The sequence below is a fragment of the Bacillus cereus group sp. BfR-BA-01430 genome (genome assembly GCF_022663115.1).
In the GTDB taxonomy this organism is placed as follows: domain Bacteria; phylum Bacillota; class Bacilli; order Bacillales; family Bacillaceae_G; genus Bacillus_A; species Bacillus_A cereus_BD.
The window spans coordinates 171355-286172 of the sequence record NZ_JAKUEW010000003.1; the positions used below are offsets into that span (position 1 = coordinate 171355).

Here is a 114818-nt window from a genome sequence, read left to right on the forward strand (position 1 = left end):
ATGTAAAAGTTCTTTGGAGGATGAGGTAAGGTATGAAACGTATTTTTATGACAGTACTAACGATACTAGGTGCGTTAATTGGTATTGGTATTTTTTTTACGAATAAAGTCATGTATTTAAAGAAAAAAACAGACGAAGAAATTTTAGAACGCGAAACAAAAAAACACTTTCACTTAAGTGATTTTCAAGCCTTACCGAAAGAAGAAATTTGGATTCCTTCACAATTTGGATACGACATTCACGGATATTATATTCCTACAGGTCATTCCAATAAATTCATGATTTTTTGTCACGGTGTAACGGTTAATAAAATAAATTCTATCAAATATGCAAATTTATTTTTAAAAAGAGGATATAACGTATTCATTTACGATCACCGTCGACACGGTCAATCCGGTGGCAAGACAACAAGTTATGGGTATTATGAAAAGTATGATTTAAAAGCTGTAGTGGATTGGCTGAAAACTCGCTTTGGTACAAATATTCTACTTGGTATTCATGGAGAATCAATGGGAGCTGCTATTCTTCTACAATATGCAGGAATGATTGAAGATGGCGCTGATTTTTATATCGCAGATTGTCCATTTTCTGATTTTTACGAGCAACTTCAGCATCGATTGAAAGTGGAATTCCATTTACCAAAATGGCCGTTGTTACCTTTAGCAAATGCATTTTTAAAAGTTCGTGATGGTTATACGATCGGTGAAATTTCACCAATTGATTGTATAAAAAATATAAATAATCCCGTCCTCTTTATTCATAGTAAAGACGACGACTATATTTTATGTGACATGACAAAAGCGCTATACGATGCAAAGAATGATAATAAACAGCTCTATATTGCAGAGCGTGGTGCACATGCTTGCTCTTATAATGAAAACAAACAAGAATATGAATATGCCGTCGATCAATTTTTAGAAACTTATGTAAAAGAAACAAAAAACAGGCTCGCTTAAGCCTGTTTTTTCTATTACTGTGCTAAAACATCTGTAATTTGTTCCATATTTTCAGAAATCCACTTCATTGCCTCATCAAGTGTTGCAAATTCAGTTGTTTGAAACGTTACCTCATCTTGTAATAACCATACATCTTTCGCCTCTTGCCCCACACCTGCAATTGACCAATGAAGTAAACTATATGGATGATTATCATTTAAAAAAGACGCCCATGTGCGCTCATTTGCAACATTTTGTAGTGTACGTAATTGTTTATTCATACTTAGTCACCTTACTATAATCAGTTATAAACGATATTATAACACTCTCCTCTCTTTCAGACAAAGTAAGTTTTGTATTGTCAAGTTCCCTCTTGCAATTATATGATGAACTTAAGCGTTTGGAAGGAGGGAATTCTGTTGGCAAAAGTACAAATTAAAGTAAATGACAATGGCTCATTTCGCATTACAGGGGATGTGGAATTAGTCGATTCGCAAGGGAATGCTTTCCCAGCGAAACCTGCATTTTCTTTATGTCGCTGTGGTTTATCAAAAAATATGCCTTATTGCGACGCAGCACATAAGGGCAAGTTTGAATCCGTTGTTCGTGCTCCAGAAACAAAATAATTTTGATAAAGCATGCATCAATCGAGGTGCATGCTTTTTCTAACTTCAGCAAAAAATTATTATCTATCCTCTTCCCTTCTCTCCCAACGATTTTCCCCCATTTATTGTCACGCAATTCTCCATATTCGAGTATTTTTTTCTATCCTTTTTTATTTTTTGTGCTATAATGTGAGCAAACAGCATCCTTCGGGGTCGGGTGAAATTCCCAACCGGCGGTGATGAAGTGCACGCTTCTAAGTCCGTGACCCGTTTTCAAAATTGAAAACGGTGGATCTAGTGAAACTCTAGAGCCGACAGTATAGTCTGGATGGGAGAAGGATATGTTTTCTAGTGCTTATATAGCGAATACACCTTTATTTTAGCATGCACACTGTTCATAATCGTATATGCTTTATTTCATATACCTATTTTTTCTATGCTGAAATAAACTATGTAAACTAGCGTGTAAAAAAATATATTTTTGCTAGGCTTCTTTTCTATGCAAAAATATAAAACATAGCTAGGTTTCTTTCTTGTACTTTCGTATTCGTACTATATTTCTAGAAATCACGTCTCCCAAACCCCAAGGATATCATCCTTGGGGTTTTTTGATTTTTTCTTAGGAGAGGTGAAAGAAATGACGGACCAAGAATATATGAAAATTGCTTTACAGCTGGCGCAAAGTACAGCGGGGCAAACAAGTCCAAATCCAATGGTCGGTGCTGTTGTTGTGAAAAATGGGAAAATCGTCGGAATGGGGGCTCATCTTCGTGCAGGTGAAGAACATGCAGAAGTTCATGCACTGCGCATGGCCGGTGCTCATGCAAAAGGTGCAACTGTATATGTCACACTTGAACCATGCAGCCACTTTGGAAAAACCCCACCATGCTGTGACTTGCTTATTAAAAAGAAAATCAAACGCGTTGTAATCGCTACGCTTGATTCCAATCCTCTTGTTGCTGGCAATGGGAAAAAGAAATTAGAAGAAGCAGGTATTCATGTGACAACTGGTATTTTAGAAGAAGAGGCGCTTTCCTTAAATCGATACTTTTTTCACTATATGAAAACAAAGCACCCTTTTGTCACATTAAAAACAGCAATGAGCTTAGATGGAAAAATTGCAACTACTACTGGGGAAAGTAAATGGATTACAGAAGACGCAGCCCGCGATGATGTTCATCACTATCGACACACACACGATGCGATTCTCGTCGGAGTAAATACAGTCATTGCTGATAATCCATCGTTAACTACCCGCCTTCCAAATGGAGGTAAAAATCCAATTCGGATTATTTTAGATACACATTTACGAACGCCGCTTCTCTCTCGTGTGGTGACAGACCGAGTAGCTCCAACATGGATTATCGTTGGAAAAAACGTTCAAAAAGATCAAATATTACAATACACATCTGAACATGTATCTGTATTACAAATGAATAAAGATTGCATTGAAATTCAAGACCTTCTCACTCTGCTTGGAGAAAAGCAAATTCTCTCACTCTTTGTAGAGGGAGGACAGTCTATACATGCAAGTTTTTTAGAAGCAAGTTGTTTCAATGAAATTGTAACCTATATAAGCCCCAAATTAATTGGTGGAAAAGATGCTCCTACTTGGTTTGGGGGCACTGGTTTTATACAGCTACAAGATGCACTTTCCTTACAATTTCAAAAGATGACACAGATTGGTAATGATATAAAAATCATTGCTAGAAAGCGAAATGAGGTGCCTTCATGTTCACAGGAATCGTAGAAGAATTAGGAACCGTTTCAACTATAAAACAAAGCGGAGAAGCAATGAAACTAACAATTCAAGCACGCTTCATTTTATCAGATGTCAAAATAGGAGATAGCATTGCCGTTAACGGTATTTGCTTAACTGTTACATCATTTACCGAATCTCATTTCACGGTTGATGTGATGCCTGAAACAATGAAATCAACGTCACTTCGCATGCTAAAGCAACATTCTCAAGTGAATTTAGAACGGGCTATGGCAGCTAACGGACGTTTTGGTGGACATTTTGTTACAGGTCATATTGATGGCATTGGCACAATTGTAAGTAAAAAACAACATTATAATGCCATATATTACAAAATCAAAATGCCCAATCATTTACTTCGCTATTGTTTACAAAAAGGTTCCGTTGCAATTGACGGTACGAGTTTAACGATATTTGATGTGGCTGACGATTCCATTATAATTTCGCTCATTCCCCATACAGTAAGCGAATCTATTATTGGTACAAAAGGCACTGGGGATATCGTCAATATTGAGTGTGACATGATTGGAAAATATATCGAACGGTTTATGTCACAACCAACAAAGCGGAGCAATTCAGTTACAGAAAGTTTTTTACAAGAAAACGGATTTCTATAAGGGGGAAGCACGATGTTTCATCGTATTGAAGAAGCACTAGAAGATTTAAAACAAGGAAAAGTCATTATTGTATGTGATGACGAAAACCGTGAAAACGAAGGTGATTTTATCGCCTTAGCCGAGTATATTACACCGGAAACAATCAATTTTATGATTACACATGGACGCGGTCTTGTATGTGTACCACTTACAGAGCACTATGCGAAACGTCTGCAACTAGAACCTATGGTATCTCAAAATACTGATTCTCATCATACTGCATTTACAGTTAGTATTGACCATCTTTCTACAACAACAGGAATTAGTGCCCATGAGCGTGCGACAACTGTGCGCGAATTATTAAATCCATCTTCTAAGGGGAGCGATTTTAATCGTCCTGGGCATATCTTTCCGCTAATTGCAAAAGATGGCGGTGTACTTCGTCGCGCTGGTCATACGGAAGCAGCGGTGGATCTTGCAAAACTATGCGGTACAGAACCAGTAGGAGTTATTTGTGAAATTATAAAAGAAGATGGCACGATGGCTCGCGTCCCTGATTTAATACAAGTTGCTAAACAATTTGATATAAAAATGATTACAATTGAAGATTTAATTGCGTATCGGCGCCATCACGAAACATTTGTGACAAAAGAAGTTGAAATTACACTACCAACTGAATTTGGTACATTTCATGCGATTGGTTACACAAATTCTCTAGATCAAAAAGAACATATCGCACTTATAAAAGGGGATGTTTCAACAGATGAGCCTGTTCTTGTCCGCGTTCATTCCGAATGCTTAACTGGGGACGTTTTCGGCTCTTGCCGCTGTGATTGCGGTCCACAACTCCATGCTGCCCTTACGCAAATTGAGCGTGAAGGTAGAGGTGTGCTTCTTTATATGAAACAAGAAGGACGCGGCATTGGACTTCTCAATAAATTGCGCGCTTATAAATTACAAGAAGAAGGGCTAGATACAGTAGAAGCAAATGAAAAGTTAGGATTTCCAGCAGACCTTCGCGATTATGGTATCGGCGCACAAATATTAAAAGACTTAGGATTACAAAAGCTGCGTTTATTAACAAATAATCCAAGAAAAATTGCTGGCTTACAAGGATACGAACTAGAAGTTGTTGAGCGCGTACCGTTGCAAATGCCAACAAAACAAGAAAATGAAACATATTTACAGACAAAAGTAACAAAATTAGGTCATTTATTAAACTTATAATCTATTTGAAGGAGAGATCATGATGGTATTCGAAGGTCATTTAGTAGGTACAGGATTAAAAATTGGAGTAGTAGTAGGACGTTTTAATGAATTTATTACAAGCAAACTGTTAGGGGGCGCATTAGACGGCTTAAAACGACATGGTGTAGAAGAAGATCATATTGATGTTGCATGGGTTCCAGGTGCATTTGAAATTCCACTCATCGCTAAAAAAATGGCAAATAGCGGGAAGTATGATGCCGTTATTACACTCGGTACTGTCATTCGCGGGGCTACATCGCATTATGACTATGTTTGTAATGAAGTTGCTAAAGGGGTGGCATCTTTATCACTGCAAACAGAAATTCCCGTTATTTTTGGCGTACTAACTACTGAAACAATTGAACAAGCAATTGAACGCGCAGGGACAAAAGCTGGAAATAAAGGCTATGAATCTGCCGTTTCTGCAATTGAAATGGCTCATTTATCAAAACAATGGGCATAAAAAAGAGGCGTTTGCCTCTTTTTTATGTTTCTCAAAATGAAATCAAATTCCTTATTTTCTTACTTTTTTTCGTACATCTCGAATTAACTCTTCCATTGTTTTTCCCTCTGTCTTAATTCGTAAATTTTGTGCTGTTTTCCAAACATTTTCTCTCTTTTTTTCTTCCTCTACAATATGTAATTCTTTTCTTACCTCTTTTAAATCTTTTCCCTCAGTTTTAATCCCAAAGTGTTCTGCTTTTGTTCGAAAATGTTGTTCAATTCTTTGTTGCATTTCCTTCTGTTCAGGGGTTTGAGCTGCTTTTACAGGATCTGAACTAATCGCTTTTACTAAAATAAGTGTCGTCATAATAGCCAATATATACTTGTGCATGTAAAATCCTCCAACCCAATGTAAATTACACTTTTACTATGTACCATTTTAGGTTGGAAAATTCGGCCAAACTTTTTTTATTTCCAGGAGCAAACCGCTTCCAGACAGCATCCTTTCCACTTTATTACATTTTAATTACAAAAACCAAGCTTTCTTTAAAAGCTTGGTTTTTCCTACTTATAATGCACATTCCTCAATTTCAAACCCTAGGTCCTGAATCATCCCCCAATCTGCTGTTGGCTCTTGACCTACCGTTGTTAAATAATCTCCAACGAAAATCGAATTTGCTGCAAATAATCCTAACGGCTGTACAGATCTTAGATTAAGCTCACGGCCTCCTGAAATTCGAATTTCTTTAGAAGGATTTACAAAACGCATCATCGCTAATATTTTTAAACACTCTACTGGCGTTAATTCTTTTCGATCTTCAAGCGGAGTTCCTTTTACAGAAACGAGAAAATTACATGGAATAGAGTCTGCATCTAACCGTTGTAACTCAAAAGCAATTTCTACGCGCTCCTCTTTCGTTTCTCCCATTCCAAAGATTGCACCAGAACAAGGAGAAATGCCCGCTTGCTTCGCTTTTTCTACCGTATCTACTCGGTCATCATACGTATGTGTGGAACAAATATTATCATAATGATTCGCATGTGTATTCAAGTTATGATTATAACGGTGAACCCCGGCCTCAGCTAATCGGTTTGCTTGATCCTCATTTAAAAAGCCTAAGCAACAACATATTTTTAAATCCGTTGTTTCTTTAATTTCTTTCACCGCACCAATGACATGATTTACCTCTTTGTCTGTTGGACGACGACCAGATGCAACAATGCAATATGTTCCAGCTTTGCGGCGGACTGCTTCATGTGCTCCTTCAACAATTTTTTCTTGTGTCAACCAAGCATATTTATCAATCGGTGCTTCAGAAACGATTGATTGAGAACAATACCCACAATCTTCTGGACATAATCCCGATTTCGTATTAATAATCATATTTAATTTCACTTTTTTACCAAAATAATGATGACGAATCATATACGCAGCATTCATAATATTTAATACTTCTGTATCATCTGCTTCTAAAATCGCTAACGCATCCTCTTTCGTTATCCTTTTCCCTTCTATCACTTCAAACGCAATTTTCTTCCAATCTACTTTTGTTTGTACTTGTTTCATTTCTCCTCTTCCCCTCTTTTTCAATATGCGCAAATAAAGCATGATACGTTGCTATAATCTCTCCTTCTTTCGTAAAATCTCTCTCATATATGCGAAGCATCGCTCGAAAGATAGAAGGACTTTGACAATACGTTTCTTCATTACTATTTGTTGCACCAACTTTTCGAATCGACTTAAAAAAGTCTCTAATATGAGTAAATTTCTCTATGTAACATGTTTCAGATACATGAACATTCCCTTTGTTTATGGAACATATATTTTGCAACTGCGCTTTTGTAAAAAAGCGCTGTCCAACTGATACATGATTTTCTATATTTTTTTCTTCTTTCGCTCGTTCAAAAGCATAATGGAGTTCTTGGAACGTTCGATTTCCAAATGTTGAAAATAATAAGATGCCTTCCTTAGCTAAATGCTCATATAACTTTGCAAGCGACACCTGCAAATCATTTAACCATTGAAATGTCGCATTTGAGATGATGACATCATAGAAGTCATCTAATATAAGTTTTTCAATATCTTCACATCGAAATGTAACCTTATCCACATGGCGGCTTTTTTTCGCGACAGCAATCATACTCTCCGCGAAATCAATAGCTGTAATCTGTGCATTCGGAAATACATTCACAAGCTTCTCTGTAATATATCCCGTTCCGCAGCCAAGTTCTAAAATTCGAATTGCCGCTGCCCTGCTATACCGCCTTTCCAACTGCGAAAGCAAATGATGAGCCATTTTCTTTTGTACATTGGCATATTGATCATAGGATACAGCCGCTCTATTAAATCGTTTTTGCAACAATGTTTTATTGATCATTTTGTATCCCCTCTATGAATTTGTTAATTTCATTTGCACAATATTCAAAATTCGTTACACAAATTGCATGCCCCGCTTGCTGAATCACCTTAAGCGTTGCATTTGTCTTTTCTTTTATGTAATGAGCAGCAGACAAAGGACAAATAGGATCTTTTTCTCCATGTAAAAGCAACATTGGTATATTTACACCTTTCAAGCGTTCCCTCATATCCGCTCTTATTAAATAATCGAGCCCGGTTTGTAAAGACGCTATCGAATCACCTTGAAATTCTTTTATCATATTTACGAATGATTCTTTTACAGCGCTCTCCTCTTCAGCAAACATGCTTATATAAAAACGGCTCAATGTCTCATTCTTTCGCTTTTCTATATTTCTTTTCATTCTCTCAACAAAAGAAGGCTTCCAGCCATGTGTATACCTTTCATCCACTGTAAACTTTGCTGTACCACTTATTAAAATCATTCCCTTTGTTTTCACATTGTTACATGCTTCAAGGGCAACTAACGCTCCAAGCGACCACCCGATTAAAATGACATCATATCCTTCAGCAGCTTTTTCTACCCGCTTTGCAAATTCATTGATTTCTTTTACATCATGCCACTCAACATGCTCAGCAAAACTTTCCTGCAAAAGTGAAAGGATTGGACTCCATACTTGTTTTTCCATCCCCCATCCAGGGATAAAGATTAACTTAAGTTGTTTCATTCCACAATCCCCTCTTCTTTTCCAATGTTCACAATTTGCTGAATCGCCCACTCTAAATCAGACTTTGTATGCTCAGATGTCACTGCAAATCGAATGCGCGAGCTATTATGCGGAACAGTTGGTGGCCGAATTGCAATCGCTACAATTCCTGCTTCTTGTACTTTTCCACTAAAGCGTATAGCTGCTTCATTCGACGTTACAATAACTGGAACAATATGTGTTGAACTATTACCAATGTTACATCCAGCTTCTTTTAACGCATTACGAAAATACGCTCCATTTTCTAAAAGTCTTTTTCGTCTTGCCTCGTCTTCTTTCACAATGTCAATTGCACATTGTATGGTTGCGAGTACACCTGGTAGCAATGCCGTTGTAAAAATAAAGCTTCTCATCTTGTTTCTCATATAATCAATGCAAACTTCATTTCCTGCTAAATAAGCCCCATAACAACCTAACGCTTTACTAAATGTTCCCATATGAATATCAATTTTTCTAGAAAGCTCCGTCTCCACATGTGCAAGTCCAGCACCATGTTTCCCATATATGCCGCTTGCATGTGCTTCATCAATCATAAGAAGCGCTCCATATTTTTCTTTCAATGCAATCAATTCTTTTAAATAAGCAACATCTCCATCCATACTAAACACCGTATCTGTTACAATTAATTTTCTTTTTTCAGAAGGTGTTGTTTGTAGTAGTTGCTCCAAATGATGTAAATCATTATGACGATATCGTTTCTGCTTTGCACCGCTCAGTTTCACTCCGTCAACAATACTAGCATGATTTAATTTATCACTGAAAACGACATCATGGCGTCCCATTAGAGAAGAAATAGCTCCAACATTCGCTGTATATCCACTGTTCACAATCATTGCTTTCTCTGTATGCTTCCAATCACAAATACTCTTTTCTACCTCTTCATAAAGGGAATAGTTCCCTACAACAAGTCGTGATGCCGTCGCTCCTACACCATATTTCCTTATCGCTTCGATAGCCGCTTCTTTTAACCGACTATCCCCCGCTAAACCGAGATAATTATTTGATGCCAAATTCAGCATACGCGCTCCATTCCGAATCAGCCATGTTTCTTCAGCTTGATTCGTTACAACTACTTCACGGTATTGTGAATTTTCTTTTAGGCGATTTAAACTAGAGTGAAAGTGTAGATTCCATACTTGTTCCATTTTTCATATACTCCTCTAAATATGAAATCTGAATACTCTCTTCTGCTGCTTTTATTAGTTCATCGCGCGTATATCCTTCCTGAAGCTTTGGAAGTAAACCGAAAACTGGCACATCACTTAGCTCTTCAATCATTTTTTTATTTTCTTGTACACGTTCTTTTTCTTCTTCTTTACACCCCGATAAAATAACACCTGCAACTTGCAAACCTTGTGCTTTCGCATATGAGATTGTTAAAATAGTATGATTGACAGTACCTAATGTTGGACGCGCAACAATAATAAGCGGTAATTTTAATTTCTTAGCAAAGTCAACAACGAGTGCATCTTCTGTATAAGGAACAGCAAGTCCACCTGCCCCTTCTACTAATAAACTATTAAACTCTGCCATTCGTTCATTATAATGAGAAGTAATATCTGACAATGTTACCGTTCTTCCTGCACGTTGCATTGCCAATCTTGGAGCAAGCGGTTCTTCAATCGAATACGGACAAATTTTATCCACTGCTGTTTCTACTCCTGATACCATCTTTAATCTAGCTGCATCACCTTCTGGATGAGAAGCGCTATGTCCACTTTGCAATGGTTTATACACTCCTATATGATGTCCAAGCTTTCTAAGTACCCCCGCTATTGCACCTGTAACGACTGTTTTTCCTACTTCGGTATCCGTTGCTGTAATAAAAAAGCCACTCATGATTTCCCCTCCGTAATATCTGCAATTGCTTGATATAAAATGCGTAACATTTCATCTAGTTCATCTATTTTAGATGCTAACGGCGGCATAAATACAATTGTGTTACCAAGAGGACGCAATATCATCCCAAGCTCTCTTGATCGTTTACATACTTCTACTCCTACCCGCTCTGTCCATTCAAACGGCTCTTTTGTTTCCTTATTTTCAACAAGTTCTATCCCAATCATCAAGCCACATTGCCGAATATCACCAACATGTTTATACTCATAAAGCGCTGCCAATTTATCCGCTACATAATCCGCCTTTTTTGCAACGTCTTGTACTAAATTTGTTTTTTCATAAAGTTCTAGATTTGCGATCGCTACTGCACAACCTAGTGGATTTCCTGTATAACTATGGCCATGAAAAAATGTTTTCTGTTCTGCGTAGTCACCTAAAAAAGCATTGTAAACCTCATCTGTTGTTACGGTAATCGCTACCGGTAAATACCCACCAGTTAATCCTTTTCCAGCTGTTAATATATCCGGTGTCACTCCCTCGTGCTCGCAGGCAAACATTTTTCCTGTACGGCCAAATCCTGTCGCCACTTCATCTGTAATAAATAAAACATGATACTTTGTACATAAATCACGAAGCCCTTTCAAATACCCTTTTGGCATTGTAATCATGCCGCCAGCCCCTTGCATTAAAGGCTCCACAATCAGCGCTGCAATTTCTTCATGTTTCTGTTTCAATAATTCTTCCATTTCTTCCAAATGCTTTTGAACGATCTCCTCCTTGTTATCACCATATGGAGAACGATATGTATACGGATAAGGCATTTTGATTACATGAAATAAAAGAGAACGATACACTTGGTGAAACAAGTCAATTGCTCCTACAGAAACAGCACCAATCGTATCACCATGATATGCTTCTTTTAATGTAATAAACTTTTGTTTTTTAGGTTTCCCTTTATGTTGCCAATATTGAAACGCCATTTTAATTGCAATCTCAACAGCTGTCGAACCCGAATCTGAATAAAATACCTTTTTTAACCCTTTTGGAACAACTTCAATAACCTTTTCTGCAAGTAAAATAGACGGTACATTTGCCAACCCTAACATAGTAGAATGAGCGATCTTATTTAATTGCTCACGAATTGCTTCATCCAATTCTGGAACGTGATGTCCATGTACATTAAGCCAAATAGAAGAAACTCCATCCCAATAAGCGTTGCCATGCACATCATACAATTTACGCCCCTCACCCCGTTCAATAATAACAGGATCTTCTGCTATATAATCCTTCATTTGTGTAAATGGATGCCATACATATGCTTTATTCTTTTCAGCTAATTCTTCATATGTATACGGTATTTTTTCACTTGTACGACTACTTACTGTCATAATTGCCACCCCTAATGTTAACTTATTTATAAATAAAGTTAACATTAAAGGGAAATTTCTGTCAATTCCTTTTCGATGATTCGTTCTTAAAAAAGAACGACTTATCCTATGATAAGTCGCTTCATCTTCCATGCTGAATCTTACCGATTTCCAGAATAATTTCCTCATTTTTCTTTCCTTCCGTATCAATTCCAAGCTGTCTTGCGTGCTCGATTAATAACTCATGTCTTTTTTCATATCTTGCTTTACTTAACTCTTCTTGAATTTCCTGTTCACTTTTCCCTTCAACTGATACCCCTAATTTTCCAGCAATTTTTTCTCTATTTTCTTTCTGATTTCCTTTCGTTTCTGTACTCTTTTGTTTTGTTTGATCTGGCGCCGCAGCAAAAGCTGTGTAAACCCCTGCACTTCCAACTAAAATAAATAAGGCTGTAAAAAGAAATAGTTTTTTCTTCATTTCTCTCCTCCTTTCACTATTCATTATAACGAACAAATTCATTATAATAAAACTTTCTCCTTTATTTTCTATAAAAAATAATTCACATTTTTATTGACATGCAAGATCTATATGTGTTAAAAATTTAACTAACATCATATGAATTCGGCGTTGATAGGATTTAGTAGTATTTCGTTTCCTGATTACAGAGAGCTGGTGGTTGGTGCAAACTAGTACAGAGCGAATTATGAATTACCCCCTGGAGCTTCTTTTACGAAACATTTGGAGTAGTAAAAGACGGTGAATAGACCGTTATTTCTACAGAGTGGTGAAATGAATCATTTCACAATTTAGGGTGGTACCGCGATTTTTTCGTCCCTGCATATTTTGCAGGGGCGTTTTTATTTTTGATGGTGCGTTTTCTCCCTTATTTTGTGTTATCTTTTTTCACAAGCTAGGGTGGTACCGCGATTTTTTTCGTCCCTGCATATTTTGCAGGGGCATTTTTTTATGCCAGCAAACAATTATTTGTTATTTGTCAAAAAATTCTAACATTTTAGAAGGAAATATATAATATTGGCGAATTTTAATTAAAAAAGAATGATTTTCATTTATTAGGAGGGGCAAACAATGGTTTCAAAAATTGAATCAGTTCTTTTAACGGTTCTTATCTTTTTTTGTATCGGTTTTAGTGTTATTAAACTAGAGACATCACCACATATTCCTATTTTATTTGGCATTATTGTGTTATTAGCGTTCGGATTTATGAAAAAGGTTTCGTGGTCTACTATGGAAAAAGGTATGATAAGTAGTATTTCAGCGGGTATTCCATCTATTTTTATTTTCTTACTCGTTGGTGTTTTAATTAGCGTTTGGATTGCAGCTGGAACTATTCCAACATTAATGGTATACGGATTTGGACTTGTATCACCTAAAGTCTTCATCCCAACGGTATTTGTCGTTTGTGCAATTGTCGGAACAAGTATTGGTAGTGCTTTTACAACAGCTGCAACAGTCGGACTTGCATTTATGGGAATGGGTACTGCTCTTGGCTACGACGCAGCACTGATCGCAGGAGCAATTATTTCTGGAGCTTTCTTCGGTGATAAAATGTCACCTTTATCAGACACAACAAATTTAGCTCCAGCTGTAACTGGGGTAGACTTATTCGAGCATATTCGCAACATGCTTTGGACGACAATTCCTGCTTTTATCATTGCTTTTATCGCCTTCTTTATTTTAGGAAAAGGCTCGGCAGGGAATGTTGATTTTTCTAACTTTATAAATGTTCTAGAGAAAAATTCAACCATTTCAATTGTGACACTTATTCCTATTTTGTTGCTCTTCATATTTGCTTTTAAAAGGGTTCCGGCCGTTCCAACATTACTTGCTGGTATTGTCGCAGGTATTATCATTCTCTTTCTTTTCAAACCAAGTACCTCACTTGCTGATTTAATGAAAATTATGCAAGAAGGTTATGTTTCTAAGACGGGAATAAAAGACATTGACAGCTTATTATCCCGCGGTGGTTTACAAAGTATGATGATGTCCATTGCCCTTATTTTTCTAGCCCTTTCTATGGGCGGCTTACTACAAGGATTAGGCATTATTACACAATTAATGAACATGATTTCTCATTTCGTCAAAACGAGTACACGTTTAATTATTTCTACTGCTTCAACAGCAATCGGCGTTAACTTCTTACTCGGTGAACAATATTTATCCATCGTTTTAACAGGCCAAGCATTTGCCGATAAATATGATGAAGTAGGCTTAAAGCGTCGCAATTTATCAAGGGTGTTAGAAGATGCTGGTACAGTTATTAATCCGCTTGTACCATGGGGCGTAAGTGGTGTATTCTTGGCAAATGTGCTCAGCGTTCCAACAATAGACTACGTTCCATACTCCATCTTCTGCCTAGCCTGTCCAATTATCACGATTATCGTTGGATTTACAGGATTGGGCCTTTCTTGGAAGAAAGAAAAACCTGTGACAATTTCTTAAGTAAAAAGAGGATTACCACGCCGGTAATCCTCTTTTTACTTATCTATTTGCTTTTTTTCTTCTAAATAACATGAATATACCTGCTCCAATAAAAGCAAGTCCTGCCCCAATTGTTGAAAAAACATTTGCTCCCGTTTTTGGAAGATCTCGTTCTATTTTATTTGTTTCTTTTTCTTCGCTTACATTTGTAGTTGTTACATCTTCATTTTTATTTATAGTATCTGGTGTTGCCTGATCTCCTTTATTTTCTTCATCTGCTATTGGTGGTGCCGGCTTCTCTTCTTCATTTCCTTCATCTGCTACTGGTGGCACCGACTTCTCTTCTTCATTCTTGTTCGTTAAGTCAATTGCATATTTTGCAAATTCATTTTCAGATGGACCAACATAAGAAATGTTTCCATCTTTCGTAATATACTTTTGTGCATTTGGCGAAGAATCAAATGTAATATTTAACTTTTCAGCATGGATTGGTTTAAATGTCCAGTTCTGATCTGCCGCTGGATTAATAACTGGTGTCTCTTGCATATATTTCACAATAATTTGACGCGTTTCATCTTGTGATTGATACACCACTTCCCCTTTATTTACACCAGGGAATGTTTGACTGCTACCACGATAGTTATTTGTAGCAACAATAAATTCTTGTTCATCTGTTACCGGTTTTCCGTCATATGTCATATTGACAATGCGATTTGCAGTTGGATGTACCACTTTTCCGTCTTTATCGTACTTCGCTGGTTGTGTAACATCAATTTCATATTTCAGGCCATCTAAAATATCAAAATTATATGTAGGATAGCTTATATTAACAAGTGATTGTTCTTCAGATTTAGCTGGGTCAATTTGATTAAACTGCCCTGCCGACATTTCAAGCCACTCTTTTACTTGTGCACCATTTACTTTCACAGCATATAACGTATTCGGATACACATATAAATCTGCTACGTTTTTAATGGCTAGAGTACCTGCTGGAATATCTGTATAATATGTCGCACCATTTCTTCCCCCCGCCTTAAATGGCGCACCTGCCGATAATATAGGAATACCTTTATACTTACTATATTGTCCATTTTCAGCAAACAACTTTTCTACATACCATTTCTGTGCCTGTGTCACAAGTTGGACCGATGGATCGTCTTGCACAAGTGAAAAATAACTATTAATTGGCGCTGTTGTTTTCCCAACAGGTGTATTAACATATTGAATCGTCGCTTCGTGTTCCTCTTTAATCTCGTCAACTAATCTTTGATCAGATTGAACGAATGCGTTCCCTTTACTATCTGCAATAGCGCGAACTGTTGGAGTAGATTTATCCTTTTGAACTTGCCACTTACCATCTACTTTTTTCAGCTGCATATCAATAACGCCTAAGTTGCTACCGAAAACACCTGGCATTACAACAGGTACACCGTTAAATGTATCTGTGACTACTGTATGTGAATGTCCCATCAATACTGCATCAACACCAGGAACTTCTGTTAAATAAAATGATGCATTTTCCATCCCTGTATTGTAACCGCTTTTATCCACGCCAGAGTGCGCTAGCGCAACGATAATATCTGCGCCTTCTGCTTTCATTTTTGGAACCATTTTCTTAGCAGTTTGGACGATATCTTTCGCTTTTACTTTTCCTTCCAAATTCGCCTTATCCCAGTTCATAATTTGTGGTGGTACAAATCCCATTACACCAATCTTCACTTTATGCTTTTGACCAGATTCATCTTCTACTTCTTTTTCAAAAATATGATATGGTTTAAAGTAATTTTCATCATTTCCTTCATTATCATCATGGTCATCTTTATAAACATTTGAATTAATAACTGGGAATTCAGTCTTACTAATTGCTTTCTTTAAATAATCTAAGCCATAGTTAAACTCATGATTTCCTAAAGAAATGACGTCATACTTCATTAAATTCATTACACGATATAATGGATGTACATAATTCCCGTCCAACCCTTTTTGCGCTACATAGTCCCCAAGGGGTGTTCCTTGTATCGCATCTCCGTCATCAAATAAAACAGAGTTTTTTACTTCTTCACGCGCTTTATTCACAAGCGTTGCCGTTTGAACAAGCCCTACTTTATTATCAGTTTTTGTTTGATAATAATCATAATTCATTAAGTTCACATGAATATCAGATGTTTCTAAAATTCGTAAATGAACTGTGCTCTCCTCCGCCTGTCCTTCCGCATGAGCAATAGTTGGTGCTACTTGCGGGGCTATAACACCTAATGCAAGCGTTGCTCCGGCTAACACTTTCTTTGATTTTTTCACAAAAAATCCCCCTTATAAAATTGTCCCAAATACAATAAGCTTGTAATACCTTTCTCTCTTTTTTCTTCTTAACAGAGCGATATGTCGTTACTTATCTGACATTATCATATCGAACATACTTTCATATCGTCAATAATTTTTGACATACTTCTACAAATTTTCTGTAAAGTTATTGTAAACTTTTCATAAAAATATAATATATCCTTCCGTTGCTTATACTGTCCAATATGATACAATTACCAATTACAAGGAGGATAAATGTATGAAAAAGGTCATCTTCGTTATTGTTTGTCTCCTCCTTCTAGTCATTTCTTATTCATACTTTGAAAAGAACGATGAGACAATACAAAAAGAAAATAGAGGAAAAATAACAAAAACATCTCCCTCTCATTGGATTGATAAACAAACAAATGATTCGTTTTATCATCTTGTACTAGGCGACTCGCTCGCCAAAGGATATGGTTCTACTCAAGGAGGATTTGCAGAATTGGCTTCCAAACAAATTGAAGAACAAATCCATAAGCCGATCCGTGTAGAAAATCTTGGTGTAAACGGCCTTACAACAGATCGTCTCATCAAAAAGATACAGTCAGAAGATGTACAGCAAAAAATGAGAGAGGCACATATAATTACGATTAATATTGGAGGAAATAATTTATTTCGTCTCAAGCGCGATGTAGGTGTTATAGATGGTATAAAAATGTTAAACAAAGAAAAAGCACGGTTTGAAGCAGATGTAAAAACGATTGTGAAGACAGTTCGTTCTCTTAATCCAAATGCTTTACTCATTTTATCTGAACTCTATAACCCTTTGCAACTTGACGATTCTATCGCCTCGTATGCAGATATGTTTTTAGATGGTTGGAATGATTCTGTTTACTCCATTTCAAAAGCGAATCCACCGTCCATTGTTGTACCGATTCGAAAATTAATATCAAATGATAAAAAAGAATTGCTCTATGATCAAGTACATCCAAATGATAAAGGCTATGAAGTTATCGCCAATGCATTTACAAAACAAGTATTGTCCTATAAATATTAAGGTAGCTCCAAACAATCCTATTTTTATACGATACCTTTTTTGTTACAATAATCATGGAAGGAGGCCTTTATATGGAATCACGCGAGTGGGAACGTATTGTTGATCATCTTCTTTCGTTAGTGCCCCTTTTTTATCGCAAATTTATGCTTCCTGGAGAATTTCCTTCTCAAAGGCACATGCCACCATCTCATACACAGGTGTTATTGCTATTACATGAACACGGTACATTAACAGTATCAGAAATTGGAAAGCGTTTAGCGATTTCAAGGCCCAATATGACACCTCTATTAAATAAATTAATTCAAGAGGAATTGATAGAGCGTCATTATAGCGAAAAAGATCGACGGGTCATATTAATTTCTCTTACATCTGAAGGGAAATTAATAGTAAGTCAATATCAGCAATTTATTTTAGACAAACTAAAAGAAAGTTTCCAAACATTATCTAAAGGAGAGCGCGAACAACTCATTCATTCTCTTCAAACGATTCAAAATTTAATTTTGAAAACAAATGTATAAAGCTGCTTCAGAAAGAAGCAGCTTTATGATTCATAATAGTTACCATAATATACATTTGAATATGGCCAAGTTGTTAAGTACGGCCTTAGTTCCTGAGAAGGCTGTTCATACGAATGCGGTAGCTGCCTTATAAAAGCGGGATAATAATATACATATGGATTGATTTGATTTCCATAATAATAGTGCATCTCATCCCCTCCTTTTCTTAAACATATTCACGTCAGAAAATGAATGTGACACTCTTTCGAACAAAACGAGCTTACATGTTTTGTCCCTTATTTGCTCGCTTATTACCTCTTTAACATAGTTGCCAACATACTTTATGTTTTATAAAAATGACACAAAAACCTCCCGTGCTAGGAAGGTTCTTTCATGTTCTCGAATATACTTACTAATAAAGCCTTCTGAGCATGCAAACGATTCTCCGCCTGCGTAAAAACAATCGAGTGCATACCATCGATGATTTCACTCGTCACTTCTTCCTCGCGATGCGCAGGTAAACAATGTAAAAAACGATATGTCTTCTTCGCGTATTGGACAAGTTCACAATTGATTTGAAATGGCTGAAATATTACCTTTTTTTCTTGAGCGCCTTCTTGACCCATACTCATCCAAACATCAGTATAAACAAAATCAGCTCCTGTTACTGCTAGCTGTGGGTCATGAAAAAATTCAAGTTTTGCTCCAGTCTCTTCAGCAATTTCTAATGCTTTTTGTATTATTCTCCCGTTTGGCTCATAACCTCTTGGTGTTGCAACTGCCATATCCATTCCTACTTTTGCACTCGCTACTAATAAAGAATGGCATACGTTATTTCCATCACCTATATAAGCTAGTTTTATTCCTTTAAATGTATGAACTTCTTCATAAATTGTCATTAAATCTGCCAGTGCTTGACATGGATGGTGGTCATCTGTTAATCCGTTAATAACAGGAATGCTAGCCTTTTTTGCAAGTTCTTCAACATGTGCATGTGAAAAGGTACGAATCATAATCCCATCAATATATTGTGATAAGACTTTTGCTGTATCAGCAATACTTTCCCCTCTTCCAAGTTGCATGTCTTTCCCACTTAAAAACATTCCATGTCCACCGAGTTGTATCATTCCTGCTTCAAAAGAGACACGTGTACGAGTAGACTGTTTATCAAAAATTAATCCTAATATTTTTCCTTTTAAAAAAGGTTCATGTTTATTCTTTTTTAAATATGTGGCAAACTCAATTATAGAAATGATTTCTTCTTGCGTTAATTCTTCTAAAGTTAATACATATTTCGTTTGTAATTTCGGCACTTGTACAATTGACATCGTATTTCCCCCTTATATAGATGGTAATATTTTTGTACAGATTACTTTTTTGATCATATATATGGCTTGTTCTAACTCTTCATTTGTAACAGTTAATGGTGGTAATAGCCGTAACACATTAGGTCCAGCTTGCAGCACAAGGAGCCCTTCTTTTTCTAATTGCTCAATATAAGATAAGACATTCTTTTTACAAGAAATCCCAACCATAAGCCCTCGCCCACGAATATCACAAATGTCTTCAACGTGTAACAACTCTTGTTTCAACCTTTGCAAGAAATACTCACCTTTTTCTTTGACCGCTTGTAAAAATGATGGTTGTTTTATAATTTGTAATACTGCTTTGGCGGCAGCCATTGCAATATAATTCCCGCCAAATGTTGAACCATGTGTTCCTGATGTAAAAGCCACCGCTAACTCTTCTCTTCCTATCATAGCTCCAACTGGAATTCCATTTCCTAACGCTTTTGCCACTGTTACAATATCAGGAGATAGACCTATCTGTTCATAAGCAAACAATGTACCTGTTCTTCCTATTCCCGTCTGCACCTCATCAATAATACAAAGAGCTCCATATTCTTTACATAACTTCTCAATTTCTTGCAAAAAGTCGTAATGAGCTAGTAAAACACCGCCTTCTCCTTGAACAATTTCAACCATAATTGCGGCTACATCTTGATTCATCGCTTCTCTAAGAGTAGCTATATCATTGAAAGGAAGATGTAAAAATGATGGAAGAAGTGGTCCAAATCCTCCTTTTACCTTTTCTTGTCCTGTTGCACTCATCGTTCCAAACGTTCGACCATGAAAAGACTGCTGAAACGTTAAAACAAGAGATTTCCCCGTATATTTACGCGCAATTTTCAATGCTGCTTCATTCGCTTCGGCACCGCTATTACAGAAAAATACATATTCTAATTCCTTACCTTCCGTTAACAATCTTGCTACATCTTCTTGAATAGAATGCGAGAAAAGATTAGATATGTGCCACATTTCATGTAGTTGTTTCGTTACACTTTCAATCAGATTTGGGTGACAATGTCCTAAATTGCAGACGGCAATTCCAGATGTAAAATCTAAGTACTCTTTTCCACTTCTATCCATTACTTTCGTACCAGTTCCCTTTACTATTTCTATTTCACGCCTCACATATGTCGGAAAAATTCGACTTTTCACACTGCATCCCCCCTCTTGTTACTGTTGTTCCAATCCATTCACCGGTTAATCCAATAAAATTTTTTGTACCATTGACAATGCTTACACTTTGAATCCCCATCCTTAATGAAGCAAGTGCAGCCTGTACTTTTGGAATCATTCCACCTGTAATAATCCCTTTCTCTATCATGTCAAGAATTTCTATCTCATCTGTTTTCTTAACTACTTTCTCTTCATATAGCACTCCATCAACATCTGTTATAAAAATAAGTTCTTTTACTCCAAGTGCCGCTGCAATTCCAGCAGCTGCTGTATCTGCATTTATGTTGTACACTTGCTCCTCCCCTATCCCTATTGGAGCAATAATTGGAATATAATTCAAATTAAGTACTCCTTCTAGCAAGGAACTCTCAACTTTACTCACTTCTCCCACATAACCAATCTCCTCATTAAGTGGCTTCGCCTGAAGCAACTTCCCATCGCAACCAGAAAATCCAATTGCAGGTAAGCCATACTTTTGGAAATTCTGTACTAAATTTTTATTTGTACTACCGCATAAAACCATTTGAACCACTTCCATAACTTCTTGTGAAGTTACTCGTAAACCGTGTTTCTTTTCAATTGGAATTTGAAATATTTTTAATATCTTATCAATATCGGGTCCCCCGCCATGAACAATAACAATGCGATACTTTCTTTTCAATTTCTCTATACAATGAAAGAAGGTGCTATCCAAACGTTCTAACATACTTCCCCCACATTTTATTACAATGCACTCGTTCATCTTTTTCCTCCCCTTATGTACGATAACAAGCATTTATTTTTACGTAATCGTAACTTAAATCACACCCCCATGCAGTCCCGTTTTCTTCTCCTAAGTGTAGATGCACATCAATGATAATTTCATCCTTTTGTAATTGTTGTTCCATTTCTTCTTCTGAAAATATTTGCGGCTCACTCTCTCGTAGTACAGTGATAGATTGTACTGCAATATCGACAGTAGTAGGTTCAATCTTTATCCCGCATTGACCAATTGCACTAATGATGCGTCCCCAATTTGGATCTTCACCATACATTGCTGTCTTGACAAGACTGGATCCTACGATTTGTTTAGCAATCTGTCTTCCTTCTTCTTCCGTTCGTGCCCCGCAAACATTTACTTCCACTAATTTAGTAGCTCCCTCTCCGTCTTTGGCAATTTGCTTTGCTAAATCCTCACAAACGTACTGCAATGCAATAACAAATTTGTTCCACTCTGGATGATTTTTATGAATCGATGTCGTCTCTACGAATCCACTTGCCATAACAATGACCATGTCATTAGTCGAAGTATCTCCATCAACAATAATTTGATTAAAAGTTCGATTTGTTACTTCTGATAACGCTGTTTGTAATGATTCACGTTCTATTTTTGCATCTGTTGTAATAAAACTAAGCATGGTCGCCATATTGGGATGTATCATTCCTGATCCTTTTGCAGCTCCTGAAATGGTTACTTTTTTTCCTTCCATCATGAATTGATAACTAGATCGTTTTTCTACAAGATCTGTTGTTAAGATTGCTTCATAAAAAGACTCTGCTTTTTCTTTCTCTTTCATCGGTACAAGTGCTGAAATGCCCGTGCGAATGACTTCCATCGGTAAATGTATTCCAATCACTCCCGTTGAAGCTACAGCTACATCACTTTCTTTTATAGAAAATTGTTTTGCTGTCAGCGCGCGCATTTCATACGCATCTTCTAGCCCTTTCATACCCGTACAAGCATTTGCATTTCCGCTATTTACAATAATTGCTTGTAATGTTCCATCCACCCTGACACTTTCTTTCGTCACTTGTACTGGTGCAGCTTGAATCTGATTTGTTGTATAAACAGCAGCGCAGATTGCTGGTACATCACATATAATGACTCCAAGGTCTTTTTTCTCTTTTTTCAATCCCGTTTTGATTCCAATTGCTGAGAAACCTTGCGGCGAGACGATGGAATCATTCTGAACTTTTGTAAGAAAGTCCGTTTGAATCACCTTTCTCCCTCCTTATGGATACATTGGTATATATTGTAATCCCGTTTTCTCATCTAGCCTCGCTACTAAATTTGCATTTTGAACAGCTTGCCCTGCCGCCCCCTTCATCATATTGTCAATAACAGCAACCACTGTAATTCTTTTCGTTCTTTCATCATAAGCAATGCCGATGTCACAATAATTTGATCCTCTTACTTCTTTTATACTTGGAAATTCTCCATGCGGGCGAATTCGGACAAAATAAGAATTTTTATAGATATTTGTATACAAATTATGAAGTTCTTCTATTTGAACATGTTGCCTTATTTTTGCATAAAGGGTAACCATAATCCCTCGTGATACTGGTATTAAATGTGTACTAAATGTAATTGGCTTCGCTTGTTCATTCCAGCCAATTAACATTTGTTCAATTTCTGGAATATGCTGATGCTCATTTACTTTATAAATATGAAGATTATCATATAGTTCTGGGAAATGAGCTGCATGAGTCGGCATTTTTCCAGCACCCGATACACCCGATTTGGCATCAATAATTACCGAATCTTCCTCAATGATTTTATTTCGCATAAGCGGTGCTATAGCTAATAAAGTTGCTGTAGCAAAACAACCAGGATTTGCAACTAACTCTGCTTTTTGAATCTTGTCTCTTTTCCACTCACTTAATCCATACACTGCTTTTTGAAGAAACTCCTCACTTGCAGCAGGCTTTTTATACCACATTTCATATATAGAAGGATTGACCATTCGAAAATCACCGGATAAATCGATTACTTTTAAGCCTGCTTTTAATAAAAGAGGGGTTAGCTTGACAGAAACGCCTGCTGGTGTTGCTAAAAAAACAAGATCCGCTTCTTTCTTAATCGATTCCACATCGATTTCTTGCAATGTATATACAAGAAAACGACGTAAATGTGGATATGAACTCGTTATATGCTCTCCTACTCGTGAAAAGGAGTGCATAGATACAATAGAAAAATACGGATGTTGGTGTAATAACCGAATTAACTCAATTCCTCCGTACCCCGTTGCTCCAATAATTGCAACTTTCATATTTTCCTCCTTATATAGATTATTTAAATTAAGTATGATTATAATATTGGATATTTATAGAGTCAATTAAATATTTATTAATTATAAAAAGTTATAAAACCTTAATTTTACTAATAAAATGATATTTGAATTGAATTTTTATACAAAAGTGCCCTATACTAGTATTTTTCATATACTTCAAGTACAATAAAAGCAATATACGGATACATGTGAGTGAGGATAAACATGAATAAAAAATTAATCGAGAAAATGATGATAAAAAGTTTTGGGCAATATCAATGTAGTCCTATTTCAAAAGAAGATGAGGAAATATTAATTCAAAGCATCCAAACGATGATTGGTTCAGATCCTGATGTGGATGTATACGAAGCAGTTGAAGATATTGTTTATGACTATATTACAGGAAAATAAAAAATAGGAGACTTCATATAGAAATCTCCTATTTTTTACTTAACGATTTACCTGCAATTCTTTCAAATAAACCTGGGGATAACGCAAAAAGCTTTGGACCAATCCCCATCCATTTTGGCAAATTCACTTCTCTCTTTTTCGTATGCATTGCCTTTACAATCTGTCCAGCTACATATGTTGGCTTTAACATGTAACGTCCCATATTTTTTACATATGTACCTGATTGATCAGCAATGTCAAAAAAGTTCGTATCAATTGGTCCTGGGTTAATTGCTGTTACATAAATATTCGTATTGGAAAGTTCCATGCGCAAACTATTTGTAAACCCTAATACAGCATGCTTTGTAGCAGCATAAGCACTGGATTTTGGTGTTGCAATTTTTCCTGCTAATGAAGCAATATTAATAATTTGCCCTTCATTTCGCTCGATCATATGAGGTAAAACCACCTTAGTACAAGCGACTAATCCGAATACGTTCACTTGAAACATACCTTTCACCTCATGCATAGAAGCATCCTCAAATGTTTTAAAAATACCAAACCCAGCATTGTTCACGAGTATGTCAATCTTTCCAATGTCTTGCAATACTTGTGCAAATACAGTTTCGACCGCGTTCTCATCACTCACATCCAATAGGTAATAGTAACACGGCGTATGATAAGTCGTTTTTATCTTGTTCATTAATTTCTTTAATTTCTCTTCTGTTCGAGCGATCAAAACAGGAATTGCTCCTTGCTCTGCCACCTGCATTGCAATTTGCTCTCCAATCCCGCTGGAAGCACCTGTAATGACGATTACTTGTTCTTGTAAACGTCCTGTCATTGCTGTCACCTACTTTGCATAATAAATCAATTGTGGCAAGGATTCATCAATCATTACTTGTTGATTATATGCTAAAAAGTCTAATTGTCCAACCGTTTCTGAAAGAGTAAGTGGCAATTGCTCTTTATATAAAACAGGAAATAGCTTTACACATATTTCAAAAGCTGTCATCGGTTTTTCTTTTAATAACTCTAATACTTTCAACGCTCGTGTTTCTTGTTTTTGTAATCGACTCTCGATTAGCTCGTTCACATTTACAATATCTTCTCCATGTCCAGATAAGATACGTGAAAGATTCATTTTGCTTAATCGTCTTAACGTTTGATTATATTGTAATAAAGGCCTTGCCCTTTCTGACTCCCCTTCATATGGTGGTTCTAATATTGGATTAGAAGAAATATGACGAATTAAAGCATCTCCACCGATTAATAATCCATCGCGTTCCCTGTATAAAGAAATATGTGTAGAAGCATGCCCAGGTGTTTCAATCACTTGAAATTCAGGCAAAGCGTCAATATAATCGCCTTCTCGTACTGTATGAGTTAACGATCTCTTACAAGAATATTGAAGTGTTTTCTTCGTTAGTAATCCTTCATGATTTAAAAATGCCTCTGGTACACCGAACTGTCGTGCAGCCTCTTTAAAAAATTGTTGATAACGCTTTAAAAATTGAGGATCTTGCGTAATCCAAGGTTCATTCCAAGGATGCCCAACAATATTAGAATGAGCTGAAAAAATGTTTAAAAGTCCACAATGATCAGCATGATGATGTGTAATGACCACTGTTTCAATATCTTCTATTTTATATCCTAGAACACCTAGCTGGTGTTCTAAAGATTTCTTAGCGTTCTCTGTATTTGTTCCCGTATCAATTAATGTTAAAGTCTCCCCCTCAACTAAAAACACATTTACGGTTTCAACTGCAAATGGAACAGGAATCTCCATTCGATGAATCTTTACCATGTTTATGCCCCCCTGTCTCTCCGCTTCAAAATGAATCTCTCTTCAGTTTACAACTTCCACAAAATTTTGTCATTATTTTCAGATAAAAAGAAGGGATTTTCTAGCCTAAAGCGAAGATATGTACATTCATTAAAAATAAAGGGGGCACATCATGTCCATTCAAAATATTTCCTTTTTAGGAGCTGGTTCTATCGCTGAAGCAATTATTTCTGGTCTATTAGATGCAAATATAGTAAGCGCGAAACAAATTACTATCAGTAACCGCTCCAATGAAGCAAGACTACAAGCGTTACATACAAAATATGGTGTACAAGGAACACATGATAAACAAGCATTACTCACAAACGCAAATATTCTCTTTCTCGCAATGAAGCCAAAAGATATAGTAGAAGCGATTGTACCGCTTAAAAAGCATATAACAAATGCGCACCTCGTAATCTCATTACTAGCAGGTGTTTCCACCCATTCGATTGCTAAGCTTCTTCAAAAAAATGTCCCAATAATCCGCGCCATGCCAAATACATCAGCTGCTATTTTAAAATCTGCAACAGCAATCTCTCCATCCATACACGCAACAAAGCAGCACATCGAGATTGCCAAGTCTTTATTCGAAACAATTGGTATTGTTTCAGTAGTGAAAGAAGAAGATATGCATGCTGTTACTGCATTATCTGGAAGTGGTCCTGCGTACATATATTATGTAGTGGAAGCCATGGAAGAAGCTGCGAAGCAAATCGGTTTAAAAGAATCTATAGCAAAATCGCTTATTTTACAAACAATGATTGGAGCTGCTGAGATGCTTAAAAATAATACGAAGCATCCTTCTATTTTGCGAAAAGAAATTACCTCTCCTGGCGGGACAACAGAAGCTGGTATAGAAGTGCTTCAAAGTTTTGATTTTCAGAAAGCTCTTATCTCCTGTATTACAGAAGCCACAAAACGATCACAAGACCTTGGTAAAACACTGGATCAACTAACAAAAAAATAAGAAAAAGCGGAGCTTAAAAATAAACTTGAGCTCCGCTTTTTCTATCTTATATTATTTCTTTCCAAAAATCTCTTCTTGTAAACGACGTCCAGTCGGTGTTGCTGCAAGTCCACCTTCTGCTGTTTCACGAAGTGCAACTGGCATTGTTTGGCCAATTCTAAACATTGCTTCAATCACTTCGTCACACGGGATCATGCTTGTCACACCAGCCAATGACAAGTCCGCTGCAATCATCGCATTGGAAGCACCTGCTGCATTCCGCTTTACACATGGCACTTCTACTAGTCCGGCAACAGGGTCACATACTAATCCCAACATATTTTTCAAGGCGATTGCCATTGCTGTAGCAGCTTGTTCTGGTGTCCCACCTGCCATTTCAACAGCTGCCGCTGCTGCCATACCACTTGCCGATCCAACTTCAGCTTGGCACCCTCCAGCTGCACCTGAAATACATGCATTATTCGCAACAACCATACCAAATGCTCCTGCTGTAAATAAAAATTCAATCATTTCTTCACGTGTTGGTTGCAACTTTTCTTTTAATGCAAAAAGTACACCTGGCACTGTTCCAGCAGAGCCAGCTGTTGGTGTTGCACAAATAATTCCCATCGCCGCATTGACTTCATTTGTTGCAACAGCTTTGCTCACTGCATCTAAAATCGTATGTCCCGATAGACCTTTTCCAGTCTTTATATACTCTTGTACCTTCACAGCATCACCGCCTGTTAAACCAGTTGGTGATTTCACACCGCGAATTCCTCGCTCCACTGCTTGCTCCATCACTACTAAATTCTTTTCCATTCCAGCGATTACTTCTTCACGAGAAATTCTTCTTGTTTCCATTTCACATTGAATCATGATTTCTGCAATTTTTACATTTTGTTCTTTAGCTTGCGCCACTAGTTCCGCTGCATTCCGAAACATGGTGTGTCCCCCCTGCAATTAGTCCATAATCGTTACTTGACAAATATTAGATTGTTCTTTTATCTCTTCAATCACTTCATTTTCCAATAATTCATCTGTTTCAATAACCATAAGCGCTTTTCTTCCCTTTTCCTTACGTGAAACGCTCATTGTACTAATATTAATTTCATGCTTTGCAAGTATAGAAGCTACAGATGCAATGGCTCCAAAACGGTCGTTATTCACAATAAGAAGCGCAGGACTCGTTCCCGATAGTTGTAAATCAAACCCATTTAATTCGACAACTTCAATCTTCCCGCCACCAATTGAACAAGCAACTACTTCAATTTCTTCTTCACCTTTGTATAAACGAATTCGAGCGGTATTCGGATGCGGTGCATTCGCTTCTTCTTCAATAAAGTCAATTTCAATCCCGCGCTCCTTTGCAATTTCTAGCGAATTAGGAATTCTTACATCGTCGGTTTCAAAGCCAAGAATTCCTCCAATTAGTGCTACATCTGTTCCGTGACCACGGTATGTCTTAGCAAATGACCCGTATAAAGAAATAATAATTCTTTCCGGCTCTTGTCGAAAAAGCTGACGAGCAACTTGCCCCATTCTTGCTGCGCCTGCTGTATGTGAACTTGATGGCCCAATCATAACTGGACCGATAATATCAAATACTGAGCGATACTTCATCATAATTCCCCCTAAGCATCTATGAAAAATGATTTACTACTATTCTATTAAGCTGCTGCATCTGTTGCTTTCCCATCCGTACCACGAATTTGTTCTGCTGTACGAATTGGATAATTTTTAAATAAAAGTGAACCAATATAACCTGATACAAGACCAGATACCATAATACATAAGAAACATATTGTTACTTTCATAGGATCATTAAACCCATACATCACCATCAGACCAGCAATTGGTGTTGCCGTTCCTGTAGCGTTATTTACAAGTTCGAACATTGAAATAATAATCCCCGCTACTGCACCACCGATAAAGTTCGTTACATACACCGGAATTGGATTTGCAGAAATTAAATCTGCTTGTGTTAACGGTTCAATTGCTACCGCAATTGTCGTACGCTTATCTCCAAACTTCATTCGTTTAAAGAATACATAGTTCATAAAAGAAGAACTCGTTACCGCAAGTGCTCCTATTGCCATTGGCAATCCTGTTAACCCAAGAAGCGCAGTTAATGCCATTGAACTCAGTGGTGCTGTTGCAACAACTGTAATAATACCACCTAAAATAATTCCCATAATAATTGGATTCGCATTCGTTGACGATGTAATAACCCCGCCAATTTGCTTTAATGTTGCTGTTACAATCGGATCCATTCCTTGTGCAATGAGTCTTGTTAATGGCGCTGCAATAACAATACAGGCAATTAAATCTAATCCTTCTGGCACACGTTTTTCAATTTGTTTTACTAAAAATGATATAAGATAACCAGCGATAAAACCTGGCAACAATCCAAACTTTAACACAGAAGCCCCGACAAGCATAGCATAAACAGGGGATACACCCATCGCTAATGCAACAAGCGTTGCACCCGCAACCCCTCCTAGGTTACCAGATGATTTCCCAACTTCTTTCAAAAAGTCAATTCCTAGTAGATCTCCACCAACGTATAATTGAAATGCTTCAACTAAGAAACTCGCAACAGCGGCGCTTGCTAAAGCTCCCATTGCTTTCATACCATTTGGCGCTTTAAAACTAAAGAGTGAGAAAAGACTTAATACAAATAGTAATAGTACAGTTCCTTTAATAATCTCCATGTTGCCCTCTCCTTTAGTCAATTTCGTTTCGTTACGAAAAATGGCTAAAATGCACGATGTAACTCACGATAAATTGTGATTTGCCCTCATTATAGCTTGTTTTTTTTGAAACGCTTACTTTTGTTGAATTTTTAAATTTCTGAATTGATGCTAATTTCTTTTTATTGTATCAATAATATATCTATTTATTTATATAACAGTTTTTTAAATCGAATCATATGCTGCTCTTCTTTACAGAATATCCTAACATTTTAACATCACTGTACCATATAATAAAACTATTTAATGATAACAGCTTTACCAATAAATAGTTTTTAAAAAATTTTTTCAAAATAAAACAATGGCAAACTTTTGTTGCCATTGTTTGGAAAATGTTATCTTTCTACTGGAAATGACTTCAAATCCATCGCTATTTCTGTATGAGCAAATAACGCTTTTGCTTCTCGCAACAATTCCTTATACATATCGCCTTGATAACGTGAACTAATATGTGTCAATATTAAACGCTTCACGTTTGCTTCTCGTGCAATGCGTGCCGCCTGCTCAGTTGTGGAATGAAAATAATCATGAGCCTGGGTTTGATCTGCTGCTGCAAATGTCGCCTCATGTACAAGTACATCAGCATCTTGGGCGAGAATTCTACTCGCATCACAATAACGAGTATCCCCTAAAATGGTAATAATTCTTCCTTTTTGCGGCGGCCCAATAAAGTCCTTCCCATCTAACACTCTTCCATCTTCTAATTCAACGATTTCTCCATCTTTTAAACGTTTAAAAATCGGACCTGGTTTCACGTTAGCTTCTCGTAACTTCTCAACAAGAAGAGCGCCTTGTATATCTTTCTCAACAATTCGGTATCCAAAACATTCAATCCCATGTGACAGTCTCTTTGTTTCAACATAAAATTGTTTGTCTTCGAAGACAACACCCTCTTCAGTAATTTCTATAATTTCAAGCGGGTATTTCACATGTGTTGTACTCACTGATAAAGCAACTTCAATAAACTGTTTAATTCCTTTTGGGCCATATACCGTTAACGGCGTTGTTCCTCCTTGAAAAGAACGACTTCCTAATAAACCTGGTAACCCAAAAATATGATCGCCATGTAAATGCGTAATAAATATTTTTTCAATCCGACGTGGACGTACAGATGTATGTAAAATTTGATGTTGCGTTGCTTCACCACAATCAAATAGCCATGTTCCCCCTCTTTCTTCTAATAACTGTAAAGCGATAGCTGAAACATTTCTTCCTTTTGAAGGAACACCTGCACCAGTTCCTAAAAACACAAATTCCACTTTCTTTCCTCCAGCTCTTTATATAATCTATCTTTCATCTTACGGAATGTTATGTAAAATGGCAAATGTAATCTCCTTAAGTAGCCGTCTAGACAACAGTATAAACCGAACAATACGTAATATTTTTTTAATATCGTTCTCATTTTATAGTAAAATAATTGTATGAAAAATAAAGGGAGCGTCTTATTATGAAAGAAGTATTTCGTTTACAAACTGATTTTTCGTCTTCATTTGATCGTTGGGTAAGCTCATTTGTTTCTAATTACCGAGCCCAGCTAAAGTGGTCAACTTTAAAGGAATTAATCTATGAGTATACATCATCGCATACGAATCAAACGGTACCGGAATACATCTCTTCCTCTATTACATATTATGCACAACGTATTTCAACAGCAAACAATGCAGAGATTGTTATTTATACAAATCCTACGATCTCATAATCTATAAAGTAAGGAAGCACCCAAATGGGTGCTTTCTTACTCATTTCATATCCCCCATTTCCTATTACATATATTTCTCAGTCAACTCATCAAAAGACACCCTATTCTTTTCTGCCTCATTTATCAACTATTCATATCGTTTTCGATCCACTCTAGAAAAAATATGTCCGTTTCAATATGAATAATAAATCTCCTATTGGTCATTTTAAAAACATAATACCATGAAGGAGGAAGAGCAATGAAAAAGCTTAAAATATGTTCCATTATTTCACTAGCAACCATTTCGCTCTTTGGCTGTGCCGGAAATCAAAAAGATAACGCCTTAGATAATCGAAATAACGATAACATTCGAAATGTTAGATACGAAGGAAATCAAACAGATCTTCAAAGAGGAAGAAATGTCCCAAATGATATAACAAACAATGACACACGACTGCACATAGCCACTAAAGCAGCAGACCGCATTGTAAAGCTAAAAGAAATAAATACAGCGAATGTAATTGTTACAAATAGAAACGCCTACGTTGCTGTTGTTTTACGTGATAATGTAAAAGGGGAACTCACAAAAGAATTAGAAAAAAGAGTTGCCGATCAAGTGAGAGCAACTGATCCAAATATTCGTTATGTCTTTGTTTCTTCAAACCCTGATTTCGTTGATCGTATGAGAGATTATGCTGCAAAAATTGATCAAGGGAGACCAGTAAGAGGATTAATCGAGGAATTTAATGAAACGGTTCGAAGAGTGTTCCCAAACTCTCGCTAAAAGAAAAAGTGTCATGATGCTTATATGTGATCATGGCACTTTTTATAGAAATTTATTTTCTAATCTTTGCTGGAACGATTTCTCTTGTTTGCGTAACAATTGACTCCCTCGTTGTAACAGAGGCATTCCATACTTATCATTAATTTGCTCGATAACGGCTAATAACGGCTCTTCTTTTGCATCTTGCTCAAATGAGAATAAATCTAATTGTTTTACCGATTCTGTTTTCCATTCTAATTCAGTCGCTGTAACACCGAGTAAACGAATAGGATCACCATTCCAATGTTGTTTCCATAAACGAGAAGCTGCTTGAAATATATCACGCTCTTCCCAAACTGCATTTTTTAATTGTTTACTTCGCGTGATTGTACGTCTATCATAATATTTCATTATAATTTGAATATTATAGCTAACGAGCGTACGTTTTTGTAATCTACGGCTTACAGATTTTGATAATTTCTTCAGCATATCAAACAATTCTTTCTCTTCATCCATATCCTTTGAAAAAGTCATTGAGTTTCCGACGCTTTTATGTTGCCCCATTTGATTTGGATCAACCTTTCGATCATCGATACCTTTTGCCCGCTTTTGTAAATCAACACCATGCTTTCCAAGCTTCGCGCGAATAATATGTTCGTCTCCCTTTGCTAACTGTTCAATCGTATATATATGAATTTCATTTAATTTCTCTGCTGTTTTCTTCCCAATTCCATGCATACTTTCAACGGAACGTGGCCAAAGCATATACGGAATATCTCGCTTTCGCAACACTGTAATACCGAGCGGCTTTTGCATATCAGAAGCTGTTTTCGCAAGAAAGAGATTTGGCGCTATCCCGATGCTGCATGGAAGTTGCAATTCTGTTATTAATGTCTGTTGAATCATTTTTGCAATTTCAATTGGCGCACCAAGCGCATAACAGTCTGTAATATCTAAATATCCTTCATCTATCGATACCGGTTGTATTTTCTCTGTGAAACGAGAGAGAATTTGAAACATTTGAAAAGAAGCTTCCCGATATAATGTAAAATTCGGCTGCTTCACAATTAAATGGGGACATAACTTCTTTGCTTCCCAAAGTTGCATCGTTGTACGTATCCCGTATTCTCTCGCTTCATAGCTGCATGTCACAATAATTCCTTTTCGCTCTTTTTCATTTCCTGCAATCGCTAACGGTTTTCCTTTTAACGATGGATCATGTGCAATTTCAACCGATGCGAAAAAACAATTCATATCAACATGCAGAATGACACGACCATTTTTCGGGTACATTTCTCTCATGTTTTTCACCTCTTAAGGAACGTTTGTTCTTGGTTTTATTATAGCAAATTCCATGAAAACAGTGGAGCTTTTCAGCTACAAAAACACGTTCCTTCTTATTCATATTTTTGATATACTTATATGAATTGTGGATAATTTTGTAAAAGGAGGAACAATGATAAAAAAACATAGTAAGCTCAATTACACATTCCTTGTTATTATATTCATTATTGCTATTAACTATTTACTACTACCAATTTTCAATTTTCATGCTACCTTCGCACTTCTCCCTCACGTAGTACGTGTCACAACAACTTATATACTCCCCTGGATTTTTTTATATTGGCTCGTTCGCCTTGTAAAAGCAATTGAATCCAAATGAAAAAAAGCGTGTAAACCTTCTATAGGCTACACGCTCTTTCTATTTTCCTTACAATTATTTCGCTACTTCTTCAATAATTGCTACAACTAATTCAGCTGTTTTTGTAAGTTCTTCAACAGGAATTTTTTCGTTTGTTGTATGAATTTCCTCATACCCTACTGCTAAGTTCACTGTTGGGATACCATGTCCAGCAATTACGTTTGCATCACTTCCGCCACCACTTTGATGAAGAGATGGTGTGCGGCCAATTTTTTCAGCTGCACGTTTTGCTACTTCTACAACGTGATCGCCATCTGCAAATTTAAACCCTGGATACATAACTTTTACTTCCACTTCTGCTTGACCGCCCATTTCTTGTGCAGTAGTTTCAAACGCTTCTTTCATTTTCGCAACTTGCGCTTGCATTTTTTCTTCTACTAGAGAGCGTGCTTCCGCAAAAATTTGCACATGGTCACAAACGATATTTGTTTGTGTTCCCCCTTCAAACCGCCCGATATTTGCAGTTGTTTCAGAATCAATGCGTCCAAGTGGCATTTTGGCAATTGCTTTTGCTGCAATTGTAATAGCAGATACGCCTTTTTCTGGCGCTACACCAGCATGTGCTGTTTTCCCACGAATAATTGTATTTACTTTTGCTTGCGTTGGTGCTGCAACTACAATTTCACCAACTTTTCCATCGCTATCTAACGCATAACCATATTTCGCTGTAATGCGTTCGCGATTTAATGCTTTTGCACCGACAAGACCTGATTCTTCGCCAACTGTAATAATAAACTCAATTTTCCCATGCGGAATATTCTTTTCTTTTAAAACGCGGATTGCTTCAAACATCGCTGCTAATCCTGCCTTATCATCTGATCCTAAAATTGTAGTACCATCAGATACAATATACCCATCTTTAATAGAAGGCTTAATTCCTTTTCCTGGAACTACTGTATCCATATGAGAAGTAAAGTAAATTGTATCTACGTCTTCTTTTGTTGCTGGTAACGTACAAATAAGATTACCTGCACCATGTCCCGTTACATCCATTGTATCGTCTTCAAATACTTCAACACCTAGAGCGGTAAATTTCTCTGTTAACACTTTGCAAATTTCCGCCTCAAATTTTGTTTCAGAATCTACTTGTACTAATTCCATAAATTCATTGACTAAACGTTCTTGATTAATCATAAAAACTGCGCCTCCTGCACTACCATTATGTATGTACACTATTCATTATAACAGAATTTCGCGAAATTTTCGAAATACATGACAAAAAACAGATGGTTCGCACATCTATATAACCATCTGTTTACTTTGACTCATTTAAAAGAACCCATCGCATATGATCCTCCCACACTCCATTGACCATTAACATTTTTCGAGATACACCTTCATATTGAAATCCAAGTTTTGTGACAACTTGAATCGATGCTAAATTTCGAGGCATAATTGGCGCTTCAATTCGATGTAAACGAGCTTCTTGAAAAGCTACCTCAATTGCCTTTCTAAGCGCTTCTGTTGTATATCCTTTATTCAATTCATCCTTATCCAATTTATAGCCAAGAACACATGATTGATAAACACCTCTCACAATTAAATTGAACGAAATACAGCCAATAATATTTGTATCATCCTCTTTTTTAAATATCCATAGTCGGATTATTTTCCCCTCTGCTGCTTCTTTTCTATCTTTCTTAAGTCGTTTTGTTTGATACTCTAATGTAAAAAAATCATCTGGTCTATATTCTTCCCATGCTTTTAAAAAATCACGATTTTTATCGTAATATTGAAGAACTTGCTTTGCATACGACTCATCAATTTCTCTTAATTGTAAACGCTCTGTTTCATATATTTTCATCATCGTATCTCCATCCTTCAGCTTACAAAACTGTTAAAAGTATTTCCTTACTTTTTTTATATTCTCTATGTATTGCAAATTTTCCTGTTATGTTCCGAGACACTTCCCAAACTTTGTCTTTCCCCTTGTCCCTTCTTTCGTTTCTCGTTACAATAAACTTGTAATGACTGCAAGGAGGCCCATTATGAATAAAAAAGCACAAAAAATTATGGTATATATCATGCTTATTTCCATGCTTGTAACAACATTACTCGCTGGTGCAAGTATGTTTTGGTAAAAAAGTGTATTTATCCTGCTATTGGTGAGCAGCAAAACTCTCGCTAATTAAAGTTGCACTTTATCTCTATAATAAAAACAAGGCTGTATATTCTCATAGAAAATAACAGCCTTGTTTGATTAAACAAAATGGAGATCTACTTTATTACTAACAAAATTGCTACAATACTAAACGAAAACATCATCATAAGAGCCATCACAAAACTTGTATACTGTTTTTGCTGAAATGCTCCAACTACAAATGTTAAATTTAACAATGCCATAAATAGAATAGATACAAAAAAAGTGCATATATTAAAAATCGCTAATATAAAGGTAATAATGAATAGAAAACCAATTAAAAATTGCGCGTACGAAATTTTTGAATTCACATACATATAAGCAATTCCTTTCTTACTATCTCTATATATCTTCATTAACGCATGAACATGCACACATATCAATCATATAAGGTACATGTAAAGAACATCTACCTTATATGATTGACTCTCTCTAGCGAATCGCTCCTTTTTCTTTCGCCAGCTGCGAGAAGGATTTCTTCGATTTGACAATCCATACTTTTGTTCCGATTGGAACACGATCAAATAAATATTCCACATCATGTTTCTTCATCCTAATACATCCTTGTGAAATATATTTCCCAATAGAACTCGGTTGATTTGTACCATGAATACCATATTTGCTTCCATCGGTCCCTCTTGCATTAAATCCCATCCACCTCGATCCAAGTGGATTTTTCGGTGATCCTCCTGGAATATTTTTTGCAATATAGTAAGGATTTTTTGCTTTCATCACAATATCAAATGTTCCCTCTGGTGTGAGTTCATTTGTTTTTCCAGTTGCAACAGGAAAAACATTTTGAATTTTCCCATCGTTAATATAAGCAAGTTTATTGTTCTCTTTATTTACAATAATGAAAGGATCTCCAACTCGCGGATTATCACCAAGGGGCCAAATGGGAGAAAGGGAAAAAAGTAATAATAACGAGATAAGAAATGGCATATGCAACTCCTGCCTCCTTATATAAGCTCTTTTATATTATCCTTTCCCTTAAATCGGCTTTTAATGAGTAAATATTGTTCCATTTCATATACGAGTTGAAAAAGTTTTGCACGTATTTCAAATTCCTCACGTGTCTCTGGAAGAGGCATTTCTCGAAACAATTCGCGCATCTCTTGAAGCTGTCTAAGTGAAATTAACCCTGTACTTTCAGGACGAATCGAATTCCCAACATTTTCGATCACTTCTGCAATCATTTCCGCTTGTTCGTAAGACCAAGATAATGAAGCAGCAAGCGGCATAATTCTCTCTAAAATTTCAAATTGCTGAAAGCGCATATCGAAATATCGATAATAATAATCATCTTCTCGCATAAATTGATTTTCTAACTTTTTGAACGATACATCCTTCGCTCGTTTCAAAATTTCCTCTGTTTCAATTAATTCTTTTCCCGACCACGTACGATCTCGCTTGCGTAAGTATGCTGCTATCTCAAATAAAATCGTTTTAAAATTCGATTCTACTTGCTCTTGATATTCCTTTAATTTCTTTTCTGCACTCGGCATATACATATTCACTAATAAAGCGACACTGATTCCAATCGTTAATACGGCAACTTCATTTCCAATCGCTGACCAAGTAATATGTTTTAATGAATAAAGATGCATAACAATAACGGAACTTGTCACAATTCCTTCTTGAATCTTACACATAACCGCTGTTGGAATAAAAGTAAGCAGCAATAAGCTAATAGCAAGTGGTGTATAACCAATTGTCTCAAAAATACAAAATGAAAATGCCATCGATAATACACATGCTAAAAAGCGATGTAACGATACTTGCAGTGATTTTCGCTTTGTATTTTGTACACATAAAATCACTAAAATCCCTGCTGAACTATAAAACTCTAATCCAAAAAGCTGAGCAAGAAAGACAGCGATTCCTGTTCCAACTGCTGTTTTTACTGTACGATATCCGATTTTAAACATATCATTGCTCCTATATGTATAAACGTATTTACGATAAGTATAAAAAAAGGACGACAAACTGTCATCCTTTTCTTTTATTATTCACTTAACTTTGACATATTACAATATTTTTTGTAAAAAAACTTTTGCACGGTCGCTCTTTGGTTCTGTAAAAAATTGCTGCGGAGTTGTATCTTCAACGAGTTTCCCACCATCTAAGAAAAGGACACGATCCGCTACTTCTTTCGCAAACCCCATCTCATGTGTCACAATTGCCATCGTCATCCCTGTGGTCACTAATGATTTCATTACTTCCAATACTTCTTTTACCATCTCAGGATCCAGTGCAGAAGTTGGTTCATCAAATAACATCACTTCCGGTTCCATAGCTAATGCTCTAGCTATGGCCACGCGTTGCTTTTGTCCCCCAGATAGGCGATTTGGATATGCATCCTTCTTATCTAGTAGTCCTACTTTTTCCAATAATTCCATTGCCTTTTGTTCCGCAATTTCTTTCGCTATCCCTTTTACATTCACAGGAGCATATATAATATTTTCTAGCACGGTCATATGTGGGAATAAATGAAAATGTTGAAATACCATTCCGACATTTTCACGTACATTCATAATATTCGTTTTCAAATTTGTTACTTCTTTATCTCCGATCCAAACACTTCCGCTTGTCGGTGTTTCCAATACGTTCATACAACGTAAAAAAGTTGATTTTCCCGATCCAGATGGCCCAACAATTGCAACAACTTCTCCTTTTTTAATTGTTGTCGTAATTCCTTTTAATACTTCATTTTCTCCAAATGATTTATGAAGGTTTTCAATCTTAATCACTTTTCTTCATTCTCCCTTCAATTGTTTTCCCAACTAATGTAAGTACAATCACTAAAATATAATAAACAAGCCCAACAAAAAGTAATGGTTCAAGATACTTAAATGTTTCACCGCCCACAATATAAGCACGACGCATTAAATCTGTTGCACCAATTACTGTCACTACAGCCGATTCCTTCGTAAGTGTTGCAAATTCATTCACAAGCGCAGGTAATATATTTTTTAATGCTTGTGGCAATATAATATGTCTCATCATTTTCCCATACGGTACACCTAGCGCCATCGCTGCTTCTGTCTGTCCTTTATCAATCGCTTGAATCCCGGCGCGAATGACCTCAGACATATATGCGCCTGAATTTAAGCTAAATGCAATGACTGCGGCTAAAAAAGCTGGAATATCATATCCAATCATTTGTGGTACACCAAAATATATAATCATTAATTGTAAAACAAGTGGTGTTCCACGAAATATGGATGTATATATATCAGCTGCAACATTTAAAACTCGGATTCTAGCAATCTTGCAAAGAGCTAATAGTGTCCCTAACATAAAACCAATTAAAGCTGAAACAGCTACAATTTTTAATGTAACTTCTAGTCCTTTTAATATATATGGTATCGACGGCGTAATTGCCGAAAAATCTAGATTCATGTTTGTTCATTCCTCTCTCAGAAAATAGAAAGGCAGCTTATTTTTCGCTGCCAAACCATTTTTCCACTAATTTATCCATTTCACCATTTTTTTGCATCTTCTGAATCACTTTATTAAACTCTGCTGTTTTATCGCTATTTTTCGGAAGAGCAATCGATGCCCCTACTTCTTCTGGTGCTTCCTGAATTTCAATTCCTTGTAAACCTTTTACCTTTTCTAAATAATGTTTAGCAATCGTATCTTCTAAAATAGCAGCATCAAAACGTCCTGCTTTAATTTCTTGTACAATTTCTGGTACACGGTCGCGTCCTTCCACTTTAAAGTCCACTTGTTTTTTGAACTCATTTGCTTTTTCTTCTTGAATAGAACCTGTTTGTACCCCTACCTTTTTCCCTTTCAAATCTTGCAATGACTTAATATTAGAATCTTTCTTGGAAACGATCATATTTTTCGCAACGAAATAAATATCTGTGAAATCTGCATTTTCTTTACGCTCTGCTGTTGGTGTCATACCCGCCATAACAAAATCTACTTTTCCTGAACTAAGCGACGCTAACAATCCGCCAAAATCCATATCTTTTACTTTCACTTCATATCCAAGTTCTTTTCCAATATATTTTGCAATATCTACATCAAATCCAATAATCTCATCACTTTTTGATGCTTCCACATATTCATACGGTTTATAATCTGCTGAAGTCCCCATAATAAGCACCTTTTTATTTTTGTCAGCACCTACTTCTTTTTCCTCTCCTTTACTACACGCACTAAACATACTTAAAATGAAAATGAGTGCAAACGAAATCGATAATACCTTCTTCATATTTCTTCCCCCTAATATCGTATATTTAACAGTTTATAAGAATTTTTATTCGTTGTTTGTATTGTAACAGTAATTTTATTTTTATGCAATAATTAAAATAAAAATAAATATAAAAACGTTTAAAATAAGAAAAAAAATTATTTTTATGCATAAAACTTGTATAAAAATAATTTTATATCTACTCAACCTCATGTACATAACAAAAAGGTCCGTATACATTATCGTATACGGACCTTTTTGTTTTCTTATAGTTCTTTACAGTTCTCTTCAAAATAAGATTGTAATTTTTCAATGACTTGCATCGGCTCATGCCCCTCGATTTCGTGGCGCTCTACCATTGTGACAATTTTTCCGTCTTTTAATAAGGCAAAAGATGGAGAAGAAGGTGGATATCCTTCAAAATATTCACGTGCACGTGCTGTTGCTTCTTTATCCTGCCCTGCAAATACTGTTACGAGATGATCTGGACGTTTATCATAATGAACAGAATGTGCAGCAGCAGGGCGGGCAATGCCACCTGCACAGCCACATACAGAGTTTACCATTACAAGTGTTGTACCTTTTCTTTTCAATGCTTCATCAACTGCTTCTGGCGTTGTTAATTCTGTATATCCAGCGGAGACGATTTCTTCGCGAGCTTGACGAACGACATCATTCATAAAAAAATTAAAGTTAATCAAAATGTTCCCTCCTCTAAGTGTACCTATTTGTATCTTACCAGTAACTATTTCCGAAAAACAAGTAAACTTACTTGTTTTGTTGTTAAATCTAAAAAAAATCCTAGAGCAAGAGGCTCTAAGATTTTTTCTTAATGACCACGACGCTTTTGCTTTGCCTTTTGTACTTTCATAAGACGTTTTCTTCGCTTCTCTGCTTCACGTTGTTCCTTTGCGAGCACCTGTTTCTCTTTCTTACGCAATTCATATGACAATTGGATTGCTTCCTGTGCTTTTGTAAGACGAGAAACATTTACTTCTTTTGCTGCTTGCCTTATAAGACGCTTTATATTTTTTGGCTTTTGCTTCGTTCTCACTTCAACCCCATAGCAAGCAAAATTTTGAAAATACGTGAACATCTTTCCATTGACAAATGAGAGAATTTCCTCATCTGATGGCTCTGTTCCAAAAATATAACGCGCTCCATACAATTTTCCTTTTTCTTTTTTCGTAATAATTCCAACAAAGTATTGACCATCGTGATATACTGTCAATTCCATCGACAGCCCCTCCTAAAAAAAGATTCAGAAATACTGGACATCCCGGAGGGGAAGGTTACTGACATACTCATATGCGCCCGGACTACCAACCGAACTGTGTTTTTGTATTTCTACAGCTATTATATCGCGTTTTTATTTTCCTTTTCTATTTTTTCATACGTTTCAATTATTTTTTTGTGTGATCCTACAATATAATCAGGAAGTTCTCTTATTGAAAAAAATGTAAGCTGAACAGTTTCTGCTGTATTCATATTGAAGTTTCCTTCATATTCATCTGTATAATAAGCTGTTGTTACCGATTGGAATTCATCTCCGTTTGCTAGTTTTGTAAAATAGTTAGCTCCAGAAAATACATGAATTAAACGCAAATTCTTGACATGAATCCCTGTCTCTTCATATACTTCGCGGTAAGCTGTTTCCTCTGGTGATTCGCCAAGTTCCATTAGACCACCAGGCAATCCCCATTTTCCATATGGCTCTGTTCTTTGTTGTAATAAAACTTCTCCCTTTTTATTGATTACAAGTACAACAGCACCAACTAAAATTAAAGGACGATGGCCAACTACTTTTCGTAACTCCTCTACATATCCCATCGAAACACCTCCCTTTTGTTATTTCTTTGTCCACACCATTGTATCATATGTAAAAAATGGTAAAACGCGTGTATCTTTCATTTCTTTCACAAAATATTTATTGTTTCTCTTTCAGCAATTGTTGTTAATAGAACAGTTTGAATGGAATTTTATCTTCCCTATTCAACTAGCACGTATGCTAGAAAAAGAACAAATATGAACATCCTAATCATTGAACTACAGTTCATCATAGCAAATAACAATCATATGAATACAACACCTCAATTGTGCAATGGCCCTAAATCGCCCGTTCTATAGAAGGTTATCAACTGTACACGCTTGCTGATTGAAAGAATATATGAAAAAAGAAGTTGATCTGTTCTGAAACAAACCAACTTCTTTCAAAGATTTCACTTCACAGAAAACATATACTTTTTATATGTTTTCCGTACCGATAATATAAGCCCCATCATAATCATATTCGAGAATAAAGAACTCCCTCCATATGATAAAAATGGAAGTGCGATTCCTTTTACAGGCATTAACCCAACAATCATACCAACATTTTGGAAGATTTGAATCGTTAATATGCCAATTGTTCCAGCACATAATAGTGTACCAAATAGATTATCAGCAGAATAACCAATAATAATTGTTCGATAAAGGAGTAAAAGAAACAAGAATACAACTAGAGCAGCAATGATAAATCCACCTTCTTCAGCAATCGTAGCAAAGATAAAGTCAGTATGTTTCTCCGGAATATAGACATTTCCGCCGCCAAATCCTTTTCCTTCCATTCCTCCACTGCCAACAGCTAAAATGGATTGCTGGGTTTGATATCCTTGATCTGTATGTTCAAATGGATCTAACCAACCTAAAATACGTGATTGCTGGTGAGGTTTTAACATCGTAACTAATTTATTAAAGAAAAAATCCGGATATTTTACGTATATAAATATTAATGTAGACAATATCGTCACCGGAATAACTGTACATAATGCAATTAACTTCTTTTGAATCCCTGACATAAACAAAATACACGCGATTGCAGCTGCATATAAGAACACCATACCTGTATCTGGTTGACTATATACAACTACCATAGGAGGAAGTGACACTAGCATAATCTTTCCTACTAATATTAAATCTGTTTGAAATGTCCGGATCACATATTGTGCATTATGTTTCACCGCTAAACTTGCAACGATGAGAAGCAATGAAATTTTGAAAAACTCGGATGGTTGGATTTGTCCAATACCAGGGAAAATAAACCATCTTTTTGCCCCTAACTTTTCAGGTGTAAAGCTCGATGTTGGCAATATCTTCAAAATTATTAATGACCCAAACCCAACAATATAGAGTGGCCAGGACAATTTTTGCAGTTGATCTAAGTCGACGCTGGCAACAAGGAGTAACAATACAACCCCTATTATGTAGTTTACACCTTGTTTCAAAGCGAAGTTTGAATCCCCATACTGCCCAGTTTGTTGACTGCTATATATAGCTGCTATACTTGTAACACATAGTGCAAACAAAATTAAAATTAACTTTACATCTAAACTTTTTAGAAATTCGGTACTTCTTTTCATGACATCCTCCTGAAACATTGTTACAGCAAAATAAAAAACCAGGAGTCAACATTATGCATATTTTGACGACTGATTACAGATTATCTATAAAACACTTATATAGAATAACTCTCTTTTTCATACAATACAATATATTATACTATAGTTTCATCAGTAAGATTTGGCAAAAAAATGATTCTTTTTTTATTTTATATCTATATACCAGATATCAGCAATGTATTTTCATAAATTCTTCATACATTATGACTCATTGTCAGATATTAAGATAGAAATGAAAGATATAACCTTTTGTATAAATGTAAAAAAGCTCGCATTCCGCGAGCTTTTTATTAATATACAGATGTATGATCCGCTGACGTATTTTCTAAAATCTCTTTCACTCGACCTAAGAACTTGCCACAGATCAAACCGTCAAGTACGCGATGATCAAGCGATAAACATAAATTAACCATATCACGTGCACCAAACATGCCGTTATCCATAATAACCGGACGTTTCACAATTGATTCTACTTGTAAAATAGCAGCTTGTGGATGGTTAATAATACCCATAGATTGAACAGAACCAAATGACCCTGTGTTATTAATTGTAAATGTACCGCCTTGCATCTCATCTGGTTTTAATGATTTGGTACGAACTTTCGTTGCAAGCTCTGTAATTTCACGAGCAATTCCTTTAATTGTTTTTTCGTCTGCATGTTTAATCACTGGAACAAATAGTTCATCTTCTGTTGCAACAGCGATAGAAAGGTTAATATCTTTCTTCTGAACGATTTTATCACCAGCCCACATAGAATTAATTTGTGGATATTCTTTTAACGCTTGTGCAACTGCTTTTACGAAGAATGCAAAGAATGTTAAGTTAAAACCTTCGCGTTTTTTAAATTCATTTTTGATTGAGTTACGATACGATACAAGATTTGTCACATCTACTTCAATCATCATCCAAGCGTGAGGTGCTTCATGTTTACTGCGTAACATATTCGCAGCAATTGCTTTACGCACACCTGTTACTGGAATTTCAATGTCACCAGGTGCGGTTGGTACAGATACTGGTTTTGCCTCTGTTTTTTGTACTGCTATTTTCTCTTCTGCTTTTGGTGCTTCTTGAGGAGTAGGTGTTGATACAGCTACTTCCTCTTTTTTCGTACCTGCTTGCGGAATATTTCCTGATTCCACAAGTTTCAAAATATCTTTACGTGTAATGCGCCCATTTGCTCCTGTACCCTCTACTACATTTAAATCAATATTATGTTCACCCGCAAGTTTTAATACCGCTGGAGAATAACGAGGTTTCCCGTCAGTTGGTTGCTTTGCTTTTGCTACTTTTTCAGCCGAGGCAACCTCTGCTTTTGGTTCCTCTTTCGCTTTCTCTTCTACAGCTGTTGCTGCTACTTCGTCTGCGCCCTCTACTTGAATGACACAAACAACTTCACCTACAGAAAGTGTGTCTCCTTCTGCTGCAACTAACTCTTTCACAACCCCGGTGAAAGAAGATGGTACTTCTGCATTCACCTTATCTGTCATTACTTCTGCGATTGGATCATATTTATTCACATGATCCCCAACATTTACAAGCCATTTGCTAATTGTACCTTCTGTTACGCTCTCCCCGAGCTGAGGCATTGTAATATTTTCTACAGCCATGTATAGTCCCCCCGATTAAAATTCCGCAAGTTCACGCATTGCTTTTTCAACTTTATCTGGATTTACCATAAAGAATTTTTCCATTGTTGGTGCATATGGCATCGCCGGAACGTCTGGACCTGCAAGACGCGCAATTGGTGCATCTAAATCAAACAGGCAATTTTCAGCGATAATCGCGGATACTTCGCTCATAATACTTCCTTCTTTATTATCTTCCGTTACAAGAAGAACTTTACCTGTTTTTGAAGCAGCTTCAATAATTGCTTCCTTATCTAATGGATATACAGTACGCAAGTCAAGAATATGTGCAGAAATGCCATCTTTTGCTAACTTTTCAGCAGCTTGAAGAGCAAAATGAACACATAATCCATATGTGATAACAGTAATATCATCGCCTTCACGTTTTACATCTGCTTTTCCAATCGGTAATACGTAATCATCTTCTGGTACTTCGCCTTTAATTAAACGATATGCACGTTTATGTTCAAAGAATAATACCGGATCTTCATCACGAATCGCCGCTTTTAATAATCCTTTTGCATCATGTGGCGTAGAAGGAATTACTATTTTTAAACCCGGTTGGTTTGCAAATAATGCTTCTACGGATTGTGAATGATATAAAGCACCGTGAACACCGCCACCAAATGGTGCACGTATCGTTAATGGACAAGTCCAGTCATTATTAGAACGATAGCGAATTTTTGCTGCTTCAGACACAATTTGGTTCACCGCTGGCATAATAAAATCAGCAAATTGCATTTCCGCAATCGGACGCATACCATACATCGCCGCTCCGATTGCTACTCCTGCAATTGCAGATTCTGCAAGCGGTGTATCGAGCGCACGATCTTCGCCGAATTGATCATACAATCCAGTTGTCGCTTTAAATACGCCACCTTTTTTACCAACGTCTTCTCCTAATACAAATACTTTCTCATCGCGTTCCATTTCTTCACGCATTGCTAATGTAATCGCGTCAATATAAGACATTACAGCCATGAAACGTTCCCCCCTATTCTGCGTATACGTGCTTCAATGCATCTTCAGGTGCTGCATACGGAGCATTTTCTGCATATTCTGTTGCTTCATTTACGATATGCATAATTTCATCTAACATTTGTTTTTCAGATTCTTCTGTTAATAAATCTACTTCTTTTAAATAAGCAGCAAATGTAAAGATTGAATCTTTCTTCTTCGCTTCTTCCACTTCTTCTTTATCGCGATATACACGATCGTCATCATCACTGGAATGTGCTGTTAAACGATATGATACAGTCTCAATTAACGTTGGGCCTTCACCGCGTCTTCCGCGTTCTGCTGCCTCTTTTACAGCTTCATATACTGCAAGTGGATCATTTCCGTCTACCGTATATCCTGGCATACCATATCCAATCGCACGATCTGATACATTTTTACATGCTAGTTGCTTTTCAAGCGGTACTGAAATTGCATATTTGTTATTTTCACACATAAAGATGACAGGTAGCTTGTGTACACCAGCAAAGTTCGCACCTTCGTGGAAATCACCTTGGTTAGAAGAACCTTCACCAAATGTTACAAACGTTACTAAATCTTTTTTCTCCATTTTTCCCGCTAAAGCAATCCCAACAGCATGTGGTACTTGTGTTGTAACCGGAGACGATCCTGTTACAATACGATTTTTCTTCTGTCCAAAGTGACCAGGCATTTGACGGCCACCTGAGTTTGGATCTTCCGCTTTTGCAAATCCAGATAACATCAGTTCTTTTGCTGTCATACCAAATGTTAATACTACGCCCATATCACGGTAGTAAGGCAATACATAATCCTTTTCTCGATCAAGTGCAAACGCGGATCCTACTTGCGCCGCTTCTTGTCCTTGACAAGAAATTACGAATGGAATTTTACCCGCACGGTTTAATAACCACATGCGTTCATCAATTTTACGTGCAAGTAACATCGTACGGTACATTTCTAATACTTGCTCATCACTTAAGCCAAGCGCTTCATGGCGTTTTTCCTTTACTTCTGCCATTTTTCATAACCTCCTAAATCCACATTTTTATGCGTGTAACGCTTTTCCATCTACAGCTAATGCTGCTTCACCAATCGCTTCTGATAATGATGGATGCGGATGAATTGTATGTGCTACTTCCCAAGGTGTTGCATCTAACACTCTTGCAAGGCCAGCTTCAGAAATCATATCTGTTACATGTGGGCCAATCATATGGACACCAAGAATATCATTTGTTTCTTCATCAACTACAAGTTTCACAAATCCATCTGACTCTCCATATACAAGTGCCTTTCCGATTGCACGGAATGAAAACTTACCTACTTTTAGCTTATAGCCTTTCTCTTTTGCCTCTTGTTCTGTTAAACCAACAGATGCAACCTCTGGATTGCTATACACACATTTCGATACCATAGAGTAATCAATTGGCATAACATCTTTTCCAGCAATATGCTCTACAGCAACGATTCCTTCATGTGAAGCAACATGTGCAAGTTGTAATCCCCCGATTACATCACCAATCGCGTAAATGTGGGATTCTTTCGTTTGGTAAAATTCATTTGTTTGAATGTATCCTTTTTCCACAATAATATCTGTATTTTCCAATCCGATATTTTGTGTATTCGCTTGTCTTCCCACAGATACAAGCATTTTTTCTGCTTGAAATTCTTTCTTTTCACCATTATGTTCTGCTTGAATGGTTACCCCATTATCTTTTACTAATGTTTCTGGTAATACTTTTGCACCAGTCACCACTTTAATTCCTTTTTTCTTTAAAAGACGTTGCATTTCTTTTGACACATCTTGATCCTCAAGTGGAAGAACATGTTTTGCATATTCTAATATAGTGACTTCTACACCAAAATCAGCAAGCATAGATGCCCATTCGATTCCAATTACGCCACCGCCAACAATAATAATAGAATTAGGAAGCGTTTCCATTTTTAGAGCATGATCCGAGGACATAACGTATTCTCCGTCTAATTCTAATCCAGGTAACGAGTTTGGACGGGAACCAGTTGCAACAATTACGTTTTTCGGAATTAACATTTCATTCTCTTCACCATTTGCAAATTCAACTGAAATTGTTCCTGGCATCGGAGAGAAAATCGATGGACCTAGTATACGGCCAATGCCTTCATACACATCAATTTTCCCTTGCTTCATTAAGTGCTGAACACCTTTATGAAGTTGAGCGACAATTTTTTCCTTACGCTCTTGTACTTTCGCAAAATTCAACTCTACATTACTCGTCACAACACCAAACTCTTCTCCCTTTTTAGCAGTTGCATATACTTCCGCACTACGGAGTAAAGCCTTACTTGGAATACACCCTTTATGTAAGCACGTACCACCAAGATTATCTTTTTCAACAAGAGCTGTTTTTAGCCCTAACTGCGATGCACGAATAGCAGCAACATATCCACCTGTTCCGCCGCCAACGATGACTAAATCATATTCTTTTGCCATTATCTCAACCCCTAGCTACCGTTTCTTTTTCTCGTACAACATACTCTTTTGGAGCTTCTTCTTCCCGTAGTACACGAAGTGCTCCTTCCGCTAATGCTTGTAACTCATCTTCTCCAGGATGCACAATGACATCGGCAATCCAGTTCACTCTATCTTTTATTTCATCTATTAGAATTTTGCTATACGCAAGTCCACCAGTTAATACAATTGCATCGATTTTCCCATGAAGAACTGCGCTTGCTCCTCCAATTTCTTTCGCAACTTGATAAGCCATTGCTTTGTAAATAAGAGTTGCTTCAGGATCACCTTTTTCAACCATATTTTCTACTTTAATTGCATCATTTGTACCAATAAGACTTACTAAGCCGCCTTGTCCAACAATCTTTTTCATCATTTCATCGCGATAATAATTTCCAGAAAAACACATTTCTATCAATTGACCTACAGGCACTGTCCCAGCGCGCTCTGGACTAAATGGTCCTTCTCCATTTAGACCATTATTTACATCAATAACTTTTCCATTTTTATGAGCACCAACGGTAATTCCGCCACCCATATGTGCAATAATTACATTTAAATCTTCATATTTACGCCCAAGTTCTGCTGCAACTTTACGCGCTACCGCTTTTTGATTTAATGCATGAAAAATACTTTTTCGTTCCATACCAGCAATTCCACTAATCCGAGCGATTGGCTCCATTTCATCTACGACAACTGGGTCAACAATGAATGCAGGAATATTTAATCCTGAAGCAATTTCATAGGCTAAAATCCCACCAAGGTTAGAAGCGTGATGGCCGCTATATCCATTTTTTAAATCTTCTAACATCGCTTCGTTCACTGTATATGTACCGCCTTCAATAGGACGAAGCAATCCTCCACGACCGCAAACAGCATTTAATTTCGAAATATTGATGCCATGAGAATGAAGAACTTCTAGAATTGTTTCTTTTCGAAATTCATATTGATCAATAATTCGCTTATATTTTTTAATTTCTTCTGTATCATGGCGAATCGTTTCTTCTAAAACAGGTCTCTCATTATCAAAAACACCTATTTTTGTAGATGTACTACCAGGATTAATAACAAGGATTCGATTTACCGACAATGTTGCTACCCCCACCTATAAATTCAAAAGACAGTGGAAACCTCACGAGAGGTAACCACAGCTTTTGTAGAAGTTGTATATGAAAGATTAGCGACGGCTAATAATATCGTGACCGTTGCGTAAATATGTGCTACGAGTATTTTTTAAGCTTGCAATACGCTCTTCAGCTAGACGATCTGCTGCCACGTAAGTTGGAACAGAATCGCGTTTTGAAATTTCAATCACTTTTTCGATTGTGTCATAAATAGACTCTACACGTTTTAATGCACGTTCTCTATTGTATCCATATAACTCATCAGCTACGTTAATTACGCCGCCTGCATTAATAACATAATCTGGTGCGTATACAATTCCCATTTCATGAATGATATCACCATGACGTTCTTCTTTTAATTGGTTATTGGCAGAACCTGCGATTACTTTTGCTTTAAATTGTGGAATTGTTTCATCATTAACTGTTGCACCTAACGCACATGGTGCATAAATGTCACATTCAACGCCATAAATTTCGTTTGGTTCTACTGCTGTTGCTCCAAATTCTTCTACTGCGCGTTGTACTGCTTCTTTATTAATATCTGTAACAATTAATTGTGCTGATTCAGCATGTAAATGTTTGCAAAGATGATACGCCACATTTCCAACACCTTGAACAGCAATCACTTTACCTTCTAAGCTATCTGTGCCAAAAGCTTCTTTCGCAGCTGCCTTCATACCACGGTATACACCGTATGCAGTTACTGGCGATGGATTTCCAGAAGAACCGAATGAAGGTGAAATACCTGTTACAAAATCTGTTTCTTCATGGATAATATCCATATCATCTACTGTTGTACCAACATCTTCTGCTGTAATGTAGCGTCCGTTTAACCCTTGAATGTAACGTCCAAGCGCTCGGAACATCGCTTCGCTTTTATCTTTTCTTGGGTCACCGATAATAACTGTTTTTGCACCACCAAGGTTTAAACCAGCTGCTGCATTTTTATAGGTCATCCCTTTTGCAAGACGCAGTGCATCTTCAATCGCCGCTTCTTCAGAATCATATGTCCACATTCTTGTTCCACCAAGAGCTGGTCCAAGTGTTGTATCATGAATTGCAATAATTGCTTTTAATCCAGATTCTTTATCTTGACAAAATACTACTTGCTCATAATCATATTTTTCTAAGTATTCGAATATTTCTAATGCCATTGTCATTTCCCCCTAATTGTTTTACCCTTATTGGTTTATTTAGAAGCAGTGGCAACTGCCAAAGCTAACGAATATACTTTTGTTTCTGCTGAATCAGCACGTGATGTTAATATAATCGGTGCTTTTGCGCCCGCAATCATCGCTCCTACATTTGCCTTTGCAAAATAAACGAGTGATTTATATAGCACATTTCCAGCTTCAATTGTTGGGACGAGTAAAATGTCTGCCTTACCTGCTACATCACTTGCTATACCTTTATGTTCTGCTGCAATTTGAGATATCGCATTATCTAAAGCGAGTGGTCCATCCACAATACAATCTTTAATTTGTCCACGGCGATTCATTTGTGTTAACATCGCTGCATCAATTGTCGCTTGCATTGCTGGATTAATCACTTCCACAGCTGCAATTGGAGCTACTTTCGGCAAATCATTCCCTATTGCCCGGGCAACTTCCACAGTATTTTGTATAATAGCTGCTTTTTGTGTTACATCAGGTGCAATATTCATCGCTGCATCCGTAACAAAAATAAAGCGATCATAATTCGGAACCTCAAAAACTGCAACATGTGAAAGAACGCCGCCTTTACGAAGCCCCCACTCTTTATTTAATACTGCCTTTAATATATTTGCTGTAGGAATGTTCCCTTTCATAAGTACATCTGCTTCACCATTTCTTACAGCTTTAACAGAAAGTTCTGCAGCTTCAGCACTAGAAAGTGCTGCAATCACCTCAATGTCTTCAGATGATTGTAAATGATATTCTTGTAGCATACTCAAAATTTTTTCTTGATTTCCATATAGACGAAATTGAGCTAACTGTAATTGAATTGCCTTTGCTACCGCTTCAATTACTTCATGATCTTCAGCTACTGCTACAGCCACCGTTTTCTTTGGCTGTTCTGCTACTCGATCAACTAAGTGTTTTAACTTCATATTTTGTAATCAACCCTTTCCGTCGTCCCTCATCTATGTATAAAGCAAATACCGTGCCAACTTTTCAAAGTGGTCTTACCAATAATGAAAACGCATACAAAACATAGTAAAATCAACATTCTAAAAAATAACAGAATATTCTGTCCTAAATTGTCGTTTTTTATACACCATGCAATAAATTGCATGGTACGCAATTTATTGCATGCTATTTTTTGCAGACTCATATTTTTCTAACTTATAATATAAGTTTCGTACTGAAATCCCTAAAGCTTTTGCCGTTTTTGTCTTATTGCCATTAAATTTATCTAAATATTCCCGGATAATATTCCCCTCAAACTCTGTAACTAAATGTTCAAGGGGCTTTTCTTCTAATTCTGGTAATAAACGATTCGCCTTCAATTCCACTTGTTCATCTTTATGTAAAGAAGGTAAATGATGTACATCAATATAAACTTCGTTGTAACTCATAAAAATAATCGCTCGTCCTAAAATATTTTCCAGTTCTCGCACATTCCCAGGCCAATCATACGATTGTAAATACTCAATTGCTGCTTTTGTTAACCCCTCCACATTACGCCCATAATCTTGATTAATCTTTTGAATTAATCTTTCTGCGATAAAAGGAATATCCTCTTTCCGTTGGCGAAGAGAAGGAATTTGAATGGGAATTTTATTTAAACGATAATATAAATCTTCTCGAAATTCTCCTTCCAAAATCGCTTTTTCTAAATTTACATGAGTTGCAGCAATCACCCTTACATTAATTGGAATTGCTTTCGTTCCTCCAACTTTTACAATTTCTTTTTCTTGTAGCACTCGAAGTAACTTCGCTTGTGTATTAGCAGATAATTCTCCAATCTCATCTAAAAATATACTTCCATTGTTCGCTTCTTCAAAGAGTCCTCGTTTCCCGCCTCTTTTTGCCCCAGAAAATGCTCCTTCTTCATAGCCAAACAATTCGCTTTCTAACAGATTTTCTGAAATTGCAGCGCAGTTTACACGAACAAATTTATTGTATTTTCGATTACTGCCATTATGAATCGCATGCGCAAATAATTCTTTCCCTGTTCCTGATTCTCCTCGAAGCAATACTGTCGCTGGCGTATTTGCCCCAAGTTTCGCTTGCTCTATCGCCGCCATCATTTCATCCGAAGTTCCAACAATATCATCAAAAGAATATTTTGCTTCTAGTGTTCGAATAATTTGTCTCGCTCGATGTAATTCATTTGTTAATTTTTGTATTTCCGAGACGTCACGAATCACCCCTACACTACCTTTTAATATGCCATCAACAATAACCGGGGCAACATTTACAATTACATCCCGCTTTTTTTGTCCAATTTTCATATGAATTCCTCGCACAGCCCTACGCGTACGAAGTACCTTCATATGCATACTCTCCCCCTCTACAATGTCAGTCGTTGCAGGTTTTCCAATTATATCTTCCTCTGTCAGACCTGTTAATTTTGTATAGGCAGGATTTATGACAATCCCTCTCCCTTTCTCATCTACAACAGAAATTGCTTCTTCAGATGAATAAATAATTGCTTCTAGTAACGTTTGTATTTCTTTTAAATCCGTAACTTCCTCTGCCAAGTTTACAACTTCAGTAATATCTTTAAAAACTGCAAATGCCCCTTGAACTTCTCCATCCTCTTTCAAAATCGGAATGCGTGTCGTAATAATCTTTTTTCCATTATCCAATGTAAGTTCCTGATTTACTTCGATTTGTTTTGTCCGTAAAATTCGAAGTAATTTACTTGTCGGAATTACTTCTAAAATATATTTCCCAGTAGCTTCACTTGTTGTATAACCTGTCATTCGCGCTGCACTTTTATTAAATAACTTTATAATCCCTTCTTTATTCACAACGATCATACCATCATGTGTAGAATTTAAAATCAAATCTTTCTGCTGCGTTTGAGCTTTTAATTTCTCAATTAAATCTTCTTTCTCATGCGCGAGTTTCGTAACAATCTTAGCAATATCTCCCGGTATTAGTAATGTATGTTCATGCTTTTTCGCTAAAAGAACTTTATGTAAATAATCATCCCCCGTCATATCAAAAATGACGTCAATATGTTTTTTTAAAAACGGCTCTATATGGTCTCCGGTTGGAATAGATTGCTCTTTTGCAAGTTGCAATCCCTTCGCATTTGGATTTATATCAATAATTCCAATCATTTCAAATATATTTGAGCGTTGTAACAAACTTAATATTGTACTTCCACCTTCACCTGCTCCGATAATGAGAACTTTTTGTTTCATACATTACACTTCCTTTCGAAGTACCTCTGCAAGCTTTTTCACACCTTTATCTTACTCGCTCTTCTTTCTCTTGACAAACACCCATTTTATATTTCATCATTTAATATATACAAAATTATCTGAAAAGGAGATTTTTTATGCAACGTTACTTTGCCCTTCTCCTAGCACTTATTCCGATTTCATTAGCCATGTTAGGGATTAAATTAATGAGAGATACTGTATTCGGCATCCTGCTTTCCCCCTTCTCTGTATTATGGCTACAATTTTTAATTGGCGCATGTTGTTTCGCTGTCGGTTTTTATCTTTTTGGCGGCTTCATTTTGCACCGTGATCGAAAACGAAACAAAGTACAGGCCCGCTTCAGAAGATAAAGCAACCCTTTACATGATACGAGTAAAATAATAAGATAAAATGAAACTTTAATTAGCGGCAGTTTTCTTTATCCTCCACTGATGATGAGCCCTTACCAATCGATTTGCCCTAAAATAGCGGGATAAAAATGAAGACCCTTCTCACGAAAGGTCTCATTTTTTATCTTGCAACAGCGCTCTAGCCGTTTCCGGATAGTCTGTAATAATCGCGGAAATATTCATATCAAAATATTTACGGATCACTGTCTCATCATTAATTGTATACGGACGAACCTCTACTCCACTCTCCATTGTTAACTCCGCAATTGCATCTTGAAGATAGCGATAATTTGGATGAATTGCAGTTGCTCCCATCTTTTGCGCATATGCCCAAGGACTATGTAATCCTTCTCGATATAAAATCGCTGTTTGAATATCTGGTGCCATCATATGACAATGTTTCATGCTGTAATGATTAAATGATGACAAAATAACCCGTTCCTCAAAACTATACTTTCTCACAAGTGTAATGACTTCCTCTTCCAGTCCTCTATAAGGAACTTTGTTATTTTTAAGTTCAATATTCAGGAGCAATGAATTGGATTTCATCCAATCTAATACTTCCTCTAATAAAGGGATCGGACAAAAGCTTACTTTTTCATTAAACTTATAACTTGCATCTAGCTTTCTTAAATCTTCATATAAGTAATTTCTCACTGCTCCTTTTCCATTCGTTGTCCGATTAACCGTTTCATCATGAATGACAACAACTTTTCCATCTTTCGTGAGTTGAACATCTAATTCAATCCCATTTGCTCCAAAAGATTCCGCAGCTTCAAATGAAATCATTGTGTTCTCTGGGTACGTACCCGCTGCACCGCGATGCGCAAATATAAGAGTCATCTTTACTCCTCCAATCTATGCTATACTATACGAAAAAGGAGGTACTTCTATGAGACCATTACAAATTTCTCCGGATACTGCAATTCGTCTATCAAAAGCGTTAGGTGTTCCACTTGAACAACTTATGCATATGCCGCAGCATATTTTAATTCAAAAACTAGTTGAATTAGAAAAACAAAATAACGATGAAAAATAATATAGTCCTGTATTTGCAGGACTTTTTACTACCCTTCTTTCGCTCCCTTTCGAATACCTTTCATCATTATATCACGAGAACTGTAATGGAAATACTTCTATCTATACCATCAGGCTCAACAAAAATCATTTGAAAAAGAAGCATTAAAATAGGATGAATCCAACTTCCTCTTAACTGTTGGCTAATATATTAAAACGACTTATGCAAATTACGCATAAGTCTTACTTTTGTTACTCATAATTCATGATTCATGATTCGTCCTCGTCTTCAAAATCACGTAAGCTATTAAGCAATTCTGTAAAAGATGAACAAACAGGTAAAATAGCTTTTTCCATCTCTTCTCCCTCATGTTCCCAAAATACAACCGTCGGGGCTTCAAGATTATTTCGGTAATCAAAGCATAAGTGATTTCCAAATGAATCTTTACCAAAAGGATATACTTTATCTACTAATCTGTCTTTTATACCTTCATATACTTGAATAATGGAATTTCTACTCTCTAAATTAAAAGTTAAAGTTTACTAAACACATTTTCATCTTGATTAGGTATATCAAATATTTTAGGACGTGGATAACCACCGTCATATTTTTTCATCCATTCAATAAAATTAATAGGAAATTTAACACCCAAATATTATTATACTTGTTGAATATGTTCATCTGTAATTTCTTTTTTATTTATTCCAATCTAAGTAACATTATTCATAATATAGTCCTCCTATTAAAGAAGGGTTATTTTTAACGCTTCCTCAAGCATTGTATTAAAATCATTATATACATTCATTACCGTACCTGATGGTTTATCAAGTTCTAGATAAGTACCGTCTGATAAGTTTTTGCAAAACCACGCAATATTTGAATCCCCAAAGAAAAGATACTCTTTTTGAAATTCATTTTCATACCAAATCTCATTCGTGTCTATAAAGCCGCAAATTTGTTCATCTTTTTCTGTTTCTAATAAAGGAGAATCGACTCCGTAAAGTACCAATCCATCAAAGTCTAAACCATTTACGGTTTTAAGAAATTCTTCGTATTCACTCGGTAAATCAACATTAAATTTCTCTTTTGCATGTTCTCTTAATCTCTGAACTTCAGTATCCGTTGCGGGTGTATTCAGCTTATAATTAACACTTTTCAGTATATCTCCAATTTCCAAAATCATATTTTTCCACATATAAAAACCTCTTTCTAAATTTATTCCCCTTTAGGATAGATATTATATTTCGGTATAGGCCAGCTTATGTCTACACTATCTCCAGGTTGTAAGCCTTTAGTTAATGTACGTTGTGTATTAGTTATAGCTTTATGATATGGGAGATTTTGTATTAAAGTTAAATTTTCAAATGCATTTGTCCCTCCATCATCTAAAGGAAGATTATGATGTACTTGCCACCCTATCGGAGGCTTTCCTCTTTTCATCAATTCTATATCCCCATCTGATATACCAGCATTCTTGAGTTCAATAAGCTTAACAGGGTCATTAACTATAGATTTAAGAAAATCTTTTCTGACACTTCTATCAAATTCCTTCCGAAGTTGTTCAGCTTCTTCTCGTGTTCTCTTAGAATAAGTAATTTCATCAACTTTAACATCTTTAAGAATTACATCTTCTCCATATAATTTACCAACAAAAATGTCACCATCCGTAGTCCTTTTAGTATATTGATAAGGTGATAGCTTATCCTTAGCTGTTTGATAAGTATCAATAAAGCTAGATTTTAAAGAACTTCCCCCAAAACCAGCATAAGCAAAACGGTTTCCAATGTTTAAATTAAAATTATTTAATGCGTTTAGTGTGTTTCTATATGTAGCAGAATTAGTTAATTTGGACATACCTTTTGCTAGATTTGCAGTAGTTGCTACCTTCGATACTTTACTCAATCCTTTATCACCAATAAGTCCTAATCCTACTTGTGTTAAAGCATAACTTCCCCACTTTGCCCGACTTTCTGCATCCCCATTGATTACATCATTAATAAATGAATCTGACAATGCATTATGGTACTAAGGGTATCAATAGGGTGCAAAGCAGCGTTCCCCATGTTTTCCCACGTTTCCCAATCTCCTAAAGCTTTTATTCCGTCTATTGTATCGCTAACTGCTTGTCCCGTACCATCTACAATACCGTCCCAAATTTTTTCACCAGTAGATTTTTCAGGTAGCTTACCACACATTTTACCTTCTTCAATATGTATACTGAAAATAACTTAAGTTGTTGTTCGTAACTTTTCAAAGTCTTGGCTGAAAGATTCTTCAACGTACAATACAACATAAAATTTTCGATTTGAAATTCGAAATCAGACAATAAAAAACACCGCCCTCTCGATAGTTTTAATAACTACCAAAAGAACGGCGTTTATCGCCTTTTTGACCGTGTTATTTATCGGTCAGAAAAGATATTTATTGCTCAACGATCTTTAACGTTAAAATCCGCTCAAACCCGCGCCAAAACAACCTTTATGATGCCTTATGTTCAAGCCTCAATTTATCCGCAACCATTGCGATAAACTCGGAATTCGTCGGTTTTGCTTTTGACATGGATACTGTATAACCATCGCTATATCAAGACGTTTTGTATTTCATAACTATCATTATATGCTTCTATTTATTGGTTAGAAGTGTACAATCTATTGCTTATCTAAATTTAATTGTACCACTTTGTTACTCTTAATTAATTATTCGTCCTCGTCTTCAAAATCACGTAGGCTATTAAGCAATTCTGTAAATGATGAACAAACGGGATAAATAGCTTTTTCCAATTCTTTTTCTTCGTGTTCCTAAAGTACAATGGTTGGGGATTGAAGAATATTTCGGATTAAGAAAATACTTACAGCAAAAGTTAAAATGTTGTATCAGCTAGACTTTTTCTTATTACAATTTCATGTTTTAAGGTTTCTGAGAAATCAAATGCTTTAAATAATAAATCAGAAAATGTCTTTCCATCTTCTCTAGCAAAATACGTAACAAGGTCAACAACTTGTGATGGTAATGCTTTTCCTTCCCACGGCGGTCTTTTGGTTATATCTTCAATATCCCAAATAATTTCTTCGGGTTTCTTCTTTTGTAATATGCTTTGAATTTCTTTTAAATTCTTTCTCGCTTCTTCTACGTCTTCCCAATTTAACTTATCAAAATACAAATTCTTCATAAGTAAAGGGTATTTAGTTCCCCAACCTTCAGGTTCTGTATGATATGACATTGTTGAAAAGAAGCTATGCAAAAAGTCAGGATGCCCTACTTCATAAAACATAAAATCTATTCCAAATCCTACGTTTGACATATTATCACTCCAATATACTAATCTTTAATTTCAATAGTAACGTTATCATTTGTTTTTGTCTTGATTTTCTGCACTAGTTCAATAATTTCATCAGGACTTACTTCCTGTCCCCTAATATCAACACGAACTGTTTGTTTCGTTCCTTCAGGTAGATTCTTCAATCTTGCCTCTACTTGCTTTCCTATAACATAAGCTAATCTAGTTCTCTTTGCTGGCGTAGACACGTCATAGTTTTTTACTTCAACTGCATGTTTAACGCCTTCACTATATAAATCAGGAATAGAAGAACCTTTTGTTTTTTTCTTTAATTCTTCACCATCTTTGAAAATGACTTGTTCCCTAAATCCTTTGTAATCTTTCAAGGCATCAAGTTCAGACTGTCTCCAAGATGGTCTAGCAAACATAAGATAACCACTTAGATAATTCCCCCAGTTTCCTGTTGGCGGTAACATACTAGTCATAATCCCACTAGTAAGACCACCTGCAAAAGCAGGTTGTAAACGTGGTGCAGTAATTTCAGTTACTTTTGCAAACTTCGCACCTCTTGCCACTGTTGAAACTTTACTTAATCCTTTATCACCAATGAGACCTAGCCCTACTTGTGTTAAAGCATAACTTCCCCACTTTGCCCGACTTTCTGCATCCCCATTGATTACATCATTAATAAATGAATCCGATAATGCATTATACATGGTACTAAGGGTATCAATAGGGTGCAAAGCAGCGTTCCCCATGTTTTCCCACGTTTCCCAATCTCCTAAAGCTTTTATTCCGTCTATTGTATCGCTAACTGCTTGTCCCGTACCATCTACAATACCGTCCCAAATTTTTTCACCAGTAGATTTTTCAGGTAGCTTATCACACATTTCACCTTCTTCAATTGAAGTGGCAGCTTGTCGTGCCCTCTCTTCTGTAATTGCTTGAATTGAAGTTGTCCACTCCATATTCAATCCTTGTATACTAAATGTACCACTTGCAGGGCTAAAACCTTTCCCACTTTGGACTTCAGCTAAACCCGTCGCAATACTAGCGGCTAATTGAATTGCTGTGTCATAATTGCTACTTGAAGTAGTATTAAATTCATATAAGTGCTCGAGTTTTTCTTCTAATTTTTGTTTCATAGCAACAAAAATACCAATCATAGCTCCCATATTTGAAATTCGAAATCAGACAATAAAAAACACCGCCCTCTCGATAGTTTTAATAACCACCAAAAGAACGGCGTTTATCGCCTTTTTGACCGTGTTATTTATCGGTCAGAAAAGATATTTATTGCTCAACGATCTTTAACGTTAAAATCCGCTCAAACCCGCGCCAAAACAACCTTTATGATGCCTTATGTTCAAGCCTCAATTTATCCGCAACCATTGCGATAAACTCGGAATTCGTCGGTTTTGCTTTTGACATGGATACGGTATACCCGAATAAAGATGAGATAGAATCAATATTTCCACGGCTCCATGCTACTTCAATCGCATGTCGAATTGCACGTTCCACACGGCTTGCTGTTGTATTATATTTCTTAGCGATATCTGGATATAATACTTTCGTAATAGATCCTAACAACTCAATATCATTGTATACCATAGAAATTGCTTCGCGTAAATACATATATCCTTTAATATGAGCTGGCACACCAATTTCGTGAATAATGCTCGTAATACTCGCATCTAAATTTTTCGGTTTTCCATCTGCTGTTGTTGCCGATCGGAAAGTTGGTAGTGGACGTTTTATCGCAGCGTTTGTTTTACCACTTACTTGACGAATATGGCTCGTTAAATTCTCCATATCAAATGGTTTTAATATGAAATAAGAAGCTCCTAGATCAACTGCTTTTTTTGTCACATCTTCTTGCCCAAATGCTGTTAACATAATAACATTCGGTTGTTTTAATCGTTCAATATGTCGCATTTTCTCCAGTACTGCTAGGCCATCTAAATGTGGCATAATAATGTCTAAAACGAGTACATCAGGTTGTTTCTCTTTTAATAAATTTAAACATTCTTGACCATTATAAGCCGTTCCGATTACTTCCATATCATCTTGGGCAGCAACATAACTTTCTAGCATTGATACCAATTCTTTATTATCATCCACAAGACATACTTTGATTTTCTCCACAGCTTTTCCTCCCTTACCGAATCGAATCGAATTTTCCGACATGTGTAAGCTTCTAGGCTACATGAATTGTTCGACAATTGTGTGAAATTTCCCTTTTAAAGTTTCTAAATTCCGATAAAATCACAAAAAAATATGTTTATCGTTCATTTCTTTTTTTTCGCATCACATTCCATCATAGAATTACAACAAAATGTCCACTCTTTTCTTTTATTTTACAACAAAAAACAGCTCTTGCGGAGCTTTTCCAAAATTTCAACGAATTTCTCAATAAAAAAGCAAGCCGATACACATCAGCTTGCTTTTTTCTCTTGTTCATAAATATTTATTCCTGCTTCATGTAACATCCACTCAATATGCACACCATATCCGGAAGTTGGATCATTTACGAATACATGTGTAACTGCACCAATCACTTTTCCATTTTGAACAATTGGGCTTCCGCTCATTCCTTGTACAATACCACCTGTTTTTTCTAATAAACGCTTATCAGTAACCTTTATAACCATTCCTTTTGTAGCTGGAAATTTTTGCGGTACTGCACTTACTATGTTCACATCAAATGATTCTACTTTATCGTTATCAATTACTGTTAATATTTTTGCTGGACCTTCTTTTACTTGATGAGATAATGCGATTGGCATCGCCTTATCCATTATCCCATTTTTCACATTCGTATTTAACTTACCAAAAATCCCAAATGGACTATTTATTGTAATATTCCCAATCACTTCACGATCTGGTGAGAATTTCGCTAACTTTTCTCCGGGATTTCCATGGCTCCCTCTTTCAATCGAAGTGACTGTCGAACGCATAATTTGTCCATCTTCCACTTGAATCGGTTTTTTTGTATCATTGTCAGAAATAACATGACCAAGCGCTCCATATTTCATGGAATTTGGATGGATAAATGTCATCGTGCCAATACCAGCTGCCGAATCGCGAATATATAGACCAATGCGATAAGATGATTCCCCACTATCTTTTTGTGGCGTTAACTTTGTGCGAATATACTTCCCATCTCTCAATAACACAAGATGGAGCGGTTCACCTGTTTCACCACTACTATGAATAAATGGTGCTACATCGCTCATTCTTTCGATTGTTTTTCCATTAATTGCAGTAATCATATCACCAATTTGTACACCTGCTAGTTCACCTGGTGATACTTTCCCTTTTTCCGTTTGAATTAAATGATGTCCAACAACAAGAACGCCTTTCGTATTCAACTTCACACCGATAGATTGTCCACCTGGAATGACTTTAAAATCTTTTAACACTTTTACATTTACTTTCTTCACAGGGAGACCAGCCAATTGAAACACCATATCCGCTTCACCATTTCGATGAGAATTCACCATAATCCCCGGTGCTTTTTGTTTGGGACTTACGGTAAACACGTTATGATTGGTAGATGAAGCTTGAAAAGCAGGCAGTGATTCTATTTCTGATTGTTCCCCTTCAAAAATAACAAGTTGTTTTGGAAATGAAATAAATGTACGTAATGGTTTAAAACAGACAATAAAAACTAACGAAACAAGGAGACAAATCCCTATTATTTTCCGGAAGTGTTCTAATTTCAATTTATTCACTCTCCTCGCTCCTACCCCACATTCAGCCTCTTCGGCCTCATCTTTTAATCTCTCCTTGCAACGCCCTGTTTATAACCGGAAGAATTAAGAAATCATGATTTGAGCAAAAAAGCTATCCATTATTGGATAGCCTCTGCTGCTTGCTTAAAATGATTTGCTTGTGTAAGTAACTCTTTCGCATGTTCCGTAGTTAAATCCGTAATTTCCACACCAGAAATCATGCGAGCAATTTCTGTTACTTTATCCTCTGGACTTAGTATTGTGACAGATGTAATTGTCCGATTATTCGCCACTTGTTTTCGGATAAATAAATGCGAGTCCGCCATTGAAGCTACTTGAGGTAAATGAGTAATGCAAAGTACTTGTGAATTTACTGATACCCTGTAAATTTTCTCAGCAATCGCTTGTGCAACTCGGCCGCTTACACCTGTATCCACTTCATCAAAAATGACAGATGCGACACCATGATGTTTCGAAAAAATACTCTTTAAAGCTAAAATGATACGAGATAACTCTCCTCCAGAAGCAACTTTTGAAAGCTGTTTCAACGGTTCACCTGGATTTGTGGAAATATAGAACTCCACTTGGTCATATCCATCCACTGTTAATTTGACAGGTATTCCTTCAACGAGTGGATCTTCTACATTTCCTTCTTTTTTTGTTATTCTCACTTCAAATTTTGTTTTTTCCATATATAGTTCTTTCAATTCTTGGTGAATGGCACTTGTTAAGCGCTCTGCAAGCTCATGGCGCATATCACTTAACACTGTCGCTTCTTTTAAGATTACACTTTCCAATTCTTTTAACTCTTTTTTAGCCTTTTCAATATGCACATCTTTATTTTCAATCGTAAATATTTCTTGCTCTATTTTATCTGCATACGCTAAAATCTCTTCTACAGTATTTCCATACTTTCTCTTTAGCATACGAATTTCATTTAAACGATTTTCAATTTCATCTAAACGATTTGGATCATATTCCATCATATCTAATTTTTCTCTTAGCTGATAGGCTACTTCTTCCAGCAAATAATAACTATTTGCTATCGAATCATGGTTTTCTTGATACGATTCATCTAAATGTGCAATACTCTCCATTTGCCCCATTGCATTTCGCACATGATCAAGACCTTGTCCATCTGTACTTAATGAACGATAAGCATCACCTAGCGCTTTATAAATCTTCTCAAAATTAGAGATTTTCAAGCGCTCCTCTGTTAATTCCTCTTCTTCATCTACCTTTAAATCCGCTTTACGAATTTCTTCACATTGAAATTGAATTAAATCCAAGCGGTGAGCCATCTGTTGTTCATTTTCTGTTAAAGCTTTTAACTGTTTCTTCAATTGTTCATATTTTACATATACTTCTTGATATTTTTCTAATTGTTTTACAATTCGATCCCCATCAAAATGATCAAGCATGAAGAGATGCCGTTCTTCATTCATTAAATCTTGTGTCTCATGTTGTCCGTGAATATCAACAAGTGTTTTCCCAATTTCTTTCAATATACTTAATGTAACAAGCTTACCATTGATGCGACATACACTTTTTCCATTCGCAGCTATGTCACGTTTTAAAATAATCATGCCATCTTCAATTTCAATATCTAGCTCTTCTGCCTTCGCAATGCACGGGTGTTTATCGTCCTCTATATAAAACAATCCTTCAATTTCTGCTTTCTCTGTTCCATATCGAACAAATTCCGCTGAGCCACGACCACCAACAAGTAAGCTAATTGCATCAATAATAATTGATTTTCCCGCTCCTGTTTCACCACTTAATACAGTTAAGCCTTTTTGAAAAGAAATATTTAATGACTCAATAATAGCAAAGTTTCTAATCGATAATTCCGATAACAATGCTTCATTCACCTCGTTATAAACTAATGCCCTATTAAGAGCTTTCATTACATATTATTTAAATCGTTATCCTCTATATATCACATCTATCATGTATTCTCTAACATGCTTCATTGTACCAAACATTTGTTTTATGGGTCAATCCGCCTCTTTATGTATACCATTATAAAAATCCTATTTTTCGCAATAAAAAATATCTTGTTTACTTTCTCATTTTAGTAAGAAAGTAAACAAGATTCTTTTTTGTTACAGCATATTTAAGAAACGATCCGATACATTACCAGTATCTTCAGGCGTACGACAAATAATTAAGCAAGTATCATCACCACAAATGGTGCCGATAATCTCGTCCCACTCTAAATGATCAATAAGCGCTCCTAGCGCGTGAGCATTACCAGGTAATGTTTTTAACACAAGCATATGCCCTGCTGTGTCTAATTTCACAAACGAATCAACTAGATTTCGTTTTAATTTTTGTAACGGATTAAAGCGTTGATCTGCTGGTAAGCTATATTTATAGCGGCCATCATGTAATGGCACTTTTACTAAGTGCAGCTCTTTAATATCACGTGATACAGTTGCTTGCGTTACATTAAAGCCTTCGTTACGTAAAATGTCAACTAGTTCATCTTGTGTTTCAATTTCTTTGTTCGCGATAATTTCTCTAATTTTAATATGGCGCTGACCCTTATTCATACATTTGCACCTCACACTATCTCTTACCATAGTTTAAACGTTGATATACTTCACTTATTTATGTTAACGTATAATCGTTTTATTGTACACAATTGTTTTTACAATCATTATACAATTCCAACAAAAAGAGGAACAACATACGTTATTCCCCTTTTCCCTTTTGTTTTAACACTTCATGCGCTTCTGTAACAACTTGCTCGATGGAAATTGGAGAATGGTTTTCGCCAGTCTCGCGCTCACCATACCATTTTAAATGGATTAAAAATTCGATATTTCCATCTCCACCTGTAATAGGTGAGAACGTCAAGCCTTGTACATCGTATCCTTCTTGTAACGCAAAGTCGACAATCATTTCAACAACAGCTTCATGTACTTTTTTGTCACGAACGATACCTTTTTTTCCAACTTGTTCTCGCCCAGCTTCAAATTGCGGTTTAATTAATGCAGCTACATCACCATTTGGCATAAGCATTGTTTTTAAAACCGGCAAAATAAGCTTTAATGATATGAACGAAACGTCGATGCTTGCAAACTGAGGTAATCCACGCGCTAAGTCAGCTGGTGTGACATAACGGAAGTTCGTTCGTTCCATCACAACAACACGTTCATCTTGACGAAGTTTCCACGCCAATTGATTGTATCCTACATCCAAAGCATAAGATAACTTTACTCCATTTTGTAGCGCACAATCTGTAAAACCACCAGTTGATGAACCAATATCAATCATAATTTTATCTTGCAAATCAAGTTGAAATACTTGTAATGCCTTTTCTAATTTATAACCACCGCGGCTTACATAAGGCATAACTTGTCCCTTTATTGTAATGGGTGTGTCCTCAGGAATTTTTTCCCCCGGCTTATCGAGCCTCATCTCATTCGCATATACAAGCCCAGCCATAATGGCGCGCTTTGCTTTTTCACGCGTTTCAATCAGCCCGCGTTCTACTACTAATACATCTACTCTTTCTTTTTTTACACTCATTTGTTACGCCCTTTTTTGTTTTGATGGAATCATTGTATGAATGCGATCTACAACCGCATCTGTTGTTAAACCAATTTCTTCTAATAATTTCGTAACGCTACCATGCTCGATAAAATGATCTGGAATTCCCATTCGTTCAATCAATGCACTATGATATCCATGTTCAGCAGCAAACTCCATGACTCCTGATCCAAACCCGCCGATTAAACAAGCTTCTTCAATTGTTAAAATCGGTATATTCTTTCCTAAAAGATCATGCAAATATGCTTCATCCATTGGCTTAATAAAACGAGCATTTACCACCTTTACAGAAACACCAGCTTTTTCAAGACGCTCTGCTGCTTCCATAGCCATTGGAATTGTTGTCCCAAATGTTACAATGGCTGCTTGCGTACCTTCTCTTAATGTTTCCCATGTGCCAATTGGAATCACCTTTAATTCATCATCCATTGGAACACCAAGTCCATTTCCACGTGGATATCGAAGTGCAATCGGTCCATCTTCATATTGCATTGCTGTATATACTAAATGTTGTCCTTCATTCTCATCTTTCGGCATCATAAGGACGATATTTGGTAAGTGGCGTAAAAACGCAATATCAAATACTCCTTGATGCGTTTCTCCATCTGCACCAACTAATCCAGAACGATCAATACCGATGAAAACATTTAAATTTTGACGGCATATATCATGAACAACTTGATCATATGCTCTTTGTAAGAACGTCGAATAGATCGCTAAGAATGGTTTCATTCCTTGTGTTGCCATTCCAGCTGCCATCGTTGTTGCATGTTGCTCGGCAATTCCTACATCAATCATACGATTTGGAAACTCTTGATGAAACTTCTCAAGTTTAGATCCAACAGGCATCGCCGGCGTAATCGCTACGATACGCTCATCCGTTCTTGCCAGTTTACGAACCGTTTCACTAACAACGTTGCTCCATGCTGGAGCAACTTCCTTCGGTTTCACAAAGTCTCCCGATTCAATCTTATATGGGCCAGTGCCATGCCAAGTACCGATTACATCACTTTCAGCAGGTTTATACCCTTTTCCTTTCTTTGTAATCACATGAACAAGTACTGGGCCTTTTGTTTTCTTCGCATATTGCAGCGTTTCAAATAGTTTTTCATAATCATGTCCATCAACTGGACCTAAATAAGTAAAACCTAATTCCTCAAAAAAGACACCAGATACTAATAAATATTTCAAGCTATCTTTAATCTTTTCCGCCGTCGCTGCAACTTTCCCACCAACTGCTGGAATCTTTTTAAGAATATACTCTAGTTCATCTTTTACCCATTGATATTTGCCAGCTGTACGCAAGCGACCAAGTACATTATGAAGTGCTCCAACATTCGGTGCGATTGACATTTCATTATCGTTAAGTATCACAATCATATCTGTCTTTTCGTGTCCGATATGATTCAGCGCTTCTAGAGCCATTCCTCCAGTTAAAGCACCATCTCCAATAATTGGTATAACATATTCATTTGTTTTCTTTAAATCACGCGCTAAAGCCATTCCCATCGCAGCAGATAATGATGTTGAGCTATGACCAGTTTCCCACACATCATGTTCACTTTCACAACGTTTTGGAAAACCACACAATCCTTTATACTGCCTTAATGTACGAAACTCTTTTGCACGCCCTGTTAAAATTTTATGAACATAAGATTGATGTCCGACATCCCATAAAAATTTATCTTTCGGACTATCAAATAATGTATGCAGAGCAATTGTGAGTTCTACTACACCTAAGTTAGGAGCAATATGTCCACCTGTTTGAGAGAGCTCTTCAATTAAAAACTTGCGAATATCCTCACTCAATTCCTCTAGTTCACTGATAGACATATCTTTCAAAAAACTAGGGTTTTGAATTTGCGTTAGATCCACATGGATCACTCACTTTCATTTCATAATCTGTCAACATGTCAAATATTATAAAAAAACTTTACACAATACAAGAAGTTCTTATCTTTTCCTACTACATTTTATCTTATCTTTTCTTACTTGGATACGCCCACTTCTTTGTATGATGAAAAAAAGAGCCGCTCACACAACGTGACAACGGCAATGTAATCTAAGTATATTTTTGCCAATAAAAAGAAAAGAAAAACCTTTTTCTACATTTATACCACAAAATGATGAATGACTCAACAAATGAAAACGCTGTTATACTAGTTGTTACGCTTTGCGATGAGATCACAAACAGAGAGCAAGTATGTATCTTGTAATTGCAGGGACATAATTGCATCTTTTGCTTTGGCAATCGTTTCTTCTAATATGCTTTTTGCTTCGTCTGTCGCAAATAATGTCGTATATGTACTCTTTTCATTGGAAGCGTCGCTACCAATTGGCTTTCCAATTTCTTCTTCTGTTCCTTCCACATCTAAAATATCATCTCTAATTTGAAAGGCGAGGCCAACATATTTTGCAAAGACAAGTAGCTTTTCCTCTTCTTCTTTTGTTGCACCGGCAATGATAGCGCCAGCAAGTACAGCAAACTCTAATAATCTTCCTGTTTTATGCTTATGGATATACTCTAGTTCATTCAGTGTAAGGTGCTTTCCTTCCGCTTCCATATCCGCTACTTGTCCAGCCACCATTCCTTCTGGCCCCGCGGCTTTAGCAAGCTCAAGTGCTAGCCTTAACTTTATTTCACTAGAAATTCCTTCATGGTTATACGCTGAGACTACTTGAAACGCATAGGTGAGCAAGCCATCGCCTGCTAAAACAGCCATCGCCTCTCCAAATACTTTATGATTAGTTGGCTTCCCGCGTCTTAAGTCATCATCATCCATACATGGTAAATCATCATGAATTAAAGAGTATGTATGAATCATTTCAAGTGCACAAGCTGCACCTATTCCAAGTTCTCGTTCTTTCCCAAACGCATGCAAAGTTGCAAATAAAAGTAACGGGCGGAGACGTTTTCCACCCGCTTCTAATGAATATGCCATCGCATCGCGAAGCACGTTTGGACATTGCAATTCATTCGCATAACGCGCAAGTTCTTTTTCTATAAACATTTTGCTTTCTATTACAAAAGCATCGAAATCTCCATATGCCACTATGCTTCATCTCCTAAAGCTGTAAATGGCTCAAGTTGTCCATCTTCTCCAAGGATTACTGCCATTTGTTCTTGTACATCTTTTAATTTCTCATCACACAACTTAGACAATTCCATACCTTCTTTAAAGTATGAGATTGCTTCTTCTAAAGGAACATCGCCTTGCTCAAGCTTGGAAACGAGATGCTCAAGCTGTGAAATCGCCTCTTCAAAGCTCAACTTATTTTCCATTTGATTCACGCTCCTTTACGCTTGATACATTACAATCTAATATACCATCTTGTAATTGCACGGAAACTACATCTCCAGCACTAACATCTTTTACACTTTTCAATACTTGATTCTTCTCACTATATACAAGTCCATATCCTCTCATCATGACTTTAAGCGGACTTAATGCTTCTAGTTGCTTTGCTATTCTCACAAATGCAAATTCTTTCGTTTGTAATACCGTTTGCATTTCTCGTCGTAATTGCTTTTGCAATGTTTCAATCGCTATCTTTGTTTGTGAAATTCTTTGAGCAGGATGGTGCTTCTCCAAGTAAAATGAGAGCTGCTTTAACTGATTCACTTTTTTCTCCATATAGCGCTCTTTTGCTAAAACAAGTTGCTCAAGAGCTCGATCTAACTGCTCTTCTTTTTGTTCATATATTTGTCTTGGATAACGAAATGCATATGACTTTTGCAGTGCTTGTAATTGCTCTTGCCTTTTATGTAATATTTCTCGCATCGCTCTTTGTAAACGAAGTGTTCTTTGCAATACTTTCTCTTGCATTTCAAGAATATTGGGCACAGCTAATTCAGCAGCTGCTGTCGGCGTCGGTGCACGTAAATCTGCAACAAAATCAGCGATTGTAAAATCCGTTTCATGTCCAACAGCAGAGATAATTGGAATCTTACTTGCAAAAATTGCTCGCGCGACTATTTCCTCATTAAAAGCCCATAGCTCCTCGATAGAACCGCCCCCGCGGCCAACAATTAATACATCTATATCATTCATCTCATTTGCTGTTTGAATAGCTTGTACAACAGAGGGAGCAGCAAACTCCCCTTGTACAAGTACTGGAAAAACAATCACATTCCCAATTGGATAGCGACGTTTAATCGTCGTTATAATATCACGAATAGCCGCCCCCGTTGGTGATGTAATCACACCAATTGTTTTTGCATAGGCAGGAATGGATTGCTTATAAACTCGAGAAAATAACCCTTCTTCCTCTAGTCGAACCTTTAATTGTTCATAAGCTAAGTGAAGATTCCCCACACCATCAGGTTGCATATCATGAACATAAATTTGATAGGAGCCACTTGCTTCATAGACAGAGATTTTCCCTTTTACAAGCACCTTCATTCCATCTTCTGGTCTGAATTTTATATTACGATTATGCCCCGCAAACATAACCGCTGCGATCCTTGCATTTTCATCTTTCAATGTAAAATACATATGGCCACGGCTATGATATTTAAAGTTTGAAATTTCTCCTTTTAACCAAACAGACTGCAAATGCGGATCATACTCTATTTTTGTTTTCATATAGCGTGTTAATGCTGTAACGGTTAAATATTGCTTTTCCATTTCTCTCTCCTCATAGCCGCTTCAAATTATTTGCAGATAAAACCTGCACGTTTAGCAGATTCAACTGTATTATGAAGAAGCATCGTAATTGTCATCGGACCAACACCTTTTGGTACCGGTGTAATGTAGCCTGCAATATTTAGTACATTTTCAAAGTCGACATCACCGCATAGTTTCCCTGTCTCTAAGCGATTCACACCAACATCAATGACAACTGCTCCTTCTTTTATATAATCAGCCGTTACCATTTTTGGTCTTCCTACAGCTACAACTAAAATATCAGCTAACTTTGACAATTCTTTTATATTTTTCGTTTTAGAATGACAATACGTAACAGTCGCATTTTCATTTAAAAATAGTTGTCCTACTGGTTTTCCAACGATGTTACTTCTTCCAATTACAACAACGTGTTTTCCAGAAATATCAATATTCGTTTCTTTTACTAATTCTAAAATGCCATGTGGCGTACATGGAAGAAATGTATCTTGTCCTGTCATCATACGCCCAATACTAATGGGATGGAATCCATCTACATCCTTCTTAGGTGAAATTCTTTCAATGATAGCTTTCTCTTCAATATGTTTCGGTAAAGGTAATTGTACTAATATTCCATTGATACGATCATCCTCATTTAAACGATCAATTTCAGCAAGTAAACGCTCTTCAGTAATCGTATCTGGAAATTCGATAAGCTCTGAATAAATCCCCACTTGTTCACAGCCCTTTTCTTTTCCCTTTACATAAGAACGAGAGGCAGGGTCTTCTCCAACTAAAATAACTGCTAATCCTGGTACAATCCCTTGCTCTTTTAACTTCACAACTTCTTCTTTTAATTGTGCTCGTTTTTTCTCCGCAACTTCATTTCCTTTGATAATTACTGCTACCATTTTAAGATTCCCCCTTAAAGAAATTACAGTGTATCTTTTATATTAGATAAAACGCCGTTAATAAAACGACGAGATTCCTCATCCCCAAATGTTTTCGCAATTTCAATCGCTTCATTGATTGTTACATTATGCGGAATTTCTTCCATGTATTTCATTTCATAAACAGCTAAGCGCAAAATACTGCGATCAACAATACTAATGCGTTCTAATTTCCATTTTTTTAAATTTTGACGAATTAACTCATCAATTGTTTCTTTATGCTCTACAAAGCCACCAACAAGTGAATCTAAAAATTCATTTGTTTCTTCCCCTTCATCTAGCGTATTCTCTACCGCTACTTTCGGTTCTAATTCTCCAGTAATATCCATTTGATATAATGCTTGCATGGCTCTTTCTCTAGCCGTCCTACGTTTCATTGTAACTCTCCTTTATACTTCAAGTCTTTCTTTATGATTTGTTATATTATTATAATTTATAAGTTCTCAATTTACTTACTTTTGTAGTTTTCATTGATTTTTCAACCTTATAATACAATGATAATAACACAATTTATCGTTTCATACACGGGTTACACAGCTGAAAAATAATAAAAAAATTAACTTCAAGTTCCACATCTTATCATAATGTACGTTTTTAGGAAAAACATAGCTGTTCTCTTTCAGATTTCATATTTTTAAAAATAATATAATAATTAGAGGAGTTGATTGGTGAAGAAACGAAACGAGAAAAAAGGTGCCTAGTTCATGAGGCACCTTTTCATTCTTACACTGGCTCGATTTCTGTTTGTTGTGTTTCGAATGTTACGCCAACGATGTGAACGTTCACTTCTTTTGGCTCAAGACCAGTCATTGTAAAGAGCGCTTGACGAATGTTGTCTTGAATCTTTTGTGCAACAACCGGAATAGCAACGCCGAAATACATAATGACATAAACATCCACAATGATATCTTCGTTTACTAATTCAACCTTTACACCTTTACCATGATTTTTCTTTCCTAATTTTTCCACAACATCTGTAGCAAAATTTCCGCGCATTGCTGCCACACCATCTACCTCAGCAGCTGCAATACCTGCAATCACTTCAATTACTTCTGGTGCAATCTCTACTTTTCCAAGAGTTGTATCTTGACCCATATCTAACATATGTTCAGCCATGAAAAAAACCTCCTTTAAATATATCCCGCATCAACAGGCAGTAAAATCCTCTTCAACGTTCTTAGAACGAAAGAAGATCAATAGTAGATTCTCTTCCTATAGATGCCCAATTAGTGAAAGCTACATGAGTGGAGAAAAACGTTCCACCAATAAAAGTTTCACTTTATTACTGCGTCACAAGTTCATGTTCTTCCAAAAACTTTGTATTAAATTCACCTTTTACAAAATCCGGATGATCTAGCAATTGTAAATGGAACGGGATTGTTGTATGTACGCCTTCAATGACAAATTCACTAAGCGCTCGCTTCATCTTTGCAATTGCTTCTTCACGAGTTTTTCCGTGAACGATTAGCTTTGCAATCATCGAATCATAGTAAGGTGGAATTGAATAACCTGGATAAACAGCTGAATCGACGCGAATACCAAGCCCACCTGGCGGTAAGTACATTTCAACTTTACCTGGGGATGGCATAAATTTTTTGGCAGGGTTTTCCGCGTTAATCCGACATTCCATTGCCCAGCCATTAAATTGTACTTCTTCTTGCTGTAACGATAGCTTTTCTCCAGAAGCAACACGGATTTGTTCTTTAATTAAATCCATTCCTGTCACCATTTCAGTCACAGGATGTTCAACTTGAATTCGTGTGTTCATTTCCATAAAATAAAAGCTTTTCGTTTTATATTCATAAATAAACTCAACCGTACCAGCACCTGTATAATCAACTGCTACTGCCGCTTTCACTGCAGCTTCACCCATTTTTTGACGAATTTCAGCATCCAAAGCAGGTGAAGGACTTTCTTCTAACAACTTTTGTAAACGGCGCTGAATTGTACAATCACGTTCTCCTAAATGAATGGCATTGCCATGTGCATCTGCCATTATTTGAATCTCAACATGGCGGAAATCTTCAACGTACTTTTCTAAGTATACACCAGGGTTTCCAAAAGCGGTACTAGCTTCTTGCTGTGTAATTTGAATTCCTTTCACAAGCTCCTCTTCATGGCGAGCAACACGAATTCCTTTTCCTCCACCACCAGCTGTCGCTTTAATAATGACTGGATATCCAATTTCATTTGCAAGTTCGATCGCTTCTTCTATGTTTTTAATAATACCTTGTGAACCCGGTACAATCGGAACCCCTGCTTCTTTCATTGTATCACGAGCAACGTCTTTTGTACCCATCTTTGAAATCGCTTCTGGGCTCGGCCCAATAAAGATTAAATTACACTCACGGCATAGTTCAGCAAAATCAGCATTTTCAGCTAAAAATCCATAACCCGGATGAATTGCATCACATCCCGTTAACTTAGCAACACTAATAATATTTGTCAAATTCAAATAACTTTCTTTTGACATCGTTGGTCCAACACAATATGCCTCATCAGCTATCTGTACATGAAGTGATTCTTTATCTGCTTCTGAATAAATAGCAACTGTTTCAATATCCATTTCTTTACATGCGCGAATAATGCGCACTGCAATTTCCCCACGATTGGCTATCAATACTTTTTTTATCATCACAAAGACTCCCTTATTACGCTTTTACAAGAAATAGCGGTTGTCCATATTCAACAAGTTGTCCGTTATTAACAAGAATTTCAACAATTTCACCTTCTACATCTGCCTCAATCTCATTAAATAACTTCATTGCCTCTACAATACATACAACAGAATCTTTTGATACGCGATCTCCAACCGTTACATATGGAGGTGCATCAGGTGAAGAAGAAGCATAGAATGTTCCTACCATCGGCGATGTGATTTTATGTAAATTCTCATCTGTAACAGCTTTCTTCTCTTCCTGCTTCGGAGCTTCCACCTGCGCTGCTGCCGCTGTTGTTTCCACTTCTACAGTTGGAGCCGCTGCTTGCATAACTGCTGGTGCTTGTCCTACCACTACTTCGTGACCGCGTTTTTTCATTTTAATTGTTGTACCATCTTTTTTGTATTCAAATTCATCAATATTAGAGCTATCAATTAATTTAATTAATTCACGAACTTCCTGAATTTTAAACATATAAAACCCACTCCCATACTCTTGTTTGTCTCGTTTTTACAGTCGTCCTATAAAAAAGAACCGTTTTGCTGTAAAAATACGATGCATTCCACTGGAAACATTCTCTTTCAAAATGTACCAATAGAAAGATTGACTAATTCCATCTTACGATAAATATTTTCAACATTCCAACTTATATTTCTTTACTATAAATCGAAACTCCTGTGAAAATATAATTTCATTACATATTTTATCACCTAGTAATAATACCAAGTTTCACATGAAATTGGCAAGACCACTTCAAAAAAAAGGCTGTTTTCTTTTTCATAAAAGAATGCAATAACATGATGTTTCCTATATGAATCGTATTTCTAAATGTACAAAAATATATTTTACTAAATATTATTTTTTTGTTTACAAACCGTTTATTTTTCCTTCATATAAAAATAGTATGTTCAAAGGGAACGAAAATATCGTGTAGCGAGGTGCTGAAATATGATTTGGCTCATTCTATTTCTACCAGCTGTAACCGTTTGGGTCATTGTTACTTTTGTTCATATAAAATCTGGGGAAAGCAACCATCATTACCATGAACCTTTTATTTTCCACTCTCAACGCATCCCTCCGTTTCGGATTGAAGAAGACCATGCGAATGAAATGGAAAAAAGCTATCGAAAGCGATAGCTTTTTTCCATTTCTCTCTGCCTTACCACCAACCTTTGATTACTTAACAGGATCAAACTTCACACCTACATCCTTCGCTCCAGCTTCGCTTCGTACAAGTTGAATAATTTTATTTGCTTCTTTTTGCGAATGCTTTGCTGCTTTAACTGTTACTTTAATATCAGTTCCATCTGCTCTTACAAGTGCATCTTTATAGCCACCTTGCGATTTAATAACCGTTTCCAGTAAGCTTTCCTTTGTCTCCATTGTAGTAATTGCATCAAAACTATCTTTCGCTTTACTCTTTTCCTCTGCGGAAGATTTCGATGAATTCATTACATTTTGTAATTTTTCTTTCTCAGCACTGCGCTGATCTTCCATTTGCATACGAAGAGCTGTAAAATTCTCATCATTCGATTCAACAGTTACATTTCCTTCCTGTTTACTCGTTTCTTTATTACCACTATCTTTTTTCTCTGTTTCTTTACCCGCAGTTTCTTTTTTCTCAGATTCTTGATTTGTCGTTTCTTTCGTTCCTTCTTTTTCAGCATTTTGCTTTTCTTGTCCAATCTTTTCACTTGCTGTTGGTGTTACATTATTCATTTTCTCTGGTGTTGTTACATAATAAACAGATAAGACAACAACTAGGCTTAACATCGTCAATAACCAAACTGTTTGTTTTTTCAACACTTCACTTCCCCCTTAACCTTTTTTCGGTAACACAGCAACGCGGTGTGCTGGAACATCTAACATGCGCGTTACTGCTTCTTTTACCATTGATTTGATTTGTATATTATCCACTCCCTTTGCCACGACAAGAACACCGCGTACTTTCGGCTTTTCCGTGCGCAAAACAATAGGAGTTTCTTTATCCCCTTCACGGATAATCACTGTTTTCTCGTCCGTTGACTCGTCCTCCACCTCCCTTTTCCCTCCCGTTTTATCTGTTTCTCCCGTTGTTTGAGATCGTTTTACAATATTTTTTTCGAGTATTTTTTGTTCAGAGGAGTCAAGATTCACTTCAATTGATACTTCTTTCACACCTGTAATATCTTCTAACGAAGACTTTAATTCTTGTTCATATGCTTTTTCATATTTTTCTACCATAGACATACTATCGTTATTCTTTTGCCCAAAAGTAGGTATATCTTTTTCCGTCTTTTGACTTGTCTGTTCTTTAAAAACTGGCACCTCTTCTTTCTTCGGTTGAAAGAAATTACTAGAGAACATAAGCAAGATTCCAAGTATAAGTAGGACAAGCAAAAATTTTGGTGTTACCTTTTTTCCCTTCTCCCTATCTTCTTTCTCCTCTCCCTTAAATAAGTTGCGAAAAAATGAGAACTTTGAACCCTTATCGTTATTGTCCATTTACTCTACCTGTCCCTCCTTCCATTTGAACTTGGATTTGTTTATCCTCTAGCTGCCATTTGCTTGAAAAGAACTCCTTCATTTCTACGTTCATTTCTTCCGTTGTTTGCTTCGGTTCTTTCGTATTGATTTCAATTGGTTTTACAGTTTCAATTGCATCATTTTGCTTCGGTTCCCTTTCTTTCAATGTTACAATAACAGACTCAATATCTTTTGCTGCTCTTACTTCTTCCTTTGTTTCTAGCGCAACTACCTCTATATTAGATACTGTCATACCATACTTTTTCTCAAACTCTTTACCGATTTCTTTTTTCATTTTGACAGCCATCTCTTCTAAACTATATGCACGTGTAAGGGCTTGTATTTCTTTTTTCTTTGTATCAATAGAATTTTTTATAGAATGATCTGTTACATATTTTTCTTGATTAAAGGTAGCAATTACCTCATTTACATCTGTTTGTAATAGTTTGAATAACGGAGTCAAAATCAACACGATTAATAGTAGACTTACAACAAATTTTACATATTTCTGTAAATTAGAATTAGGAAGTAACAAATGAAGCATCGTCGCTAAAAGCAAGAATACAATAATGTTTCGAATCCATTCCGTAACAAATTGCATATTCCTCACCTCCTAGCGCATCATGAGGGTAATATTCCCTGCGGCGATTATAATCGTAATGCTAAGGAAGAACATAAAAGATACGATTGCTAGACAAGCAAACACATAAATAATGCTTCGTCCTATAATATCCAAACATTGAATAATCGCTCCCCCGCCAACTGGCTGTAAAACAGCGGCTGCAAATTTATAAATAAAGGCGATACAAAAGATTTGAATAGCTGGAAATGCTACGATTAAACATAAAATAACAAGTCCAATCATCCCTACTGTATTCTTAAGTAGCCCAGACGCACTAATCACAGTATCTGCAGCTTCTGTAAACATTCTGCCTACTACTGGTATAAAGTTTCCCGTGACAAACTTCGCTGTTTTTACAGCGATACCGTCAGCAACTGCTGTTGCTGTTCCTTGTACAGATAACACGCCGAGAAAAACGGTTAAAAATATCCCGATAATCCCAACGCTAACTTTCTGAAAAAGTTTAGACAGCTTCATAACTTTATATTGATCACTCATCGTACTTACGATACTTAAAATTGTTGCAAGTAACAAAAGTGGAAGAACGATATAATTCATAAGTAAACCGCTTGTATTCATTAAGAACACGATAATAGGATGAAAGAATGACACGGATACAACGCCGCCTCCGGTCGCTATTAAAGCCAACAAGATTGGAAGCAATGCCAATATGAAATCTACCATCGTTTGAATCGTTTCTCTTGCATAAGTCATCACTACATAAAAACTATTTAATGCAAAAATAATGAGCACCATGTATACAACAGCATCTGCAATTTTACTAATGCTACTTTTGGCAAAAGCGGATTGCAAAGATTGTAATAGCGCACTAAAGATTGTGAGCATAATAAGAGTCCCAAGTAACTTTCCATTTGCAACAAGCTCATGGAACAAATATTTGAGTAAACCTATCATCCACTCCTTTATTGAAAATTCTTTTTCTCCTTTCACAAATTCCATAAAACTTCCCTTTTGGCTTTCTGGTAAGTAACCGTCATATTTAGTAATCAGTCCATCCCAAAACTGCTTCACATCCTCAATTCCAAGTTTGTCCAATTGCTGGTCAACGACGTTTTGTTCTATAGGAGAAGCTTGTACGACAATTGGTAAAGAAAAGAAAAGGAAGCAAGCAAACAGCAGCTTAGCTCCAAACTTCCGCAACATCTACTCCCCCTTATCCCGTAGGTAAAAAGCCAAGAATGGTTTCAATTACAACTGTTAAAATCGGAATGGCCATAACAAGTATTAATATTTTCCCGGCTAATTCGATTTTAGAAGCGATTGCTCCTTGCCCTGCATCTTTTGTAATTTGCGCCCCAAATTCAGCAATATAAGCAATGCCAATAATCTTTAATAATGTTTCGACATAGACATTGCTCACTTTTGCTTCACTGGCAATTCGCTCAATCATTCTTAAGATAGAATGAATTTGATCGATCAATAGAAGAAACATTACACTACCAATAAAGACAATAAATAATGATGTAATGCTAGACTTATGTTGATTTAATATAGCCGCTAAAAAAGTTGCAACGAGGCCTAATCCGACAATTTGAATAATTTCGATGCGAATCGCCTCCTTTACTGGAAGAGAAAGACACTTTTAATCTTGTCGAACAATGTATTGATTAGGAATGCTACGTGAAATAAAATGACTACAAAGCCGACAAGAATGACCCAATTTGCAATATCTTCCCGCTTTAATTCTTTTAATACCGTATGAATGAAAGCTAATATAATGCCAATTCCGGCGATTTGAAATATTAACCCTACGTCAATGGACATCGCCTTTCTCCCCCCTTTATAGCAGTAAAATCACAATAAGTAGCCCTGCTAATACCCCGAGGCTTTTCATCATTTTTTCATATTGCTGCTGTAATGCTTTCGCTTCTCCTTCCTCTCTTTCTAAATGTGTAATGCATAACCGAATATGTTTTTGTTGCGACTCTCGGTCATGTTGCCCTAACGTTTCACCAAATTGTTGTAAAATCTCATATTCCGCTTGTTTAAGAGATGTGAGTGTCCAATTTTCTTTTAAACTATCAAGCCAAGCCTCTCTAACAATTTGTTCACCGTTTTCAAGCCGCTTTGAAAAGCTTTGGAATATCCAACTTAATGGTTTCGGCATTTGTTTGGCTAAACGTTCTGCCGCTTCTGATAAAGGGGTATGTCCATACATAATCTCGGCCTCTAATGATTGAAGGGCTGCTTTTAAAAGCCGTAATTGGCGCGGGCGCTCACTATATCTCTTTGCATGTGAAAATCCCAAAAAAGTCGTTACTGCTACAATTAACACCGCACCAAATATTTTTATCATACGTTTTGAACCTTCTTTCGCCTTTGAATCGGTTTCCCCTCTCCATCCTTCACTTGCACTACAGTACCAGGTCCTTTTGCTTTTGAGAGTTCAATAAAGCGCTCAAACACACCAAATTCCATTACCGCTTTTAAAGATGGACGCTTTCGTATATCATCGAAAGAAAATCCATGTGCACTGATAAACAGTTGTACCCCTGCATGAATAGCCTCCATAATGGCTTCGCTATCTTCCATGCGCCCGATTTCATCAACAATTAATAGATCTGGACTCATAGAACGAATCATCATCATCATTCCTTCTGCTTTCGGGCACGCATCAAGCACATCAACACGTGGGCCAAATTCATATTGCGGAATCCCTTTTACACAGCCAGCAATTTCTGATCTCTCATCCACAATGCCAACTTTACAAGAAGGAATATTCGCAGAACGTACTCCTTGACTCATACAGCGTGCTACATCTCTAAGAAGCGTTGTTTTACCTGTTTGTGGAGGACCAATTACCATCGTATTTAACCAACGTGATTCGTATAAATAGGATAAGAGCGGTTCAGCTATTCCAATTTTTTGACGAGCAATCCGAATATTAAAAGATGACACATCACGAATCATCTTGACCGCGCTTTTCTCCGTAATCACTTTCCCTGCGAGACCAATTCTATGACCACCACGCAGCGTAACATATCCACGCTTTAGTTCTTCCTCCATCGTATAAAGAGAAAATTGACTCAGTTTATTTAAGAGATACATAGCATCTTCTGGTGTAACAATATATTCATGAAAGAATACTTTTCCGTGAGCAATACATTCAAGCGGTCTTCCAATTCGAACACGAATTTCTTCTAGCGCGTTATATTCATTACATCCTTCAATTAACTCTCTCATCGTTTTTGGTAAAACCTCTAATACTTCTTTCATCGTCTTCTCCCCACTCGAATTGACTTTCTATTTCAACACTGCGATAAAAATGCAGGCAACCCCAAGAGTCAGAAAAAAAAGCTTCAAAAAAGAGATTTCACTTGCGACACTTGCAATGCCAATTGTCATTGTTAGAATTAATACAGTAGGCCCAACAAATGCCAACATACCATTTATAAACAAGGCCTTTTTCGCATCATTTACATAAAGCATAAGCAAAGCGGCGAATATTTCCGCGCTCCCAGAAAACACCCGAAGTAATCCCATAACAAGCACAGAAGTTTCTATTGCCGCTAGCCACTGTTTCATTCTTTCACCTTCTCTCCTCACAACGACTCTTTCGCTTACTAAAAATGCCAATCTGAAAAAGAATATATTTGTACAACCATATGCAGTGGTTGTCTATTTCAGAAGTAAAAACATAATTTTTCTCTATGGGCCCAAAAGAGACTGAATATTCATATTACATTATGGTATATTGAATGGAAAAGGAGTATAAACGATGCAGTACGTTACTTTATTACCACCCGATTTACAATATGAAAATATGATTTTCGAATAATCAAGCGATTCACATGTGAAAAATGCATTCGGAATACAGGTAGAAAAAATCGAAGATACGAAAGCAATTCTTCTTTTCGCAATAGAAGAGGAGCGTCAAAAAAGATTTTTATCCAGAGGAATCATAAAGTGAAACGTTAATCAGTGAGGATAAAGAAAATGAAACAATTGGCCTCATCACACTTAAATATATGAATTATGAGCTGCCGCAATCTCACATTCAGTTGACTTGGCTATCCATACCGGGGACATAGTATGAAGCTGCTAAAAAAGAAATCTTTAAAAGCACAAGAGAAACTACCTTATATTTCATCGCATGTGAAAAACAAGTTGCCAGACGAGCATACCGCATTGGAGAAAGGAATAAATTTTTAAATTAGCTGAACGTACAAATTGAGGGGGAAGAAATATGAAGATATTGAAATTTAGTTTAACGATTGTGGTAGAATTAGCGATCATTTATCTTTTTTCAAAAGTGATCGGTTGGTCATTTATGGAGAGCTTTTTCCTTAGTAGTTTAGCTATATTTGCAATTACATGGTTAATTATTATGATTGACACTCCCACAGCTAAAGCTGCAAGCTGACTAACGTCAGTGGGATTCTTACTACCAAAGGCGAAGTCCATTTCTGGTATCGCTGACGTGCAAGATTGCGGTGTGCCATCACCACTCCCACAACAGACCATATAGGTTCGTGGGCTACGGTACTGTGACCATACCGTACAGCTTGTTGGTTCTCAAATGTTTTTACGTCTTGTTCTTGACGACTTAATACATTTTACGGAGTAGAAGAATTCGCTACTCCAACCTCATATGTATTCTGTTTTCAGAGAACAGTCGTTTTAGAGTCTTTTGCATGACTATGAATAAAGTATACCATGTTTTGCTACGCAAAAACGATACTTTCATCCCACGTCTAAAGACGGACTAAAGTCCTGTGTGGGCTTTCACGTATCGTAAATTCTGTAAGACATTAACAGGTGTTGAAACTGATGAAATAAGGCCATTTCAAATCGTTTTCACACCATATATAGCTGGCACCCTTTCACTTACCCTCGTTAGCTTTATTATAACCGCTATTTATTATATGCCGTATTTCCTCTAAAAAAAGCACCCGCGATCATCCACGGGTGCTTCTTCCATTACGCACGAGAAACGTATTTACCTTCACCTGTATTAATAACAAGCATTTCACCTTCATTAATGAAGATTGGTACTTGTACAACAAGACCAGTTTCTAATGTAGCTGGTTTTGTTACGTTAGAAGCTGTATCACCTTTAATACCTGGCTCTGTTTCAACAACTTTTAACTCAACAGTGTTTGGAAGTTCCACACCAAGCACTTCACCTTGATATGTCATAATTGACACTTCCATGTTTTCTTTCAAGAATTTTAGTTCGCGCTCGATTTGAGCTTCACTAAGTTCGATTTGTTCATACGTTCCATTATCCATAAATACGTGAGCCTCACCGCTCGCGTATAAATATTGCATACGACGGTTTTCGATATGTGCTTTCTCTACTTTCTCACCTGCGCGGAATGTTTTCTCTTGAATAGCTCCTGTACGTAAGTTACGTAATTTAGAACGAACAAACGCCGCACCTTTACCTGGTTTTACGTGTTGGAATTCAATAACCTGCCAAAGGTCGTTATCCACCGTAATTGTTAAACCTGTACGAAAATCGTTTACTGAAATCATGCAAAAAATCCTCCTGTATGTTACAAAATAATAAGTTCTTTTGGAGATTTTGTAATTACTTCATTACCTTCACTCGTTACAATGATATCATCTTCAATACGTACACCACCAACACCTGGAATATAAATACCCGGTTCTACTGTCACAACCATCCCTGGCTCAAGTACTGTTTCAGAGCGGTATGCTAATCCTGGTGCTTCATGAACTTCAAGACCAAGGCCATGACCTGTCGAATGGCCAAAATATTCACCGTATCCTTTTTCCGCTATGTAGTCACGTGTTAATGCATCGGCTTCACGACCCGTTAAACCAGCTTTCATGCCATTTACACCACGAAGTTGTGCTTCTAAAACAACATGATAAATTTCTTTTAATTTATCTGACGGTTCACCGACTGCAATCGTACGAGTAATATCAGAGCAATATCCTTTATAATAGGCGCCGAAATCTAACGTTACGAAATCTCCTGTTTCTATCACTTTTTCAGATGCCACACCGTGCGGCAATGCTGAACGTAGTCCCGAAGCAACGATAATATCAAACGAAGAAGATGTTGCTCCTTGTTTTCTCATGAAAAATTCAAGTTCATTTGACACTTCAATTTCAGATACTCCTGGGCGAATGAATGATAGAATATGTTCAAAGGCAGCATCTGCAATCTGTGCAGCTTCCTTTAATATCTTAATCTCTGAATCCGTCTTAATCAAGCGTAACTTTTCTACAAGCCCGGAAGTCGGGATAAATTCTGCTGCAACGGCTTCTTTATGTGCTGTATAAGAACTATATGTGAGAGTATCTTGCTCAAAACCAAGTTTTTGAATTCCTAAGTTGTTCACTTGCTTCGCCACTTCATCAAGAATCGGGCCTGTATGCTGTATAATTTCATAGCTAACAGCTTGTTTACTAGCTTGCTCTACATAACGGAAATCTGTAATGAATAGAGCACGCTCTTTCGAAATCAATGCGACACCTGCTGTTCCTGTAAAACCAGTCATATATCTACGGCTATATTCATTCGTTAATAAAATCCCATCAATACCAGCTTCATCAAACGCACTTCTTAATTTCGTGATCTTTTCCATTGATTTATGCCTCCCTCAGTTTCTCCAACAATGCAAATAACGCTAGCTTATAGCCATAAAAACCAAATCCAACAATCTGACCTGCGCAAACTGCTGCTGTCACCGATTCATGACGAAATGATTCACGCTGATGAATGTTAGAAATATGTACTTCAATAACTGGAATTGAAATGCTTGCAATAGCATCTCGAATCGCATAGCTATAATGCGTAAATGCTCCTGGATTTAGAATGATTCCTTCGTATATGCCATCCGCTTCATGAATGATATCAATAAGAGCACCTTCATGATTCGATTGAAAACATTCTAATCCTACTCCCAATTTTTCAGCTTCTTGTTTCATATCTGTTTCAAGTGTCTCTAACGTTCCTTTCCCATACACATTTACCTCTCGAACACCGAGACGATTTAAATTAGGACCGTTTACGAGGAGTACTTTCTTCATCTTTTTAAAACTCCTTAATATAAAGAATATATATTTCATATTCTAACATAGGAGTCACTTGTTTGAATAGTTTGTCTTCTCTGTACCTTCTCCTTGATTTACATTATTCGCCTCAAATGAAACAGAATAGGCGATGAATACACCATACAAAATAAAAATGCAAATTGTAGTTGTAACGGTTTCTTTCGGTAAATGCATTGCATTTTTAATAACTGGCGCAATGGAACCTAGTCCTAAAAATAAAAGACTCCACCAAAACAAACCATACAAGAGACCGGGAAGTACCCCCTCAAACCTTTTAAAAAAAGTCTTATAAAGAAATGCTACTACAATAGAAAAAAGTCCAATACAGCTAATGCCTGCTATATTTCCCCAAACACCTTCTTTCCAATCCCCAAGCGCAAATGGCAAAAGTAAATAATTTGTTCCAACCTCTGTAAAAGAGAAAATATGAAGAAAATACCATATACTCCCCCAAAAAACACCACCAAATAAACCAATTTGCACAAAATTGTTTATTCCAGTTTGTTCCTGTTTCACATTAAACACCTCCGCTTACTAGTATGTCCGAAAGTAGTTTGAAGCATGTTTAAATCATGCGAAATTTGTCTATAAAAAGAATAAGAAATGTCTTACCTTCGTAACATTTTTCCTTGTCATCTGCTTGTATTTGTCGATAAAATAAAGGAAACTCGGTAATTGTCAAATATGCCTTGACAGAACCAAGTATGACAATTGCCTCTTTTCTACACAAGAGAGAAACAGATACAGGTTGGTGTTAAACATGTCAGAACAGTCAAAACAAATATATGGCGGGCAAGCGGTCATAGAAGGAGTTATGTTTGGTGGTAGAGAATATACTGTTACAGCGGTTCGTCGTAAAGACAAAACAATCGAATTTTATCGATTGCCACGCGTTCGTAATAAAATATCATCTGCGCTTAAAAAAATCCCATTTTTACGAGGCATTGCCGCTATCATTGATGCAAGTGCTAACGGAGCAAAGCATTTAAACTTTGCCTCAGAGCGATTCGATGTTCATCCAGAGGATGATCAACAACTTGCAAATAAAAAAGAAGAACAATCAAAATTAACGATGATATTAGGAGTAGCAGCTGTCGGAGTGTTATCGTTCATATTTGGAAAAGTGATTTTCACAGCACTTCCTGCACTATTAGCAGAATTAACGCGACCTATTTTCCCGTCTCATACTGGGCAAATTATCGTTGAAAGTATGATTAAGCTTGTATTGTTGCTAAGCTATATCTACTTTGTTTCCTTAACTCCACTTATTAAGAGAGTATTTCAATATCATGGTGCGGAACATAAAGTGATTCATGCATATGAGAATAACCTTCCGTTAACTGTACAAAATGTTCAAAAGCAAACTCGTCTTCATTATCGATGCGGTAGTAGCTTTATTATCTTTACCGTAATTATCGGAATGTTTGTCTACTTTCTTGTTCCAACAGATCCTCTTTGGGTCCGAGTTGGAAATCGTATTTTATTAATTCCAATCGTTCTTGGAATTTCTTTTGAAGTCTTACAGTTCACCAACCGATTACGTGATATTCCTATTTTACGCGTATTAGGATATCCCGGGTTATGGCTTCAACTTTTAACAACAAAGGAACCTACTGATGATCAAGTTGAAGTTGCAATCGCATCATTTCACGAATTATTACGGTTAGAAAATAAACAACAATCATGATAAAAAAAATGATGTTCAACTCCTTTCCTCATCGCTAATATACTAATTTTAATACATGTTTTTTAGGAGGTGTTCCTTATGAACGGTCGTTCGTTTATGTTCGCTTTTGTTGGCATTATTATTGGATTAGCAATATTCGGTCTTGTTTCCTCAGCAATTACAAATCCAATGGGAATGCTGCAAAACATCGGCCTTATGTTGCTTGTTCTTGGTATCTTTTACTTGCTGTACAAAATGTTCACAAATTCTAGTGGTTCCGCTCATTCGCATAACTCTTACAAGCGTGCTGCGAAACAATCGAACCGCAAATACGGAAAGCAAAATGTAGCACCCCTAAGCAATTCTTTTTTAAAACGAAATAACACAGACGATAAAGGAAATAAGGGGAATTCTCCCTTATTAAAACGAAAACGAAAGCAATCTCATTTAACAGTCATTGAAGGTAAAAAAAATAAAAAGAAAGACCGTGCTTCCTTCTAGGAAATACGGTTTTCTTTTTGCTTCATTTCTTCTAAACAAAAAAGGAAACGCATTCGTTCCCTTTACTTACTTTGTTCTCCATTTGCTTTTTGAACAGCTCGAAGCGTGTCAACTCGAAGATCATCTTCCTCAAAATATTGTACTAAATCCCCAATGCGGTCAATCGCTTCCCAACTTAAATGATGCTCAATTCCTTCCACATCATTATAAATCTTGCTTTCATCCACACCGATAATACGCATGAATTGCTCCAATAATTCATGGCGATATACAAGACGCTCTCCAATTTTTTTACCTTTTGCTGTTAATACTAGTCCTCTATATTTTTCATAAATTAGGTATTCATCTTTGTCTAATTTTTGTACCATTTTTGTTACAGAAGATGGATGTACACTAAGCGCTTCAGCAATATCAGATACACGGGCATAACCCTTTTCATCAATCAACAAATAAATTTGTTCAATATAATCTTCCATACTAGGAGTAGGCATCGGTTTCCTCCATCCACATTCATTTTGCTTATTCCGTACGAAGCAATCAATAAAATGATACACCAGAAAGAATGCCGTGACAAGAGATGAAACAAGCCAAACTATATAAAAAAGCAAACTTTTAAAACCACCTTATAAGCAGGCTGTTTTTTCTTCTGTCTAATTTTACAAATTAAAAAATTTCATAAAGAAACAAGAAAAATGCAAAATAATTAACGTAAATTGTTGACGTGATGCTTTTATTATCGGTATCATATTTCTTCGTGAGCAATTATTTTTCGTTATATGATTTTTTTATTATTACTTCATTTTTGAGAGGAGAAATTTGATGTCACTTAAGAAGAAAACGCAAGTACGCACCGGCAAAATGGTACGTGAATTAATGCTAGCAGACGAAGATGTAAGTGCTTCGCTAATTATGGTATATAGTGAAAACGGTGTAAATGCAGAAATTAAAATCGAGGGCTTGACGCCAAAATGTAACGAAGAATTATTCTTGAGCGGGAAAGTAGATTGGAACAAAAGTGTAATTTATAAAATTGTTGATTTCTCAGGAAACGCTGAAGTTGGTAAAGTTACACTGACAGCGATGAATAAAAATAATGTTTCCTTGCAAATTGAACGCGTAATGTGGGCGAAGGAGAACAGAGAAGCAACAGCACAGGCAACGGCTGAAGAAACTACGCCTCAAAAAGAGGAAGTCGCGATTTCAATGCCAAAAGCAATTACAGTTACTCCAAAGCCTAGTGCAAGCGTAGAAGCTCCTGTCGAAACAAAAAGACCTACTCCGGTACCAACACCGAAGCCAGTACATGTAGAAACAGTTGCAAAACCAGCTGCTCCAAAGCCGGTAAAAACAGAAGAGCTTACTCCGGTTACAAAACAAGAAACAATTTCCGTTACACCTACAAAACCGAAACAACCTGTTTTAACTGAAACAAATTCTAAACTACAAGAACATTATGTGAAACTTGTAAAAAAGGCAGTCGAAGTTTGCCAAGATTATGAACTTGGTATTGACATAGATGATTCTGTTGAAAGTTTGAAAGAAGAGCTTACAAATCAAGGTATTAGTGTTACATTTGACAAAGAAATTATGGACGTTGTAAATCGTCTTCGCTCTTTACAAGAAAAAGGAATCAAAGTAGAGAAAGTACTTAATTTATTATAAAAAATAAGGATATGGCCATAGCCATATCCTTATTTTTTATAATTCCATTCATCACTTTCATACTTTTCTTTCGCTAATGTTTCTACTTCATGGAGCTGTTCTGCTGTTAATGTATATGGCAGCAATTCTATGTTTAAACCTTTTTCAAATCCAGTGTGAAAAGCTTCAATTAATTGTTCAATTGTAAATGTTCGATCTGTCAATTCATTAATTGCAACCGCTTTAGAAGAAAACATACTCTTCATGCGCTCTTTCATGCGCTCGTTTGGAAATAAAAATAGATCGTACAGCTCATCTAAATCAATTTCTAGCGGAATCGACCCATGCTGTAAAATTACACCTTTTTGACGTGTTTGAGCACTGCCCGCAATCTTTCTACCTTCCACAACAATCTCATACCAAGATGGCGCATCAAAACAGACTCCTGAGCGTGGATTTTTTAAATTCTCACGATCTGCTTCTGTTTTTGGAACCGCATAGTATGCATCTAATCCAAGTGCTTTAAATCCCTCTAATAGCCCTTGCGAAATAACTCGGTACGCTTCCGTCACTGTTTTTGGCATCTCGGGATGATCTTCAGATACAATGACACTATACGTTAATTCTTTATCATGCAATACACCTCTGCCGCCTGTTTGACGGCGCACAAAGCCGTATTTTTTTTCTTTTACTACATCCATATTAATATCCTTTTCCACACGTTGGAAGTATCCTACCGTTAACGTTGGAATTCCCCACTCATAAAAACGAATCGTCGGCGGCATTTTCTTTTCACTTTGCCAATTTAATAAACATTCATCTAACGCCATATTAAATGCCGGTGAACATTGACCAGAGTTAATATAACACCATTTTTCTTTTCCCATCCTGCACCTCATATAACCAATTATTTTTCACATCTTCTAGTCTACCAAATTCGGCAAAAATTGTGAAAGAATACGAAAATTCTTCTTATAACCAATGTATCTGTTGCATAAATACACATGGACATTATAATATTGAAAGTAGGATAAGAAAAAAGGGAGCGATAGAATCGTGACAACAAACTTAATGATTATATTAGCCATCATTCTAGCATTTGTCGGCTACTCTGTATGGATGTATTTCTATCAAAAAAAATTAATTCAAACACTTTCAGAAGAAGAATTTCGCACTGGATACCGTAAAGCACAGCTTATCGATATTCGTGAAGCGGATGAATATAACGCTGGACATATTTTAGGTGCACGTAACATTCCACTATCACAAATTCGTCTTCGCTACAAAGAACTTCGTAAAGATCAACCGATTTATTTGTATTGCCAAAGTGGATTCCGTACAGGCCGTGCAGCTCAATTCTTGAAAAAGAAAGGCTACAAAGATTTCTACCAATTGCAAGGTGGATTTAAAACATGGACAGGCAAAATTAAAAAGAAATAATATGAAAAACTAGCTGAACTGTTCAGCTAGTTTTTTTCATATTATTAGCAGCATATAGTAAGTTCCGCTTAATTACTTCACTTTCTTGCTGCACGAATGCATTTCGATATAATAGTTGATATTCAAGCTCTTTTTCTTTCCAAATAAGCGTTGCAAATTCCTCTCCGCTTTCCCCTTCATCTTTATTTTTAAAATAAGCCGTCACTCCATTATTTAATCGTATTTGTTCTTGAAATCGATTTTGTTCTACAATATACGGGAAGCTATAAGAAAAGTTAGCGACTGTTAACTCTATATAGTCCTTTCTTCCCTGCTCTTGTTGCTTATATTTAATCGTTAAGACCGCTTTTTCCTTTCCAATCTTCCTCACTTCTCCTTTAGCATCATCCATTATGTCGTATGGTAAAAAAGTCGGAACTTTAAATGATACTGGAAAATAGTTTGGAATATCCTTTACTAACATGGGACCAAACACTCTGTCTGCCACCCCACCTGTCGTCTCCACAAATTGTTTATCTTCCTTTACCGTTTGCTGAAATGCACATGCACTAACAAATACACTAGAAATCATGAAGCAAACGAGTTCTTTTTTCAACCTGTTTCAGCCCTTTCCTATCGATTTCTTAACGAATACAGCGTTCATTATTGTTCCTATTCGTCTTTCGTTCTAGGGGCCCTTTGAAAACTTTCCTCTTTATTCTCACACATTTTGACATCAAATTTTGAAACAAAAAAAGACTCCCTGTTATTCTCACGCCCCAAATCAAAAGGTTACGCGAATAACAGAAAGCCTTACTTATACCATAATTTGTGAAAAGCTTTTCAGGTCAAGTCTTTTTCACTATTTTTCCATTTTTACCTATTTCCCTTTATAATACAGATAGAGGTGATACTCATGGTAAATATAAAACAAATTGCCCAAACTGCTGGTGTATCTATAACAACAGTTTCTCGTGTATTAAATGACCATCCTTATGTGAGTCAAGAAAAGCGTGAACGTGTATTACATGCTGTAGAACAATTAAATTATGCAAAGAATATAAACGCCATTCATCTAATAAAAGGAAAAACATTTACAGTTGGTGTCATGCTTCCTTTTATTAACCTCCCCTACTTCAGTACCATTATTGAAGGAATTGGAAATGAAGCTTTATCTGCCGGATATCATATCAATTTATGTCAAACAAATTATGATAGTATCGAAGAAATTCGCGTCCTTGAAATAATGAAAATGAAACAATTTGATGGCATGATTATCTGTTCCCGAACAAATTCTTGGGAGCAAATCGAACCTTATTCCAAATTTGCACCTATCGTCTCATGTGAAAAACTAACACATCCGCTTATTTCCTCTGTCTATGTGGATCATTATGAAGGCTTTCGCATCGGTACAAACTATTTACTAAATAAAGGACATACACGGATCGGTGTCTGCCTAGCAAGACGAAAAAGTGTAAGTACCTTACAACGGGAAAAAGCTTTTGCTGATATTCTTCAAACTGCTCAAAGAAGAGTGCAACCTGACTGGATGTTTTATCAATGTTACACGATGCAAGATGGCGCGAAAGTCTTACATCGCATTTTAAATATGAAAGAGCGCCCTACCGCTATTTTTGCTGCTAATGATCAAGTCGCTGCCGGTTTAGTAACAGAAGCAAAGAAACAAGGATTGCATATTCCAGAGGACTTAGCTGTTCTTGGCTTCGATAATCATGAAGTTTCAAAAGCACTTGAAATCACAACAATTGAGCATCCTGGGCTCACAATGGGTGCCCGTGCTTTTTCTTTATTTCATAAGCAAATACAAGCTGAACAAATTACAGGATACGCGGAAGAACTTCCATTCCATTTAATCGAACGAAAAACGGTATAAAGAGTACTGAAATGAGTACTCTTTTTCTCATTCAGCGCATTGACTTTCAAACGATTCTCTTATACAATCAAACTAACGAACGGTAGGTAGGGGATGAAAAATGACAGCAAACCGTATTAAAGCTGTAGCACTTTCTCATTTCGCACGCTACGGCTATGAAGGAACCTCATTGGCAAATATCGCACAAGAGGTCGGAATTAAAAAACCATCAATTTATGCACATTTTAAAGGGAAGGAAGAACTATATTTCATCTGCTTAGAAGAAGCCTTGCAAAAAGACTTACAATGCTTTACAGATGATATAGAATTACTTTCAGAATCTCCCACTGAAACATTGCTTATAAATCTTCTAAAAGGTTACGCAAAACGTTTCGGTGAAAGTGAAGAATCCATGTTTTGGCTGCGAACTTCTTATTTTCCACCTGATGCATTTCGCGAACAAATTATCGAAAAAGCAAATGCTCACATTGAAAACATTAGAGAAATTTTATTCCCGCTGTTCAAACGAGCAAATGAACAAGGTGAATTGCATAACATTGAAGTAAAAGACGCTTTAGAAGCTTATTTATGCTTACTGGATGGTCTTATGGTCGAACTATTATATGCTGGTTTCAATCGCTTTGAGACCCGTTTAAAAGCCTCATGGATCGTATTTTGGCGCGGTCTTTCAAAATGACGGATTGCTTTTCGCAATGCGTCGTTTTTCGGCCCTTTACCTAACGACTGGTAGGAAGGAGGATTATATGTGGCTTGGATTTATGTAATTTTAGCTGGTATCATTGAAATTTTTTGGGTAATTGGACTAAAACATGCGGAGGCACCACTAGAATGGCTTGGTGTTGCTCTTATCATTGTAATGAGTTTTATCCTGTTATTTAAAGCTTATAAAGATTTACCTGTTGGAACCGTCTACGCTGTGTTTACCGGAATTGGCGCTGGCGGTATCGTTCTCACAGAGATTTTCATCTTCGGTGAACCTGTTTCCATTGTAAAAATTTTATTTATCGCTTTAATCTTCGTTGGCGTAATTGGCTTAAAACAAGTAACAGGTGAAGAAAAAAAAGAGAAGGAGGCAGCATAAAATGGCTTGGGTATTTTTAATTCTTGCTGGTATTTGTGAAGTTACTGGTGTATTGTTTATGAAAATAGCTACGAAAAAGAAAGGCTGGATACCAAAACTTATTTTAATCGCCAACTTTGGCGTAAGCTTCTTCTTTTTATCGCTTGCTATGAACGTTTTACCGATGGGAACAGCTTATGCGATTTGGACAGGAATAGGAACAGCGGGAAGCGCACTCTTAGGCATCCTCATTTTCCGAGAATCAGCCGATTGGCGCCGCCTTGCCTTTTTAAGCTGCATTGTATGCGGTGCAGTTGGCTTAAAATTATTGGGCTAATGTGAGGTGACAGTGATGTGGAAAGAAAAAGGAAAACAAATTGGAACCATACTCATTCTTAGTATCGCCATTTTACTACAAATTAGCTTTCATATCATTGAATGGCTATTTCATAAAGCGATGGCAATTCTTACATTTTTCCCAAACATGGCCCTTGAAGTGATATCCATCGTGTGGTCGATTGTTGCATCCATCCTTATCATAATCATTTGGAGTATCGCTAAACTTTGGAACAAATTATTTAAAAAGGACAGCGCTTCTAAACAGAAGTAACTGTCCTTTTTTATTGTTATGATTCGATTTCCTATCACAATCGAATGCCCTAAAGTAGCAGGATCAAACATACTATTTCAACAATGACACCACGAATATCCATTTCATATCGTCATTTCCTTGTTAGCTTTTGTCGCTCTATTATATCTCCTTTTCTTTTGGACATACTACACAAAAAGGAGCTGATTATATGCAAAATTCCGTACATAAACATATTCTATTTTTATTTTTTCTATTTCTTTTTCTTATTATTTTTTTCAGCTTTCTATTACACACTCCGAATGAAACATCGAATAGCGTTTTTGTTTATAAACTGCTGCTTTCCTATTGTCATTATTGAAAAAAGGTGTCTGCAAGTACGACACCTTTTTCACTTGAAACAGACTACACTCTACAATTCCCTTTGTTTAAATATAATAATCGAAACAAACATTGAAATGAAATAGCTCATCCATGCCACTATACTTAAAATACTTATTACTAGCATCACATTGGAAGATTGAAAAAACATTACCATAAGCCTTTCCTCAGCAAATACATTGCACATGAATCCTTGCAAACCCAATATAGGAAAAAGGACCATGATCCCCAAAATAGTGACCATTTGTTTATTTCCGCTATATTTCATAGGAAGGATCATAGCAGCATAAAGAATAGAAAAGAAACCCGCTACAAATAATGCATACCACGGAATATTGATATGATCTCTGAATAGTAGTACAGGTACTATTAACAAAACAAATGTAACTATTAAAGTGGCCACAATAAAAAATGCTGTCGATATATATTTAGCAATGACAATTTCCTTCCGCGTACAAGGTAAACTTACTAATATTTTTTCTGTACTATTTTTCTCTTCAGTTACTATAGAAAATGAAATCATGAACAGACAAGTAGCAAAACAAATAGACGCTAACTGATGCGGTTCAATAGACTGCTTTAGCATTCCATAAAAAGGAAAAATAAAACAGATTAGAAAAATCGTTCTCTGTAAAAAAATATCCTTCAAAATTAACTGTTGCATACATATTCCTCCCTATATATCACGCATTTCATACATTCGAATGGTTATAAACATAGATGTGATATATATACTAGCTAATACAATTCCTCCTAGAATAATCATTCCAATATGTACCGGATTCATAATCCAATGACTGAATGATGACACTTGATTCCATCTGTCAATCATAAACAACCCAATGAAAATACCGATCCCCACTGTTATTCCCGTACAAATTCCACGTACTACTTTTGACCCAACTCCATAATAACTAGGAAGTAATGTCACAATAAAAATAACTGAAAATAATAAGCCTCTTACTACTATATACCATGGAATTTCAATATATAAATTAGGATGATATAAACCAATATCTCCAATTCCAGCGATACTTCTTACAAGAAAAACAGCCAACATGGTTGCAATGATTCCACCAATAACAAATATTGCACTGGAAATATATCTAGCAATAACAATTTCCTTCCGACTCACTGGTAAACTATTTAACATTACGTCACTTTTATTTCTTTCATCGATTCCTATTAATACCATAGAAGAAGTAACTGTTATAAGTAAACAACTTGCTGGAAACATTTTTTCTCCGTCCGGATTCCAACCCAAAAATATAAATGGCATAATAATGTAAACTAGCCAAACTACTCGAAAAAAGAATAAATCTTTATATATGAGTTGACGCATAAACACCGCTCCCCTTCGCCGTATATACAACAATATCATCTAAAGTTGGCTTTTCGAGTATAACTTCTTGACCAAACCAATCGCTCACTGCTTGTTTATCCTTCGCTAATCCTTCGAAACCAAATTTATTTTTCCGTAACCCGATGAAATATTCTTTTCCTTCTGGATCTAATAGATCATTGCTTCCTTTTACGATGACATAACTGTCTAGTATTTCATCTTTTTCTCCCGTAAAAACAATTTCACCGTTATTGATAAATGTAATGTAATCTGCAATACGCTCTAAATCGGTTGTAATATGTGTTGAGAATAGAACAGATATTTCTTCTTCCATGACAATTTCTTGGAGCATATCAAGTAGTTCACTGCGAACAACTGGATCTAATCCAGATGTCGGCTCATCCATAATGATCAGCTCTGCATGATGAGATATCGCCATTGCAATCGCAAACTTCATTTTCATCCCTTTTGATAACTGCTTAATCTTTTTATTTTTTGGAACTTGTAATCGCTCCATGTAGGATTGATATTTTTCTTCATCCCATTTTTTATATAGTGGTGCGATCATTCGCTTCATTTGTTCACATGTTATATCTTCATAATAGTGATTTTCATCATATACAAAACCTATATTTTGCTTAATCTCTTTTTCAGCTTTTTTATTGTCCTTTCCGAAGATTTTTATATCACCACCATCTCTTCTAACTAAATTCATAATCATTTTAATGGTTGTACTTTTCCCGGCACCATTTGGTCCGATCAACCCCATAATATATCCGCGCGGCAATGTAAAGCTTATATTTTTCACTGCAAAACCTTGATAATTTTTACATACATTTTTTAACTCTAACATCTTCTTATTCCCCCTTATATAAACAAGCGATCATCTGCTCTAGTTCTTCGAATGAAAGCTGAAGAAGCTTGCTCTCATTTACAACTTCCTCCACTTTACTCTCCAATAAACGCAAACGTTGCTCCCGAATCAGCTCACTATTTTTCTCTGATACATAAGTTCCTTTTCCTGCAACTGTTTCGATATACCCTTCTTTTTCAAGTTCTTCATAGGCACGTTTCGTCGTAATCACACTAATTTGCAATTCTTTTGCTAAACTACGAATTGATGGTAATTGTTCTCCTCCCTTTAGACTCCCATTTAAAATAAGCTGCCGCAATTGCTTACTAATTTGTTCATAAATCGGATCCGGGGAAGAATTTGAAATAATAATATTCATACTTTCCTCCATTGTGTATATACTGTGTATACTTCATATATACAGTATATACACAATGTTATCTTTTAGCAAGAAAAAAAAGACCAACAATTTCCTGTTGGTCTTTTGTATATGTATCACTTTTCAAAGCGATCTAACATTTCATCTCTCATCCCAAAACTAACAACCGCAATTCCAACATACATAAAAATTAGAAATGCTGGATGCACCGCATTATACCAGCTACTATCAACAATTAAATAAATTGTCAACGCTACAACAAGCACAAACGCCACGATAAACATATAAAAGTGTCTTGTACTACCCATGATAAACTCCTCTCTTCTCGCTTCACCATTCAACAGTATATTTTAACGAATAATTCAATATGACTCAAGGTTAACTTTACTGTATATAATCCAATTCAATCTTTACAATATCATTACAAGCAATTGAAATGATCGTACCTTGTTGATCGATTGCCGTTACTTCCTTATGATCCATCACACGATGTGCCACACGCTCTAGCATTTTCACATCATCTCGATAACAAAATTCTTTTATATCTTTAATCATCTCTCCATTTTCTAAATAATATACCATTCGATAACACCTATAGCCCATCATTTCACCCACCTTGTTCGTTTTTTCACATATACATAAAAATGAGTTATTTGCACGTTTAAGTTCAATGAATTTCAATAAAATTCTAACAAAAATAAACAATTTTATCAAACTGTCTTTTTCACCAAAAACATATAAAAAACGCCCGTTTTACTACATCGCGCTACAAAAAAGATACATTTTCAACATTCTTTTTATATAATCCAGATCATTACTCTAAAAAAAAGAACTCGCATATAGCGAGTTCTCTTCATATCATCAAACTTGTACAGGAGTTGGTTTTTGATAACGCAATACCGGCTTACGAGCAGCCATCGTTTCGTCCAAACGTGTAATCACTGTTGTATGCGGTGCCTCTTGTACAATCTCTGGATTTTCTTCCGCTTCTTTGGCAATTTGAATCATTTTATCAATGAAACCATCTAACGTTTCTTTTGATTCTGTTTCTGTTGGCTCAATCATAATACACTCTTCCACATTTAACGGGAAGTAAATTGTTGGTGGATGGTAACCAAAATCAAGCAAACGTTTTGCGATATCAAGTGTACGTACACCAAGTTTCTTTTGACGACGTCCTGACAATACAAATTCATGTTTGCAATGTCTGTCAAATGGAAGATCGTAGTATGGCGCTAATCTTCTCATCATATAGTTTGCATTTAATACTGCATTTTCCGTTACTGCACGCAATCCATCTGGCCCCATAGAACGGATATACGTATACGCACGAACGTTAATACCAAAGTTTCCATAGAATGGTTTCACGCGGCCAATTGCTTGCGGACGATCATAATTGAAGTGATATCCATTCTCTGTTTTCTCTAATATTGGTTTTGGTAGAAATGGAATTAAATCTTCTTTTACACCTACTGGACCAGAACCTGGTCCACCCCCGCCGTGAGGACCTGTAAATGTTTTATGAAGGTTTAAATGCACAACATCAAATCCCATATCTCCCGGACGCGCTTGACTTAATACCGCATTTAAATTAGCTCCATCATAATACAATTTACCACCTGCATTATGAACAATCTCTGCCATTTCTAAAATGTTTTCTTCAAATAAACCAAGTGTATTTGGATTTGTTAACATAAGTGCCGCTGTTTCTTCATTCACAACGCGTTTTAAATCTTCTAAGTCAACAAGGCCATGTTCATTTGATTTTACAGTAATTGTTTCAAAGCCTGCTACTGTCGCAGATGCTGGGTTTGTTCCATGCGCTGAGTCTGGGACAATAACTTTTGTACGATTATGGTCACCATTTGCTTCATGGTATGCGCGAATTAACATTAATCCTGTCCACTCTCCATGTGCACCAGCTGCTGGTTGAAGTGTTACAGCATCCATACCAGTAATTTCAACTAAATGCTCTTGTAAATCGTACATTAATTCCATTGCACCTTGTACGGTCTTTTCATCTTGAAGCGGATGAATATTTGCAAAACCTGGGAAACGTGCCACGTTTTCATTGATTTTTGGATTATATTTCATCGTACAAGATCCAAGCGGATAAAATCCAGAGTCAACGCCGTGGTTACGGTTTGAAAGCGCTGTGTAATGACGCATAATATCTAGTTCAGATACTTCTGGAAGCTCTGCATCTTCTATACGAATATAATCGTTCTCAAACACATCTTCTAATTTTACTTCCTCTACATCCAATTGGGGTAAGCTATATCCTACGCGTCCTTCTTTACTCATTTCAAAAATAAGTGCTTGGTCTTGGTTCTTCATTGGATAGCCCCCATTTCGTTTACAAGTGTGTCAATTTCTGCTTTTGTACGAAGCTCTGTTACTGCTACAAGCATATGATTTACTAATTTTTCATCATCGCGGCCTAAATCATAACCACCGATTATACCTTTTTGCAATAAAGCGTCATTTACTTCTTCTACCGGGCGTTTGCAATCCACAACAAATTCATTGAAGAACGGCCCAGTAAATACTACTGTGAAACCTTTTTCTTCAAATTGACGTTTAGCATATTGTGCTTTAGAAATGTTTTGACGTGCCATTTCCTTTACCCCTTGTTTTCCAAGTGCAGTCATTGCCACTGATGCAGCTAATGCATTTAACGCTTGGTTAGAGCAAATATTAGATGTCGCTTTATCACGGCGGATATGCTGTTCGCGAGCTTGCAATGTTAATACAAAACCGCGTTTGCCCTCTGTATCTACAGTTTGTCCGACAAGACGGCCTGGAATTTTACGCATAAATGCTTTCGTTGTTGCAAAGTAGCCGCAATGCGGTCCACCGAATTGTGTTGGAATACCAAATGGCTGTGCATCACCAATTACAATATCAGCTCCAAATTTTCCTGGCGGTGTTAATACCCCTAATGATAGTGGGTTTGAAGATACAATAAATAGTGATTTTTGCTCATGGACAATCTTTTCAATAGTAGCTAACTTTTCGATTTGTCCGAAGAAGTTTGGATATTGAACGATGACACAAGCCACAGTATCATCCATTTCACTTTGTAATCCTTCTAAATTTGTTACACCATCTTTATGGTCAATTTCAACCACTTCAAGATGTTGCCCTTTTGCATATGTTTCTAGTACGGCTCTTGATTCTGGATGAACTGCTTTAGAAACAAGAATTTTCTTTTTACGAGTATGGCCAGCTGCTAACATAGCAGCTTCTGCTAACGCTGTACCTCCGTCATACATAGAGGAGTTTGCTACATCCATTCCTGTCAATTCACAAATCATTGTTTGGAATTCAAAAATCGCCTGTAATTCCCCTTGTGAAATCTCTGGTTGATATGGTGTATACGCTGTATAAAATTCTGAACGGGAAAGAACATGATCCACAATTACTGGTGCATAATGGTCATATACACCTGCTCCTAGGAAAGAAGCGTATTCTTTTAAGTTAGCATTTTTACGAGCAAGTCCAGATAGCTCTTTTAAAAGCTCTGGTTCTGACTTTGCTTGTTTAATTTTTAAATCCCCTTTAAAACGAACACTTTCTGGAATATCAGAAAATAATTCATCAATTGTTGGAACACCGATTGTTTCTAACATTTCTTTTTTGTCTTCTTCTGTCATTGGAAGATAACGATGCAACATGAAATCTACCCCTCTCCAGGTTACTTTGAACGTTTATAAAATGGTGTTGGAACAACTACTGCTTTCACGCGTTTTTTTCGAATTTCAATTTCTACTTCTGTATCAATTGCTGCATATTTCACATCAATTAATGCCAAACCGATGCTTTTTTTTAACGTTGGAGATTGTGTACCACTTGTTACTTCCCCAATCTTTTCTTCTCCTACATACACAGGGTAATGCGTACGAGGAATACCACGTTCAATTACTTCGATGCCGACTAATTTACGAGGTGCACCGTTTTCTTTATATTCTTTTAATACTTCTTTTCCAAAGAAATCTGCTTCTTTATTCGTTTTGACAGCAAAGCCAATTCCAGCTTCAATCGGTGTAATATCTTTTGATAATTCTTGACCATAAAGCGGAAGCGTTGCTTCAAAGCGAAGCGTATCACGAGCTCCTAAGCCACATGGCTTTAAGCCGTCTTCTTCTCCAACTTCAAGAAGTTTCTCCCAAATTTTTATAACATCTTCACTCTTACAGTAAATTTCAAATCCATCTTCTCCTGTATACCCTGTACGAGATACAAGTGCTGGAGTGCCATCTACAAGAACATCATTTTTAAATTTAAAGAACTTAATTTCTTTCAAATCTTCTGACACAACTTTTTGTAAAATGCCTTCTGCTTTTGGTCCTTGAATTGCAAGTTGTGCAATTTCACTAGAAACATTGACTACTTTCGTATCGCCAATGACATGACTTGCTAACCATTCGTAATCTTTCTCGATATTCGATGCATTGATTACTAATAAGTAGTCTTCTTCACCACGTTTGTAGATTAATAAATCATCTACAGTACCACCATTTTCATAACACATTGCTGTATATTGCGCGCCTCCTACCTTTAAGGTAGAAACGTCATTTGTAACAACACGTTGTAAAAATGCTAAACTATCTGCACCCGTTACTTCTACTTCCCCCATGTGGGATACATCAAAAAGGCCTGCCGCTGTACGAACAGCTTCATGCTCTTCTTTAATGCTTGAAAATTGAACTGGTAATTCCCAACCACCAAAGTCGATTGTTTTCCCACCATACTTCGCATATACATCAAATAGCGGTGTACGTTGTAATGTAATCATGTTCCTTCCCCCTTATGCTGTCTATGACAAATCAATAAAAGTTGGCTTCCCTTATCTAAACATTTTTTATTTTGAAAAGACGGGATATACGGAATCTCAATATATTTTTTTATGAAAGCGTAAATAAAAAAGTACTTTCTTGGATAAAATACGAAAGATTCCACACATTTCACACCATTATCCTAACATTTTTCGATCTATTTCATCAATATTCTAGCATAAAAAATAATTTAGAATTTTTTATTCACATTATTTATAAGCGCATCTTTACCTCAAAATAATAGAATTTAGTATGTAAAGGTAAAAAGTGCAACAAAAAATGTTTCAGTTTATAGAAGGTGGGAGAGTTTTCATGAATGTCAATATTTTCGTAGATCGAACATGGCAAAATGACTTTTTAAAGAGAATCGATGAAGATGGTCCATGGACGAATTGGAATTTATATGATTTAGCCTATAAAACAGAACAATCGCTACTTGTTCCTACATTTGATGGCTTACAAGCGCCAAAACATTTACCGCATTTCACTCCGCTTCCTCATCAATTAGAAGTCGCGCAAACAGTGATTGAACAAATGAACGGGAAAGCGATACTAGCAGATGAAGTAGGACTCGGAAAAACAATTGAAGCCGGACTTATTTTAAAAGAATACATGGTACGTGGCCTTGTGAAAAAAGTACTTATTCTCGTGCCAGCTTCCCTCGTTTCTCAATGGTCATATGAACTCAATACAAAATTTTTTATCCCTGCAGTCGCGCAAAGAAAAAGTTACTCATGGGAACAAGCAGATGTTATTGTGTCATCCATTGATACAGCGAAGCGCTCTCCGCATCGTGATATTATTTTAAATTTAGAATACGATCTCATCATTATTGATGAAGCACATAAACTCAAAAACAATAAAACAAAAAACTATGAATTTGCACAACGTTTAAAGAAGAAATTTTGTTTATTACTAACCGCGACACCTGTGCAAAATAAGATTGAGGAAATCTTTAATCTCGTTTCCTTATTAAAACCAGGTCATTTAGGGAATCAGTCCAACTTTGAAGAATATTATGCTTCAAAAAACCGCTCGCCTGAGTCAGATAAAGACTTAAAAGCACTCATTAATAAAGTGATGGTAAGAAATCGAAGAAATAGCACGGGAATTGATTGGCCGAAAAGACATGTCCAAACTATTTTTGTTAACTTTAATGAGGAAGAGAAAGCTCTATATCACGCGATTGAAAATTGGAAAGGACAAGATGCTTTTTCTTCTGCTTTCTCCTCTTTAACCTTAAAACGAGAAGCATGTAGTAGCCGGGAAGCTGTTTACTATTCATTAAAAAAATATGTAGAAAAAAGAAAAAAAGAGAACGCAAATTACATACCAGATCCATACATTGATGTTCTAATGGAGAAAATTAATCATATTTCATTTAACTCAAAAGCAAATCAAACATTAGAACTCATAAAAAAAATTAATGATAAAGTCGTTATCTTTACAGAATATAGAGCCTCTCAAATGTACTTGCAATGGTTCTTAAAACAACATGGTATTTCTTCTGTCCCATTTCGCGGCGGATTTAAACGCGGCAAAAAAGATTGGATGAAAGAATTATTCCAGCAGCACGCACAAGTGCTTATCGCTACTGAAGCAGGTGGCGAGGGGATCAACTTACAGTTTTGCAATCATATGATTAACTACGATTTACCATGGAATCCAATGCGACTGGAACAGCGCATCGGACGTATTCATCGACTTGGGCAAAAGAATGATGTTCATATTTACAATTTAGCTACGAAACATACAGTTGAAGAACATATTTTGAAGCTATTATATGAAAAAATCAATTTATTTGAGCGCGTCATTGGTGAGCTCGATGAAATTTTAACAAGAATCAATATGAAAAATATCGATGCGCATATTGAAGAAATTTTTGCAGAATCAAAAAGCGAAGGTGAGATTCGGATTAAAATGGAAAATTTAACATCTATCATTGATTTTGCAAAGCGCAATGAAGCTGAGGTGCAAGACTATGCAGCAACATGAAATTCATCATTACTTATGGAACTTTTTCAAAGCAAATGATTGTGAAATTTTGCAGCGTTCACCACATCGATTGGATGTTCAGTTAACCATTGAAATGGATAAACGCTTGATGAATCGTCCTTTTTATTGGCATTATCTTGAGAAAACGGGGGGCATACCAAATCCGATGCAACTCTCTCTCATTACAGATCCAAATCATGCTGAAGAAGAAGGTGAACTCATTCACTATGGTTCACCTCGTCTACACCAAATTTTTCAAACAACAAAAGAACTTGGATCGTATATTCGCTTATTTGAAGATGCAAAAGGGAGTGGTACAGCACATACTCCCCTCCACCCATGGTTTGGTGTGAATGTAAAAGTCTGTTACCAATGTGATCGAAAAAAAGATATGCTGCACTCCATCGGCATTCACCTTATTTCAGGAGCGATGGTGAAAAATTTTCACGAGACGTTAACAAAGATTTCTTTTACACCGAAAATACCAGATTTTTGCTTTACACTTACACCAATTATTAAGCCACAAAGCGGGTTACAACGCATAGAAGATGCATTAACAAATATGATTGAAACCGATGATCATACGTGGGCAAAAGAAGCCCGTATTCGTTGGAATCATGATTTAGAACTTCTGAAGCGCTTTTACGAAGAAAGCGAGGAGCTACCCGAAAGCTACGAAATTGAAAAACAAGCATTAAAGGAGCAATACGAACCTCGCATTACAATGCAAATCATTAATGGCGGTCTCTTTTATGTCACAGCGAGCCATTTTCTTTCCTAGAGAAAAGCCCCTTCATGTAAGAAGGAGCTTTTCTTATATTTTCCCATTATATTTCCTACCATCATTATGCTCTTGCTGCTGCTTCTCCGTCATACGCTTTTGGTATGCTCGATCTTTTGCACTTACATGGTTTGCATCTGTCGGAAGGTTCTTTTTTGAACGTCCTACTCCATTGCTCATCTCTTTCACCTCTTATATTTTTTATTTCATTTTATTGTCAGCTAGTATCGCTCTCCTTATGCAAAAATAAGAGAAGCATTTCGCTTCTCTTATTCTTTCACATATTTCTGAAACATATCATGTAATCCTTGATTGACAAGGTGAGAGATTTGCTCGTCAGATTTGTCTGGATAACGATCACGCAACCTAATAGATGCTTTCACCATTAAATTTTCTAATACCGAACGGCCACCTTCTCCGTAAATAATTTCAGCATATTCTACAAGCCTTCCGTCCTCTAATATTGCTGGATTATGATTAAAGAAAAATTTACTCATTGTCTTCACCCTCCCTATGATAACGTTTACATTTATATGAATTATTTATGTTATTTTTTTCACAATATTGTATGCATGTATAGATGATTAGTTTCATTATAAGATAACATAGCAATAAGAATCACATAGGTTTTCGTCAATTTTGTGAACAAACTTAAAAAATGAAAGCGTTTTAATTATTATACAACAAAAAAATTCCCTACGCTAGATGCAATCTTTTCATTAATTCCAAATAAGCCTTCCTATTTCTTTTGTTAATCTTATACAATATTCAAACATTTTATTGTAAAATATAGATACAAATTAAGGAGGACAAAATGAATCAAAATAAAAAAGCTATATACGACATTGTTTTTTATCTCGTCTTTCCTTTTCTTATTTGGAAATTCGCAAAAGCACACATTGATCCCTATTATGCAATGCTAATTTCTTCTGTACCAGGTATTCTGTATACACTGTACGCGTTCAAAAAGGAAAGGCAATTCAATATTACAGGCTTCTTTATTCTCATCACCCTTATCGCGAATACAACTGTAGATTTATTATCCGGTTCCGCTGAGAAAATGCTTTGGAATGACGCCTATTATCATATCGTACTTGGATGCATTGTGATTTGTACAATTTTTATAAAGAAGCCACTTATGTTATATTTTGCAGCTGATATTGCTTCGTTACAAGGACATGATCGTGACAAAAGTCGTGCTCTGTATCGCAATAAGCGCATCTACCCTGCCTTGCAATATTTAACATTATTTTTTGGCCTCCAATTCATTTTGAAAAGCTTTTTAAAAATCTACTTCATTTCTGTTTTCGGCGTAGATGGATATGGTGAAATGAGAGCAATTATGACTGCTGTCGGTTGGGGAATCTCTATCTGTATCGGTATCGGATTTGTATGGGTGAACAATAAAATACACGCCGTCACTGAAGAACAAAAGCCCATGTAAAGATATAAAAATCCCCCGGCATGTGTCATGATGGGGGATTTTTATAGGTATAAATCTGTCGAATGAATGACAAGTATACACTCGTCGAAAAAGATTGTACTATATCACTCACCACAATTACTAGCGGTAAATGATTCCAATTGTGATTAACTTAACTTTTTTCTTTTCTTTTTAACATTTTGATAAAACAAAGCTGCACTAAGCGGCATCATACCAAACCATCTGTTTAAAAACGGTGCTTTTTCTGCACGGCGCTGCTTTTTCTTCTGTTTTCGGTCCTCTTTTGGAGCATCCATATAAGATACAAATTGTTGCGTTACAAAACGCACATAATCATTAGTAGACATGTTTTTATCACCTCTACTTGAATAGTGTACCCACTTTTTCTATGAATTAATCCGGCAAAGGATTTCTTCCGTAACCTCTTGTACACTTTTATTTGTCGTATCAATCTGTATAGCTGCCTCTTCATAAAAAGCACGACGTCCTTCAAACTTCGCTACAAATGCTTCGACATTCTCCTTTTGAAATAGTGGACGTGTTATATCTTCACGAAGCCGATCTGCAATTACATAAGGATCACAATATAAATATACAACCGTTCCATTCTCTTTCATCCACTCGCGATTCTCTACTCGTTCCACAATACCACCACCTGTTGTAATAATTACGTCCTTCGTTGGTAATGAGCAAAGCATCTCACTTTCATATTGCCGAAATGAACGCTCTCCTTCTTTTGCAAAAATATCACGAATCACTCGCCCTTGCTTCTCTTCAATTTTCTGATCTGTATCTATGACGTCAACATTAAGTTCTTTACTTAATGCCTTGCCAATTGTCGTTTTACCTGCTCCCATATAACCCGTTATGTAAATAGCTCTCATATTCATAGCCTCTTTTCTATTCAATCGTTCCTCAAGTTTTATTTGTATTATAACGAAAGATGAGGCTGATGATATAGATTCCGATCTAAAATAACGAAAAATTGTAATTCCATATAAATATGAATTTCTCAATATTAACCCTATCTTCTTCCATTTGAGTCATCAAATTTTACGGTAGATACTCCAAAATAATGAAAAACGTTTTGTTCTATAATGATGGCAATAGAACAAAACGTAATATAGACATATCGATTTTTCCTGAAAGGTAGGCGCTGACTATGAACGAAAAAAGTTAGGTCTCATTTTCTTCTGCCACTTCTATACATGGCCAGCCCCTTTCTTTCCTCTAAAAAATCAAAAGTTTCTGCTAAAGTTTGATTTTATTCTCTACAGTCCACTACTTCATCGCTCATCTAACCAATTGATAATCTTTTTCGTAACAGTATCATATTGAAAACTCGCTTTGTATAAGCGACCTGGCTTAACGCTACACTGTAATTCCACAAAAACAACGTCTTTTTCAAAGACATATCGTCCGCTTGCTTCCCCTTTTTCATAAACAAACGAAAAAGTATCATGTACCTCTTTATTCTGTAAGTCTGCCTTCACATCTAAAATAACTTGATTAACCATTTCTTCCAATGCAAAATTTTGCTCTGCTTCTATATAAAAATTTTTATCAGATAAAAGCATATTCGTTTCATAAATAAAAAATGACATAAGTAAGAACAGAAGAATAAGTGTCCCAGGCATAGCAAAACCGGCTTGCTTTCTCATCCCGCTATCTCAATTGTATCATAACGTATTGCCACGCCATGATATACCTTTCCACTTATATCTTGCACCCGTATCGACAACAGATGAGGAGTTAATTCATAAGCAATAGATTCTACCTTTTGTAATATAATTTCTCTTCCTCTCCCGTTTACTTTTCGGACAATGTTATGATCGAGATTCTCGTACGTGATGACGTCTCCATTTCCTAACTGAAACCGCAGAACTCGCGCTGCTTCCTCCAATACTACAACCTTTCCCCGATGCACTTCACGAAATTCCAATTGTACTTGTCCCATAAATACATCCCATTCCCAATCATTTAATTCTTTTGAATATGCTTTTTCAATAAATAGACTATGAAAACGAGGCACTAATAGGAAAAAAAGAGATAGGAAGAATAAACATACAAGCATTTCTAATAACGTAAAGCCCCTTTCTCCCTTTTTTATTTTTGAGCATGACGACATTGCTCCATCCTTCTTTGTTTCACATCCCTCCAGCTCGTACATACTTCTTCTCCTTTCCAATGCACGTTATACCATGTATCGCCTATCTTTTCTTCCTTTGTACGCATTTCTTGATTTTGATATACATATAATGCCGCTTCCCTCTTTAACAGTAGTTGCGCTTTGTAACGGAGATGTATGTTTTTTCTCTCTTGCATTATAAGTAATGTTTGTGGAAGCAATAACGATACTGCCATCATTAACAAACTTAATGCTACGAGCATTTCGAGCATAATTGATCCTCTTTGGCACTTCACGATACGTAAATCTCCCTCTCCCTAGCTGGAATACAATTTCATAAGTATACTCTCGATAAGAAAGCAAAATTGTACCACCTCGATTAATATTTCCTCTGGCATTATAGGTCATAGGATTTGGAAAAGTATGCAAATTAATTTTTAAGTTTTTATCATACTCACGAGTAAACAGAAATGTATCTTCTCCTGATTTACCAATTGCATATACATGTTTATCCTGAAACCAACGCAATGTATAATGACTGTGATGACTGATCGCTAATTGCTGCATATACAAAATATCTTGTGAAAACTGTTTTAAAAATTGTTCTATCTTTTGTTTTTCATACAGCGGGGCAACATTAAAATATGCGACAACACTTAATATCGAAATCATAAATAAAACGAGAAGCATTTCTAAAAGCGTAAATCCATTTTGCTTCACGACTTACTAACAGTTACCTTTCCATCACTTGAAATACTGATTGCTTCCCCTTTTGGACAAGTAGTTGAAGTAATATACTCTTCTTTCACTAATTCATCTATAGTAGGTATTTTATTATTCTGTAATTGGTATGCTTGTACTTGGGCTTCCACTGATTTCACATAGGCATCGCAGCCCTTCCCTTGGACCGCAGAACGTTGCTGAATCACGTTTGGGATAATTAAAAGTAACAATACAGCAATCACAACCATAACTAATAACATTTCTAACAAAGTAAAGCCTTTTTCCTCCTTCATACAAATAACCTCCTAAATAGAGTTCATCATTTGAAACATAGGCATAATCATTGCTAAATACATAAGTACGACAATAATACCGATACAGACAAATAACAGCGGCTGAATCACAACAAAAATACGATGCATTTTCCCTTCCATTTTTTCAATCATCAATTCACTATAGTCTCCTAATTCTGCTGCTAAATTTCCATTTATTTGTCCATGTGCAATAACATAAGATAGATCTGCTTCATAATATCCGCTCTTCATAATGATAGAATCTAATGGCTCTCCAGCCATTAATCGCTCCCCAATTCGAGCTGCTTCATATTGAAAAAATGGATGATGTCGTTGCTTACTCATGAGCGTTAAAGCTTCAAGTACCGATAATCCCCCTTGCAATAATCCACTCAGTTGAACAGAAAAATAATGAGAATGCGTAGAAATTAAAAATGTTTTACTAAGAGGAATCCGAAGTAAAATATTTACTCTTTGGACAGGAGGAAGTTTTCGAAAATAAAATACATATACACAAAATCCCACTAGTACTGTCAGAAAAAAGCCAGCTATTATATACGGAAGGGTTTGAATAAAGGAGATAATGTAATCTGTAAAAGAAGTTGTAGATGTACGTAAAGAACTGTATAATATTTCAAATTGCGGGAGAAGTATAAAATTAAATATGGCAAGGATTCCAATCAAGAACAAGGATAAAAAAATAGGATAACGAAGTACTTTTATCATCTCCTTTTGATGCTTATTTTTCCTCTGAAGCAGTAAGCTTCCTTGTCGCAACGCAAACGAAATATCACCGTGCTTCTGTGCATAAAATAAATAACTCAATATATCTGGATGGAACATCAATTGATGAAAAGCATCGTGTAAACTCTGCCCATTTTTCAATTCTTCCGTAATATGTTGTAGTTGTAAACGCTTCTGCGAAGATAGTTGAAATTGTAAAAACTCTAACGCTTGTAAGAGCGAATAGCCTTTTTCCAATAAGTCCCCTAACCTTTTTAAAAGCATAACTTGTTCATCTAATCGCCATTTTTTTCTATCAAACATAAACATCCTCTTCTAAAAACCCTAAAGCATACCCTTTCTTTAGTGAAGATTGTAATGTTTCATAACGATATACTACACGTTCGCCATTCGCTTCGCGAATTGCTTTCTTCAATTCATGACCATATAACAACTCATAAATACTTGCTTGCCGTACTTGGCGCATCGATTTACATAATGGCGAACACTTCCCTTTACAAAATGGACATTTCAACTCTACAAGGCGCTGAGCGGCTACAGCTAATAACGACTGTTCAATTTCCTGTCTAGTAATCCCAAAATCCATCAAGCGTAATACAGCACCTTTCGCATCATTTGTATGCAGCGTTGTCATTACTAAATGACCTGTTAAACTTGCACGTACAGCTACTTTTGCTGTTTCTTCATCACGAATTTCACCCACTAAAATAATATCTGGGTCATGCCGTAAAATTGCCTTTAAACCTGTCTCATACGTAATCCCTGCTTTTTCATTAATTTGAATTTGTAATAAACCATTCTTTCTTTTCTCCACCGGATCTTCCAATGTAACAATTCGGCGTGTTTGACCTTTTTTGGCAACTTCTAATAACGCATACATTGTTGTTGTTTTTCCTGATCCCGTTGCTTTAGTAACATAAATACAACTCCGAATAAAAAGATAATCAAACCACGGATAGCGAGGGATACACAATGAAAACCAAAGAAGAAATGATAAAAGAAATAAAAGAATTTCAAAATGCGAAGGTTGGATGCAACCTTTACGATGATGAAGAGATTGTGGAGTGGTGCGTTAAATTGGTTCATGAAATCTTCATTCAAAAGAAGCATACGTATATACCAGATCTTGATAGATAATGAATAGAGTCTGCTGTATTGGTAGGCTCCTTCTATTATTCACAAACTCTCCTTAAATCATATTCGCTTATTTGTTATACTGGATAGTGGAATATATTTAGGGAGGTTTATTCGTGAGTGAAAAAAAGAAGAAAGTGAAAATTGTCGATTTAATAAAACAAACTATAGCGAATAAATATAATACATCACCGATTATTGCAAGTTGCAATGGACAATATGTCGCTATAGATAAGGATCATATTCAACTATTTAAGTACAATAAAGAAAATCAAGATGTTGATAGTCTCGGTACATACTATTTTAAAGACTTCGATACAGTTACGATTGACCACTTTGCTATCAAGTCTGTAATACGTTTTAAAGGTGTGCAAAAAAACCTTGAGATTACACCGACAGAAGAAACTGACGAGATTGAAAAGTTGCTACGTAGCGATACTAATCTCTCAATAGAGACACTTAATCGAAAGTGGTACAATAAAATACTAGGTTTTCGTTCTAAAAGAAAATCGAAAATGATTATAGCTAGCACGATATATTTACTCATTATCGTAACTACTATTAATATTTTAGTAGACAAAAAAGATAATAAAAATCAGCCAACTAAAGCTACAGCTTCAGAATCTACGACTGATAAAGATTTCAAAACACTAGTCGAAGAAACTGATAAACAAAAAGAAGAATTAGAGAAAAAGAAAAAACAAGATCAAGAATCACAATCGGATAATTATTATAAAAAATCAAAAAATGATAAGGGCGAAACTATCTACACTTCGCCTTATGGACAAACATATACCGCTGAAGAATTAGAGAAAATATCTGAGTTCGAAAAGAATCATCCTCCTGGGGAGCAACGACGAGCGCAACGTAAACAGATTCAACGTAGACACTGCGAGAATATAGCTCACCAAAATAAAGCAAAATATCCTATTTTATCCGAAGGTACATTAAAGGATATTAATTTATGCAAGCGTGGTGGATACATCGATGATGAACTGAATCCTATAAAAAAAAGATAATGAAAAAGCCGGCTCTTAATCGAGTCGGCTTTTTCATTACTGAAGATATTCATAATACCAATTACGCTCGTCTAACCATGCGGTAAAGTTGTCCATCTTAGGGTTTGCAAGTTTCTCAGTTAACACATAAGGCGCTTCTCCTTCAAACAAGATAGCCCCCTTAATCCCTTTGCTGCATAGCACTTCTGACACTTCCTTGATAGCGTCGTATCCTAAACCGCCTGTTTTGATTTTTCTTCTTCCATCGTCATTGTTCATAGAATGATTCCCTCCTTGAATTGTTTTACCTGTTACAGCTTCTACAAGTGCTTTAGCCGCTCTATCTGCATTTTGATGATACTTCTGCATATCACTCTCGTTATCTACGAAAAGTAATTCGAAATAATAGTCTGTTTTAGTTTTATTTAGCCAACCTAGATCTGGACGAGATTTTACACCACGCCATTTTGTTCCAAATGCATTTGCTACGATTCTTCCTAATCTTTCACAGTTTGCTGCATTTCCATAGCTAGGGTGATATAAAACCTCTGTCCCCTCTGCTGTTCCATTAAAAGAATTCAAATGAAAAGTTGCATCAAACGAACTGTTAACGCGCAAATGATTATTAGCACAATTGCTCCATACCGCTGTTTTATTTGTCCCCACATTATCCGTACAATCCACGACATTCCATCCTGCTTGACGGAAAAAGCGGGCTACACGCGCTACAAAATCACGTGCAACTAATTCCTCTCTTCCAAATCTACTACTTGAACCCGGTACTCTTTCGCTATGACCTGCTGAAATTGCTGCTGTTGGCATTACTCAACATCTCCTTTTTTATTATCATATTCAAAGCTTGTCTTATTGCTCTTATTACTTAAAATTTCAACTGCATTTGTTAATGCTTGTGGAAGGGGAATCCCCATTCGTCCAGCATTTTCTAAAAGTGATAATAGCTCATTTCCAATAAAGAAAAAGATTGTTGCTTCACGGATAGCACTATTGCTACCAAATGTAGAATCTAATTGAGCTGCCACTCCAACCAAAAGAAAAAGAACCACTTTTTTAGCGATGCCTTTGAAACCAACTTTGCTTTTTAATTGCCCGTTATACCCTGCTGCGATTACTCCTGTGAGGTAATCAATAGCTGCCATAATTACTAAAACTTTCAATGTTGTATCCCATCCTCCTAAGAAATAACCGCAAAAGCCACCAAAAGTAGCAATAAATGTTTTTAGTAATACATCGATACGATCCAATTATTTGCCTCCTACTCCGCCTGTTCTGTATCTTCATTTTCTTGTGTTTCTTTCGGATATTCGCCCACAATCTTTTTATAGTCTTCCGCGCATACCATTCGCTTAACAAACCCTAAATCTAGCTCGTATAAACGAGCGCCCTTTTTGCAGATATCACAAATAGTAGCCACTCGAATGCAAATCGTTCCGTCATGTACTTCCCTCCACACTTCGACTTTATTTGTACCCATTTCTAACCCTGCGTTATCTAGCATGTCGAATGGAATTTGTACAGTAATTCCGTTTTCCGTTCTCTCTAAATCTACAACTCTGCCCATAAAGGGCATTCCTTCTCCTTCTTGTAAAGGAAAGGGGAAAGTAATGTTCGTATCGCCTTCCACAACGATCACTCCTATCCTAATCTATTAAAAAACCAACCATTTGAATTGTGGACGTAAAATCCGATTCCTTGGTTTCCGTCTGTGAAGCGAACATGCCCCCAACCTTGAAACTCATTTCCGCCGAGATTGACACCTTGCGTTGCTCTGATGTTATTGTGAAACTTCGTCTCTAAAGTTCCGCCTATGTCAAACGTTTTTCTATCTTGGGCAACATTAATCGTACCTTGACTATCGCCAAATTCTAATCCATCGATTGGCATAATACCACCATATACACTGCCACTTTGTGCTTGCCAACTATACATAGAAGGGTATTTACCTGTTACCATTTCCACACCAGATACACAAACAGCTGTTCCTTGGCCAACGTCTCCTTCCGCTTTCAAGCGAATGATTACAGCGTGTTCGCCTGGTCTGTAACTCGTTGGTATCGTGATTGTGAATGCTCGTCTTTGGATATCACCATAATACGTGCTAGGGGCATCGAAAGATTGGCTTACTTCGTACCACGTCGTATAGTGTACATGGTCATCGTACTTTACATATAAAATTTGGATTACAGGTTTGGCGGTAACACGTTGACCGTTTATTGTAGCAGCTCGAAAGTGCGCTGATACGGTATAGATGTTCCCCGGATGAACTCCATTTTTCACCGTAGTTTCAACATAGCTGTTTTTGTCTACCCGAGTCGCATTCACCATTCGCTCATAGCTAAATGCCAGCGTGTCATTTTCGATTACAACAGAACCGTTTTTCCTCCAAAATCGTCCTGTTTCGAACCATGAAAAAGCTGTGTTACCTGGCATAACCTGCTTAGGAACACTTGAAAAATCGTGGTCAATAACAAGGTTTCGTTTGGCTTGTACCGTTGTTTTTAGTCCTCGTTCATCTTCGAAAAGGAAATCTAGCATTTTAATCGTTACACCGTTTTTGTCGATGAGTATCTTATCGCCACTGATTCGAATGAGATTCGTATCGATACCTTTTGCAGTTAACCATTTGACCATTGTGTCTGCATTAATTGCTAATTTTGCTACATCAATTGTTATCTTCTCTGCTGACATATTGATAGCTGCGATAATATCGCCTTTTTTCACTTGAGCTAGAATTCCTTCATCCAACACTTGCAATTTAGATCCTGTTTCTTTGACATAAGCATCGAAAGTATCATTCACAAAGGTTTCGTGTTTTTCAGATATAATTGCAACGCCTTTTTCATTAGCGCTGATACTTCTTTCTAACTCCGTTACTTTTTTGGTATATTGTTCAGTTGCTACTTTGTCAGCCAACTCTTCCATGATTTTATCTTTATCTACAAAGTCATTTGGGTTTTCTAAAAAGCTGGAAGGTATTGTTCCAACTTGTAGCATTGGTTGAGCCATCCACAATGTTCCGTTTCGTCTTATTCGATAACGAAATATTGCTTTTGCTGTACCAGAAGGGGCAGTTGCGCTTTTATAAACTCTCAGCCATTGGTCTTTTGTTAATTTTAATTCTTCGGAAACTTGTTTAATTACACCATCACCACTGTTCAAGAACTTAATTTCTAATGCTGCGCCCTGGTCAAATCCAGCGGGGTTATCAGTTCTGAAGTAAGCGGAAGCGACAATTGTTTCGCCTTCTCTCAGTTCTACTATTTGTTCAGCTCCGTAATAGTGATTAGAAGTATTTCCTGTAGAAACCGTTTTGAAGGAGTTTATACCATCTTTAACAACAGTTATATCAATATGTGTCCTTGTAGCGTCATGTAATTTCCAATACTTAACACCATTAGTTAATTTGGCATTTCTAATCAAGTTAATGCTACCAATGCCACCCACATAATCCTCAA

131 protein-coding genes, 8 pseudogenes, 1 riboswitch and 1 other annotated feature are annotated in these 114818 nt (G+C 36.4%); of the genes and pseudogenes, 34 read left to right on the forward strand and 105 right to left on the reverse strand.

Annotation, left to right across the window (positions count from 1 at the left end):
* Window positions 1-32 precede the first annotated feature (32 nt).
* A complete protein-coding gene (locus MR058_RS09160; protein WP_242143671.1) occupies window positions 33-956 on the forward strand; it encodes an alpha/beta hydrolase in 924 nt (307 codons plus the stop codon).
* A gap of 14 nt (window positions 957-970) precedes the next feature.
* Here the strand turns inward: MR058_RS09160 and MR058_RS09165 are convergent, their stop codons facing one another.
* Window positions 971-1216 carry a DUF2552 family protein gene (locus MR058_RS09165; RefSeq protein ID WP_012095265.1) on the reverse strand — a complete coding sequence of 82 codons (246 nt, stop codon included), beginning with the start codon at window positions 1214-1216 and terminating at the stop codon, window positions 971-973.
* Between the two features lie 102 nt (window positions 1217-1318).
* On the opposite strand from MR058_RS09165, the gene MR058_RS09170 reads away from it, so the two are divergent.
* The 5 genes from MR058_RS09170 (at window position 1319) to ribH (ending at window position 5606) form a co-directional block, all read left to right on the forward strand.
* The gene (locus MR058_RS09170) at window positions 1319-1561 is read left to right on the forward strand and encodes a CDGSH iron-sulfur domain-containing protein (RefSeq protein WP_242143672.1); all 243 of its coding nucleotides are present in this window, start codon (window positions 1319-1321) and stop codon (window positions 1559-1561) included.
* A 178-nt stretch (window positions 1562-1739) separates the two neighbouring features.
* Window positions 1740-1884: riboswitch (FMN riboswitch) on the forward strand.
* A 293-nt stretch (window positions 1885-2177) separates the two neighbouring features.
* A complete protein-coding gene (ribD, locus tag MR058_RS09175; RefSeq protein WP_242143673.1) occupies window positions 2178-3290 on the forward strand; it encodes a bifunctional diaminohydroxyphosphoribosylaminopyrimidine deaminase/5-amino-6-(5-phosphoribosylamino)uracil reductase RibD in 1113 nt (370 codons plus the stop codon).
* Window positions 3272-3916, forward strand: a complete 645-nt coding sequence (gene ribE / locus MR058_RS09180; RefSeq protein WP_242143674.1) for a riboflavin synthase — start codon at window positions 3272-3274, stop codon at window positions 3914-3916. The genes ribD and ribE overlap by 19 nt, the downstream gene beginning before the upstream one ends.
* Window positions 3917-3928: 12 nt before the next feature.
* The gene (locus tag MR058_RS09185) at window positions 3929-5122 is read left to right on the forward strand and encodes a bifunctional 3,4-dihydroxy-2-butanone-4-phosphate synthase/GTP cyclohydrolase II (RefSeq protein ID WP_242143675.1); all 1194 of its coding nucleotides are present in this window, start codon (window positions 3929-3931) and stop codon (window positions 5120-5122) included.
* 22 nt (window positions 5123-5144) lie between these two features.
* On the forward strand, window positions 5145-5606 hold the full coding sequence (gene ribH / locus MR058_RS09190; protein ID WP_242143676.1) for a 6,7-dimethyl-8-ribityllumazine synthase: 462 nt from the start codon (window positions 5145-5147) through the stop codon (window positions 5604-5606).
* A gap of 51 nt (window positions 5607-5657) precedes the next feature.
* Here ribH and MR058_RS09195 read toward each other — a convergent pair whose 3' ends face one another.
* The 8 genes from MR058_RS09195 to MR058_RS09230 form a co-directional block, all read right to left on the reverse strand.
* Window positions 5658-5978, reverse strand: coding sequence for a hypothetical protein (locus MR058_RS09195; protein WP_242143677.1), 321 nt, complete (start codon window positions 5976-5978; stop codon window positions 5658-5660).
* Between the two features lie 177 nt (window positions 5979-6155).
* Window positions 6156-7154 carry a biotin synthase BioB gene (gene bioB / locus MR058_RS09200; RefSeq protein ID WP_242143678.1) on the reverse strand — a complete coding sequence of 333 codons (999 nt, stop codon included), beginning with the start codon at window positions 7152-7154 and terminating at the stop codon, window positions 6156-6158.
* Window positions 7108-7965: a malonyl-ACP O-methyltransferase BioC gene (bioC, locus tag MR058_RS09205; protein WP_242143679.1), complete on the reverse strand. Its 858-nt coding sequence runs from the start codon at window positions 7963-7965 to the stop codon at window positions 7108-7110. Before bioC ends, bioB begins: the two co-directional genes overlap by 47 nt.
* Window positions 7955-8671 carry an alpha/beta fold hydrolase gene (locus MR058_RS09210; protein WP_242143680.1) on the reverse strand — a complete coding sequence of 239 codons (717 nt, stop codon included), beginning with the start codon at window positions 8669-8671 and terminating at the stop codon, window positions 7955-7957. The genes bioC and MR058_RS09210 overlap by 11 nt, the downstream gene beginning before the upstream one ends.
* Complete coding sequence (bioF, locus tag MR058_RS09215) at window positions 8668-9855, reverse strand: 8-amino-7-oxononanoate synthase (protein ID WP_242143681.1); 1188 nt, start codon at window positions 9853-9855, stop codon at window positions 8668-8670. Before bioF ends, MR058_RS09210 begins: the two co-directional genes overlap by 4 nt.
* Window positions 9821-10549 (reverse strand): dethiobiotin synthase, encoded by a 729-nt coding sequence (bioD, locus tag MR058_RS09220; protein ID WP_242143682.1) that lies wholly within the window; start codon window positions 10547-10549, stop codon window positions 9821-9823. Before bioD ends, bioF begins: the two co-directional genes overlap by 35 nt.
* A complete protein-coding gene (bioA, locus tag MR058_RS09225; RefSeq protein WP_242143797.1) occupies window positions 10546-11982 on the reverse strand; it encodes an adenosylmethionine--8-amino-7-oxononanoate transaminase in 1437 nt (478 codons plus the stop codon). The genes bioD and bioA overlap by 4 nt, the downstream gene beginning before the upstream one ends.
* Before the next feature lie 76 nt (window positions 11983-12058).
* A complete protein-coding gene (locus MR058_RS09230; RefSeq protein WP_242143683.1) occupies window positions 12059-12418 on the reverse strand; it encodes a hypothetical protein in 360 nt (119 codons plus the stop codon).
* 117 nt (window positions 12419-12535) lie between these two features.
* Window positions 12536-12756, forward strand: a binding site (T-box leader).
* A gap of 247 nt (window positions 12757-13003) precedes the next feature.
* Here MR058_RS09230 and nhaC point away from each other — a divergent pair.
* Window positions 13004-14377, forward strand: a complete 1374-nt coding sequence (nhaC, locus tag MR058_RS09235; protein WP_242143684.1) for a Na+/H+ antiporter NhaC — start codon at window positions 13004-13006, stop codon at window positions 14375-14377.
* 39 nt (window positions 14378-14416) lie between these two features.
* Here the strand turns inward: nhaC and cpdB are convergent, their stop codons facing one another.
* Window positions 14417-16654 (reverse strand): bifunctional 2',3'-cyclic-nucleotide 2'-phosphodiesterase/3'-nucleotidase, encoded by a 2238-nt coding sequence (gene cpdB / locus MR058_RS09240; protein WP_242143685.1) that lies wholly within the window; start codon window positions 16652-16654, stop codon window positions 14417-14419.
* A gap of 262 nt (window positions 16655-16916) precedes the next feature.
* Here cpdB and MR058_RS09245 point away from each other — a divergent pair, with 262 nt between their 5' ends.
* Window positions 16917-17696 (forward strand): GDSL-type esterase/lipase family protein, encoded by a 780-nt coding sequence (locus MR058_RS09245; RefSeq protein WP_242143686.1) that lies wholly within the window; start codon window positions 16917-16919, stop codon window positions 17694-17696.
* 71 nt (window positions 17697-17767) lie between these two features.
* Window positions 17768-18214 (forward strand): MarR family winged helix-turn-helix transcriptional regulator, encoded by a 447-nt coding sequence (locus MR058_RS09250; protein ID WP_242143687.1) that lies wholly within the window; start codon window positions 17768-17770, stop codon window positions 18212-18214.
* A gap of 23 nt (window positions 18215-18237) precedes the next feature.
* Here MR058_RS09250 and MR058_RS09255 read toward each other — a convergent pair whose 3' ends face one another.
* The 6 genes from MR058_RS09255 to argC form a co-directional block, all read right to left on the reverse strand.
* On the reverse strand, window positions 18238-18402 hold the full coding sequence (locus MR058_RS09255; RefSeq protein WP_242143688.1) for a hypothetical protein: 165 nt from the start codon (window positions 18400-18402) through the stop codon (window positions 18238-18240).
* A gap of 168 nt (window positions 18403-18570) precedes the next feature.
* Complete coding sequence (gene argF, locus MR058_RS09260; protein ID WP_242143689.1) at window positions 18571-19521, reverse strand: ornithine carbamoyltransferase; 951 nt, start codon at window positions 19519-19521, stop codon at window positions 18571-18573.
* A gap of 12 nt (window positions 19522-19533) precedes the next feature.
* Window positions 19534-20694, reverse strand: coding sequence for an acetylornithine transaminase (locus MR058_RS09265; protein ID WP_242143690.1), 1161 nt, complete (start codon window positions 20692-20694; stop codon window positions 19534-19536).
* On the reverse strand, window positions 20657-21457 hold the full coding sequence (gene argB, locus MR058_RS09270; RefSeq protein WP_242143691.1) for an acetylglutamate kinase: 801 nt from the start codon (window positions 21455-21457) through the stop codon (window positions 20657-20659). Before argB ends, MR058_RS09265 begins: the two co-directional genes overlap by 38 nt.
* 13 nt (window positions 21458-21470) lie before the next feature.
* Window positions 21471-22694 carry a bifunctional glutamate N-acetyltransferase/amino-acid acetyltransferase ArgJ gene (gene argJ, locus MR058_RS09275; RefSeq protein ID WP_242143692.1) on the reverse strand — a complete coding sequence of 408 codons (1224 nt, stop codon included), beginning with the start codon at window positions 22692-22694 and terminating at the stop codon, window positions 21471-21473.
* A 12-nt stretch (window positions 22695-22706) separates the two neighbouring features.
* Window positions 22707-23744, reverse strand: a complete 1038-nt coding sequence (gene argC / locus MR058_RS09280; RefSeq protein ID WP_242143693.1) for an N-acetyl-gamma-glutamyl-phosphate reductase — start codon at window positions 23742-23744, stop codon at window positions 22707-22709.
* A 225-nt stretch (window positions 23745-23969) separates the two neighbouring features.
* Between argC and MR058_RS09285 the strand changes: the two genes are divergently transcribed.
* Entirely contained in the window at window positions 23970-24155 is a 186-nt protein-coding gene (locus MR058_RS09285; protein WP_242143694.1) for a YqzH family protein, read from the forward strand.
* A 28-nt stretch (window positions 24156-24183) separates the two neighbouring features.
* Here the strand turns inward: MR058_RS09285 and MR058_RS09290 are convergent, their stop codons facing one another.
* Together MR058_RS09290 and MR058_RS09295 are read right to left on the reverse strand one after the other, a co-directional pair.
* On the reverse strand, window positions 24184-24978 hold the full coding sequence (locus MR058_RS09290; protein WP_242143798.1) for an SDR family NAD(P)-dependent oxidoreductase: 795 nt from the start codon (window positions 24976-24978) through the stop codon (window positions 24184-24186).
* Window positions 24979-24987: 9 nt separating this feature from the next.
* Window positions 24988-25941, reverse strand: coding sequence for an MBL fold metallo-hydrolase (locus tag MR058_RS09295; RefSeq protein WP_242143695.1), 954 nt, complete (start codon window positions 25939-25941; stop codon window positions 24988-24990).
* Between the two features lie 151 nt (window positions 25942-26092).
* Between MR058_RS09295 and proI the strand changes: the two genes are divergently transcribed.
* Complete coding sequence (gene proI / locus MR058_RS09300) at window positions 26093-26929, forward strand: pyrroline-5-carboxylate reductase ProI (protein WP_242143696.1); 837 nt, start codon at window positions 26093-26095, stop codon at window positions 26927-26929.
* Window positions 26930-26980: 51 nt separating this feature from the next.
* On the opposite strand, the gene sdaAA is transcribed toward proI, so the two are convergent.
* The 4 genes from sdaAA to rnz all read right to left on the reverse strand — a co-directional run bounded on the left by sdaAA (window position 26981) and on the right by rnz (window position 30920).
* A complete protein-coding gene (gene sdaAA / locus MR058_RS09305) occupies window positions 26981-27853 on the reverse strand; it encodes an L-serine ammonia-lyase, iron-sulfur-dependent, subunit alpha (protein WP_242143697.1) in 873 nt (290 codons plus the stop codon).
* 18 nt (window positions 27854-27871) lie between these two features.
* Window positions 27872-28531, reverse strand: a complete 660-nt coding sequence (sdaAB, locus tag MR058_RS09310) for an L-serine ammonia-lyase, iron-sulfur-dependent subunit beta (protein ID WP_242143698.1) — start codon at window positions 28529-28531, stop codon at window positions 27872-27874.
* A gap of 47 nt (window positions 28532-28578) precedes the next feature.
* Window positions 28579-29622, reverse strand: coding sequence for a PTS sugar transporter subunit IIC (locus tag MR058_RS09315; protein WP_242143699.1), 1044 nt, complete (start codon window positions 29620-29622; stop codon window positions 28579-28581).
* A gap of 374 nt (window positions 29623-29996) precedes the next feature.
* Window positions 29997-30920, reverse strand: coding sequence for a ribonuclease Z (rnz, locus tag MR058_RS09320; RefSeq protein ID WP_242143700.1), 924 nt, complete (start codon window positions 30918-30920; stop codon window positions 29997-29999).
* A 188-nt stretch (window positions 30921-31108) separates the two neighbouring features.
* Here rnz and MR058_RS09325 point away from each other — a divergent pair, with 188 nt between their 5' ends.
* Complete coding sequence (locus tag MR058_RS09325; protein ID WP_242143701.1) at window positions 31109-31360, forward strand: DUF3932 family protein; 252 nt, start codon at window positions 31109-31111, stop codon at window positions 31358-31360.
* A gap of 238 nt (window positions 31361-31598) precedes the next feature.
* Complete coding sequence (locus MR058_RS09330; RefSeq protein ID WP_242143702.1) at window positions 31599-32123, forward strand: YhcN/YlaJ family sporulation lipoprotein; 525 nt, start codon at window positions 31599-31601, stop codon at window positions 32121-32123.
* 42 nt (window positions 32124-32165) lie between these two features.
* Here the strand turns inward: MR058_RS09330 and MR058_RS09335 are convergent, their stop codons facing one another.
* A complete protein-coding gene (locus MR058_RS09335) occupies window positions 32166-33404 on the reverse strand; it encodes a DNA polymerase IV (protein WP_242143703.1) in 1239 nt (412 codons plus the stop codon).
* Window positions 33405-33561: 157 nt separating this feature from the next.
* On the opposite strand from MR058_RS09335, the gene MR058_RS09340 reads away from it, so the two are divergent.
* Complete coding sequence (locus MR058_RS09340; RefSeq protein ID WP_242143800.1) at window positions 33562-33765, forward strand: hypothetical protein; 204 nt, start codon at window positions 33562-33564, stop codon at window positions 33763-33765.
* 54 nt (window positions 33766-33819) lie between these two features.
* Here MR058_RS09340 and MR058_RS09345 read toward each other — a convergent pair whose 3' ends face one another.
* Together MR058_RS09345 and MR058_RS09350 are read right to left on the reverse strand one after the other, a co-directional pair.
* Window positions 33820-34938: a tripeptidase T gene (locus tag MR058_RS09345; RefSeq protein ID WP_242143704.1), complete on the reverse strand. Its 1119-nt coding sequence runs from the start codon at window positions 34936-34938 to the stop codon at window positions 33820-33822.
* Window positions 34939-35059: 121 nt separating this feature from the next.
* Window positions 35060-35608 carry a GNAT family N-acetyltransferase gene (locus tag MR058_RS09350; protein WP_242143802.1) on the reverse strand — a complete coding sequence of 183 codons (549 nt, stop codon included), beginning with the start codon at window positions 35606-35608 and terminating at the stop codon, window positions 35060-35062.
* 184 nt (window positions 35609-35792) lie between these two features.
* On the opposite strand from MR058_RS09350, the gene prli42 reads away from it, so the two are divergent.
* Window positions 35793-35885 (forward strand): stressosome-associated protein Prli42, encoded by a 93-nt coding sequence (prli42, locus tag MR058_RS09355; protein ID WP_087095325.1) that lies wholly within the window; start codon window positions 35793-35795, stop codon window positions 35883-35885.
* Window positions 35886-36021: 136 nt separating this feature from the next.
* Here the strand turns inward: prli42 and MR058_RS09360 are convergent, their stop codons facing one another.
* The 18 genes from MR058_RS09360 to MR058_RS09445 form a co-directional block, all read right to left on the reverse strand.
* A complete protein-coding gene (locus MR058_RS09360; RefSeq protein WP_242143803.1) occupies window positions 36022-36261 on the reverse strand; it encodes a DUF3894 domain-containing protein in 240 nt (79 codons plus the stop codon).
* Between the two features lie 115 nt (window positions 36262-36376).
* Entirely contained in the window at window positions 36377-36886 is a 510-nt protein-coding gene (locus MR058_RS09365) for a L,D-transpeptidase (RefSeq protein WP_242143705.1), read from the reverse strand.
* A 17-nt stretch (window positions 36887-36903) separates the two neighbouring features.
* Window positions 36904-37872 carry an aromatic acid exporter family protein gene (locus MR058_RS09370; RefSeq protein WP_242143706.1) on the reverse strand — a complete coding sequence of 323 codons (969 nt, stop codon included), beginning with the start codon at window positions 37870-37872 and terminating at the stop codon, window positions 36904-36906.
* Between the two features lie 99 nt (window positions 37873-37971).
* Window positions 37972-38694, reverse strand: a complete 723-nt coding sequence (locus MR058_RS09375; RefSeq protein ID WP_242143707.1) for an amino acid ABC transporter ATP-binding protein — start codon at window positions 38692-38694, stop codon at window positions 37972-37974.
* Window positions 38687-39346 carry an amino acid ABC transporter permease gene (locus MR058_RS09380; RefSeq protein WP_242143708.1) on the reverse strand — a complete coding sequence of 220 codons (660 nt, stop codon included), beginning with the start codon at window positions 39344-39346 and terminating at the stop codon, window positions 38687-38689. The genes MR058_RS09375 and MR058_RS09380 overlap by 8 nt, the downstream gene beginning before the upstream one ends.
* A 37-nt stretch (window positions 39347-39383) precedes the next feature.
* Entirely contained in the window at window positions 39384-40169 is a 786-nt protein-coding gene (locus MR058_RS09385) for a transporter substrate-binding domain-containing protein (protein WP_242143709.1), read from the reverse strand.
* A 245-nt stretch (window positions 40170-40414) separates the two neighbouring features.
* A complete protein-coding gene (locus MR058_RS09390) occupies window positions 40415-40828 on the reverse strand; it encodes a BrxA/BrxB family bacilliredoxin (protein ID WP_277926509.1) in 414 nt (137 codons plus the stop codon).
* 149 nt (window positions 40829-40977) lie between these two features.
* Window positions 40978-41385, reverse strand: a complete 408-nt coding sequence (locus MR058_RS09395) for a YjdF family protein (RefSeq protein ID WP_242143710.1) — start codon at window positions 41383-41385, stop codon at window positions 40978-40980.
* A gap of 119 nt (window positions 41386-41504) precedes the next feature.
* Window positions 41505-41978 (reverse strand): NUDIX hydrolase, encoded by a 474-nt coding sequence (locus tag MR058_RS09400; RefSeq protein ID WP_242143711.1) that lies wholly within the window; start codon window positions 41976-41978, stop codon window positions 41505-41507.
* Window positions 41979-42367: 389 nt separating this feature from the next.
* Window positions 42368-43546, reverse strand: a complete 1179-nt coding sequence (locus MR058_RS09405) for an FtsW/RodA/SpoVE family cell cycle protein (protein WP_242143712.1) — start codon at window positions 43544-43546, stop codon at window positions 42368-42370.
* A gap of 329 nt (window positions 43547-43875) precedes the next feature.
* Window positions 43876-45192 (reverse strand): dihydrolipoamide acetyltransferase family protein, encoded by a 1317-nt coding sequence (locus MR058_RS09410; RefSeq protein WP_242143713.1) that lies wholly within the window; start codon window positions 45190-45192, stop codon window positions 43876-43878.
* 15 nt (window positions 45193-45207) lie between these two features.
* Window positions 45208-46191 carry a 3-methyl-2-oxobutanoate dehydrogenase subunit beta gene (gene bfmBAB, locus MR058_RS09415; protein WP_242143714.1) on the reverse strand — a complete coding sequence of 328 codons (984 nt, stop codon included), beginning with the start codon at window positions 46189-46191 and terminating at the stop codon, window positions 45208-45210.
* A 13-nt stretch (window positions 46192-46204) separates the two neighbouring features.
* Window positions 46205-47206 carry a 3-methyl-2-oxobutanoate dehydrogenase subunit alpha gene (gene bfmBAA / locus MR058_RS09420; RefSeq protein ID WP_242143715.1) on the reverse strand — a complete coding sequence of 334 codons (1002 nt, stop codon included), beginning with the start codon at window positions 47204-47206 and terminating at the stop codon, window positions 46205-46207.
* 27 nt (window positions 47207-47233) lie between these two features.
* Complete coding sequence (lpdA, locus tag MR058_RS09425; protein WP_242143716.1) at window positions 47234-48655, reverse strand: dihydrolipoyl dehydrogenase; 1422 nt, start codon at window positions 48653-48655, stop codon at window positions 47234-47236.
* 4 nt (window positions 48656-48659) lie between these two features.
* Window positions 48660-49763, reverse strand: a complete 1104-nt coding sequence (gene buk / locus MR058_RS09430) for a butyrate kinase (RefSeq protein WP_242143717.1) — start codon at window positions 49761-49763, stop codon at window positions 48660-48662.
* Between the two features lie 87 nt (window positions 49764-49850).
* Window positions 49851-50951, reverse strand: coding sequence for a Leu/Phe/Val dehydrogenase (locus MR058_RS09435; RefSeq protein WP_242143718.1), 1101 nt, complete (start codon window positions 50949-50951; stop codon window positions 49851-49853).
* 35 nt (window positions 50952-50986) lie between these two features.
* Entirely contained in the window at window positions 50987-51886 is a 900-nt protein-coding gene (yqiS, locus tag MR058_RS09440) for a phosphate butyryltransferase (protein WP_242143719.1), read from the reverse strand.
* Between the two features lie 195 nt (window positions 51887-52081).
* The gene (locus MR058_RS09445) at window positions 52082-54154 is read right to left on the reverse strand and encodes a sigma-54 interaction domain-containing protein (RefSeq protein WP_242143720.1); all 2073 of its coding nucleotides are present in this window, start codon (window positions 54152-54154) and stop codon (window positions 52082-52084) included.
* A gap of 137 nt (window positions 54155-54291) precedes the next feature.
* Here MR058_RS09445 and MR058_RS09450 point away from each other — a divergent pair, with 137 nt between their 5' ends.
* On the forward strand, window positions 54292-54525 hold the full coding sequence (locus tag MR058_RS09450; protein WP_242143721.1) for a DUF2627 domain-containing protein: 234 nt from the start codon (window positions 54292-54294) through the stop codon (window positions 54523-54525).
* Window positions 54526-54678: 153 nt separating this feature from the next.
* Here MR058_RS09450 and MR058_RS09455 read toward each other — a convergent pair whose 3' ends face one another.
* Entirely contained in the window at window positions 54679-55407 is a 729-nt protein-coding gene (locus MR058_RS09455) for a glycerophosphodiester phosphodiesterase (protein ID WP_242143722.1), read from the reverse strand.
* A gap of 49 nt (window positions 55408-55456) precedes the next feature.
* On the opposite strand from MR058_RS09455, the gene MR058_RS09460 reads away from it, so the two are divergent.
* Window positions 55457-55603 (forward strand): YycC family protein, encoded by a 147-nt coding sequence (locus MR058_RS09460; protein WP_242143723.1) that lies wholly within the window; start codon window positions 55457-55459, stop codon window positions 55601-55603.
* A 248-nt stretch (window positions 55604-55851) separates the two neighbouring features.
* Here MR058_RS09460 and MR058_RS09465 read toward each other — a convergent pair.
* From MR058_RS09465 to accB, 21 genes and pseudogenes are all read right to left on the reverse strand, one after another.
* Window positions 55852-56255 (reverse strand): annotated as a pseudogene (locus MR058_RS09465) (SMI1/KNR4 family protein).
* 69 nt (window positions 56256-56324) lie between these two features.
* The gene (locus tag MR058_RS09470; protein ID WP_242143724.1) at window positions 56325-56777 is read right to left on the reverse strand and encodes a YrhA family protein; all 453 of its coding nucleotides are present in this window, start codon (window positions 56775-56777) and stop codon (window positions 56325-56327) included.
* A gap of 20 nt (window positions 56778-56797) precedes the next feature.
* A pseudogene (locus MR058_RS09475) lies at window positions 56798-57792 on the reverse strand (cytoplasmic protein); the annotation flags it as partial.
* Window positions 57793-58060: 268 nt separating this feature from the next.
* Window positions 58061-58156, reverse strand: a pseudogene (locus MR058_RS09480) (sporulation initiation factor Spo0A C-terminal domain-containing protein); the annotation flags it as partial.
* Window positions 58157-58278: 122 nt separating this feature from the next.
* A pseudogene (locus MR058_RS09485) lies at window positions 58279-58425 on the reverse strand (SMI1/KNR4 family protein); the annotation flags it as partial.
* A 17-nt stretch (window positions 58426-58442) separates the two neighbouring features.
* The gene (locus MR058_RS09490; protein ID WP_242143725.1) at window positions 58443-58883 is read right to left on the reverse strand and encodes an Imm70 family immunity protein; all 441 of its coding nucleotides are present in this window, start codon (window positions 58881-58883) and stop codon (window positions 58443-58445) included.
* Window positions 58884-58900: 17 nt separating this feature from the next.
* Complete coding sequence (locus MR058_RS09495; protein WP_242143726.1) at window positions 58901-60034, reverse strand: WXG100 family type VII secretion target; 1134 nt, start codon at window positions 60032-60034, stop codon at window positions 58901-58903.
* Between the two features lie 175 nt (window positions 60035-60209).
* Entirely contained in the window at window positions 60210-61004 is a 795-nt protein-coding gene (gene spo0A, locus MR058_RS09500) for a sporulation transcription factor Spo0A (protein ID WP_242143727.1), read from the reverse strand.
* Between the two features lie 290 nt (window positions 61005-61294).
* The gene (gene spoIVB, locus MR058_RS09505) at window positions 61295-62593 is read right to left on the reverse strand and encodes a SpoIVB peptidase (RefSeq protein ID WP_242143728.1); all 1299 of its coding nucleotides are present in this window, start codon (window positions 62591-62593) and stop codon (window positions 61295-61297) included.
* 119 nt (window positions 62594-62712) lie between these two features.
* Window positions 62713-64452 (reverse strand): DNA repair protein RecN, encoded by a 1740-nt coding sequence (gene recN / locus MR058_RS09510; protein ID WP_242143807.1) that lies wholly within the window; start codon window positions 64450-64452, stop codon window positions 62713-62715.
* 246 nt (window positions 64453-64698) lie between these two features.
* Complete coding sequence (gene argR, locus MR058_RS09515) at window positions 64699-65148, reverse strand: arginine repressor ArgR (protein WP_012095328.1); 450 nt, start codon at window positions 65146-65148, stop codon at window positions 64699-64701.
* 142 nt (window positions 65149-65290) lie between these two features.
* Window positions 65291-66130, reverse strand: coding sequence for a TlyA family RNA methyltransferase (locus MR058_RS09520; RefSeq protein WP_242143729.1), 840 nt, complete (start codon window positions 66128-66130; stop codon window positions 65291-65293).
* Window positions 66131-66133: 3 nt separating this feature from the next.
* A complete protein-coding gene (gene dxs / locus MR058_RS09525) occupies window positions 66134-68026 on the reverse strand; it encodes a 1-deoxy-D-xylulose-5-phosphate synthase (protein ID WP_242143730.1) in 1893 nt (630 codons plus the stop codon).
* Between the two features lie 284 nt (window positions 68027-68310).
* A complete protein-coding gene (locus MR058_RS09530; RefSeq protein WP_242143809.1) occupies window positions 68311-69162 on the reverse strand; it encodes a polyprenyl synthetase family protein in 852 nt (283 codons plus the stop codon).
* A gap of 41 nt (window positions 69163-69203) precedes the next feature.
* Complete coding sequence (gene xseB, locus MR058_RS09535; protein ID WP_012095332.1) at window positions 69204-69434, reverse strand: exodeoxyribonuclease VII small subunit; 231 nt, start codon at window positions 69432-69434, stop codon at window positions 69204-69206.
* On the reverse strand, window positions 69424-70779 hold the full coding sequence (gene xseA, locus MR058_RS09540; protein ID WP_242143731.1) for an exodeoxyribonuclease VII large subunit: 1356 nt from the start codon (window positions 70777-70779) through the stop codon (window positions 69424-69426). The genes xseB and xseA overlap by 11 nt, the downstream gene beginning before the upstream one ends.
* Before the next feature lie 26 nt (window positions 70780-70805).
* On the reverse strand, window positions 70806-71666 hold the full coding sequence (folD, locus tag MR058_RS09545) for a bifunctional methylenetetrahydrofolate dehydrogenase/methenyltetrahydrofolate cyclohydrolase FolD (protein ID WP_242143732.1): 861 nt from the start codon (window positions 71664-71666) through the stop codon (window positions 70806-70808).
* A gap of 23 nt (window positions 71667-71689) precedes the next feature.
* The gene (nusB, locus tag MR058_RS09550; RefSeq protein ID WP_242143733.1) at window positions 71690-72082 is read right to left on the reverse strand and encodes a N utilization substance protein NusB; all 393 of its coding nucleotides are present in this window, start codon (window positions 72080-72082) and stop codon (window positions 71690-71692) included.
* Between the two features lie 346 nt (window positions 72083-72428).
* Window positions 72429-72821 carry an Asp23/Gls24 family envelope stress response protein gene (locus MR058_RS09555; RefSeq protein WP_242143734.1) on the reverse strand — a complete coding sequence of 131 codons (393 nt, stop codon included), beginning with the start codon at window positions 72819-72821 and terminating at the stop codon, window positions 72429-72431.
* 166 nt (window positions 72822-72987) lie between these two features.
* Window positions 72988-74340, reverse strand: coding sequence for an acetyl-CoA carboxylase biotin carboxylase subunit (gene accC, locus MR058_RS09560; protein ID WP_242143735.1), 1353 nt, complete (start codon window positions 74338-74340; stop codon window positions 72988-72990).
* Between the two features lie 16 nt (window positions 74341-74356).
* On the reverse strand, window positions 74357-74839 hold the full coding sequence (gene accB / locus MR058_RS09565) for an acetyl-CoA carboxylase biotin carboxyl carrier protein (protein WP_242143736.1): 483 nt from the start codon (window positions 74837-74839) through the stop codon (window positions 74357-74359).
* A 474-nt stretch (window positions 74840-75313) separates the two neighbouring features.
* On the opposite strand from accB, the gene MR058_RS09570 reads away from it, so the two are divergent.
* The gene (locus MR058_RS09570; protein WP_242143737.1) at window positions 75314-75502 is read left to right on the forward strand and encodes a DNA recombination protein RecO; all 189 of its coding nucleotides are present in this window, start codon (window positions 75314-75316) and stop codon (window positions 75500-75502) included.
* A 39-nt stretch (window positions 75503-75541) separates the two neighbouring features.
* Here the strand turns inward: MR058_RS09570 and MR058_RS09575 are convergent, their stop codons facing one another.
* Genes MR058_RS09575 through MR058_RS09615 form a run of 9 tightly spaced genes read right to left on the reverse strand, consistent with a single transcriptional unit; the run spans window position 75542 to window position 81038 of the window.
* The gene (locus MR058_RS09575; RefSeq protein WP_242143738.1) at window positions 75542-76171 is read right to left on the reverse strand and encodes a SpoIIIAH-like family protein; all 630 of its coding nucleotides are present in this window, start codon (window positions 76169-76171) and stop codon (window positions 75542-75544) included.
* A gap of 12 nt (window positions 76172-76183) precedes the next feature.
* A complete protein-coding gene (spoIIIAG, locus tag MR058_RS09580; protein WP_242143739.1) occupies window positions 76184-76849 on the reverse strand; it encodes a stage III sporulation protein AG in 666 nt (221 codons plus the stop codon).
* Window positions 76839-77471 carry a stage III sporulation protein AF gene (spoIIIAF, locus tag MR058_RS09585; protein ID WP_242143740.1) on the reverse strand — a complete coding sequence of 211 codons (633 nt, stop codon included), beginning with the start codon at window positions 77469-77471 and terminating at the stop codon, window positions 76839-76841. Before spoIIIAF ends, spoIIIAG begins: the two co-directional genes overlap by 11 nt.
* A 12-nt stretch (window positions 77472-77483) precedes the next feature.
* Complete coding sequence (spoIIIAE, locus tag MR058_RS09590; protein WP_242143741.1) at window positions 77484-78656, reverse strand: stage III sporulation protein AE; 1173 nt, start codon at window positions 78654-78656, stop codon at window positions 77484-77486.
* 10 nt (window positions 78657-78666) lie between these two features.
* Window positions 78667-79065, reverse strand: a complete 399-nt coding sequence (spoIIIAD, locus tag MR058_RS09595) for a stage III sporulation protein AD (protein WP_313928208.1) — start codon at window positions 79063-79065, stop codon at window positions 78667-78669.
* Window positions 79066-79073: 8 nt separating this feature from the next.
* Window positions 79074-79277: a stage III sporulation protein AC gene (gene spoIIIAC, locus MR058_RS09600; protein ID WP_012095344.1), complete on the reverse strand. Its 204-nt coding sequence runs from the start codon at window positions 79275-79277 to the stop codon at window positions 79074-79076.
* 16 nt (window positions 79278-79293) lie between these two features.
* Window positions 79294-79809, reverse strand: coding sequence for a stage III sporulation protein SpoIIIAB (gene spoIIIAB / locus MR058_RS09605; RefSeq protein WP_242143742.1), 516 nt, complete (start codon window positions 79807-79809; stop codon window positions 79294-79296).
* Window positions 79806-80729: a stage III sporulation protein AA gene (spoIIIAA, locus tag MR058_RS09610; RefSeq protein ID WP_242143743.1), complete on the reverse strand. Its 924-nt coding sequence runs from the start codon at window positions 80727-80729 to the stop codon at window positions 79806-79808. The genes spoIIIAB and spoIIIAA overlap by 4 nt, the downstream gene beginning before the upstream one ends.
* Window positions 80730-80756: 27 nt before the next feature.
* Window positions 80757-81038, reverse strand: a complete 282-nt coding sequence (locus tag MR058_RS09615) for a YqhV family protein (protein ID WP_242143813.1) — start codon at window positions 81036-81038, stop codon at window positions 80757-80759.
* Window positions 81039-81306: 268 nt separating this feature from the next.
* On the opposite strand from MR058_RS09615, the pseudogene MR058_RS09620 reads away from it, so the two are divergent.
* A pseudogene (locus MR058_RS09620) lies at window positions 81307-81665 on the forward strand (hypothetical protein).
* Between the two features lie 34 nt (window positions 81666-81699).
* Entirely contained in the window at window positions 81700-81876 is a 177-nt protein-coding gene (locus tag MR058_RS09625) for a hypothetical protein (RefSeq protein ID WP_242143819.1), read from the forward strand.
* A gap of 557 nt (window positions 81877-82433) precedes the next feature.
* On the opposite strand, the gene efp is transcribed toward MR058_RS09625, so the two are convergent.
* Genes efp through MR058_RS09645 form a run of 4 tightly spaced genes read right to left on the reverse strand, consistent with a single transcriptional unit; the run spans window position 82434 to window position 85058 of the window.
* The gene (gene efp / locus MR058_RS09630) at window positions 82434-82991 is read right to left on the reverse strand and encodes an elongation factor P (RefSeq protein WP_242143744.1); all 558 of its coding nucleotides are present in this window, start codon (window positions 82989-82991) and stop codon (window positions 82434-82436) included.
* Window positions 82992-83011: 20 nt separating this feature from the next.
* Complete coding sequence (pepQ, locus tag MR058_RS09635) at window positions 83012-84073, reverse strand: Xaa-Pro dipeptidase (protein WP_242143745.1); 1062 nt, start codon at window positions 84071-84073, stop codon at window positions 83012-83014.
* A 4-nt stretch (window positions 84074-84077) separates the two neighbouring features.
* Entirely contained in the window at window positions 84078-84518 is a 441-nt protein-coding gene (aroQ, locus tag MR058_RS09640) for a type II 3-dehydroquinate dehydratase (RefSeq protein WP_242143746.1), read from the reverse strand.
* Window positions 84519-84572: 54 nt separating this feature from the next.
* Window positions 84573-85058 (reverse strand): YqhR family membrane protein, encoded by a 486-nt coding sequence (locus tag MR058_RS09645; RefSeq protein WP_242143747.1) that lies wholly within the window; start codon window positions 85056-85058, stop codon window positions 84573-84575.
* Window positions 85059-85302: 244 nt separating this feature from the next.
* Between MR058_RS09645 and MR058_RS09650 the strand changes: the two genes are divergently transcribed.
* Together MR058_RS09650 and MR058_RS09655 are read left to right on the forward strand one after the other, a co-directional pair.
* On the forward strand, window positions 85303-86229 hold the full coding sequence (locus tag MR058_RS09650) for a DUF1385 domain-containing protein (RefSeq protein WP_242143748.1): 927 nt from the start codon (window positions 85303-85305) through the stop codon (window positions 86227-86229).
* A 78-nt stretch (window positions 86230-86307) separates the two neighbouring features.
* Complete coding sequence (locus tag MR058_RS09655; protein ID WP_242143749.1) at window positions 86308-86709, forward strand: SA1362 family protein; 402 nt, start codon at window positions 86308-86310, stop codon at window positions 86707-86709.
* A 62-nt stretch (window positions 86710-86771) separates the two neighbouring features.
* Here the strand turns inward: MR058_RS09655 and mntR are convergent, their stop codons facing one another.
* Window positions 86772-87200, reverse strand: a complete 429-nt coding sequence (gene mntR / locus MR058_RS09660) for a transcriptional regulator MntR (protein WP_242143750.1) — start codon at window positions 87198-87200, stop codon at window positions 86772-86774.
* Between the two features lie 328 nt (window positions 87201-87528).
* Here mntR and MR058_RS09665 point away from each other — a divergent pair, with 328 nt between their 5' ends.
* Window positions 87529-88371: a hypothetical protein gene (locus tag MR058_RS09665; RefSeq protein ID WP_242143751.1), complete on the forward strand. Its 843-nt coding sequence runs from the start codon at window positions 87529-87531 to the stop codon at window positions 88369-88371.
* Window positions 88372-88400: 29 nt separating this feature from the next.
* Here the strand turns inward: MR058_RS09665 and MR058_RS09670 are convergent, their stop codons facing one another.
* Window positions 88401-89237 (reverse strand): lipoate--protein ligase family protein, encoded by an 837-nt coding sequence (locus MR058_RS09670; RefSeq protein WP_242143752.1) that lies wholly within the window; start codon window positions 89235-89237, stop codon window positions 88401-88403.
* A gap of 169 nt (window positions 89238-89406) precedes the next feature.
* On the opposite strand from MR058_RS09670, the gene MR058_RS09675 reads away from it, so the two are divergent.
* Window positions 89407-89790, forward strand: coding sequence for a rhodanese-like domain-containing protein (locus MR058_RS09675; protein ID WP_242143753.1), 384 nt, complete (start codon window positions 89407-89409; stop codon window positions 89788-89790).
* Window positions 89791-89812: 22 nt separating this feature from the next.
* On the opposite strand, the gene MR058_RS09680 is transcribed toward MR058_RS09675, so the two are convergent.
* Window positions 89813-90361 carry a DNA polymerase III subunit delta gene (locus tag MR058_RS09680; RefSeq protein WP_242143815.1) on the reverse strand — a complete coding sequence of 183 codons (549 nt, stop codon included), beginning with the start codon at window positions 90359-90361 and terminating at the stop codon, window positions 89813-89815.
* A 324-nt stretch (window positions 90362-90685) separates the two neighbouring features.
* On the opposite strand from MR058_RS09680, the gene MR058_RS09685 reads away from it, so the two are divergent.
* The 5 genes from MR058_RS09685 (at window position 90686) to MR058_RS09705 (ending at window position 93333) form a co-directional block, all read left to right on the forward strand.
* Complete coding sequence (locus tag MR058_RS09685; RefSeq protein ID WP_242143754.1) at window positions 90686-91663, forward strand: LacI family DNA-binding transcriptional regulator; 978 nt, start codon at window positions 90686-90688, stop codon at window positions 91661-91663.
* Between the two features lie 100 nt (window positions 91664-91763).
* Complete coding sequence (locus MR058_RS09690; RefSeq protein ID WP_242143755.1) at window positions 91764-92339, forward strand: TetR/AcrR family transcriptional regulator; 576 nt, start codon at window positions 91764-91766, stop codon at window positions 92337-92339.
* Window positions 92340-92408: 69 nt separating this feature from the next.
* Window positions 92409-92744: a DMT family transporter gene (locus tag MR058_RS09695; protein WP_242143756.1), complete on the forward strand. Its 336-nt coding sequence runs from the start codon at window positions 92409-92411 to the stop codon at window positions 92742-92744.
* Window position 92745: 1 nt separating this feature from the next.
* Window positions 92746-93060 (forward strand): DMT family transporter, encoded by a 315-nt coding sequence (locus tag MR058_RS09700; protein ID WP_242143757.1) that lies wholly within the window; start codon window positions 92746-92748, stop codon window positions 93058-93060.
* 15 nt (window positions 93061-93075) lie between these two features.
* Window positions 93076-93333, forward strand: coding sequence for a DUF3975 family protein (locus tag MR058_RS09705; RefSeq protein WP_242143758.1), 258 nt, complete (start codon window positions 93076-93078; stop codon window positions 93331-93333).
* A 391-nt stretch (window positions 93334-93724) separates the two neighbouring features.
* Here the strand turns inward: MR058_RS09705 and MR058_RS09710 are convergent, their stop codons facing one another.
* The 9 genes from MR058_RS09710 to gcvT form a co-directional block, all read right to left on the reverse strand.
* A complete protein-coding gene (locus tag MR058_RS09710; protein ID WP_242143759.1) occupies window positions 93725-94357 on the reverse strand; it encodes an ABC-2 transporter permease in 633 nt (210 codons plus the stop codon).
* A 12-nt stretch (window positions 94358-94369) separates the two neighbouring features.
* Window positions 94370-95035: an ABC-2 transporter permease gene (locus MR058_RS09715; protein ID WP_242143760.1), complete on the reverse strand. Its 666-nt coding sequence runs from the start codon at window positions 95033-95035 to the stop codon at window positions 94370-94372.
* Complete coding sequence (locus MR058_RS09720) at window positions 95016-95888, reverse strand: ABC transporter ATP-binding protein (RefSeq protein ID WP_242143761.1); 873 nt, start codon at window positions 95886-95888, stop codon at window positions 95016-95018. The genes MR058_RS09715 and MR058_RS09720 overlap by 20 nt, the downstream gene beginning before the upstream one ends.
* A 4-nt stretch (window positions 95889-95892) precedes the next feature.
* Window positions 95893-96267 carry a GntR family transcriptional regulator gene (locus tag MR058_RS09725; protein WP_242143762.1) on the reverse strand — a complete coding sequence of 125 codons (375 nt, stop codon included), beginning with the start codon at window positions 96265-96267 and terminating at the stop codon, window positions 95893-95895.
* A gap of 116 nt (window positions 96268-96383) precedes the next feature.
* Window positions 96384-96575, reverse strand: a complete 192-nt coding sequence (locus MR058_RS09730; RefSeq protein WP_242143763.1) for a hypothetical protein — start codon at window positions 96573-96575, stop codon at window positions 96384-96386.
* Window positions 96576-96651: 76 nt separating this feature from the next.
* The gene (locus MR058_RS09735) at window positions 96652-96870 is read right to left on the reverse strand and encodes a DUF3929 family protein (protein WP_242143764.1); all 219 of its coding nucleotides are present in this window, start codon (window positions 96868-96870) and stop codon (window positions 96652-96654) included.
* Between the two features lie 258 nt (window positions 96871-97128).
* Window positions 97129-98604, reverse strand: coding sequence for an aminomethyl-transferring glycine dehydrogenase subunit 2 (gene gcvPB / locus MR058_RS09740; RefSeq protein ID WP_242143765.1), 1476 nt, complete (start codon window positions 98602-98604; stop codon window positions 97129-97131).
* Entirely contained in the window at window positions 98601-99944 is a 1344-nt protein-coding gene (gene gcvPA, locus MR058_RS09745; protein ID WP_242143766.1) for an aminomethyl-transferring glycine dehydrogenase subunit GcvPA, read from the reverse strand. Before gcvPA ends, gcvPB begins: the two co-directional genes overlap by 4 nt.
* Window positions 99945-99964: 20 nt before the next feature.
* Window positions 99965-101065, reverse strand: coding sequence for a glycine cleavage system aminomethyltransferase GcvT (gcvT, locus tag MR058_RS09750; RefSeq protein WP_242143767.1), 1101 nt, complete (start codon window positions 101063-101065; stop codon window positions 99965-99967).
* Window positions 101066-101417: 352 nt separating this feature from the next.
* Here gcvT and MR058_RS09755 point away from each other — a divergent pair, with 352 nt between their 5' ends.
* Window positions 101418-103100, forward strand: coding sequence for a DEAD/DEAH box helicase (locus MR058_RS09755; RefSeq protein WP_242143768.1), 1683 nt, complete (start codon window positions 101418-101420; stop codon window positions 103098-103100).
* Complete coding sequence (locus MR058_RS09760; RefSeq protein WP_242143769.1) at window positions 103087-103881, forward strand: YqhG family protein; 795 nt, start codon at window positions 103087-103089, stop codon at window positions 103879-103881. The genes MR058_RS09755 and MR058_RS09760 overlap by 14 nt, the downstream gene beginning before the upstream one ends.
* 33 nt (window positions 103882-103914) lie before the next feature.
* Here the strand turns inward: MR058_RS09760 and MR058_RS09765 are convergent, their stop codons facing one another.
* Both MR058_RS09765 and MR058_RS09770 read right to left on the reverse strand, forming a co-directional pair.
* Window positions 103915-104061, reverse strand: a complete 147-nt coding sequence (locus MR058_RS09765) for a hypothetical protein (protein ID WP_012095377.1) — start codon at window positions 104059-104061, stop codon at window positions 103915-103917.
* Window positions 104062-104150: 89 nt separating this feature from the next.
* Window positions 104151-104378: a hypothetical protein gene (locus MR058_RS09770; protein ID WP_242143770.1), complete on the reverse strand. Its 228-nt coding sequence runs from the start codon at window positions 104376-104378 to the stop codon at window positions 104151-104153.
* Window positions 104379-104695: 317 nt separating this feature from the next.
* Here MR058_RS09770 and MR058_RS09775 point away from each other — a divergent pair, with 317 nt between their 5' ends.
* Window positions 104696-105325: a VC0807 family protein gene (locus MR058_RS09775; RefSeq protein WP_242143771.1), complete on the forward strand. Its 630-nt coding sequence runs from the start codon at window positions 104696-104698 to the stop codon at window positions 105323-105325.
* Between the two features lie 146 nt (window positions 105326-105471).
* On the opposite strand, the gene MR058_RS09780 is transcribed toward MR058_RS09775, so the two are convergent.
* From MR058_RS09780 to MR058_RS09820, 9 genes and pseudogenes are all read right to left on the reverse strand, one after another.
* The gene (locus MR058_RS09780; RefSeq protein WP_242143772.1) at window positions 105472-105672 is read right to left on the reverse strand and encodes a YqzE family protein; all 201 of its coding nucleotides are present in this window, start codon (window positions 105670-105672) and stop codon (window positions 105472-105474) included.
* A 39-nt stretch (window positions 105673-105711) separates the two neighbouring features.
* Window positions 105712-106209, reverse strand: a complete 498-nt coding sequence (locus MR058_RS09785; protein ID WP_242143773.1) for a shikimate kinase — start codon at window positions 106207-106209, stop codon at window positions 105712-105714.
* Window positions 106210-106611: 402 nt separating this feature from the next.
* A complete protein-coding gene (gene comGG, locus MR058_RS09790) occupies window positions 106612-106986 on the reverse strand; it encodes a competence type IV pilus minor pilin ComGG (protein WP_242143774.1) in 375 nt (124 codons plus the stop codon).
* Window positions 106983-107453: a competence type IV pilus minor pilin ComGF gene (gene comGF / locus MR058_RS09795; protein WP_242143775.1), complete on the reverse strand. Its 471-nt coding sequence runs from the start codon at window positions 107451-107453 to the stop codon at window positions 106983-106985. The genes comGG and comGF overlap by 4 nt, the downstream gene beginning before the upstream one ends.
* Window positions 107432-107749, reverse strand: a complete 318-nt coding sequence (gene comGE / locus MR058_RS09800; RefSeq protein ID WP_242143776.1) for a competence type IV pilus minor pilin ComGE — start codon at window positions 107747-107749, stop codon at window positions 107432-107434. The genes comGF and comGE overlap by 22 nt, the downstream gene beginning before the upstream one ends.
* A pseudogene (comGD, locus tag MR058_RS09805) lies at window positions 107727-108173 on the reverse strand (competence type IV pilus minor pilin ComGD); the annotation flags it as partial. The gene comGE and the pseudogene comGD, both read right to left, overlap by 23 nt.
* Window positions 108170-108469 (reverse strand): competence type IV pilus major pilin ComGC, encoded by a 300-nt coding sequence (gene comGC, locus MR058_RS09810; protein ID WP_242143777.1) that lies wholly within the window; start codon window positions 108467-108469, stop codon window positions 108170-108172. The pseudogene comGD and the gene comGC, both read right to left, overlap by 4 nt.
* Window positions 108470-108481: 12 nt before the next feature.
* Window positions 108482-109522, reverse strand: a complete 1041-nt coding sequence (gene comGB, locus MR058_RS09815; RefSeq protein ID WP_277926499.1) for a competence type IV pilus assembly protein ComGB — start codon at window positions 109520-109522, stop codon at window positions 108482-108484.
* Window positions 109509-110126: pseudogene (locus tag MR058_RS09820) on the reverse strand (ATPase, T2SS/T4P/T4SS family); the annotation flags it as partial. The pseudogene MR058_RS09820 and the gene comGB, both read right to left, overlap by 14 nt.
* A 59-nt stretch (window positions 110127-110185) precedes the next feature.
* Here MR058_RS09820 and MR058_RS09825 point away from each other — a divergent pair.
* Window positions 110186-110350 carry a hypothetical protein gene (locus MR058_RS09825; protein WP_242143779.1) on the forward strand — a complete coding sequence of 55 codons (165 nt, stop codon included), beginning with the start codon at window positions 110186-110188 and terminating at the stop codon, window positions 110348-110350.
* Window positions 110351-110463: 113 nt separating this feature from the next.
* Window positions 110464-111366, forward strand: coding sequence for a hypothetical protein (locus tag MR058_RS09830; RefSeq protein ID WP_242143780.1), 903 nt, complete (start codon window positions 110464-110466; stop codon window positions 111364-111366).
* Between the two features lie 36 nt (window positions 111367-111402).
* On the opposite strand, the gene MR058_RS09835 is transcribed toward MR058_RS09830, so the two are convergent.
* From MR058_RS09835 to MR058_RS09850, 4 genes and pseudogenes are all read right to left on the reverse strand, one after another.
* Window positions 111403-112167, reverse strand: a complete 765-nt coding sequence (locus tag MR058_RS09835; RefSeq protein ID WP_242143781.1) for an N-acetylmuramoyl-L-alanine amidase — start codon at window positions 112165-112167, stop codon at window positions 111403-111405.
* On the reverse strand, window positions 112167-112607 hold the full coding sequence (locus tag MR058_RS09840; RefSeq protein WP_242143782.1) for a phage holin family protein: 441 nt from the start codon (window positions 112605-112607) through the stop codon (window positions 112167-112169). Before MR058_RS09840 ends, MR058_RS09835 begins: the two co-directional genes overlap by 1 nt.
* An 11-nt stretch (window positions 112608-112618) precedes the next feature.
* Window positions 112619-112933, reverse strand: a complete 315-nt coding sequence (locus tag MR058_RS09845) for a hypothetical protein (protein ID WP_242143817.1) — start codon at window positions 112931-112933, stop codon at window positions 112619-112621.
* Between the two features lie 65 nt (window positions 112934-112998).
* Window positions 112999-114818 (reverse strand): annotated as a pseudogene (locus MR058_RS09850) (phage tail spike protein); the annotation flags it as partial.

Coding starts and splice junctions, on each gene's coding strand:
- MR058_RS09370 (WP_242143706.1), bottom strand. CDS start 37,872: ATGTTTAAAATCGGATATCGTACAGTAAAAACAGCAGTTGGAACAGGA.
- proI (WP_242143696.1), top strand. CDS start 26,093: ATGTCCATTCAAAATATTTCCTTTTTAGGAGCTGGTTCTATCGCTGAA.
- MR058_RS09765 (WP_012095377.1), bottom strand. CDS start 104,061: ATGAGCAATGGAGTAGGACGTTCAAAAAAGAACCTTCCGACAGATGCA.
- MR058_RS09655 (WP_242143749.1), top strand. CDS start 86,308: ATGAACGGTCGTTCGTTTATGTTCGCTTTTGTTGGCATTATTATTGGA.
- MR058_RS09315 (WP_242143699.1), bottom strand. CDS start 29,622: ATGGAGATTATTAAAGGAACTGTACTATTACTATTTGTATTAAGTCTT.
- bfmBAB (WP_242143714.1), bottom strand. CDS start 46,191: ATGGCTGTAATGTCTTATATTGACGCGATTACATTAGCAATGCGTGAA.
- comGG (WP_242143774.1), bottom strand. CDS start 106,986: ATGAGAAAGCAAGCCGGTTTTGCTATGCCTGGGACACTTATTCTTCTG.
- sdaAB (WP_242143698.1), bottom strand. CDS start 28,531: ATGAAGTATCGCTCAGTATTTGATATTATCGGTCCAGTTATGATTGGG.
- MR058_RS09650 (WP_242143748.1), top strand. CDS start 85,303: ATGTCAGAACAGTCAAAACAAATATATGGCGGGCAAGCGGTCATAGAA.
- MR058_RS09775 (WP_242143771.1), top strand. CDS start 104,696: ATGAATCAAAATAAAAAAGCTATATACGACATTGTTTTTTATCTCGTC.
- bfmBAA (WP_242143715.1), bottom strand. CDS start 47,206: ATGGCAGAAGTAAAGGAAAAACGCCATGAAGCGCTTGGCTTAAGTGAT.
- argR (WP_012095328.1), bottom strand. CDS start 65,148: ATGAATAAGGGTCAGCGCCATATTAAAATTAGAGAAATTATCGCGAAC.
- spoIIIAB (WP_242143742.1), bottom strand. CDS start 79,809: ATGATAAAAATATTTGGTGCGGTGTTAATTGTAGCAGTAACGACTTTT.
- MR058_RS09530 (WP_242143809.1), bottom strand. CDS start 69,162: ATGTTTATAGAAAAAGAACTTGCGCGTTATGCGAATGAATTGCAATGT.
- MR058_RS09210 (WP_242143680.1), bottom strand. CDS start 8,671: ATGAAACAACTTAAGTTAATCTTTATCCCTGGATGGGGGATGGAAAAA.
- MR058_RS09710 (WP_242143759.1), bottom strand. CDS start 94,357: ATGCAACAGTTAATTTTGAAGGATATTTTTTTACAGAGAACGATTTTT.
- MR058_RS09700 (WP_242143757.1), top strand. CDS start 92,746: ATGGCTTGGGTATTTTTAATTCTTGCTGGTATTTGTGAAGTTACTGGT.
- gcvPA (WP_242143766.1), bottom strand. CDS start 99,944: ATGTTGCATCGTTATCTTCCAATGACAGAAGAAGACAAAAAAGAAATG.
- MR058_RS09665 (WP_242143751.1), top strand. CDS start 87,529: ATGTCACTTAAGAAGAAAACGCAAGTACGCACCGGCAAAATGGTACGT.
- accC (WP_242143735.1), bottom strand. CDS start 74,340: ATGATAAAAAAAGTATTGATAGCCAATCGTGGGGAAATTGCAGTGCGC.
- MR058_RS09325 (WP_242143701.1), top strand. CDS start 31,109: ATGAAAGAAGTATTTCGTTTACAAACTGATTTTTCGTCTTCATTTGAT.
- MR058_RS09615 (WP_242143813.1), bottom strand. CDS start 81,038: ATGAAACAGTGGCTAGCGGCAATAGAAACTTCTGTGCTTGTTATGGGA.
- bioA (WP_242143797.1), bottom strand. CDS start 11,982: ATGTTAACTTTATTTATAAATAAGTTAACATTAGGGGTGGCAATTATG.
- MR058_RS09380 (WP_242143708.1), bottom strand. CDS start 39,346: ATGAATCTAGATTTTTCGGCAATTACGCCGTCGATACCATATATATTA.
- yqiS (WP_242143719.1), bottom strand. CDS start 51,886: ATGAAGTTAAAACACTTAGTTGATCGAGTAGCAGAACAGCCAAAGAAA.
- MR058_RS09365 (WP_242143705.1), bottom strand. CDS start 36,886: ATGCCATTTCTTATCTCGTTATTATTACTTTTTTCCCTTTCTCCCATT.
- MR058_RS09570 (WP_242143737.1), top strand. CDS start 75,314: ATGATTTGGCTCATTCTATTTCTACCAGCTGTAACCGTTTGGGTCATT.
- prli42 (WP_087095325.1), top strand. CDS start 35,793: ATGAATAAAAAAGCACAAAAAATTATGGTATATATCATGCTTATTTCC.
- MR058_RS09250 (WP_242143687.1), top strand. CDS start 17,768: ATGGAATCACGCGAGTGGGAACGTATTGTTGATCATCTTCTTTCGTTA.
- gcvT (WP_242143767.1), bottom strand. CDS start 101,065: ATGATTACATTACAACGTACACCGCTATTTGATGTATATGCGAAGTAT.
- MR058_RS09385 (WP_242143709.1), bottom strand. CDS start 40,169: ATGAAGAAGGTATTATCGATTTCGTTTGCACTCATTTTCATTTTAAGT.
- MR058_RS09295 (WP_242143695.1), bottom strand. CDS start 25,941: ATGGTAAAGATTCATCGAATGGAGATTCCTGTTCCATTTGCAGTTGAA.
- spoIIIAE (WP_242143741.1), bottom strand. CDS start 78,656: ATGTTGCGGAAGTTTGGAGCTAAGCTGCTGTTTGCTTGCTTCCTTTTC.
- MR058_RS09470 (WP_242143724.1), bottom strand. CDS start 56,777: ATGTGGAAAAATATGATTTTGGAAATTGGAGATATACTGAAAAGTGTT.
- MR058_RS09520 (WP_242143729.1), bottom strand. CDS start 66,130: ATGAGTGTAAAAAAAGAAAGAGTAGATGTATTAGTAGTAGAACGCGGG.
- MR058_RS09330 (WP_242143702.1), top strand. CDS start 31,599: ATGAAAAAGCTTAAAATATGTTCCATTATTTCACTAGCAACCATTTCG.
- MR058_RS09455 (WP_242143722.1), bottom strand. CDS start 55,407: ATGACTCTTATATTTGCGCATCGCGGTGCAGCGGGTACGTACCCAGAG.
- bioB (WP_242143678.1), bottom strand. CDS start 7,154: ATGAAACAAGTACAAACAAAAGTAGATTGGAAGAAAATTGCGTTTGAA.
- lpdA (WP_242143716.1), bottom strand. CDS start 48,655: ATGGCAAAAGAATATGATTTAGTCATCGTTGGCGGCGGAACAGGTGGA.
- MR058_RS09335 (WP_242143703.1), bottom strand. CDS start 33,404: ATGAGAGAAATGTACCCGAAAAATGGTCGTGTCATTCTGCATGTTGAT.
- MR058_RS09165 (WP_012095265.1), bottom strand. CDS start 1,216: ATGAATAAACAATTACGTACACTACAAAATGTTGCAAATGAGCGCACA.
- MR058_RS09395 (WP_242143710.1), bottom strand. CDS start 41,385: ATGGAATTGACAGTATATCACGATGGTCAATACTTTGTTGGAATTATT.
- xseB (WP_012095332.1), bottom strand. CDS start 69,434: ATGGAAAATAAGTTGAGCTTTGAAGAGGCGATTTCACAGCTTGAGCAT.
- MR058_RS09825 (WP_242143779.1), top strand. CDS start 110,186: ATGAAAACCAAAGAAGAAATGATAAAAGAAATAAAAGAATTTCAAAAT.
- MR058_RS09755 (WP_242143768.1), top strand. CDS start 101,418: ATGAATGTCAATATTTTCGTAGATCGAACATGGCAAAATGACTTTTTA.
- MR058_RS09845 (WP_242143817.1), bottom strand. CDS start 112,933: ATGCCCTTTATGGGCAGAGTTGTAGATTTAGAGAGAACGGAAAACGGA.
- MR058_RS09670 (WP_242143752.1), bottom strand. CDS start 89,237: ATGGGAAAAGAAAAATGGTGTTATATTAACTCTGGTCAATGTTCACCG.
- xseA (WP_242143731.1), bottom strand. CDS start 70,779: ATGGAAAAGCAATATTTAACCGTTACAGCATTAACACGCTATATGAAA.
- MR058_RS09195 (WP_242143677.1), bottom strand. CDS start 5,978: ATGCACAAGTATATATTGGCTATTATGACGACACTTATTTTAGTAAAA.
- comGF (WP_242143775.1), bottom strand. CDS start 107,453: ATGTCGTCATGCTCAAAAATAAAAAAGGGAGAAAGGGGCTTTACGTTA.
- MR058_RS09730 (WP_242143763.1), bottom strand. CDS start 96,575: ATGGGTAGTACAAGACACTTTTATATGTTTATCGTGGCGTTTGTGCTT.
- MR058_RS09160 (WP_242143671.1), top strand. CDS start 33: ATGAAACGTATTTTTATGACAGTACTAACGATACTAGGTGCGTTAATT.
- ribH (WP_242143676.1), top strand. CDS start 5,145: ATGGTATTCGAAGGTCATTTAGTAGGTACAGGATTAAAAATTGGAGTA.
- MR058_RS09410 (WP_242143713.1), bottom strand. CDS start 45,192: ATGGCTGTAGAAAATATTACAATGCCTCAGCTCGGGGAGAGCGTAACA.
- MR058_RS09680 (WP_242143815.1), bottom strand. CDS start 90,361: ATGATTTCTAGTGTATTTGTTAGTGCATGTGCATTTCAGCAAACGGTA.
- mntR (WP_242143750.1), bottom strand. CDS start 87,200: ATGCCTACTCCTAGTATGGAAGATTATATTGAACAAATTTATTTGTTG.
- MR058_RS09345 (WP_242143704.1), bottom strand. CDS start 34,938: ATGATTAATCAAGAACGTTTAGTCAATGAATTTATGGAATTAGTACAA.
- MR058_RS09490 (WP_242143725.1), bottom strand. CDS start 58,883: ATGTCAAACGTAGGATTTGGAATAGATTTTATGTTTTATGAAGTAGGG.
- MR058_RS09555 (WP_242143734.1), bottom strand. CDS start 72,821: ATGGCTGAACATATGTTAGATATGGGTCAAGATACAACTCTTGGAAAA.
- efp (WP_242143744.1), bottom strand. CDS start 82,991: ATGATTTCAGTAAACGATTTTCGTACAGGTTTAACAATTACGGTGGAT.
- MR058_RS09360 (WP_242143803.1), bottom strand. CDS start 36,261: ATGTATGTGAATTCAAAAATTTCGTACGCGCAATTTTTAATTGGTTTT.
- MR058_RS09405 (WP_242143712.1), bottom strand. CDS start 43,546: ATGAAAAGAAGTACCGAATTTCTAAAAAGTTTAGATGTAAAGTTAATT.
- MR058_RS09285 (WP_242143694.1), top strand. CDS start 23,970: ATGAATAAAAAATTAATCGAGAAAATGATGATAAAAAGTTTTGGGCAA.
- MR058_RS09835 (WP_242143781.1), bottom strand. CDS start 112,167: ATGCCAACAGCAGCAATTTCAGCAGGTCATAGCGAAAGAGTACCGGGT.
- argC (WP_242143693.1), bottom strand. CDS start 23,744: ATGAAAGTTGCAATTATTGGAGCAACGGGGTACGGAGGAATTGAGTTA.
- MR058_RS09625 (WP_242143819.1), top strand. CDS start 81,700: ATGAAGATATTGAAATTTAGTTTAACGATTGTGGTAGAATTAGCGATC.
- ribD (WP_242143673.1), top strand. CDS start 2,178: ATGACGGACCAAGAATATATGAAAATTGCTTTACAGCTGGCGCAAAGT.
- accB (WP_242143736.1), bottom strand. CDS start 74,839: ATGTTTAAAATTCAGGAAGTTCGTGAATTAATTAAATTAATTGATAGC.
- sdaAA (WP_242143697.1), bottom strand. CDS start 27,853: ATGTTTCGGAATGCAGCGGAACTAGTGGCGCAAGCTAAAGAACAAAAT.
- MR058_RS09450 (WP_242143721.1), top strand. CDS start 54,292: ATGCAACGTTACTTTGCCCTTCTCCTAGCACTTATTCCGATTTCATTA.
- ribE (WP_242143674.1), top strand. CDS start 3,272: ATGTTCACAGGAATCGTAGAAGAATTAGGAACCGTTTCAACTATAAAA.
- MR058_RS09760 (WP_242143769.1), top strand. CDS start 103,087: ATGCAGCAACATGAAATTCATCATTACTTATGGAACTTTTTCAAAGCA.
- MR058_RS09230 (WP_242143683.1), bottom strand. CDS start 12,418: ATGAATAGTGAAAGGAGGAGAGAAATGAAGAAAAAACTATTTCTTTTT.
- MR058_RS09705 (WP_242143758.1), top strand. CDS start 93,076: ATGTGGAAAGAAAAAGGAAAACAAATTGGAACCATACTCATTCTTAGT.
- argB (WP_242143691.1), bottom strand. CDS start 21,457: ATGAACGAGTGCATTGTAATAAAATGTGGGGGAAGTATGTTAGAACGT.
- MR058_RS09460 (WP_242143723.1), top strand. CDS start 55,457: ATGAGACCATTACAAATTTCTCCGGATACTGCAATTCGTCTATCAAAA.
- MR058_RS09290 (WP_242143798.1), bottom strand. CDS start 24,978: ATGACAGGACGTTTACAAGAACAAGTAATCGTCATTACAGGTGCTTCC.
- MR058_RS09735 (WP_242143764.1), bottom strand. CDS start 96,870: ATGGGCTATAGGTGTTATCGAATGGTATATTATTTAGAAAATGGAGAG.
- nusB (WP_242143733.1), bottom strand. CDS start 72,082: ATGAAACGTAGGACGGCTAGAGAAAGAGCCATGCAAGCATTATATCAA.
- MR058_RS09715 (WP_242143760.1), bottom strand. CDS start 95,035: ATGCGTCAACTCATATATAAAGATTTATTCTTTTTTCGAGTAGTTTGG.
- MR058_RS09685 (WP_242143754.1), top strand. CDS start 90,686: ATGGTAAATATAAAACAAATTGCCCAAACTGCTGGTGTATCTATAACA.
- MR058_RS09780 (WP_242143772.1), bottom strand. CDS start 105,672: ATGTCTACTAATGATTATGTGCGTTTTGTAACGCAACAATTTGTATCT.
- MR058_RS09495 (WP_242143726.1), bottom strand. CDS start 60,034: ATGGGAGCTATGATTGGTATTTTTGTTGCTATGAAACAAAAATTAGAA.
- nhaC (WP_242143684.1), top strand. CDS start 13,004: ATGGTTTCAAAAATTGAATCAGTTCTTTTAACGGTTCTTATCTTTTTT.
- MR058_RS09390 (WP_277926509.1), bottom strand. CDS start 40,828: ATGAATGATGTCGTTCGTCAAGCTCGCGAAGAAATCGTCTCCGCTGGA.
- MR058_RS09690 (WP_242143755.1), top strand. CDS start 91,764: ATGACAGCAAACCGTATTAAAGCTGTAGCACTTTCTCATTTCGCACGC.
- argF (WP_242143689.1), bottom strand. CDS start 19,521: ATGTCAATTGTACAAGTGCCGAAATTACAAACGAAATATGTATTAACT.
- spoIIIAG (WP_242143739.1), bottom strand. CDS start 76,849: ATGGACAATAACGATAAGGGTTCAAAGTTCTCATTTTTTCGCAACTTA.
- MR058_RS09785 (WP_242143773.1), bottom strand. CDS start 106,209: ATGAGAGCTATTTACATAACGGGTTATATGGGAGCAGGTAAAACGACA.
- spoIIIAC (WP_012095344.1), bottom strand. CDS start 79,277: ATGTCCATTGACGTAGGGTTAATATTTCAAATCGCCGGAATTGGCATT.
- aroQ (WP_242143746.1), bottom strand. CDS start 84,518: ATGAAGAAAGTACTCCTCGTAAACGGTCCTAATTTAAATCGTCTCGGT.
- gcvPB (WP_242143765.1), bottom strand. CDS start 98,604: ATGAAGAACCAAGACCAAGCACTTATTTTTGAAATGAGTAAAGAAGGA.
- bioF (WP_242143681.1), bottom strand. CDS start 9,855: ATGGAACAAGTATGGAATCTACACTTTCACTCTAGTTTAAATCGCCTA.
- folD (WP_242143732.1), bottom strand. CDS start 71,666: ATGGTAGCAGTAATTATCAAAGGAAATGAAGTTGCGGAGAAAAAACGA.
- MR058_RS09435 (WP_242143718.1), bottom strand. CDS start 50,951: ATGGCATTAGAAATATTCGAATACTTAGAAAAATATGATTATGAGCAA.
- MR058_RS09725 (WP_242143762.1), bottom strand. CDS start 96,267: ATGAATATTATTATTTCAAATTCTTCCCCGGATCCGATTTATGAACAA.
- pepQ (WP_242143745.1), bottom strand. CDS start 84,073: ATGGAAAAGATCACGAAATTAAGAAGTGCGTTTGATGAAGCTGGTATT.
- MR058_RS09720 (WP_242143761.1), bottom strand. CDS start 95,888: ATGTTAGAGTTAAAAAATGTATGTAAAAATTATCAAGGTTTTGCAGTG.
- MR058_RS09255 (WP_242143688.1), bottom strand. CDS start 18,402: ATGCACTATTATTATGGAAATCAAATCAATCCATATGTATATTATTAT.
- MR058_RS09400 (WP_242143711.1), bottom strand. CDS start 41,978: ATGGGATATGTAGAGGAGTTACGAAAAGTAGTTGGCCATCGTCCTTTA.
- MR058_RS09170 (WP_242143672.1), top strand. CDS start 1,319: ATGATGAACTTAAGCGTTTGGAAGGAGGGAATTCTGTTGGCAAAAGTA.
- comGB (WP_277926499.1), bottom strand. CDS start 109,522: ATGTTTATGTTTGATAGAAAAAAATGGCGATTAGATGAACAAGTTATG.
- MR058_RS09350 (WP_242143802.1), bottom strand. CDS start 35,608: ATGAAAATATATGAAACAGAGCGTTTACAATTAAGAGAAATTGATGAG.
- MR058_RS09245 (WP_242143686.1), top strand. CDS start 16,917: ATGAAAAAGGTCATCTTCGTTATTGTTTGTCTCCTCCTTCTAGTCATT.
- MR058_RS09185 (WP_242143675.1), top strand. CDS start 3,929: ATGTTTCATCGTATTGAAGAAGCACTAGAAGATTTAAAACAAGGAAAA.
- MR058_RS09770 (WP_242143770.1), bottom strand. CDS start 104,378: ATGAGTAAATTTTTCTTTAATCATAATCCAGCAATATTAGAGGACGGA.
- comGC (WP_242143777.1), bottom strand. CDS start 108,469: ATGAAGGAGGAAAAAGGCTTTACTTTGTTAGAAATGTTATTAGTTATG.
- MR058_RS09445 (WP_242143720.1), bottom strand. CDS start 54,154: ATGAAACAAAAAGTTCTCATTATCGGAGCAGGTGAAGGTGGAAGTACA.
- bioC (WP_242143679.1), bottom strand. CDS start 7,965: ATGATCAATAAAACATTGTTGCAAAAACGATTTAATAGAGCGGCTGTA.
- bioD (WP_242143682.1), bottom strand. CDS start 10,549: ATGAGTGGCTTTTTTATTACAGCAACGGATACCGAAGTAGGAAAAACA.
- spoIIIAA (WP_242143743.1), bottom strand. CDS start 80,729: ATGAAAGAAGTATTAGAGGTTTTACCAAAAACGATGAGAGAGTTAATT.
- spoIIIAF (WP_242143740.1), bottom strand. CDS start 77,471: ATGCAATTTGTTACGGAATGGATTCGAAACATTATTGTATTCTTGCTT.